Below are 115,343 nucleotides of genomic sequence, written 5' to 3'. Positions count from 1 at the left end.
CAAAATGATCTTGGCCGTGTCATACTCTCGTTGTTCAATCATCCCGCCGGCATGCAACTCGTCGAGTTCCATCATCATGAGGCCAATCTCGGCATCGCGTTCGCCGATATAAATGATCGTCCCGAATGATTTCAAGAATTGTTGGACATCATAAAAATTTCTCATCGTCCGTCTCCCATCGTCGTGAGCACGTAACGATAGAGCAGTTCCCGTGTCGCCTCGAGCGATTTTGTATGCGTCCGCTCATAGCTATGGCTCGACTCGATGCCTGGTCCGAGGAGTGCATGGCGTACATCGTAGCCGGCACTGATTGCTGCCGAGGCGTCGGATCCATAATACGGATAAATATCGACTTTATGGGCGATACCGTGTTCCCGGCACAACGCGGTGAACTGACGGCGTAATCCGAGATCGTACGGACCTGATGAATCTTTCGCGCAGATTGAAACCGTATATTCGTCCGAGTGCTGGCCGTCCCCGAGCGCCCCCATATCGACGGCGATATATTCGGTCACCGCCTCCGGGATCCCGGCGTTGCCCCCGAACCCGACCTCTTCATAGTTGGAGATCAAGTAATGGACCGGATGTGGCAAGTCGGCGCCGACGAGGTCTTTTGCCAAGTCGAGCAAAATGGCGACGGACGCCTTGTCGTCGAGGTGTCGAGATTTGATATAACCCGCGTTCGTCTGGCGAAAGCGTGGATCGAACGAGACAAAGTCCCCGACCTCGATGCCCAGGGCACGCACGTCTTCAGCCGAATGAACGTCAGCGTCCAGTCGTACCTCGATATTTGATGCCGTCCGTTCGGCACTGTTCGTGTCTTTATACACATGGACGCTTGATTGATGGATAAGAATCGTTCCTTCGACAGGTTCACCCGCCTCCGCATGGACCAAACAGTTCTCCCCTTCAATGGCGGTCCAGGCGTAGCCGCCGACTTGTGTCAACCGTAGACGGCCACTCGGCAAAATCTCTTTCACCATCGCCCCGAGCGTGTCGACGTGAGCCGTCAACAGGCGCGCCCGATCCGATTTCCCGTCAAACGTCGCCAGGAGCGCTCCTTTATTCAAGCGTTTCGTGGCGACGCCGAGATTCGTGAGTTCTTGCTCCACGAAGCCGATCGCCTCATCCGTCATGCCGGACGGACTCGGAATTTCAACCAGTTGCTTCAACGTATTAATCATATCCTTACTCCTTTGTCATCGATTATAGCCGAACCAGAATAACGCTCCAGATGCCACGAGTACGATCACCGCAAACAACAGGCGGCGCTTCTTCGTATGCTCATCCGGCAAGCCGACCACTCCCGCCATCAGAAAACCCCCGACCAGCCCCCCCGCATGTGCGGAATGGTCCAAACTAGCGCCAAGGACGAAAGCGAGTCCTACGTTTAATCCTAACATAATAAACAGCGGCGGACCGAGCGTCTTCATAAATAAGGAACGGTCTCGGAGGCCAAAATAGAGGAGTGCCCCGACGAGCCCGAACAGCGCCCCCGATGCCCCGGCCGATATGGCTTCGCTGAACGCGTAAGAGGCGACTGTGGCGATGACGCCGGCTAACAAATAAATGGTGACGAAGCGTGACGAACCGTACATCCGTTCAACGAGCGGACCGAGCGACCAAAGCGCGAACATATTGATTGCGAAATGGAACCAGCCGATATGGAGAAACATCGGTGTGACCAGGCGCCACCACTCCCCTTCGTCGATGAGTGGATTCACTTTCGCCCCGAAGCGGATGAGCGTATTCGGGTCGAGCGTCGACCCGATCGATTCGGCGAACCACATGACAAGAAACGTCACGAACATGAGTCCATAGACGAATTGTGGTTTCCCGAAGGAGAACCGTTGCTTTAGTTCGTTCTTCCGTTGTTGATCGAGCGCGACGGCCCGTGGTCGGTACGACTCTTCTGTTTGCCCACACGGTCTCATGCCGAGCTTCACTTTCGCCGCAATCGGGAACGTGAGGGACGATAGGCGCTCCTCATCGACAAGCGGATCGCCGTAAATGTGGACGTGTAACTTCTCACGACCGATGCGGGCCAATCGAAACGAGTTCATGACCGCCTCGACGTCCATGCCGACATGGTTCGCCCAGGCTTTGTCCGTCCGTATGTAGAGGTGATAGACGTCCCCCGCTTTCGTGTCGAACAATAAAAGTGCCCGCGACGGCTCTAAGATGCCCTCGATGCGCCCTCCCGATTCGACCGCACGATATACGTCTTCCCAAAAACAAGCTGGCTCTGACATCGATGGTCACCTCCTTCTATACTTTTATTTTAAAGGAAATTATAGCTGGCGACAAAAGAGAGCCTCTATGCAACGTGTCGAGAAGAGCGGATGACAAAAAAACCGTAGCGGCGTTAGGCGGCTACGGTGATGAGCGAAGGATTGCTCGGTTTTATAAGACAGGTTGCATCGTTTTCAAGAGCACTTCTGCCGAATGATGCATCTTTTGTTTTTCTTCTTCTGATAACTCGATTTCCACGACTTGACGGACACCTTGACGGTTGATGATCGCTGGTACCCCGATGTGGATGTCGTTCAAACCGTACTCACCGTCCAAGTGCGCGCCGACCGTCAATAACGTGTTCTCGTTGCGAAGCACGGCTTTGACAAGACGAAGGAGACCAAGACCGATGGCGTAGTACGTCGCCCCTTTACGTTCGATGATATGGTAGGCTGCGTCACGAACGTTGACGTAGATATCTTCGAGGTCTTCCCATGTGTACTCGTCATTCTCTTCAAGCAACTGTTCGACCGATTTTCCGTAAATACGGGCGTTGCTCCATGCCGCGAACTCTGTGTCGCCATGCTCGCCCATAATGTAAGCGTGGCAGTTACGTGGATCGACGTTGAAGTAATCACCGAGCATGTAGCGAAGACGTGACGTATCGAGTACCGTTCCTGAACCGAACACCCGATGCTTCGGTAATCCTGAATATTTCCAAGCCAAGTGGGTCATGATGTCGACCGGGTTTGAGGCGATGATGATGATGCCATCAAAACCAGATGCCATGATGTCCCCAATCATCGACTTCATGATTTTGGCGTTCTTTTCGACGAGGTCGAGACGTGTTTCACCTGGTTTTTGCGGTGCGCCGGCAGTGATGACGACGATATCTGCTGCACCACAGTCTGTGTAGTCTCCTGCCCAGACGCGCATCGGTGAAGAGGCGAACGAGACACCGTGATTCAAGTCCATTGCTTCCCCTTCAGCTTTCGATTTGTTGATATCGATGATCACAAGTTCCTCACAGAGACTAGCTGTCGTCAATTGGTAAGCAAAGCTGGCACCGACCGCTCCGGCCCCGACGAGCGCGACGCGTGTTACTTTAGCATGATTTAATGTTTCCATATTGATTCTCCACCCTTCGAACAATCTGTTTCATGTTTTTGTTTTGTCTGTTACATAAAGATTGTAACATCATTCACAAACACTCACTACAAGGGAAACCGTTTTCAGTTTGGCAATATTGTGACAATATTCACATTCATTTGAAACATCTTCACTGACTGTACTACCCTCATCGCAGCAAGAGGAAACTAATCGCCGCCGCCGAGGCGATCGCCAAAAAGTTGACGGCGTCATTGCCGAGAAAGCGCCAGCCTGAAACGTAAGTCGTCGGCTCGTGATGATGGACTTTCTTCTCGGTCAGCTTACCGCATACACGACAACGAAACTTGCGTTGAACCGTCGCCCCAAGGAGAGTGTCGACAACGCTTCCGGTCAACCCGAGAGCAATCAACAAGCCGGCGAACCGTAAGCTGATATCGATAAATGGCAACGAAGCGACGATAATGACCGTTGCCCCCGCGACCGACATGAACGTCCCGAACGGAGACACCCCGCCACTCGTTCCCGGTTCCACTTCGCGGAACGTCAAAATGGAGCGCGGTTTTTGTTTGGCGAGCACCCCGAACTCAGAGCCCCAAGTGTCGCTCGTCGCCGCCGCAATCGAAGCGATGTACGCGAATAACCAGGCATCGTTCGGTGTAAGCAACATACCGAGCGCCGTCGCCATCCCGATACCACCGTTGGCGAGCACTTGAACGAAGTCACGAGGTCCCGATTTTTCAACGATTTCATCGACAGGCTCTTTGTCGCGGGAACGGTATTTCGAGGCGAGCGATGACGTCGAAAAGAAGACACCGAGCAAATAGAGCCCGAACCAACCAAATCCGTACCCAATGACTGTACCCGTCACGACCGTCAAGACAGCCCCAGAACGGGTCAGTGAGCGCAGACGATAGCCGGCGAAGGCTACCAGACAAGTTACGAGAAAGATGGCGAGCATAGAATCGTTTCCCTTTCCGTCACGATAAATTCGACAGGAATGTCGTGTGGCTCGACCGGGATTTCATCGAGCAGTTGGACGTCATAGGCCAACGAGATGGTGACACCTTCATACGTCGCTAAAAAACGGTCGTAATACCCCCCACCCCAGCCGATCCGATACCCGGATCGGTCAAAGACACGTCCCGGCACGATACAGACGTCAATCGTCCGCGTCGTCGCGACCGTCGTCGGCTCTAAAATACCCATGACGCCCGGCTCAAGGTCTTCGAATGAATGAATTTCATGGAACGTAAGTCCCTGTTTTGTAACTTTCGGCACGAACACCGATTTTCCTGCCTGCCAAGCTAAGCGAATGAGTGGCAACGTATCAATCTCTAAATCGAGGGCGAGCGTGACGGCCACCGTATCCGCCTCTCGCCACGCCTTCAGTTCGGTCAATGTATGTATGATGACGCGGTCCCGGTCCGGTCGGTCGTCGAGTTCACGGATTTGACGATGTACATTTTGCCGGAGTAGTTTCTTTTCAATCACTTCAATTCCCCCTTGTTCAAAAAAAAGGCCGCCACATGAGTGACGGCCAGTCTCATTATTTCACTTCGCGGTAAAGCGTGTGACGACGGAGACGTGGGTTGTATTTGCGCAATTCGAGGCGCTCTGGGTTGTTACGTTTGTTTTTCTTCGTGATGTACGTGCGATCGCCTGTTTCTGTGCAAGCTAGTGTGATTTTAACGCGCATTTCTTTCACTCCCATCTTACTGATGTTGTATCAAGTGCTTTTGCTTTACAGTCTAAGCATACTCAATTATCCTACCAAGTTTTATTTGAAAAAGCAAGGTTATTTCGTGTTCTTTTTCAAACGTTTCTGCCCGTATGGCGAAGCATCGAGCGGCAGGCAGGTTTTTACGTTATCGCCAATCGGATAGCGCATTCCGACTTCCTCGGTCGACAGTTGTTCGCAAATAAAGACCGTATCGGCTTCAGCGAGGATGCTGCTCTCGATTCGATGGATTGCGTCGAACAGTCCGCCGTGTCCATGCGGATTGCGAGTCGTTTCAAATGACAACATAGTTGAGTATAACGGAACTTGTAGTGCTTTCGCAAGTGAACGTGCCGCTGTAATCGTCATCCAATCGAATTGATGGATCGCTTTGAAGGTGACTTTCGAGACAAGCTCATGTGCAAGTTTGACGTAGGCCACGTTTTGAGCCGCAACTTGGTTCATCACATGCTCCAAGAACGGGCTCGTCAGGCGAACGCGGTACACGTGAACACGGTTGTGGCGTTCATATTCCGGCAACCCTTCTTTGAACGGTGTCAAGACGTACACTGTCTCCCCGTCCGCTGCTCGTGCCTCGACCTCGTCGATGACGCGACGACCGAGGTCCCCGACGACGTTGCCTGTATATTCAGGCGTCAAGACGAGGATCGCCTCGTCCTCTTGGCCACGCTCCGTAGTCACATAATAGTCGTGTGGCGACAAGAACGTGTCGATGTCGATGTCCACATCGTCAAGGAACGGATACGCGCGATAATGTTCAGCGAGCAACTCGTCCGATAGCTTGTCTTGATAAAGTGCCGTCTCGAGTTCGGCGAACAATCGCGTATGCTCGCGGAACCGTTCTGCCGCATATTGGGCCGTGGTCTGCCCGTCGAGGATAAACGCCCAGTCACTCGACACAGCGAGTACGTAATGGCGAATGAGTTGGATCAGTGTCCGGTCGACGAGTGGCGACTTGTGACGATAGTCGGCCACGTCTTTGACGAGTTGCGTCTCCATCATGTGTAAGTGACGTAGCATCCATTCGTTGCGTTCGTTGATCCAGACGTCGCCGTACCCTTTACGTCCCCACGTGTTCATCGATACGTGGACCGTCTCGAGGTCTTGGAAGTGACGCTCGAGGAACAAGGCTGGCGTGATTGTCTCGATGCCAAACTCTTCGAGCCGTTCGGCGACTTTCCCGAGGAACTCGGGTCCTTCAAACCACCAGTGTCCGAACAGCTCAGCATCGAACGGTGCCGTCACGAGGAACGGCGGGAACATCTGTCCACCGTGGGCCTCGAGATGCCCTTCGAGCGTCTGTGCGAAATCGAGGGCGTGGTTGTCGATTTGATGTTCGGCCCAGGCGCGGACATAATAGTCTTTCTCATCCGAGTCGCCCGTGATGCGGTGCATCTTCAAGCCCGTATCGAAGCGAATTCCTTCCGGATGCATGAACTTTTCAATATACTCCCAGTCGCGATCGTAGGCGAGGTCACGATAAAACTCGCGATAGTCCGGATGGCCCGGATACCCGATCATCGAGCTCCAGATTTTTCCGGAGATGATTTGGTCACGCGGGAACAAGGCGACGCCATGTGGCGAGTAGACCGGAGCGCCAATGCCTTTCTCCGGCGTCGGATCAGCTTCGAGCAAGGCGTGCTCATCGACGAACGTATAGCGAATCCCTTCTTCATAAAGGATACGGTCGACACCTGGTGTGTAGGCGCATTCCGGTAACCAAATGCCGGTCGGACGGAACCCGTAATGACGTTCGAAACAGTTCAGTCCCGTCCGGATTTCAGCGCGAGCCGCCTGCTCAGTGAACAAGTGCGGGTTGAAGCCGTGCGTCGCCGTACACGTGACCATATCGATGAACCCTTGCTCACGATATGTACGGAACGCATGGTTCAAGTTCTTTTCCCAATGCAGGAACGTTGTTTTCAAATCGTTGTAGCGCCCGCGATAAAAATGGAGCGTCTCAACTTCCTGTTCGCTCCGTCCTTCGGCGAGCTCGATCTCAATCAATTCGAGCATCTCATCCAAATGTTCCACGTAACGGTCCTGGACGAGCGGGTCGGCGAGCATCTCGACGACGGGCGGTGAGATGCTGACCGTCCAATGGAGCGGTTTTTGCAGACGGTCGACTTGCCAAAGAATCGGGATATATGTCTCGGAGATGGCTTCATACACCCATCTCTCTTCTAGACGGTGTTTCTCTTCATGTCTTACGTACGGAAGGTGGGCATGAAGGACGAGTGAAAAATAACCTGGTTTCATCTAAAAAATCCTCCTCAGCGCACGAATCGATATGCGGAATATTTTGGTAACGTGTCGAGTAGTTCAGGAGCCTCGACTTCCCCGTACTGCCAGCGTCGCACCGGTTCGGCGAAACGACCGTGCCCGGCCGGCTCTGCCCGTGGCGTATCAATCGGTGAGGATGCGAGCAACGGTAGGAACTCCCCTTCCATCGTCCGAATCCCAAACTCAAATACGTATGTCGTATTCGGGTCGAGCGGACGGACGAACCAACTGTTCGTCATCTCCGGCAATTCGAACGTATACGCCCGGTTCGCATGCCCGCTCGCGTAATCAAGCAATGTGATGTCAAGGATGCGGAACGCTTTCGGCAAGTCTTCCCATGGACGCATAAATTGCATCGAGAGCGTCTCTTTGACGCTGTCCGACACTTCCCAGAAGACGTAAACGGCGTTCGGTGATTGGACGACCGCATGCATCAAATCTTGATCGTAGCGGTCTGGGAGCTTCCAGAACCCTTCTGGACCTTTGTCAAGAAGCGGTGATTGGGCAGGCTCCTCGTGTTGCAGTGTCGAAGCGACCTGCTTCACAGACGAGGCGGGTACTTGCTTCGATTTAGATGTCATTGCTTTCTTCCCTTCAGTCTTTCGTTTTGGTGCGGCTACCGGCTTCGCCGGCTCCCCATGTTGGGAACGCCATTTACGCCAAGCGTATTGGACTTTCCCGATTGGCATATCTAATTGTTCTGCAATCTGTTTTAACGTCAGTCCTTGTTGTTTCAAGGAAACGATTTTCTCTTCCATATATATGTGGCTCCCTTCCTAAAAAAAATCCATGTGTTCTACTATTCGCTCCTTATCCGTGAATTCCTGCACAAAAAAAAGTAAAGAACAACTGGTCTGTTGTTCTTTACCACTCTTGTCACTGATTTAAATCATAATGTTTCCCTTTTTCAAGGAAAATGAGATGTTCTCCGAAATTGGTCACATGATCACCCATCCGTTCTAAATAACGGGCGATGTTCGAAAACTCATACACGTCGTTCGTCCCAACCGTCATGTTCGGAACGAATCCCATGTATTGTTTGATTGTCTGTAAGTTCAAATCATCGATGACTTTATCCATCTCATTCAATTCACGCACCCGGCTGACCTCACCCTTCCGGTAAGCGCGCGTCGCGAGCTCGAGCATGTCGATCAACTGCTCGGCCATCTGTTTGAGCGGTTTGATGTCGAGGACGTACGGGACGTGCTCGATACGGCCGACGGCTTTGGCGATGTTCGTCGCATAGTCCGCAATCCGCTCAAGGTCCGTCGCCGATTTCATCGTCACGATCAAGCGGCGGAGGTCGGTTGCGACCGGTTGCTGTTTCGCGATCAATAGAATGGCCTCGTCGTTGATTTCGAGCTCGAGGTCGTCAAGCTCATTATCGTTGTCGATGACCGTCTGGGCGAGCTCGAGGTCACGTTTCTCGAGCACCTCGATGGCGGTCGCCGTCTGGCGCATCGTCAAGTTCGCCAAGCGAACGACTTTATCTTCTAATTCGTTTAACTTCATATCAAAGAATGTGCGATTTTGTGCCATGATTGTCTCCCCTTCTTAACCGAACCGGCCAGAAATATAATCTTCAGTCCGTTTATCAGTTGGATTCGAGAAGATTTTGTCGGTCGCATCGAACTCGACAACTTCTCCGTTCAAGAAGAACGCCGTCTTATCCGATACACGAGCCGCTTGTTGCATGTTGTGTGTGACGATGATGATCGAGTACTGCTCTTTCAACTCTTGGACGAGCTCTTCGACTTTGAGCGTCGAAATCGGGTCGAGCGCTGACGTCGGTTCATCCATGAGGATGACGTCCGGTTCGATGGCGAGCGTACGAGCGATACAGAGACGTTGTTGTTGACCACCCGAGAGGCCATAGGCGTTCTCGTTCAAACGATCTTTCACTTCATCCCAGATCGCCGCGCCGCGAAGCGAACGTTCGACGATTTCATCGAGCACTTTCTTGTTTTTGATTCCGTGTGTACGCGGCCCGTATGCCACGTTGTCATACACTGATTTCGGGAACGGGTTCGGCTGTTGGAATACCATACCGACCGACGTCCGAAGATCTTCGACCCGATAGTCGCGGTCAAAGATGTTGCGGCCGTGATAAAGAATCTCACCGTTCGTACGCACCGAAGGCACGAGCTCGACCATCCGGTTCAACGTCTTGATGAACGTCGACTTCCCGCAACCCGACGGACCGATGATGGCCGTCACTTCGTTTTGCTTGATGTCGAGATTGACGTCAATCAACGCCTGATCGTCACCATACCATAAGTTCAAGTTGTTCACGACATAGGCACTGTCTTTCTGCATCACCGTTTCGTTCGGTTGGGTCGTCGTTGTATTCACTTCATGATCTCCTTTGAGTTCTTTTTGTTTCATCATCTCGAGAGTCCTCCTCGTTTACTGCTACGACTTAATGTCGGTTCGTATATTTGTTACGGATATAGATGGCGGCCGAGTTCATGATGATCAACATCGTCATCAAAACGATGATACCGGCAGCGGCCAAGTTTTGGAATTCCGCTTGCGGACGGCTCGTCCAGTTATAGATTTGAATCGGGAGCGCTGTGAAGTCCGAGAACACGCTGCTCGGCGTCGTCGAAATAAACGTCGCCGCTCCGACCATGATCAATGGAGCCGTCTCGCCAATCGCACGTGATACGGCCAAGATGATCCCTGTGATAATCCCTGGAATCGCCGACGGCAAGACGACGTTGAACGTCGTCTGCCATTTCGAGGCTCCGAGCGCGAGCGATGCGTGACGCAACTCCATTTTGACCGAGCGGAGCGCTTCTTGCGACGCGACGATGACAATTGGTAGACTCATCAGTCCGAGCGTCAAGGCTCCGGCCATAATCGAATTCCCGAGTTCCATGACACGTACAAAAATGGTCAATCCGAGCAAACCGAACACGATTGACGGCACGCCGGCCAAGTTCGAAATGTTCACTTCGATAAACGACGTGATGCGGTTCTTCGGTGCGTACTCTTCAAGATAAATCGCGGCACCGACACCGATGACAAACACCATCGGGACGATGAGAAGCATCAACCAAAACGTCCCAATCAAGGCAGGGTACAGCCCGGCCTGTTCAGGACGACGGGATGGGAAGTTGCGGAGAAAATCCAAATTCACCCAGCCGCCACCTTTAGAAACGACGTCATAAATCAACGTCGACAAGACGAGCAGGGCGAAAACGAGCCCCGCTAAGAAGATATATTTAAAAATCTCATTCAATTGAAGACGGCGTTTGATTCGTTGTGAAACCGAATCACGATCCATCAAGTTCTTCGTATTCTTGAACTCACTGTTCGGCAATGCCATATTAGTACTCCTCTCTGAAGCGGCGCGTCACCCAGTTCGCGAATAGGTTCATCACAAGGGTGAAGACGAACAATAGCGCACCAACCGCATAGATACTGTAGTATTCGATTGTCCCGTATCCTGCATCACCTTTGGCGATTTGGACAATATACGCCGTCATCGTTTGAATCGCGTTGAGCGGGTTGAACTCGAAGTTCGGCTGCGACCCACCAGCGATCGTTACGATCATCGTCTCACCGATGGCACGGCTCATCCCGAGGACGATCGAGGCGATAATCCCTGAGAGCGCGGCTGGCATGACGACTTTGATGGCGACTTCGAGACGTGTCGCGCCAAGACCGAGGGCTCCATCCCGAATCTTTTTCGGTACGGCGCTCATCGAGTCTTCCGAAATAGAAGCGATCATCGGAATAATCATGATTCCGACAACGATCCCCGGGCTGAGTGCGTTATAGATTTGAAGCCCCGGAATCAACGCTTGCAAAATCGGTGTAACGAACGACAAAGCGAAGAATCCGAAGACAATCGTTGGAACGCCAGCGAGCACTTCAAGAATCGGCTTCAAAATGGTGCGGGCACGCTCAGATGCGTACTCGCTCAAATAAATCGCCGATGCCAAACCGAGCGGGACAGCGACAATCATGGCAATGACGGTGATCTGGAGTGTTCCCATGACGAGGGCCCAGACGCCGAACCGTTGATCGGCACTAAGCGGATACCATTCGGTCGAGCCTAAAAACTCGGCGACCGGTACGCGCTCGAAAAACTTGAACAGTTCAAAACCGAGTGTGAACGCGATGCCGACCGTCGTGACGACCGAAACGAATGCGCTCAAGAATAATAAGAACGGCATGACTTTATCAAACACGTTCGTCGTACTATATTTCTTTTTCTTATTGGCTTCAATCATCTCTCGAATTGACAGCCCTTTGTTTGGTTGATTCATCTCGTGTATCGCTCCCTACCTCTTCATACTAGAAAGCACGGCGAGAAGGCGAGAGCGACTCTCACCTTCTGCCTTCTGCGCTATTACTCGCCAGCGATCTCGTCGATCACTTCAGCGTTCTCATCGTATCGTGCTTGTTCCATTCCGACATATCCGACTTCTTCTGAAAGGGCTGCTGCATTTTCATTCAAGAAGCGCGTGTAGTCAGCGACTTGCGGCTTATCTTTCAACGACGCGTTGTTCACGTATGTGTAGATTTCACGTGAGAGCGGGTATGAAAGATCATTGATTGTGTCAGTCGTCGGTTCAATGCCTTCGACGTTCAATGCGCGAAGCGTATCTTTGTTTTCAATGTAATACGCATATCCGAAGAATCCGATCGCACCTTTCGTACCGGCGACACCTGTTACGAGGACGTTATCGTCTTCTGACAATTGTGCGTCTTCGCGGATGTCTGTATCTTCAAGGACTGCTTCGTTGAAGAAGTCATACGTTCCTGAATCTTTACCAGGTGAGAAGAATGAGATTTCTTCATCCGGCCAGTCTGAACGGACGTCCTTCCATGTCTTCACGTTCGGATCAGTCCACATTTTGTTGAGCTCATCAATTGTGATGTCTTGTGCCCAATCGTTCTCTGGGTTGACGACGAGCGAGAGACCGTCAAGCGCTACAGCGAGTTGTGTGTACTCAACGCCATTCTTCTCGGCTTCAGCCGCTTCTTCTTCTTTGATTTCACGTGATGCGTTCGAGAAGTCTGTCTCACCAGTGACGAAACGTTTGAATCCGCCACCTGTACCTGAAACCCCGACCGTCACTTCAACGTCTGGCTGTTCAGCTGAGTATTCTTCCGCTACAGCTTCCATGATTGGGAATACGGTAGACGAACCATCCATGACGACTTTACCTGAAAGTCCTTCACCTTCGGCTGCGCCGTTTCCTTCTTCATTGTTTCCACACGCGGCACCGATGATGGCCACCGAAGTGAGTGAAGCGACTAAAGCTGATTTTTTCATCCAAGACATTTCTGACGTCCTCCTTGAGTTTGCTTTGATTTGTGTTGTAGCTTCCTTGCTCTGTCCTACAATTAACATCCTAATAAACTACTATTAACGCGAAATAAACGGAACGTAAAAGAATTGTAAAGACAAAAAAAGAAGCCACCGAAGTGACTTCTTTACTGGAGCTGTGCTTGGACGTCTTCTAAATCAAAGTACGCCTTCATGATGTCGTGCGCGACACGGGTGTTGATCCCTTCCGCCTCGAGGCCTGGCATGATGATGGCCCAAGCGATTTCCGGGTCATCATACGGCGCCCAGCCGACGTGGTTCGAGTTGAGTGTCTTGATCGGTTCCCCGTTCGCGTTTCGCTTCGCTTGACCATCCGGCCCTTCTGCGATCGCTTGAGCGGTACCGGTCTTACCGGCCGCCGTGATTCCTGTCTGTTGCAGGATACGAGACGTTCCGCTCTCGACCCCTTGTCGGAAGCCTTGGCGCGCCCGTTGAATGAATTCATCACGGATGTCGACTTTATTGAGCGCATTCGGTTGGAACGTGCTGACGACTTGCTTGTTCGACTCGTCGAGCGAACCCGGTTCGATGATTTCTTTCAATAGGTGCGGTTGAATCCGGTATCCACCGTTCGCGAGCGTCGACGTATACTGCGCCAATTGAATCGGCGTGTACGAGATGAACTGACCGATCGACATGTCCATGAGGAGCGTGACACGGTCCGGTACACTACGGAATCCGATTGATTCATACGGGAGGTCGATCCCTGTCTCGATGCCAAGCCCAAACTGTTTGTAGTAATGTTCCATCGTATTGAACGCCTCGGTCACGTTGTCGCCGACGATTTGGCCGGTCGAGTAATAATCGGCGAGCCGGAGGGCAATTTGGAACATATAAATGTTCGATGACAAAGCGAGGGCATCCAGGTCGTTGATGTTCCCCATGTTTCGGTACGACGACTTGAGCGACGAGCCGATGCGAATCGGCGTGTCATAAATGTATTCACCCGGTTGGATGACTTCTTCTTCAAGGCCGAACGCGACCGTCGCTCCCTTGATCGTCGAGCCGATTTGACTCGCTCGCAGGACCGTCCCGGTCGAGACATCTTTGAATTCGTTCGTTTCATAGTCGAGCTCTTGTCCCGATAGGGCGAGCAATTCACCCGTCTGTGGGTTCATGACGACGGCGAAAGCACGGTCAAAGTGCGGGCTTCCCGAACGGCCGGCTCGAATCGCTTTCTTCAAAATCTCATCGATTTCTTTTTGGAACTCGATGTCCGTCGACAAGATGATATCTTTCCCTGGGTTCCCACTGACACGAGTCGGTTCTCCGACCGGCTCTCCTTTATACGTCGTGAAGACGTCATAGGCCGGGGTTCCGCGTAGCACGTCCTCATACTGCTGTTCGAGATAAGATGTGCCGACGCGGTCATTCAAACCATAGCCTTTCGCTTGATATGAGGCGCGTTGCTCGGCCGGGATTTGACGATAACTTCCGAGGAAACTTTGGAACGTCTCACCGAACGGATAATCCCGCTGATAATACGGTTCGACGCTGACGCCAGGGAGCAGTTCCAAGTTTTCTTCAATCAGCGCCATCTCTTTCGGAGATGCCCCGATTTTGATGACTTGCGGGTCGAGGGCGTAACCCGACTCCATGTTATGTTTGATGGCGATGATTTCCTCGGTCGCATCATCGAACGTGATTTCCGCTTCTGTGATGGAATCGAGCAGCAATTGGTCGACGTCTTGGTTCGACAAGGCGGCCCGCTCTTCTTCCGGGAGATCGGCCAATAGCTTTTGGACGCGTTCTTGCGAGCGCTCAGGATCGATGGCGATCCAATAATCCTTGCGGTCCCGCTCCGTCACTTTGCGGTCTTTCTCTGGGACGTCGACGATGTCAGCGAGCTTGATGGCGACATCGAGCCGCTCTTCCGTCTTTGTCACTTGCGAACGACGGTACATGACCGAATAGTTCGAGATGGTATCGGCGAGCACTTGCCCGTTTCGGTCGTAAATCTTGCCACGCGGCACCTCGTATTTGATTTTACTCGATTCCGTCTTTTGCACTTCACGGGCGATCAACTCGCCGTTGACGATTTGAACGACGCCTAAACGAAAAATGAGCGTCGCGAACAAGATGAACACGATGAAAAACAATAAGTTCAATCGCAAGGGCAAGTGGTTGCGCCGTTTCTTCGGCACTTTCACACGGTGTCTGGCCAATTCAGTTGTCTCCTTCCTGACTCGTTCCTTCTATAAGTATAGGTGACATATATGTCGATGATGTTTCTATTTTTAGACTCGATTTTCACTATATCATAATTTGTTTACAAATTAATGAAATGTAGAAAAAATCCCGAGATTCAATAGAATCCCGGGACAGTGTCATTATTTTGCGTCTGCGTAGAGCTTCGCGACGTAATCCCAGTCGATGACATGGAAGAACGCTTGGATGTAATCCGGACGACGGTTTTGGTAGTTCAAGTAGTACGCATGCTCCCAAACGTCAAGACCGAGGATTGGCTGAACGCCTTCCATGATCGGTGAATCTTGGTTTGGTGTCGATGTGACTTCGAGTTTACCATTTTTCACGACGAGCCAAGCCCAACCAGAGCCGAAGCGAGTTGTTGCTGCTTTCGTGAACTCCTCTTTGAAGGCATCAAAGCTACCGAACGCCTCATCGATGGCAGAAGCGAGTTCGCCTGTCGGTGCGCCGTTCTCGTTTTTCTTCAACAATTTCCAGAAGAATGAGTGGTTCCAGTGACCGCCACCGTTGTTGCGAACAGCTGTCTGAATGTCAGCAGGAAGCGAATCGATTTTTTGGAGCAAGTCTTCGAGCGAAGAGTATTCCACATCTTTTCCTTCGAGTGCATTGTTCACGTTCGTGACGTAAGTGTTGTGGTGTTTCGTGTGGTGGATTTCCATCGTGCGTGCGTCAATGTGTGGTTCAAGTGCATCGTATGCGTAATCAAGTTGTGGTAATTCAAATTTAGCCATAACTAAAATCCCCCTTAAAATTGGTTTGAACAACGTTCGTTTTAAATGTAACAGATTTGTGACGGCTGACTCAATTGTAATGCCTCACTCGACGTCTTGTTCCGGCAACGCCCATACGGAAATCGACCCTGCCGCCACTTTAAATACCCCTTTTCCGTCTTCGTCAATCTCGACGACCTCATCGACGGTCTGCGTCAAATCGACCCATTTCTCACCGGCTCGTTGTTCGCCGACGAACATCTGCTTCTCAGCTGCTTCGCTGTTCGAAATCACAACAGCACATCCTGAGCGCTCGATCTCTTCACTGCCGTGACGGACCCAGCCGATGACGTGCTCGTCATCGAAGTAGTCATCTTGCTGGCCGTATGCCTTTTCACGACGGGCATAAAGAAGCGGATCGATCGCCGGTTTTTTCCCTTCGGCCGGATGCGGACCGTTGATCCCGTAATAGTCACCGTAGAACACACACGGATAACCGTCTTGGCGAAGCAAGATCAACCCGTAAGCAATCTGTTTGAACCAATCCTCGACCCATGACTCGAGCGCCTCTTCTGGCTGTGAATCGTGGTTGTCGACGAACGTCACCGAATGGAGCGGGTGGGACTGGACGAGCGTGTCGTCAAAGATGGTCCGCATATCGAACGATTCTCCTTCGGTCGAGGCGCGTTGCAAGTTGTAATGGAGCGGCACGTCGAATAAGTCGACATGATAGTCAATGTTGTCGAGGAACTCACGGCATGCCTCGAGCTCTGACTTCCAAAACTCACCGACCAAATAGAAGTTCTCACCTTTTTCAGCTTTCATCGTCTGACTGAACTCTTTGACGAAATCATAGTTGATGTGTTTAATCGCGTCGAGTCGGAACCCGTCACACTTCGTCTCTTCGATAAACCATTTGCCCCAGCTGAGTACTTCTTCCTTCACTTCTGGGTGATGATAGTCGATATTGGCGAACATCAAATAGTCATAGACACCAAACTCGTCGTCGACGTTATCGTTCCACTTCTTATTCTCACCCATGATGAAGAAGATGCCGCTCTTGTCGTTCGCAGCGTCATAATCCGTCCCGTTGAAATGATGGAAGTTCCATTTAAATGAAGAATATTTATCTTTGCGGCCTTCAAAATCGAATTTCGTCCATCCTTCGATCTCGAACGGTTCTTCTGAAAGTACGTTCGTACGGTCCTCCGGGTCGACCTCGAGCACATCGAACTTCTCGGTCGCATCGGCACCGGCTTTATGGTTCAAGACGACATCCATATAAATCTGCATGCCGAGCTCTTGCGCGTGTTTTGTCGCCTCGAGCAGTTCTTGTTTCGTCCCGTATTTAGTCGCGACGGTTCCTTTTTGGTCAAACTCTCCTAAATCATACAAATCGTACACGCCATATCCCGTATCCTCGTCGCTCTGGCCTTTCGTGACCGGCGGCAACCATAATGCGGTGATTCCAGCTTCATTCAACTCGGAAGCCCGTTCTTTCAATCGCTTCCAATGCTTCTGGTCAGCCGGGACGTGCCATTCAAAAAATTGCATCATCGTATGATTTCGTTCCATCTCGCTTCGCCTCATTTCATATTTTTCAAAAAACAAAATGCTAACGGATATTTACCCAGGACTTCGGATTTGAAAACTAAAAATGAAAACAAAAAAACAGCTTTCATCTGAAAGCTGTTCACAAATGGACCCTGTAGGACTTGAACCTACGACCGGACGGTTATGAGCCGTCTGCTCTAACCAGCTGAGCTAAGGGTCCTAATTGGTAGCGGCGGAGGGAGTCGAACCCACGACCTCACGGGTATGAACCGTACGCTCTAGCCAGCTGAGCTACACCGCCACGTTGTTATACAGTAATAATATACTGAATGAAGTCCCCACTGTCAATCAAAAGTCACATCTAACCAAAAAGTCCCTCTGGCTCAACCGAGCCAGAGGGACCGTTTGATTAAACGATTCCTTCGTTTGCATCTTCAAGCGTGATTTCTGTGATGTTCATCGCGTGGTCACCGATGCGCTCCAAGTTCGAGAGCATATCGACGAAGAACATCCCGGCTTGGCCGTCGCACTCGCCTGTGTTCAAGCGGACGACGTGATTTTTACGGAATTGACGTTCAAGCATGTCGAGTTTCGCTTCCATCTCGATGACTTGACGAGCTTCGACCATGTCGCCGCTCGCAAGCGTTTGAAGCGACTTCTCAAGCGTGGAACGAGTCAAATCGTACATCTCCGTCAACTCTTTTTGAGCGTCGGCCGAGAGATTGACGCGCGTTGCCGTCTTATAGTCGATCAACTCGATGATGTTCTCGACGTGATCACCGATGCGTTCAATATCATTGATTGCATGCATGAGTGTCTTGTGTTCTTGTGATTCTTGTTCTGTCAAATCGACAGCGGCAAGCTTCACGAGGTAATCCGTGATTTTTGAGTTGAGTGAGTTGAGCGCGTCTTCGATGTGCGCCGACTTCTCAGCATGTTTCTTATCACCAGTTGCCATATATTTGCGTGCTTCATCGAGACCAAGTTTTGCGAAATCGCCCATGCGGATGACTTCATATTTAGCTTGCTCGACAGCAATCGATGGCGACTGTTGGATGAAGATTGGATCCAAGTGCTGTGCTTTCGTATCGACGATTGAATCTTCCCCTGGTACGAATTTCGTCACGATCCATGCGATCGTTCCGATGAACCAGAACTGGATGAACGTGTTGACGACGTTGAACGTCCCGTGAGCGAAAGCGATTTGCATCTTGTCTTCGATTGCTAAGAGATCTGTGACCCAGTAGATATACTGCGTGAACGGAATCAACAAGATCATGAAAATTGTTGTTCCAATCAAGTTAAAGATAACGTGCGCTGCTGCTGCACGACGGGCCGCGACCGAAGCACCAATCGAAGCAAGAATCGCCGTGATTGTCGTACCGATGTTATCCCCGAACAAGACCGGGAGTGCCGCGTCGAGTTGAATCGATCCACCAGAGTACAATTCTTGCAAGATTCCGATCGTCGCTGATGATGATTGGACGATGACCGTGAAGACCGTACCGACGACGACACCGAGGAACGGGTTGTCACTCATCGATTGCGTCAAGTCGATGAAGTATTCGCTCGAACGGAGCGGCTTCATCCCGCTGCCCATGAGTTCAAGACCGTAGAACAGCATCCCGAACCCGAAGAAGATTTGACCTAAGTGTTGCAACTTCTCTTTTTTAAAGAAGAACAGGAGAATCGCACCGATAGCGATAATCGGCAATGCATAGGCGCCGACGTCGAAACCGATGATGAACGCCGTCACCGTCGTTCCGATGTTCGCTCCCATGATGACCCCGATTGCTTGACGGAGTGTCATGAAGCCGGCACTGACAAGACCGACCGTGATGACCGTCGTACCTGACGATGATTGAATTAAGACCGTTACAATGATCCCGGCTAGTACTCCGAGGAACGGATTCGATGTATACTTATCAAGGATGTCGCGCAGGCGGTTACCTGCTGACTTTTGGAGGCCGTCTCCCATCGATTTGATACCGAAGAGGAAGATCCCTAATCCTCCAAAAAACATGAATAACATTTCTTGCAAATTGTATTCCACGATTTTTGTACTCCTTTTGATTGTGAATTAGTTGTGTTTGCTTGGTTTTTATTGCCCTACTCATTATGCCCGCATCACCCATTCGATGTAAACAGCTTTAATGTTAAGGTTTTATTAAACCACTGTATGATTTATGTTTGTTTTACTAGATTTGTACTATAACAGATTGGAGTTAGATTTTATGCTCAAAACGACGTCACAGTTTCTCCGCCACAGCCTCTTCCCGTCCAAGCAGGCGTTACGGTTACGCCTCGCCCCACTCCACGCCTATATGTTGGCGAGTCTCGTCTTGACGGTTGTGGTCACGTTGCTCGATTACATCGTATTACAGCCCGATTTCTTTTGGCCGATGTGGATATTTTTACATGGCTTCGCCATCTTCTTCTTCTATATGGGGTTCGTCGCGCTCAGTGCCCTCCTCGTCCAACTCGCCACGAAATGGCGCACGAAGAAAACGTGGCCGTATCGCCAGGCTTGGCCGTACGCAGTCGCGATGACGATGATTCCAGTCCTCCTCCTGGTTATTTTGTACCATGCCGCGCCTCCATTGACTTGGCTCGGAGTTGTCTTATCCCTCGTCTATTTGATTGTTCCGTTGCGTCATATCCCCGTCAAATCGAAGTCATCAAAAAAGCCGGACAACGCACGTTTGCGTTGAACCGGCTTTCTATCGTTATAACGTCGGTGCCAAATCAGATAATACGGTTTGAAGCCGTTTACTTTGTTTGCCTAAGTCGACCCCTGCGCCTTGTAACGTCTGTTGTACGTCCGACCAACCCTCGACGCCTTCATATAATTCGTCTAATTTGCGTTCGAGTGCCACGCCGACTTCTTTTAATTGCTCATTTGCTTCCGCCATATGTAGTAATTGATGTCCGGTGGCAGTTGTTTGCTCGGTGATGGATTGGAACTGCGTCATTTGTCTTCTCATTTCCTGGTCAATGGTTTCAATCCCGCCTTCAACCCGGCGCAACGTCTCGCCTAAATAAAAGATATCTTCTTCGAAGCGTTTCATCTCCTTGAAAATCTCGTCCCGTTCCAATCGAATGGCTTCGATGGCAGCCACGGCCGACAGTGTCGACTCATTCGTGATCTTCGCCAACTGGCCGACTTCATGGGCGACGACGGAAAATCCTTTGCCGTGTTCTCCAGCCCGTGCCGCTTCAATCGAGGCATTGAGTGCCAACATCTTCGTCGCAGCCGCGACAGACAAAATCTTCTGAAGTGCGTCATCCGCCTGTTCAGACGTCGCTTCACTTTCTAGCAATCGGTTCTGAACCGCACTCGCTTTTCTTGCGAATCGCTCGCTGGCTCCTTTGACAGTCGAGAATGATTCAATCTCTGTCTTAATCGTCTGTTTCAACGCCTCGGCCCGCTGATCAACCGAACCGATCTCTTGTTCGAGCGAACGGACGTGTCCCGCCAAATCTGTAAAACGATGCGTCGATTCGTTCGTGAACGACTGATAAGACTGACTCGTCGACGCGACGGTCGCGGCAACTTGTTTGAACCCCGTCACTTGCTCTTGATTCGCTTCAAGTTGTCGCATAAAGACAGGTAGACTCGATTCAAAAGCGGTCGACGTCTCGAGCATCGTCAACAACGAACGTTTCCATAGTCCGATAAACGTGTTGTACTCTCGTTCCAAACTTCGCATTTCAAACGATTTTGCGTGAAGTTCAACCTCTGAAAACGAACGCGTGGCGACTGATTCGCGAAGCCGGACCGCAAATGCCGTCAACGGCTTGATTTCACGCCGAATCATGAACGAGAATAAGCCAATCATCATAACGAGCATGACCGTGATTGCGACGAAAACAAGTTCTCTTAAATTCCACATCGTGCCGAGCACCGACTGTTTCATGACGACAATCGCATAATGGGCTTTCAACTCGGGAATCGGTGCCGTAACGATAAACACGTCTTTTTGTTCGCTGACACTCACATCGTTCGCCATGCTGTCATCCAGACGGTTCATAAAACGGTCCTCGACTTGTCGACCGCTCAATTGCTCGACTTGTGTGTCGCGCAATAAATATTGACTCGCTTCTAAACCATCCTCCGATAAAATGGAAGCTTGTTGCATATACATCGACTTCAACGCCCGGTTCAGCACTTTCTCATTCGCAACGTACGCCCCATACGTCGCCTTGACCGTTTCGCGGACGACGGTCGCTTCACGATGTAGCCGTTTCTCAACCTCGCTCGTCAACAACTGCTCCGCTTTCAAAGCGAACCAGCCGAACACGGTTAAAAACAGGACGAGCATGACCGGCATCAACGTCCATAGCAAGCGATGGCTCATCGTCTTCTCCGCCTGTCGCTTCCTACCCCATATTTGTTTCAATCGTTCCAACATGATACATTCCACCTTTTCAGACGTCATTTCTTTGAATATATCGGTCCTGAGACGGTGGAAAATTATGAAGCATCTGTTAAGATAACGTTAGCGTTTTGTAAGAGCACACCGATCAAGCGCTTGCCGGGTGCTTTTTCACAAACATTTCGTTATGATAATAAGGAAACCACTCATCTGAAATCGATTGGAACCTTTCCAAAAGAAGGAGATTACGTATATGTCAGAAATTTTGCATCGTTCATTAACCCGTCCGATCCGTGTCGGCAACCTCATCATCGGTGGATCCAATGAAGTCGTCATCCAGTCGATGACGACAACAAAAACTCATGACGTCGAAGCAACCGTCGCTGAGATTTTACGTCTCGAAGAAGCGGGTTGCCAAGTCGTACGCGTCGCTTGTCCTGACGAGCGTGCGGCTGACGCCCTCGCTGAAATCAAGAGCCGCATCAACATCCCGCTCGTCGTCGATATTCACTTTGACTACAAATTGGCGCTCAAAGCCATCGAGAGCGGTGTCGATAAGATCCGCATCAACCCGGGTAACATCGGCCGCCGCGAGAAAGTCGAAGCGGTCGTCAACGCTGCTAAAGCAAAAGGCATCCCGATTCGCATCGGTGTCAACGCCGGCTCACTCGAAAAGCAGTTCCTTGAAAAGTACGGTTATCCGACGGCTCAAGGAATGGTCGAGAGTGCCATGCATCACGTTAAAATCTTAGAAGACCTCGGCTTCTATAACACGATCATCTCGCTTAAGGCATCTGACGTAAACCTCGCCCTCGAAGCATATACGCTCGCAGCCAAGACGTTCGATTACCCGCTCCACGTCGGAATCACGGAATCAGGCCCGCTCTTCTCGGGATCACTCAAGTCTGCTGCCGGCCTCGGGGCAATCCTTTCGCTCGGTATCGGTTCGACGGTCCGTGTCTCACTATCTGACGACCCGGTCGAAGAAATCAAAGTCGCCAAAGAAGTGCTCAAATCGTTCGGTCTCGCGGCTAACGCAGCGACACTCATCTCATGCCCAACATGTGGACGCATTGAGATCGACTTGATTTCGATCGCCAAAGAAGTCGAGGAGTATATCCAAAACATCAACGTCAACATTAAAGTTGCCGTTCTCGGCTGTGCAGTAAACGGACCAGGGGAAGCCCGTGAAGCTGATATCGGGATCGCCGGCGCCCGCAACGAAGGCCTTCTCTTCCGTCACGGGAAAATCATCCGGAAAGTACCCGAAGCCACGATGGTCGAAGAATTGAAAAAAGAAATCGACGCCATCGTCGCTGAAAAATTGGCCGCACGTGAACTCGAAGAGCAAGAGCTCGCCAACCAATCTAACTAATCCTTTGCCCGCTCGGTTGCAACCGAGCGGGCTTTTGGTACAATAAGGGTTATGAGCAAGGAGGGACGAATATGCACATTGGAATTGACCTCGACGGAACCGTCACGGATCCGCAAAGTTGTTTTCATTATATGAACGATGCGCTCGGATACGCCATCGATTATCATCAGGCGACCGAATACGAGCTGCATACTTATACAGATATGACACAAGAAGCGTTTTGGCGCTTCATGATTGAACAAGGTCATGAGGAAGCGATTTATCGTCGCTCACTTCCGCATTCCGAAGTGAACGCCGTCTTATGGAATATGCGCAAGTCGCACCGCCTCCATTACGTCACGGCTCGGAGCGAGGCCGTGCGCGCCGTCACCGAGGAGTGGATTCGACAGCATGAACTCCCACTCGACTCCCTCATCATGACGGGGAGTCATGACAAGGTCGGTGTCGTCAAACAGCTCGACCTCGACTTGTTTATGGAAGACCGCTATGAGAACGCGATCTCCATCCATGAACAGACGTCGATTCCGGTGCTGTTGTTCGACGCCCCGTATAATCGTAAGCCGTTGCCGGCCGGCGTAAAACGGATCTCCACGTGGAGCGAGGCCCAACACATCGTGCGTCACATCGAGACGACGAATTCGATCACCATCTAAACTAAAAAAGAGGAATCCCGAGTGGGTTCCTCTTTTTTAGATGCGTCCGATCGCTTCGATGACATCGGTCGCGAGCACGCTCGCCGGATGAACCTGTTCGCTCGCCTTTCTCGCCGCGAGCGCATGCCAGAGAACCGCTTGCTCATTCGGGGACTTGTCGGTTTGTAAGCGGTCCGTTCTCGCCCATAACGCGAGCAACATCCCCGTCAACACGTCCCCACTCCCACCTTTCGCGAGCGCTGAGGCCTCGACCGTATTGACCGCCCCGCTCCCATCAGGATTGACGATGAGGGTAAACGTTCCTTTCAAGATGAGATGGACCCCGTGCGTCATCGCAAATTCTGAGGCGACCTGAAATCGATTCGCTTCGATCTCGTCGACTGATTTATCGATCAAGCGCGCCAGTTCACCCGGATGCGGAGTCAGTGTGAGCGGGCCAGATGCCTCGAGACGCTCTTTCGTCAGCGCTCCGGCATCGACGATGAGCGGCGCGCTCACATTGCTGATGAGTGGCCACAATCGCTCGAGACGCTCGTCATCGATGAGGCCAGGACCGATCGCCGTGGCAGCGTAGTCCTTGTCCGGCAACTTGTCGATGTCGTAATACATTGCCTCCGGCAAACTCGAGGCGAGCGCGAGCGCCTCATGCGGGATGGCCAAATCGAGCAGACCGACTCCCGTCCGGAGCGCCGACCGTGCCGCCAAGAACGGGGCGCCGATCAAATGACGACTTCCGCCGATCAAGCGACCGTGGCCATACGTATTTTTATGACTATAGGAATCCCGTTCGAGTAGGTTGCGGTCAAAGTCTGATCCGGTCAGCACGCGCCATCTTGACGTATGCGGCAGTCCGATCTCAACGACCTCGACCTTACCGTAATACGGCGCGGTCCGTTTTAAAAACGCGCTTCGCTTATAGCCATGGAGGGAGAAAGTGACTTCTGCCTCGACCGCGTGACCGTCAAACGTCAGTGCGTCGTCACTCGGGACACCGGACGGGACATCGATTGCCACGACGGGGGCTTGTTGCTCGCGTATCCATGTGATCACGTCACGTGCCTTACCCGTGACCGGACCATGGAAGCCGACTCCGAACAACGCATCGATGACGTGATCGGCGTCTCGCGGCTCATCGCTGACCGTGACAAACTGTCGCGCGTACTGTGCATGCCTGCTGCCTTCTGTCGATTTCGGTTCACCGAACGGGGCATAGACAGTGACGGCATGACCTCGTTGCGCCAATTCGCGCGCCACAACCCAACCGTCTCCCCCATTGTTGCCCGCTCCACAGACGACGAGGATGGACGCTCTCGACTTGAAGATAAGACGTGCCGCCAAGGCCGAGGCCGCCCGCTCCATCAAGACGTCAGCCGGCATGCCATGTCGGAGCGCCGTCTCATCGGCCTGCTTGATTTCAGCTGCCGTATAAATCATTCCGACTCCCCCTCTCGTGATTCGACAAAAAAGGGATTGAATGAACAATCCCTTTTGATCACTTACATTGTTTACAATACCCATAAATCTCGAATTTATGATCGACGACTTCAAAATCAGGGTCGAGCGTCTCGACGTAACGCATCGGACAGAGCTCGAGCAACTTCGTCTTGCCACAACCGCGACAAATGAGATGGTGATGGTGGTGATTCGATCCGCAGGTGACACGGAACGCTTTTTCCCCGTTCAACTCGGTCGCCTCGAGCAGACCTTCTTCGGCGAACGATTTCAAGTTGCGGTACACCGTGTCAAAACTCATCGTCGGATGCTTTGAGCGCATATAATCGAGGACGTCTTTCGCACTGACATAGCGTTCTTCCGCTGCGAGAAAGGCAAACATCTCGATCCGTTTCGGCGTCACTTTGAGCGACGAGGACTGCAAGCGGGCCAACTGTTCAGTTTCCTTCATAGCGAACCTCCTTTTTCCGGGCGATCCCGAATCGCTCGGCCAACATGACGACGGCCAAAATCAAGACGGCGAGCAAAACGATGACACCGCCTGGGGCGACATCAAGTTCATAGGCGAGCACGAGCCCACCGATTGTCGCAACCTCACCGAAGACGATCGACCAAAGAATCGTCTGTTTAAAGCTGTTTGTGAACCGGAGTGCAGCCGCGACCGGCAGCGTAATGAGACTCGATACGAGAAGCGTACCGACGATGCGCATGCTGACGGCGATGACGAGTGCGACGACGAACATGAACAACACATGCAACATCGTGCTCGGCAAACCGGACACTTTGGCTTGTTCCTCATCGAACGACAAGAACAACAGCTGTTTATAAAACATGACGATGACGAGCAAGGTGATACCGGCCACCGCCAAAATCAACCAAATATCCGACAGACTGACCGCAGAAATCGATCCGAACAACAGCGTCGATAAATCAATTGAAAATCCACGCGATAGCGAGATGAAGATGGCACTAAGCCCCATCCCTGCCGACATCATGATGGGAATCGACAACTCTTGGAAGTGCACATATTTCCCGCGAAGCCAGTTCAGCCCGAGTGCTGCGAGGACGGATACGAGCGTCCCGAGGTAAAGCGGATTCAACTCGTTGAACAGTAAAACGTACTGTCCGAGAAATAGACTGAACGATATTCCGGCAAGCGTCATGTGGGATAGCGCATCGGCAATCAGGCTCATCCGTCTGACAACGACAAATGAGCCGATGAGCGGTGCGGTGAACCCGATGACGACGGCTGCGATGAACGCATAACGTAAAAAGCTGTACGTAAACAGATCCGCAATCATGACGTACCTTCATGGACGAGCACTTTGACCGGATATGGCTTGATCGCGGTCAATTCGCCGAGTTCACTATATTCTTTCAATCCACAGTTGCACGCCATCCGTCCGTGGTCGAGATGGACGACTTTCGTGACGAGGTCGGTGACGACGTTCAAGTCATGGGTGACCAGAATGAACGTACATGTCGTATGTTCACGCAACAGATGAAGCACTTCGTAGAAGTCGCGCAAATGCTTCTGGTCGACGCCGACCGTCGGCTCATCCAAGATCAGCAGGTCCGGCTGATTGACGATGGCCCGGGCGATAAAGACGCGCTGTTGTTGCCCACCAGACAAGCTACCGATCTTCCGATGCCGGAACTGCCACATGTTGACTGTCTCAAGGGCGTTTTGAATGGCCGCCTTATCCTCGATGTTCAAACGCTTGAACAAACCGAGCCGTCCATAGCGGCCCATGGCAACGACTTCCTCGACCGTCACCGGAAAACCCGAGTTAAACGATGCCGCTTTTTGGGAAACGTAACTGATACGGGACTTGTCTTTGAACTGGCCTTGAGGGCGTCCAAACAGTTCCACTGTCCCGGTTTGTGGGGATAACAGTCCGAGAATCGTTCGAATCAATGTCGATTTCCCGGATCCGTTCTCCCCGACGACAGCAACGAAGTCGCCTTGTTTGATATCGATGGACACGTCCTGTAGCGCGGCGGTCCCATCGTAGTGATAGGAAACATGATTTAATTTTACGACGGATGTCGTCATAAGCTACCCTTCTCTCGTGTTATAAATCGTAATCATTTCTACTTGCTTGGCGTCTGTATTATACAGAATATCAGGCGAGGCTTCAAGTATGAGGCGATGAGAGAGGATGGTCGGTCCGTCCGTATGAAATGCATATGTCTTTTCAGGATCTTCGTTGTACACTAGAGATAACGCAGAGGGGGTTTTTCCGTGGAGAAAAAGCTAGCAGTCATCGATATCGGATCGAACTCGATTCGAAACGTCATCTTTGAAGTGAACGGGCACGGCCAATATTTCGAACGGCTGAACGTAAAAGAAGTGGCCCGGTTATCGAGTCATATTACCGACGACAATGAACTGTCCGATTCCGGCATCGAGGCGCTCATCGAGACGCTCAACCATTTCCGCTGGTTGAACGATCATCATGGAGTGAAAGAAGTACTGCCGGTCGCGACAGCCGCCATCCGTAACGCCAGCAATTCTGAAGCCATCTTAGAGGAAGTGCGACAGGCGACAGGGATGGAGATTCGACTGTTGAGCGATTATGAAGAAGCCTTTTACGGCTATTCAGCCATCGTCAATTCGACGTATATCGAGGATGGCTATTCGGTCGACATCGGCGGCGGTTCGATGGAAGTGACGTACTTCAAAGACCGTGAACTCGTCTTCTATCACAGTTTTCCATTCGGCGCCGTCACGTTGACCGAAGACTTCATGAAAGGTGACACGCTCTCAAAAGACGAGCGCAAGCAACTGACGTCGTTTTTGAAGAAGTCGTTCAAAGACATCGACTGGCTCGTGCCGCATGGCATTCCGCTCGTCGGAGTCGGAGGGACCGCTCGAAACCTCGTCCGGGTCGAACAGTCGCTATCGTTGTTCCCGCTCGAAGGCATCCATCAATACACGATCGGAGCCGACCGCTTGCATGAAGTCGTCGATGAGCTCATCGATATGTCGAGTAAACAGTTGGGCCGGCTTGACGGGTTGTCGAAAGACCGAATCGATATCATCGCCCCGGCTGTGACCGCCATCGATGAACTGGCGAAATATTTGAAAGTGCCCGAGTTCATGATGAGCAACAACGGGTTGCGCGAGGGCTTATTCTACGAATATTACTTAAAAGAAAACAACCGTGTCCGCTTCGGCGACGTCAAAGAGGAAAGTTTCCGTCACTTCGAGAAACAGTATGACGTCGACCCAATCCGGCACAAACATTTGATTCACTTGGCCCGTCAAATTTATACTGGCCTGATTGAGACAAAGACGATCAAACCGAAACCGTTCGAACCCGGCCTGTTAGAAGGGGCCTGTCGCCTCGCCTACGTCGGGGAATACATCGACCATAACAACAAGAGTGACCACACGTTCCACTTGATCACGACGAACGACTTTAAAGGGATGAACAATGAGGACCGGCTCGCACTCGCCTTGGTGACGTCATATAAATCGCGCCGCCTGCTCGAACAACACATCGAGGGCTTCCCGGAATGGTTCGACTCGAAGATGTTGAAGAGCTTAGAGCTGCTCGGCTCGATCGTCAAACTCGTCGATGCGCTCGACTTGACCGAACGTCAAGTCGTCGAGGACATCGACGTCTCTTCGACGGACGAGGGACTCGTCTTCACGCTTCATACGCACAGCTCGCCGCGTTTTGAAGTCCAGCGCGGCATCCGTCATAAAAAACATTTGGAACGTGCCATCGACCAAACGATCGAGTTACGTGTAGAGGAGAGAGATTCATGACCATCTACTTACCCGAACATTTCAATAACCGCGAGCTCAGTTGGCTGAGCTTCAACGAACGCGTCCTCCAAGAAGCGATGGACGAACGCAACCCGCTCATGGAACGGTTGAAGTTTCTCGGCATCTTCAGTTCGAACCTCGACGAGTTTTACATGGTCCGTTTCGGCGGATTGAAAGATGAAGTGCTCGCCGGCTTCAACCGTCCGGAAGACAAGGCCGGATTGACACCGAAACAGCAAATCAAAGCCATCTCCATCAAAGCTCAGGAACTCGTGGAGGTCCAGTACGCGACATATAAGAAAATCGTCAAACAGCTCGCCTCGGAGAACGTCCGCTTCTTACGGCCGAAACATTTGAACAAAGAACAGCTCGACTTCGTCAAGTTATACTTCCGGACCCACGTCTTCCCGGTGTTGACGCCGATTGCCGTCGACGCTTATCGACCGTTCCCGATGCTGTTGTCCAAATCACTCAATATCGCCGTCGAGATTGCCTCGACCGATGAAGGCAAAAAACGGCTCGCCCTCGTCCAGGTACCTGCCGTGTTGCCGCGTTATCTCGAATTGCCGACAGAGGACGAGGACCATACCGATTTGATGTTGCTCGAGGACGTCATCATCCAGTTCATCGACTCGCTGTTCAAAGGTTTTGAAGTCGAGTCGACGATGCCGTTCCGGATCACACGGAACGCGGATATGCCGTTCCATGAGGAAGGAAGCCGCGACGTCCTTAAACAGATTGAAAAAGAGTTGAAGAAACGGCGTTATGGTGTCGCGATACGCCTTGAGGTTCAGCAACGGTCGCTCAGTAAAGAGCTATTGTTCATGCTTCAGGACGTGCTCGACTTGCATGACCGCGACATCTTCCTCGTCGACGGCCCGATCGATTTGACGTTCCTGTTTGGGGTGTATAACAAGATTGGTATCGAATACGATGACATGATCAATGAGACGCTCATCCCGTTCGTCCCAGAAGGACTCGAGCCGGGGAAAGACTTGTTCCAAGCGTTACTCAAACGCGACTATTTGCTCCACCACCCGTACCATTCGTTCGACCCGATCGTCCGCTTCATCGCCCAAGCCGCCAAAGACCCGAACGTGCTCGCCATCAAGCAGACGCTCTATCGTGTCTCTGGTGACTCACCGATTATCAAGGCGTTGACCGACGCCGCCGAGAGCGGGAAACAAGTGACCGTTCTTGTCGAATTGAAGGCCCGGTTCGACGAGGAGAAGAACATCCAATGGGCGAAACAGCTTGAGAAGGCCGGCGCCCACGTCATTTATGGCTATAAGGAGTTGAAGACCCACTCGAAGATCACGCTCGTCGTCCGCATCTTAGAAGGCGGGGTGCTGCAGCGGTTCGTTCATCTCGGTACCGGCAACTATAACGACTCGACCGCCAAACTGTACACAGACATCGGTTTGTTGACGACAAATGAAGAACTCGCCGAAGATGCGACCAACTTCTTCAACTGGCTCTCCGGTTACGGTGAACGCCCGTCATGGCACAAGTTCGAGACGTCACCGGACGACATGCACGACTTCTTCCTTCAAAAGATTGACGAAGAGATTAAACTGCATGAGAAATACGGGAACGGTCGCATCGTCGCCAAGATGAACTCGATCACCGACAAACCAATCATCACAAAACTGTATGACGCCTCACAGGCCGGGGTCAAAATCGATTTGATCATCCGTGGCATCTGTTGTTTACGTCCCGGGATTAAAGGCATCTCGGATAATATCCGCGTCGTGTCCATCATCGACCGGTATTTGGAGCACTCGCGCATCTTCTACTTCTATCAAAACGGGAAAGAAGACTTGTATTGCTCATCGGCCGACTGGATGACGCGCAACATGCGCAAACGGATCGAGATCCTCTTCCCGATTCTTGACGCGGGACACAAGTCATACATCAAAGATATGCTCGCGCTGCAACTCGTCGATAACGTGAAAGCGAGAATCCAGCGTGCTGACGGCAGTTACGTCTATTTGAAACAAGAGGCCGGACAAGAGCGCATCCAATCACAAATCATCATCCATCAATACACGGGCGGACGTTGGAACAACATCCCGAGCGTGTTTGAGCGCGAACCGTCGAACTGGGCCGAACGGGAAGTCCTCCGCTTGCGAGCCGAAAACGAGAAAATGACAGATGACTGATGTTAGACTTCTCAAACGAGAATGAACATTGTATAATGAACTCGGTTACCTGTTAGTTAAGCGTTTTCATTTCGATTATGGAGGAATCATTCATGCAAGAAATCCTATTGTCATTGCTCGCTGGTCTCATTTGTGGCATGATTTTCACGGCCTTGAAGTTGCCGCTCCCTGCCCCGCCGGTCTTACCGGGCGTCATCGGCATCTTCGGTGTGTTTCTTGGGATGAAAGTATATCAATTCGCACTCGCGAACTGGCCCTTTTAATTCAAAAAACGAAGCCCGCGGGCTTCGTTTTTTTTATAGATTATAATGTCTCGCTTTGTGACACGTCGGGCAGAGCCACGTGCCGCTCCCTGCTTCGAGATGATACTCCATCAAACGAATGCCGGTCGGCCCGAAACGGTTCATGTCATCCCCGCACGCTTCACAGATGGCCGTCGGGGCGAGCTGTGACACTGCCTGCTCTTCGGTCAAGTGGGCAGTGAACGTCTCCCGGGTCCACTTGGCAGACGGGACGCGGTACCCTTGCTCCCATTTGGTACGGATGACGGCGTCCGTGTCTTCCTCGTACATACCTGATTGAAGCAACGGATGATGGAAATCAAGACCGACCACGTCGACGAGGCTATACGCCTTCGCCTCTGGTACCGCCTCCGTCCGCCAATAGCGGTCGGCCGGGCGCTTGGTCATCTCGACGAGCATGACTTCGACTTCAGCCACGATACCGTATCCGAGAATCTCAATCCAAGCTGTCCCCTCTTCGAGCCGGCCTTCCACATAGAACGGGCTCGCTTCCTGAAAGTAGATCGGGAGCGCTGACCAGACATCATACTCGTTCGGATCGATTCGGATGATGTTCATCTTACTGGTGCGCGAGCGTGAACTGTTCGCGCCATTCGGCATCGAATCGGTTCGCCCGGAACATCTCGATCTCTTGTTTGTATGGTGCCACTTTCGTCTTCTCACTGATCGGGATATACGGCGTCTCCAAAATTTTTGGCAAGTGGGTGAACGCCTCGTGGTGGATGATCCGGTTCAACGTGTCGAAGCCGATTTCGCCATAGCCGATATTCTCGTGACGATCTTTTTTCGCGCCGCGCACGTTCTTCGAATCGTTGACGTGGATGACGCCGAGACGGTCCAGTCCGACGATTTGGTCGAACTGTTCAATGACACCGTCCAAATCGCCGACGAGGTCATAACCCGCGTCATGAACGTGACATGTGTCGAAACAGACCGAGAGCCGGTCGTTGTGTGTCACCCCGTCGATGATCGTTGCCAGTTCTTCGAACGTCTTGCCGAGTTCGCTGCCTTTTCCAGCCATCGTCTCAAGTGCGATTTTCACGGTCTCGTCACCGGTGAGCACCTCGTTCAAGCCTTCGATGATGCGGGCCAAGCCGACGTCTTCCCCTGCACCGACATGCGCGCCCGGGTGAAGGACGACGTGACGTGCGACTTGGAGGGCTTCGGCCCGTTTGATTTCGGCGGCCAAAAACGAGACGGCGAGTTCGAACGTCTCCGGTTTCGTCGTGTTGCCCAAGTTGATGATATAAGGGGCATGGACGACGATCTCATCGATGTCGTGCGCCGCCATATGGGCGAGCGCCGCCTCGATATTCAAATCCTCGATTGGCTTGCGCCGTGTGTTTTGGGGCGCACCCGTATATACCATCATCGTGTTAGCGCCGTATGAGACGGCTTCTTCACTGCCAGCGAGCAACATTTTCTTACCGGATACAGAAACGTGGGAACCAATTTTTAACATAGTCATTTCTCCTTCATTCTCATCTGTCCTTAGTGTACACAAAAAGAAGAATCGACTCCACGAAGTCGATTCTTCTTTTGCTTAGCGTCGGTTCTTTTTACGAACTTCGCGACGTTCCTTACGTTGGCTCTGCATATGCTCACGTGAGGCCGTCTCTTTCAATTTATACTTGAACTTCTTCTTGTAACCAGGTTTGACCTTTTTCTTCGCCTTCTTGATTTCGCCCGCCATCCGGCTGTGCGCCGTTTGCGAGACTTTCATCTTCCGGTCGGTCGTGCGGCGTTTGCGTGTCTTGATCTCTTGAAGCGATCCGTTCTTCAAATCGACGTGCTTGAACGTGAATCCACGCTCTTCGAGTCGATTGATTGGACCGTTCTCGTGATCTTCATACAGCGTGTACGCTTCGCCAGTCTCACCAGCGCGGCCCGTCCGGCCGACACGGTGCGTATAGAAGTCGAGGTCTTTCGGAATGCCGAAGTTGATGATGTGCGACACACCTTTAATATCGATGCCGCGCGCCGCCAAGTCGGTAGCAATCACGAACTGATATTTCGCGTCGTTGATGTCTTTGATCGCTTGCTTCCGGCGACGGGCTTGCATGTCCCCATGAAGCGTGCCGACGTTGAGTCCCGCCTCGCGGAACGACGTCTCCAACTCATCCGCATCTTGTTTCGTGTTCGTGAACACGAGACAGACGAACGGGTTGATTGCTTTTGCGATGTCGACCGTCAATGCCTTGCGGTCCCGGTGACGGACCGGGATGACGTGATGCTTGATTTTCGGAACGACGCGGTGCTCTTCACTCGCTTCCGCGTAACGCGGGTCATGCAAATATTTCTTCAAGAACGGTTGTAGCTTCTCAGGAATCGTCGCTGAGAAGACCATCGTTTGAAGTTTCTCTGGCAACGCCTGCGCGATGCGGTCGACTTCAGGCAAGAAGCCCATGTCGAGCATTTGGTCGGCTTCATCGACGACGAAATGCGTGACTTTGTGCGGGAATAACGCTTGGACTTTCATCAAGTCGAGTAGACGACCTGGTGTCCCGATGATCAGTTGTGGTGGGTTTTTCATCTTGTCGATTTGTCGTTCCCGGTCAGTTCCTCCGACAATCAGACTTGTTTTAATGTAGTCCGGCTGTTTGACGAGGAGTGTTTTCAACTCTTCGTGAATCTGCCAAGCGAGTTCGCGCGTCGGTGCGACGACGATGGCTTGGACCGATTCTTCTTTCGGATCGATTGCTTCTAAAATAGGTAAGAGGAACGCAAGCGTCTTCCCCGTCCCGGTTTGTGATTTCCCAATGATATCGCGGCCATTCATCGCAGCCGGAATAATCCGGGCTTGAATGTCCGTCGGTACTGTGATGCGCTTTTCTGTCAAGGCATCGACGATAAACGGTAACAATTTGAACTGTTGGAAGCTGTTCAATCGATACACCTCCTGTTTCTTTCCACTTTTCCTAGCATAGCGGAATCTAATCATTTGTCAATTAATCTTTTGCGAGCCCTTCGTACAAATAGCTCGACGAATAGTAGTGTGACGCAATTTTCTTGCCGTTCAAATGATGTTCGAGCGCCTTGAATCCGACCTCGATCATTTCGTTCGGTGATTGGACGACGGTCGCATCGACTTTCCCGCTATGAATCAGCGGATAAATGCCGGTCACACCGTCGACCGATACGAGCGTTTTGTCACTGAGGCCATGGCTTTCGAGGGCCCGGACGACACCGAACGTATTGTCATCATTGTGAGAAAAGACGGCATCGAACGGAATACCGGCATCGAGCCACCGAGACATCTCTATCTCGGCTTGGAACGTGTCGTAATTACCCGTGATCGAGGCGACGACTTGCAGGTTGTCGTTGGCCTTGTCATATTCCGTCAACCCGAGGCTCCGATCGATCGTCGAACGGACTTTGGCGGTCCCTCTCACTTCGACGACACGAATCGGACGGTCGAGCCCGGCGTGTTGGGCGGCGATATGGTTCGCTGCCATCCGGCCGATCTCGACGTTATCGGACATGACCGACGTCAAGACGCTGTCATGGTCGATCATCCGATCGATGGCGATAATCGGAATACCCTCCCGTTCGGCCCGTTCGAGCGATGGCCGGATGAATGCTTCATCGAGCGTCGTCACGAAAATCGCTTCGACCCCGCGGTCGATCAGCGCGTCCAATTTTTCTTTCTCCAGGACACGGGAATCCTCACTCGTCGTCGGGACAGGGATAAAACCTTTTTGATTCGCCGTCCGGACGAACGCGGCCAACAGTTTATTGGCATGCTCATGCTTTTCACTGACGAATACGAAACCGACTTCATTATTTTCTCTCGCCCGTTCCGGTAATTGGATTGACGTAATCAATAGAATCGATAGCGCCCAGACGATCGGCAGCCAAAGCCAGTAATGTTTGAACCCTTTCGTCATGGGTGCGACCGCCTTGGGATTTTAATCATCATGGCCGTACCTTCTCCTTCAACACTTTCAATTTCCATGTGACCGTTCACGGCTTTCAAGTATTCCCGAATCATGTAGAGCCCTAAGCCGTTGCCGTTCTCTTTCGTTGTATAAAACGCGGACCCGACCGACTTGACTTGAGATTTGGTCATCCCGATCCCATTGTCTTCGATCAAGAAGCGGTAGTCCCGTTCCGTGAATTGAATCGTGACCGTCACGACGCCGTCGGCACCTTTCGTATCGACGGCCTCGACCGCGTTTTTGAACAAGTTATAGATGATTTGGACGAGCATGTCGTTCGAACAGTAAAACGGCGGCATGTCGTTCGGGACGTTCAACTCCCAGTTCGTGACCCGCTTATAGCATTCGGCGTCGAGCAAGAATTCGAGACGTTTCGCAAACTCGGTCATGTCGAGCCACTCTTCTTGTAGCTTCGCCTGGTCGGGCTTCGCGAGCGTGAGCATCGTCGTGATCAAATGGTTGGCCCGATCAAGTTCTGAAAGCGCGAGATCGAGCATGTCGCTGCTACTGTGCCCTTCTTTCACCATCTGCAACGTGATTTGGACCGGCGTGAGCGGATTGCGAATCTCGTGGGCAATCCCTGCCGCGAGCTGTCCGAGCGAGGCGAGCTTCTCTTGCTGCAACAATAGTTGCTGTTGACTGAGCTGTTCGCGTCGGGCCGTCTCCATGCGGCGGGAATAATCGTTGTACGTATCGAGCAGCGTCTCGACTTCTTTGGAGCCGGTCCGTTCGAGTTGGATCGGTTCGAGCGACTGTTGTTTCTTGATGTTTTGCACAAGTTCAAGCAGCGGACTTGTCAACGTCTTCGACAACAGTAGACCGACCATGATACTCAAGAAGAATGTCACGAGCGTAATCATCAAGTATTGCCAACGCGTCGCATACACCGCTTCGTAGACCGAATCGGTACTATGCTTTGCAAGGACGCTCCATCCGTTGACACGCGCATCGGGCTCAAACATGAGGACATCGTCTTTCGTACTGAACACCGAACGGACGTCGTAGGCGTCCGTCGCTTCGATGATGGACCGGGACAAACGCCGTTCTGCGTCCGTGACGAGATTGAACGAGGTCGACAATACTTCGCCCCGTTCATTCAACAAGTAGAGAATCATGTCATCATTCGCCGATTCAAGCATCCGACGATATAAATCTGAATTGAGCACGCTGATACTACCGCCGAACATCCCGACCATCCGGTTGTCTTCAAGCACCGGTACGTATAAATACGTCCCGACGTCACCCGAGATCGAAATCGGGTCACTCATAAACAAGTCGTTCCTGCCGCCGGTGAGCACCTCTTTAAATTTCGGATCACTCTTGAGCGTCAGCGCCGGTACTTGGCGTTGCGAGTACCACGTGAACGCATCGCCTTCTAAATCGTAATAAAAAATCGAGGTGAAGCTCGTCCGCTGATTCAAATAACCGGTGCGGATCCGCTCTTCGATATACGTCTCATTCCCGACGTAAGCACCGAGATAGACCAAGTCTTCGTATAGTTTACCGAGCCGCGTCTCCAGGTTTTCAATACTCCCGTCAATCGCGTAGTCGAATTGTTCTTTCGCCAGTTCTTCCGCGCGGGACACCGTCACACGGTCGGCAGAGAAGGCTAATGAAGAGATGACAAGTCCTAGTATAATGAAGATAATAAATGTAATCTGAAAGAAGTACGATTTTCGAACTTCAAGCAATGTTCTTAGGCGTTCCACGGTGTCCCTCCTTTCTAACCTTAAAATTATAGCATGAATACACGGAAATCTTTTCGTATTTTCGAAACAATGTTAGACTAATACGTATGAAAGCATCGCGAAAGGAGCGTTCCTTACAAAATGAAAGTTAAAAAAATTAGTCCACGCGGATATTGCTACGGCGTCGTCGATGCCATGAAGCTCGCCAACGAAGCTGTGGCCAACCCAGATTTACCGCGTCCTATCCATATACTTGGCATGATTGTCCATAACCGTCATGTCACCCAAGCATTCGAGGAACTCGGCGTCAAGACGGTCGACGGTGAGGATCGAATGAAAGCACTCGAGACAATTGATCGTGGAACGGTCGTCTTTACCGCCCACGGCATCTCGCCGCTCGTGCGTAAGCGTGCCATTGAGAAAGGCTTGACGATTGTCGATGCCTCGTGCCCGGATGTACTGGTCACCCACGATTTGATTCGCGAAAAGACGGCTGTCGGTTATGAAGTCATCTACATCGGCAAGCATGGCCACCCGGAACCGGAAGGCGCGATGGGCGTCGCTCCAGGAAAAGTTCATCTCGTCCAATACGAGAGTGACTTCGAGGCGCTCCCGGCTCACCTGTATGATGCAAAAATTCTCGTCACGAACCAGACGACGATGAGCCAATGGGACGTCTCGGCCTTGATTGAGATGATTCAAGAACGGTATCCTCATGTCGAGGTCCACAACGAGATCTGTAACGCGACCCAAGTCCGGCAAGAAGCTGTCGCTGAACAAGCCGGTGACTGTGAACTATTGATCGTCGTCGGTGACCCGAAGTCGAACAACTCGAACCGTTTAGCCCAGGTCTCGAAAGAGATTGCAGGCACGAACGCCTACCGCATCGGCGACTTGAGCGAACTCGACCTGGCTTGGCTCGAAGGTGTCGAAACGGTCGCCGTCACGTCAGGCGCGTCGACCCCGACACCAATCACAAAAAAAGTCATCGACTTCTTGACCCAATATGACCCGCTCGATTTGAGCACGCACGATAAGACGCCATATCTTGAACTGCGCAGCATTCTTCCGAAAGTGAAGGCGCTCCGTAAATGACATGAACCCCCGTCCTCTCCCGAGGACGGGGGTTTTTCGTTTAATCATCAGTAGAAGCGGAACGGGTTTGTATCGGCTTCCGAAACAAACAATTCGACATCGAGTTTCGCACGTTCACACTTCTCGCGCATCACGTCGACGACGCCTTGCTTCATCACGCTCTCCACGTGATGACCCGGGTCGACGACAGAAAGTCCGAGCGCCATTGCATCGTGGGCCACATGGAAGTACAGGTCGCCCGTCACATACGCATCCGCACCTTTGAAATGGGCTGCCGATACGTATTTATTCCCGTCCCCGCCGAGCACCGCCACTTTCTCGATGATCCGGTTCGGATCGCCGACGACACGGACGGCTTCGACGTCAAAGCTCGTCTTGACGTGTTCTGCGAACGCGGCGAGTGTGAGAGGCACCTCGAGACGTCCGATACGACCAAGGCCGAACACGGGCCCGTCAATGTCGTCACGAATCAAATCGTAGGCCACCTCTTCGTATGGATGCGCGTCCGTCATCGCCTTAAGCACTCTTTTCTTTTGGCTCTCCGTGACAATCGTCTCGATTTTCACTTCTTCGACACGCTCCGTCTTGCCATGCTGACCGAGGTACGGGTCGGACCCGGCAAGCGGAGTAAACTGCCCTTCTCCTGAAACAGTGAACTGGCAGTCCCCATAATCCCCAATTCGGCCGGCGCCGGCACGTCCTAGCGCATCCGAGACGGCGGTCCGATGGGTCACCGGAACGAAGACGGACAGCTTATACACCGGTTCTTCATACGTCGGAATGAGTACCGTCGGGTCGACGAGTCCAAGTGCCTGACTCATCCAATCGTTGACCCCGCCCTGACAGACGTCCAAGTTCGTATGGGCGACATAGACGGCAATGTCATGCCGAATGCATTTCATAACGATCCGGCCAGCGGCACTGCGATCGTTCACTTGCGCAAGCGCGCTGAAAATGGGTGGGTGATGGGCGATAATCAAATCGACGTCTCGCTCGATCGCTTCATCGACGACCGATTCGAGCACGTCTAGCGTCACCATGACTCGTCGTACCGGTTTATTCAACGTACCGATTTGAAGACCAATTTTATCGCCCTCGACCGCGAGATGTTTCGGGGCGAACTCCTCAAACAATTGAATGACATGATTTCCGTTCGCCATCAGTTGCTCACCTCTCTCATTTTGTCACGCAGCGTCTTGAACTCCTCCTGTTTGCGGATGAGCGCTTCGGTTTGGGCACCTGCCGCCATCTGACCGAGCACGTAATCGAGCTTGTCCGCCTCGCGGCCCCATTTCATTTTGAACGCCTCTGGGCGTGTCGTGAGCAAGTACGGTCCGAACATGAGCTGCCACGCGCGTTCTGTGTCATCTAGGCTATAGCACGTCTCCGTGCCACGTTCGCCGACGAGAATCTCGTATACTTTGTCATTCTCTTCAACGATTGATTCCGCGACTAGGACGAATCCTGCGTCGAGCAACCATTCGCGGACGTATTGCCCGTCCACGTTCGGTTGCAGGACGAGCCGTTCGACCGCTCCTAACTTGTCACGGCCGCTCTCTAAAATCGACCGAATCAAACTTCCGCCCATCCCGCAAATCGAGATGCATGTCGCCTCATCTGCTTCGAGGACGGCGAGCCCGTCACCGAGACGGACGTCGATGTTTTCGGTCGCCCCGATGAGCTCGACTTGAGCTTTGGCCGCTTCCATCGGTCCACGGTTCACTTCGCCTGCGATGGCGCGGTCGACGATGCCTTGCTGAACGAGATAGCATGGCACGTAGGCGTGGTCAGAGCCGATGTCCGCCACTACACTGCCTTTCGGAATGAAATCGACGACTTGCTTCAGCCGCCGGTCTAACGTCACTTGTTCTTGCATAGGGACAACTCCTTTTTCTACTTCTTCACTATTAGGGTAACGAATATTTATATCCAGGACAATAAAAAACGTACCCCAGAAGGAGTACGTTTCACCCTTATTGTTCGAGCAACCAAGTCGCGAGTACGTCTGCTTCTTCGGCAGTCGCGAGACCAGCTGGCATTGCACCTTTACCGTTGACGATGATGTTTGTGATCTCTTCCGCCGATAAACGTTCGCCGACGCCTGTCAACGCAGGACCGACGCCACCTTCGAGATTTCCACCGTGGCAACCTGTGCAGCCTTTCGCCGCATACAAGTCTTCCGGGTTCATCTCAGTGACCGACGGACCTTCAGCAGCCTGCTGAGCTTGGTTCACGCCAAAATACGATAATGAGACCATGGCAATGATTGCGACGATCGCGATCGCTGCAAACGGTAACAATGGATTACGCATTGTATTTCCCCCTCATGTTCATTCCAAATTTCTACCCATCACTATTTTACTCAAAAAATAATAAAGAAGGAAGGAAAATCACTCATTTTCCTTCCTTTCTTCTAAAACTTCACATTTTATTCAAAAACACAATTAATCAAGGAAGTCTTTCAAGCGTTTCGAACGGCTCGGGTGACGGAGCTTCCGGAGCGCCTTCGCCTCGATTTGACGAATCCGCTCGCGGGTGACGCCGAACACTTTCCCGACTTCTTCGAGCGTGCGCGTACGGCCATCATCGAGACCGAAACGGAGACGGAGCACGTTTTCTTCGCGGTCCGTGAGCGTGTCGAGCACGTCTTCGAGCTGTTCTTTGAGTAGCTCATAGGCAGCGGCGTCTTGCGGTGCCATCGCATCTTGGTCTTCGATGAAGTCGCCGAGGTGCGAATCATCCTCTTCCCCGATCGGTGTCTCGAGCGAGACAGGCTCTTGGGCGATTTTCAAGATCTCACGCACTTTTTCAGGTGTGAGTTCCATCTCTTTGGCGATTTCTTCAGGTGCCGGTTCGCGCCCGAGGTCTTGCAACAGTTGACGTTGAACACGAATCAACTTGTTGATCGTCTCGACCATGTGGACCGGGATCCGGATTGTCCGAGCTTGGTCGGCGATGGCGCGGGTGATAGCTTGACGAATCCACCACGTCGCGTACGTCGAGAACTTGAACCCTTTCATGTAGTCGAACTTCTCGACGGCTTTAATGAGGCCCATGTTTCCTTCTTGAATCAAGTCAAGGAAGAGCATACCGCGCCCGACATAACGTTTCGCGATCGAGACGACGAGACGGAGGTTGGCTTCGGCAAGACGTTTCTTCGCCTCTTCGTCCCCTTGTTCAATCCGTTTCGCGAGTTCGGTCTCATCTTTCGCACTGAGGAGATCGACGCGGCCGATCTCTTTCAAATACATGCGGACCGGGTCGTTGATCTTAATACCTGGCGGGACGGACAAGTCGTTCAAATCGACCTCTTCGTCCTCTTTTTTGGTTGGTGTTTCTTCGGCATCGGCCGCATCTTCTGTGACGCGGATATCTTTACCTTCTAAGTCTTCAATGAAGTTATCGATAAAGTCCGAATCCACCTCGAAATGGCTGAGGCGATCTTGGATTGCTTGCATGGATACGACGCCTTTTTTCTTACCTAATTTCTCGAGTTCGTCTATGGCGTTAAATAAATCCTCTTTTTTCTTCTCTGCCATCTAGCAGTTCAACTCCTTCCAAACTTCCTTCACGTTCATCGTTCACGAAGACGACGACTCCGGGTAATCAATTCTTGTAACTTGGATGCCTGGTCTACTATACTTTCGGCATCTTGTCCGATTTCCCTTTTCGCTCGTTCGATTTGACGCTGTTCCTCATAACTGTTTATGACCTTAATGTATTCATCTAAAACCTCTTCGGTCAGTTCGTCCGGTGCGGACATGAGCCGAATCTCGGCATACCGATTCGCATAGTCCGGACGTTGGTCACAATAGCGCTCCATGAACGGGGGCGCCACTTGTTCGAATTCTTCATGCGTCATGTCCTCCGAGACGATCTCATAGAGGGCCGTCGCCAGCATGCGATGCACTTCGTCCTGATAGGCTAGCCCGAGGCGGTCCCTGACGAAGCGGACCCGCTCCGGACCACTCAGCATGGCCCGAAGTAACAGCTTTTCGGCTTTGACATAACGCGGTTCATTCGTCTTAGATGAACGCCGGCGAACCGGTTCAGCTTCCGGCACTCGTTGGGGTGCGATTTCTTTCGGTCTTGTCGAGGGCATCCGTGACAACAATGTCTCGACTGGAATCTCAAATTCGTCGGCCAGCTTTCTCACATATAAATCACGTCGAATCGAATTGTCCGTTTTACTGATTTCCACAAGCATAGATTCAATAAATCGAATCCGTTCTCCTTCTCGATTCATGTTTTTCCCACGCCGTAGCGTCCGGTTCATGAAGTCGAGGACGGATAAACGCTCCGATTCGACAAGTCTGTGCCACTGCTCCGCCCCGTTCGTCCGAATATAATCATCCGGGTCGGTCTTCTCAGGTAACATCAGCACCTGGACATCGAGCGGGTAGCCCTCGAGCAAGCGGACGACTTTCATCGTCGCTTCTTGTCCGGCCGTATCACCGTCATAACAGATGATCACTTCTTCGACCATGCGAGCTAACGCACGGGCATGCTGCGTCGAAAACGCCGTCCCGAGCGACGCGACGACTTCCTTCGTCCCAGCTTGCGCGACTTGCAAGACGTCGACGTTCCCTTCCACGAGCACGACCCGTTTTTGCTTTCGCATCGTGGCCCGTGCCTGTGAAAAGCCGAAGAGGAGTTCGCTCTTGTTGAACAAGGGCGTATCCGCCGTGTTGACGTACTTTGGCTGTCGCTCATCGATCGCCCGTCCGCTAAATCCGACGATGGTGCCGTCTCGATCCGCAATCGGAAAGACGACTCTGCCTTCAAACCGGTCAAAATATTCACCGGACCTCGACTTAGAAATCAACCCCGCCTCCACCATGACCTCGAGGTCGAAACCTCTTCGTTCCAGTGAATCAACGGTAAAACGGCGATGATCAGGCGCATACCCGATCTTATACTGTCCGATCGTCGTCTCCTGTAGACCGCGCGCTTGCAAATACGTCAATCCGACTTCGCCCGCTTCGGTCTTCATCAACACTTCATGATACAAATCCGCCACGACACGATGGGCATCGCGCATCTGTTTACGAATGACTTGGTCTCGTGACAACTCCTCATCGCCAGACACCCCGCCCTCGATGGCGATGTTCGCCCGCGTCGCGAGACGTTCAATCGTCTCAGGGAACGACAAACCTTCTGTCTCCATGACGAACGTAAATACGTTCCCGCCGGCTCCACATCCAAAACAATGGTACATCCCTTTTTCCGGGGACACGGAGAACGATGGACTGTTCTCCGAGTGGAACGGACAGAGACCGACGAGGCGATGGCCTTGCTTCTTCAATTCAACGCGTTCACTGATTAAATCAACGATATCTGTGGCTTGTTTCACTTCCGCAATGACTTCATCCGGTATTCGCGGCAACTCGACCACTCCCTATCCAAACTCGCAACGAAACGGAACGCTCACCACGTTCCGTTTCACTGTAATGTCAGTACTCTATTATACCGTTAACACCAGTCGATTACTAATCCGAGTACTCAATCGTCTTTCGATTGGTCGAGCATCCGTAAAATGATGCCTGCCGTCTCTTCGACGGCTTTGTTCGTCACGTCGATGACCTCGCAACCGATTCGTTCGTAAATCCCTCGGGCATACTCGAGTTCACGATTGATGCGTTCGAGTTGGGCGTAGTCGGCCTCCGGTTTCAAACCGAGCGACTTCAACCGTTCCATCCGAATCGAAATCAACTTATCCGGCGAGATGATCAACCCGACGCACTTGTCAGGCGGCAAATCGAACAGTTCTTCCGGCGGGCGTGATTCCGGCACGAGCGGTACGTTGGCGACCTTATACCGCTTCAACGCCAAATATTGTGAGAGCGGCGTCTTGGATGTGCGTGATACGCCGACGAGGACGATATCAGCTTTTTTCAAGCCTCTTGGGTCACGTCCGTCGTCGTACTTGACCGCGAACTCCATCGCTTCGATTTTCCGGAAGTAATCCTCATCGAGACGATAGATGAGTCCCGGTTTCTCGCGCGGACTCTCTCCGAGTTGACCGGCGAGCACGTCGAGTAAGTCGCCGAGCAAGTCGACCGTCTTCACGTCATGCTCTCGTCCGAGTTGAACGAGGAGGGCCCGATGCTCTTCGTTGACCAACGTGAAGGCGATGACTGCTCCTTGGGCACGCGCTTGTGTCACGACATCGTGAATCGTCTGTTCATCTTCCACGAACGGAATTCTAAGCGTCTCAATCGCATTCTCGTGGAACTGGATGCTCGCGGCGCGGACGACGAGTTCACATGTCTCCCCGACCGAATCGCTCACGACAAATACGAGTTGTTTTTGTGTCAGTGTCAAACCAGATTCCTCCTCAGAACGACTCATCGTTGGCGAGTGCGATCAATACTTTCGTCATGTTCGTCTTCGTCATGCGACCGAGCACGATCAGCTTGCCGTCTTTCTCTTCGACGACTGGCATGGCATCGATTTGTTTCTCGATCAGCTTCATCCCGGCCCGAATCAACGTCTCACTCTTCTCGCACACCGTGATGTTCGGCATGCGGGTCATGATGACGTTGACCGGCAATTGATCCAAGTCTTGATTGCCGATGGCGGCCCGAAGTAAGTCTTTACGTGACAAGACACCGACGAGCTCGTTGTCCTTGCCGACGACGAACAGCGAACCGACGTCTTCTAAAAACAAGGTCACGACGGCGTCATACACCGTCATCTCGTCACTGACGACTTTCGCGGACGACATGAAGTCGCCGACCGTCAATGAATCCAATTTTTCCCGAAGCAGGGATGAGTTTCGTTTGCCGACGAACGTGTAGCCGACACGTGGCCGGGCTTCTAGTATTCCAGTCATCGTCAAGATGGCCAGGTCCGGGCGGAGCGTGGCGCGAGTGAGCGACAGCTCTTGCGCGATCTGCTCACCCGTGATCGGTCCGTTGACCCTGACGATCTCAACGATCTTCTGTTGGCGTTCATTCAGCTGCATAGCCAACCCCCTCAAGTTTGGTCAGAGTACGAGCGCGCTAAAGTCGGCGACGCTCTCGATCGTCATGGCGAGTCGTTTCATCTCGCGCAGACGGTTCTCGCGAATCGCTTCAACGTCGCTCATGACCATTGTATTTTCGAAATAAGCGCTAATCGGTTGTTCCAATACGCGCAATGACGCGATCGCTTGATGATAATCCCCATCCTCGACGGCTCGCTCCGTTTCCGGTAGCGTCGCTTCGATGGCGACATGGAGTTCGTTCTCTTCTTTGTTTTCGAACAATGCCGGATCGACCTCTCCAGCCTCACCTTTCTTGGCGATATTGACGACACGCGTCAATTGCTCAATGAGTAGTTTCGCATCGTTTGCGAGCATGGCTTGAACCGCGTCCGCTCGGGCATCGAGCCGGTTGATGGCGAGCTCTGTCGTCAATACGGCGTCGATGACGTCATAACGGACTTGCCGTTCTTGGAGACGATACTTCAGGCGAAGCATGAAGAAGTCTTTTAGTTGCGCCTTGACTTGTTCTTTATCGGCATCATAAAGTCCTGCCTGAAGTTGCGAATCGACAACTTGTGAAAGTAATTTGTCGAGTGGGAGCACAATCTTCCAATCCGCTAGAATTTGGACGACCCCTTGGGCTTGACGACGAAGCGCGAACGGGTCTTGCGAACCGCTCGGAATCATGCCGATTCCGAAGAATGCAGCGATCGAATCCAATTTATCGGCTAGTGCGAGAACCGCACCCGTTGGCGTCGATGGTGACGCGTCGCCCGCAAAGCGTGGCATATAGTGTTCACGGATGGCCGCGGCCACTTCTTTGTCCTCACCTTGTTGGAGCGCATACTTCTCACCCATCACCCCTTGGAGTTCTGTGAACTCATACACCATTTGGCTGACGAGGTCGAACTTATGGATGGCACCAGCCCGGGCGACTTTGGCTGCATCCGCATTGAACAATGGCGCCAGCGTTCCGGCGAGTTGTTCTACGCGACGGACCTTGTCTCCCGTCGTGCCCAACTTCTCATGGAAGACGATGCGGTCGAGACGGACGAGTTGATCGTCAATCTTCGTCTTTTGGTCTTCCTCATAGAAGAAGACGGCGTCTGCCAAGCGGGCCCGGATGACCTTCTCGTTCCCTTTGGCCACGTTTTGAAGATGGTCTGCGTTCCCGTTACGGACGGTCACGAAATAGTTTTTAAGCGTTTCACCGATATAGACCGGGAAATAGCGTTGGTGCTCTTTCATCGTCGTGATCAATACTTCTTCCGGAAGTTCGAGATAGCTTGCATCGAATTCACCGAACAGCGCAGTCGGCCATTCGACGAGGTTCGTCACTTCCTCGAGCAATGAGGCGTCGAGCGGAACCGTCCACCCTTGTTCTGAAGCCAACTCGTCGATTTGACGCTCAATGCGGGCCTTACGGTCTTCATATGACGCGACGACGAATTCGCGTTCGAGCGTCTCGGCGTAGCCGGCCGGCTCGGCGATCGTGACGTCACCTTTACTCAAGAAGCGGTGACCACGTGTCACGTTTCCTGTCTTTACGCCTTCGATTTCAAAATCAATTTGCTCGGCACCGAACAACGCGACGAGCCAACGAATCGGACGCATGTAGCGGAGACTGCTCGTGCCCCACTTCATGTTTTTCGGGAACGTCATACCACGGACGACGTCTTCGAGTGCCGGAAGCAGCGTGCTCGTCGCCTGACCTGACTCGTGACGGTCTGCGAACACGTACTCGACACCTTTCTCTTCAGCGAAGTACAAGTCGTCGACCGAGAGACCACGGCCACGGGCAAACCCAGCGGCTGCTTTCGACCAGTTTCCTTCAGCGTCTTGAGCGATCTTTTTCGCCGGTCCGCGAAGCGTCTCCGTCAAGTCTTGTTGCTTCTCTTCGACGTCTTTGACAAGAACGGCGAGACGGCGCGGTGTTGAATAGACGGTCAATGTCCCGAACTGGACACGGGCGTCCGTCAAGAAGGCGGTCACACGCTCTGCCAATTGTTTCTCCGAACGGAGGACGTATTGCGCTGGTAATTCTTCAAGTCCGATTTCTAATAAAAGGTCACGCATCAAGGGCACCTGCTTTCTCTTGGTTCAAAAGTGGGAAACCGAGACGTTCCCGCTCTTCGATAAATTTGGCAGCACACGCACGGGACATGTTGCGGACACGTTGGATGAAACCGGTCCGTTCCGTCACCGAGATGGCGCCTTTCGCATCGAGTAGGTTGAACGTATGCGAACATTTGAGGATATAGTCGTAAGCCGGGAAGACGAGGTTCTCATCAAGGGCACGCTTCGCTTCTTTTTCGTACGTATCGAACAACTTGAACAACATGTCGACGTCTGAAAGTTCGAACGTATATTTTGAGTGTTCATACTCGGGCTGGTAGAAGATGTCCCCATATTTGAATCCGTCCGTCCAGACGAGGTCAAACACGCTCTCGACTTCTTGGATGTACGACGCGAGACGTTCGAGACCGTATGTGATCTCGACGGCGATCGGGTCACACTCGATGCCACCGACTTGTTGGAAATACGTGAACTGGGTGATCTCCATCCCGTTCAACCAAACTTCCCAACCTAGTCCAGCCGCGCCGAACGTCGGGTTTTCCCAGTTGTCTTCGACGAAACGGATATCGTGCTCGAGTGGGTTGATTCCGATCAACTCTAAACTTTCTAAGTAAAGCTCTTGGATGTTGCTCGGTGACGGCTTCATGATGACTTGGAACTGATGATGCTGATACAAACGGTTCGGGTTTTCACCGTACCGTCCATCCGCCGGACGACGTGATGGCTCCGTGTAACAGACGTTCCACGGCTCTGGTCCGAGACTCCGTAAGAACGTCATCGGGTTCATCGTACCGGCCCCTTTCTCAACGTCATACGCTTGCATTGTCAAGCAGCCTTTCGACGCCCAGAAATTTTGTAACGTCAAAATAATTTCTTGCACGGTCATGTGCTTCATATGTGACACCTCCAAAAGTATTGAAACGACAAAAAACGCCCCTATGTGCCATGCACATAGGGACGGGATTACCCGCGGTTCCACCCTACTTGCCTCGAGATGAGGCCACTCTTTGGATTGTGGGCGCTCCGGAATTGCCATTCACTTCCCCCTAGCGTTCGGCTCCCACCTCCCCGAACTCGCTGTACCCATGGCGTAAAAGCTACTCGTTTCCTTCATTGCGCACGCTATTTCATTTGTCTAATCGTAGATTATGGTATCGAATCTTGTCGAAAAAGTCAATCATCGTTCAAGTAAAGGCGCTGCATTTGATCGAGGACACGTTTCGTCTTCAGCCGCAAGCCGCTGTATGATTCCATATAGGCGTCGAACAGCTGCCTGAGCAGAATCCGCGTCTCTTTTGTGAGCGGGACGTTACTGAATTCGGACAGCTCGTGTCGGCTCATCAAATAGAGGAGCTTCGCTAGACGTTCGCTCATGCGGGCCGACCCTTCTTCTTGGTGACGCGAGCAAAGAAAACCACCGGCCGCCACTGAAAAATACATCGGGTCGGTCACATCGTTGCAACGGATGCACCCGGTCAAAACGGGTGCGACCCCGAGCAAGTGCAAAATGCGCAGTTCAAAGTGGTGCGTGATCACATCCGGGTCCATCCCTGAATTGAGCGCCTGCAGGGCGTCGTTCAAGATGCGATAGAGCGGGCGGTTCGGCACCCGGTCCTCGACGGTGCGGTCGACGAGCTCGAGCCAGTACATGGCGTACGCCATGCGCTCGACGTCTTTCCGGATTTCCGGATAAGACGTGATCACATCCGACGACTTCAGTTGACCGAGGCCACGGCTCGCCGGGAAAATATACACCGCCTCGACGAAAGGCTGGCTCGACGCATGCAGGCGACTGCCCGGCTTTTTCGCACCGCGCGCCATGACGGCGACTTTCCCGAGTTCTTCGGTGAACAACGTAACGACTTTGTTCGACTCCCCGTAATTGACCGTCCGAATGACGATTCCCGTGACCTTTTGCAACATGGCTTAATACTCGTCGTCGCGGAAACCGAGGTCGCGGAGTTGGCCCATCTTGTTACGCCAATCTTTTTGTACTTTCACCCATAGGTTCAAATACACTTTTGTCCCGAGGAGCGCCTCGATGTCGTGGCGTGCTTCTGTCCCGATTTCGCGGAGCATCGCACCTTTTTTGCCGATGACGATTCCTTTTTGCGAATCACGCTCGACCATGATCACGGCCTCGACATCAATCATTTCCGAGTTTTCCCGTTTCTTGATCGATTCAATGGCGACCGCGATTGAGTGCGGCACTTCATCACGCGTCTTATGGAGCACTTTCTCGCGAATCAATTCAGAGATGATGAACCGTTCCGGGTGGTCGGTCACTTGGTCGGCCGGGTAATACATCGGTCCTTCCGGGAGCAACTTTTTTATTTCTTTAAGGAGCGGTTCGACGTTATTGCCTTGAAGTGCCGAGATCGGGACGTACGCCGCGAAATCGAGTTGGTTCGTATACTGCTCGATGACAGCCGGAATCTCGTCCGGATGAATCAAATCGATTTTGTTCATGACGAGGATGATTGGCGTATCGAGCCCTTTTAACTTCTCGATGATGAACTCATCGCCGGCGCCGCGCGGTTCCGTGACGTTGACCATGAAGAGGATCGCATCGACTTCACGGAGTGCGTTCGTCGCGACTTTCATCATGAAATCGCCGAGACGGTGTTTCGGCTTATGAATCCCTGGCGTGTCGATAAAGATGATTTGCGAATCATCCGCCGTATATACACCTTGGACCTTGTTGCGCGTCGTCTGCGGCTTGTCTGACATGATGGCAATCTTTTGTCCGATGACCCGGTTCAAGAACGTCGATTTTCCGACGTTCGGACGACCGATGATGGACACAAACCCTGATTTAAAATCTTCTTGATACATAGTGCACCTGCTTTCTAAATTTCCAATACGTTCAATCATATAACGAATTTGTCGATTACATAAGGGCCAAAAATGAAAAGTGCCGTGATGGCGGCCCCGATGGCGGCAACGAGCACTGATCCGGCTGCGACATCTTTCGCTTGCTTCGCTAACGGTTTGATGTCTTTCGTGACGAGGTCGACCGTGCGTTCGACCGCCGTGTTCATCAGCTCGAGCGCGATGACGAGTACAACCCAACCGAACAGAATCAAGTTCTCGAGTTTCGTCGTTGGGAGCCACCAGGCAAATACGACGACGAGCAGGCTCGATGCGAGATGAATCAGCATGTTGCGTTCGGTCCGCACTGCGTGCACGATGCCGTGCACGGCGAACCAGAACGGTTTCACACTTCGCCTCGTTTCAGCTCGAAGTGAGCGAGCACTTGTTCTTGGCGCGCCGTCATCTCCGCTTCTTCCTCAGGCGTCATGTGATCATAGCCGAGGAGATGTAAGAAGCCATGAATGGCCAAAAATCCGAGTTCTCGTTCGAATGAGTGGCCATAGTCGGCCGCCTGTTCGCGGCAACGCTCGACCGAGATGAGTAAATCGCCAAGGAGACGAGGCTCGTCTTCATCGAGCATGAAATCCATCTCTTCTTCGCCCATCTCGTCAAAAGCAAAACTGATCACGTCGGTCGGCGCATCTTTCCCGCGCCATTCCCGATTGATTGCTTGAATCTCGTCGTTCGTCAAAAAGGTGACCGACAGTTCGCTCGGTTCTTCAATGTCCTCTTCGAGCGCTGCGTGCATCAAAATAGATTCGACGAGCTCGACTTGAGCATCGGTCAACAACCCGTGCTCATCGTTCGAAATGATTTGCATGTAATTCGCCTTCTTTCTTCAGTTCTGGGTACTCGATCCGTTCATGGAACAGGCCGGTCAACGTCTCACACGCGCTCTCCCCGACCCGCCATACTTCTTTCGTCGTCAACTCGCAGTCTTCGAACTGTCCGTCTTGCAACTTGTCACGGATGATCGCGCTGACGAGCTGCCGGATCCGTTCTGGTGTCGGCTGCTTCTGTGACCTTACCGCCGCCTCAATCGAATCGACGATCATGACGACCGCCGCCTCGCGCGTCTGCGGTTTCGGTCCCGGGTAACGGAAGCGCGACTCAGTGACATCTCGTGTCTCTTTCGCTTTCACATAAAAGAACTTCAACAATGACGTGCCGTGATGTTGCTCGGCGATATCGATGATTTCTTTCGGTAGCTTGTAGCGGCGCAACAGATCAGCACCGTCATACGGATGGGCCATGATGATGTCGGCCGATTCTTCCGGCGTGAGCCGGTCGTGCGGGTTGACGCCGCTCTGTTGGTTCTCGATGAAGTGGAGCGGCCGCTCGGTCTTCCCAAGATCATGGTAATAACTAGCGACCCGGGCGAGCAGTCCGTCGGCGCCGATCGCCTCGCAAGCCGATTCAGCCAGGTTGGCGACCATCATGCTGTGATGATACGTACCCGGTGCCTCCATCAACAATTTCCGCAACAGCGGGTGCGTCGGGCTCATCAATTCGATTAAGCGACCCGATGATAAGACGCCGAACCACGGCTCGAGAAACGGCAGGAATCCGAACGTGAGCACGATTGATAACAGGGCACTCGTGATCGCGAAGCCTGACAGATATGCGACCATCTCCCATGTCACTACCGTGTTACGCAGGAACAAGAGCGCGAGCACCATAATGATGTTGATGATGCCGAGCAAGACACCTGACAAGAATAACCGTTTCCGCTGAATCTTCGGTTCGACGAGGAAGACAGCCAGGAAACTACCGGTCGCAAAATAGACGACCGTCATGAAGCTCGTGTTTTGCCCGAAACTCGCCACGATCGATCCGGCGATCATCGTAATGAGTGCCGAGGCGAGCGCGACCCGTTCATCGACAAGGATACGGAGCAAGAGGACAACGAACGCCGTCGGTGCGAGCACGTATGCGTACGTCGTAAACTCGATGCCGATATAGCCGACCCCGAAAAAGATGCCGAGTTGAAGCAGTAACAACCCGTACACGGTAATCAAAATTTTAGGACGAAGCAACAACTGTTGAATCTTCGACCGGATCAACATGAACAGAAATCCGGTCGTCAACAGTCCGCTCAGTAAGTAAGCCCCGAACAGCGGTGCGAACGAACGGTTCGGGTCGATCGCACCGGTCAATTCGAGCTTCCGATAAATCTCACGTGTCACGACCTCGCCTTGATTGACGAGCAATTGTCCTTCTTGGATGATGACCGGCTCGACCGCGTCGAGCGCCTGCTGTTCTTTCTCGCGCGTCGCCTCAGAGTCGAACACGTAGTTCGGGACGATCAATTGATCGCTCAGGCTGTTGGCGATGGCCCGGAACTCGAGTGAGAGCGGGGATTGGTCGACGAGCGTCTCGGCCCGGTCTCTCGCTTCTGAAATCGACTGTGAGCTCGTCTCGATGCGGTTGCCCATTACTTCTTGGAGCGCCGTCACGGTGACGTCTTCGACCGTTCGACGCGTGTTCTCACTCGCCTCGAGCAATAGATTCAACTCGTCGTCACCGAGAAAGCCATTCACTTCGGTCGAGTTCAACCGGTTCTTAATATCCGAGAGTTCGGTCTCTTCTTCCGTCTCCTCGAACGCCGCGAACAATTGCTCGACTTTGGCGATTTGTTGATCGGCAAACTCGCGTCGGAGTGAAAATTGACTACCGACGCCATTGACGGCTTCTTGTTGCAACCGTTCCGTCGCCGTTCGGTCCTCGACCGTGATGGGCGAGCGGATATCCTGTTCGGCAATCCCGAGCGGTTCGACGCTAATAATCGATGGGCGCACCGTAAAATAGAGAATCGCGCCTAGAATGAGAAAAAAGAGGACGGAGATTGTCGCGACCGTCCAATGACGTGCTTGCTGCATCAGTGCCCCCCCTTTTTGTTATGTGAGTTCGGTACTATAAGCGTTAATAATTTTCTTGACGAGCGGATGTCGAACGACATCGGACGACGTGAAGTGTTCGAAATGAATCCCTTCGACTCGCTCGAGCAGGTGTAACGCCTCTTGAAGACCTGACGCCTTCCCTTTAGGTAAATCCACTTGCGTCAAGTCGCCGGTGACGACCATTTTCGACCCGAAACCGAGTCGCGTCAAGAACATTTTCATCTGCTCTTTCGTCGTGTTCTGCGCCTCATCTAAAATGACGAACGCATCTTCAAGCGTGCGTCCTCGCATATAGGCGAGCGGGGCGACTTCGATTGTGCCACGTTCGAGCAACCGATTCGTCTGCTCGACGCCATAGACGTCAAACAAGGCGTCATAGAGCGGACGTAAGTATGGATCGACTTTCTCTTTCAAGTCGCCTGGCAAGAAACCCAAATTTTCCCCTGCTTCGACGGCTGGACGCGTCAAAATAATACGTTTGACTTGTCCTTCTTTCAATGCCCGTGCTGCCAAAACAACGGCCAGATAGGTCTTTCCGGTCCCAGCCGGCCCGATTCCGAAGACAAGATCGCGTTTTTCAATGGCACGAACGTAGCGGCTTTGTCCGACTGTCTTCGCCCGGATCGGTTTGCCTTTGTTCGTCGTGAAGACGACCCGCTCATAATGCTCGAGCAGTTCATCGCCTTTGCCGACCTTGATATGTTGAATCACGCTGATGGCATCACTCTCGTTCAAGCGAGCCCCTTTTTTGACAAGCTGTTGTAGCGTCTTGATGACGGTTTTCGTCAATTCAAGTGTGTCAGCAGTATCGGCCTGAATGATCAATTCTTCTCCACGAGGAGTGAGTGCGACCGCGAGTTCTGCCTCGATAGCGTGAAAGACCTCGTCTTTCGGCCCGAGGAGTGCCTGTGCTTCGTTCGCATGTTCCATGACGAACGGTATCTTATCAGTCATAATCAATGGTTGTTTCTCCTCCCCATCAGTAGATTGTTCCTTCTTTACTTTAGCACTATCAAGCCGTTCGTGAAAGAAAGACCGTCCGTTTTGGCCACAAAAAGAAGCAGTGACTCAATGTCACTGCTTCAGGCTTAGCGACGGCGTTTCGACACCGGCGGCTGCAAAATTTCACTCCAAACGACAGCTTGCCGAACTTGCTTCATCGACATGCGCGGTTGCGGTTGCGGCCGCGACTCGGTTGCCTCCGAAATCGGCGGAATCTTGACCGTCTGTTCGAACTGCGCACTCACGTGCGGTAATTCTTCCCGCCGGCGCGGCGGCTGAGACTCTCTTGATTCAGCTGGGGCAGCGACACGACGACGCAGTTTTTGCGGCGTCGGTTTTTCCTTGCCATCGCGCGGCTCGTCAAATGTCGCCTCGACTTCTTTCATCATGTCACCGACCGTATCGAGATAGCGTTTCAAATCCGTACTCGGCGGCCGTTCTCCAGTAGAAGATGATTTCTCCATCCGCTTCATGACCGCCGAAGCGATCCCGAATGCGGCGAGGAGTAGTACCCAAAGTCCATCCATCCCGATCACTCTTTGTCAGATTCGACTGGGTGACCGATCGCTTTACGCATTTCTGTATCGGCTTGGACGTTCAAGTAGTTGACGTAGTCCATGACACCGAGCTTGCCGTGGCGAAGCGCATCTGCCATCGCGAGCGGGACTTCAGCCTCGGCCGCGACAACTTTCGCGCGCATCTCTTCGACTGATGACTTCATCTCTTGCTCGCGGGCGATCGCCATCGCGCGGCGTTCTTCTGCTTTCGCTTGCGCGATTTTCTTATCAGCCTCGGCTTGGTCGGTCTGAAGAACCGCTCCGATGTTTTTACCGATATCAATGTCGGCGATATCGATGGACAAGATTTCAAACGCGGTCCCTGAATCAAGACCTTTCGTCAATACGGTACGTGAAATCATATCCGGATTTTCCAAAACGTGTTTATGGTTATGTTGCGAACCGATCGTCGAGACGACCCCTTCACCGACACGGGCGATAATCGTCTCTTCTCCGGCACCCCCGACAAGACGGTCGATGTTGGCACGAACCGTGATCCGGGCTTTCGCTTTCACTTCAATCCCGTCCATGGCCACACCGGCGATGAACGGCGTTTCGATGACTTTCGGGTTGACGGACATTTGAACAGCCTCTAACACGTTTCGGCCGGCAAGGTCGATTGCTGCGGCACGTTCAAACGACAATTCGATATCGGCACGGTGGGCCGCAATCAAGGCGTTGACGACACGGTCAACGTTACCCCCAGCCAAGAAGTGACTCTCGAGCTGGTTCGTGTTTAAGCCAATACCGGCTTTGACCGCTTTGATGAGCGGGTTCACGATTTTCGATGGGACGACGCGACGGAGTCGCATCCCGATCAATGTGAAAATCGAGACGTGGACGCCAGCGGCGAACGAGCTGATCCACAGCCCGACCGGGACGAACGTGAAGAATACGGCGAGCGCAATCAATCCTCCACCTGAGATGAGTAACGTGGTCAATAGTTCTGGTGTCATTCTGTTACATCCTCCTTCGGCTCTATAAAGCTACGGACGACAACGCGCCCTGAATCGACTTTATACACCTGAATTTTCGTTTGCGAATCGAGATAGCTACCTTCTGTCACGACATCAATCCGTTCTCCGTCAATCTCAGCGGTACCCGCCGGGCGCAGCGGCGTCAATGTGACCCCGACTTTCCCGAGCAACCGTTTGCGGTCATCGTGAGACAGATACCCTTTGTCTGATGACGTCGAATCGGTCAAAATCAACCCTTTATACATGAGCGAACGATTGGACTGCAGGCGACGATATGCCCAAAATCCGAGTCCAGCGACGATGGCCGTGGCTAAACCGAGCGACAACCATAGTTGTCCGATCGTGGCGCCCGCCATAATCAAACTGGCGACGACCGCCCCGATCCCTAGCACGCCGAACAATCCAAAACCGGCAACGAACACTTCAATTCCTAGAAGGACGATCCCGACAAAAAACACCGTCAGAATCACTCCGAGACCAAATGTCATCGTATTGCAACCCCCTTCCGAGTTCACAAGCTACCTCTTATCTCTAGTGTATACGAAACAAGTTTGCTTGTGGTTTCAGAATACGCAAAAAAAGACAGAAACTTTTGGTTTGACCCAAAAGCTCCTGTCTCTTTCATTAATTCGTCAATTGTTGTTTGACAATGCGGTTCACAAGACCACCGTCTGCCTTGCCTTTAACTTGAGGCATGACGACGCCCATCACCTTACCCATATCTGACGGGCCTGTGGCATTCGTTTGAGCAATAGCTGCTTTCACGATCGCCGTGACTTCATCTTCAGAAAGTTGTTCAGGCATATAGGCCTCTAGTACGACAATCTCGTCAGCTACTTTAGATGCAAGGTCTTCACGACCAGCGCTTTCGAATTCTCGGAGGGAGTCTCTGCGCTGTTTCATCTCTCGGTTGAGCACCGTGAGTTCCTCTTCCTCAGTAAGATCTTGTCGACCAAATTTGATGGCCTCATTTTGGAGCGACGCTTTGACCATTCGGATCGTCGTGAGACGATCTTTCTGTTTTGCGCGCATGGCTTGCTTCATGTCGTCCGTCAAGCGTTCTTGAAGACTCATGAGCTAACACCCTCTCTACAAATGAAACTGAAATTAGAATTTCTTACGCTTACGCGCAGCTTCTGATTTCAATTTGCGTTTTACGCTTGGCTTTTCGTAGTGACGACGTTTGCGAACTTCGGCAAGAGTGCCATCTTTCGAAACACCGCGTTTGAAACGACGAAGAGCGTCTTCAAGCGATTCGTTTTTACGGACACGAGTTTCCACTAGTTTTCCCTCCCTCCGAATTACACGACTAAGGAAACGTGTTTCACACGTCATAACATATTATAGTGAAAGTAAGTCGTGCGGTCAACCACTAGTTATTAATAGTCGCTATCTGAACGTCCGCCTGTGACGATGGCGATTCCAGCTGATGCGCCGATGCGCGTCGCGCCGGCATCGATCATCGCTTGTGCGCCTTCGAAATCACGTACGCCGCCTGAAGCTTTGACGCCGAGATCTGGTCCGACCGTCTCACGCATGAGGCGGATATCTTCTACCGTCGCGCCGCCTGTTGAGAAGCCAGTCGACGTTTTCACGAAGTCTGCACCTGCTTTGACTGAAAGTTCAGCCGCTTTTTTGATTTCTTCTTTTGTAAGGAGGCACGTCTCAAAGATGACTTTGACGAGCGTCCCGTTTGCCGCTTCGACGACAGCGCGGATGTCGCGTTCGACGAGATCGAAGTCGCCGTCTTTCATGGCGCCGATGTTGATGACCATGTCAATTTCATCTGCACCGTTGGCAATCGCGTCTTTTGTTTCGAACGCTTTCACTTCTGGCGTGTTGGCTCCGAGTGGGAAACCGATGACCGTACATACTTTGACGTCGTCATCTGATTTGAGTTGTTCCGCCGCGTACTTCACCCATGTCGGGTTGACACAGACGCTTGCGAATTTGTATTCGAGCGCCTCGGCACAAAGTTTCGTGACTTGATCTTTCGTTGTTTCTGCCTTCAAGGCTGTGTGGTCGATATAACGTGCTAATTCCATCGTAAAATTCCTCCTCTGATGTATCGGTCTGACATATAGGTCTGACATCTAACATATTATCATGTTTTCTTGAAATGTAACAGCTTTCAATTCAGACGAGTTGACGACGTTTTCGTGTCTGAATCCAGCTGTTCCAACTAAAGAAGAAAATCGCAATCCAGATGCACGTGAACGCAAAAATGTGATAACCCGTGAACGGCTCATTATAGAGGATGACCCCGATTGCGAGACTGAGCGTCGGTGCGATGAATTGAAGAAACCCGACAAGCGTGAACGGGATGTGTTGCGCCCCGTACCCGAACAAAAGAAGCGGCAACGCCGTCATCACGCCTGTCCCGATCAAGGCGACCCAAATGACCGGTTCGGTCGTCATCGTCAATCCGCCCTGTGACGTCTGCCAACCTAAGAAAATGATAGCGACCGGCACGACCGCGAGCGTCTCAATCCCGAGACTGACCGTCGAGGCAAGCGGTCGGCGTTTCTTCACCATGCCGTAAAATCCGAACGTACTGGCCAGAATGAAGGCGATCCACGGGAACGACCCATACCCGAACGTCAAAACGAGCACACCGATCGCCGCCACCGTCACCGCGAGCCATTGGACTCGGTTTAATGATTCCCGAAAAACAAGCACACCTAACACCATGCTGACGAGCGGATTGATGTAATAGCCAAGTGACGCCTCTATGATATAGCCGTGATTGACCGCCCATATGTACACGAACCAGTTGGCGCTGACGATGAAGCCGTTCAACATGAAGGCGTTCCGCGTCGCCCGGTGCCGGAGCGCGTAGTTGAACTCGGTCCACTGCTTCGTCCATTTCAAGACGAGTAAGATGAAGAGAAACGACCAGACGATTCGATGGGCCAAGATTTGTCCGCTCGGTATCTCCTGTAAAAACTTCCAATAAATCGGTAGGACGCCCCACATGACGTAGGCTCCGACCGTCGGCATGACGCCTTTGTTCACTCCGTTCACCCGCTCTCGTAATCAATTATCGTCAGTGTAGTCGATGCGATTAGGACATTCAAGCGAATTCTTTCGCCATGCCCACGACAAAAGAGGTGCGCTCGCAAGCGCACCTCGCATCACTATGAATGTTAGTTCGGAATCGTCGCCACGGTCGCGAGCGCTTGCTCCAAATCTTCAATCAAATCTTGTACATCTTCGAGACCGACGGAGATGCGGACGAGTCCGTCCGTAATTCCGAGCTCAAGACGACGTTCCGCGGGGATTGACGCATGCGTCATCCGGGCCGGGACACTAATCAAGCTCTCCACCGCACCGAGACTTTCGGCGAGCGTGAAGAACTTCGTCTTCGCGACGACGAGTTCGGCCGCCTCTGCTGAACCGACATCAAAGGCGATCATTCCGCCGAAACCGCGCGCCTGCGACAAGTGGACCCGCTTCGCTTCTTCGCTGCCGACACTCGGATGCAGGACACGGCTGACGGCTTCGTGCTTCGTCAAGTAGTCGACGAGCGCGAGCGCATTTGACTCGATCTCTTCCATACGGACCGCGAGCGTCTTGATCCCACGGACGACAAGGAAACTGTCTTGTGGTCCGAGTACCGCGCCGACAGAGTTTTGAAGGAACGCCAAACGCTCCCCAAGCTCTTCCGTGCGCGCGACGACGAGACCGGCGACGACGTCGCTATGGCCACCCAAATATTTCGTGGCGCTATGAAGCACATAATCGGCCCCGAATTCAATCGGATTTTGGAAGTACGGGGTCATGAACGTGTTGTCGACGACGAACAGGACGTCCGCCTCGTCAGCGATGGCGCGAATCAGGCGCATGTCGGTCACGTTCAACAGCGGGTTCGTCGGTGTCTCAACGTAAATCATTTTTGTGTTCGGTTGGAGCGCTTCACGGACCGCTTGCGCATCGGCCGTATCGACAAAAGATGCCTCCAAGCCAAGTGATTGAAATACTCGATTGAATACACGGTACGTTCCCCCATATACATCAGAACCGACGATGACGTGGTCCCCTGATTTCATTAACATCAAGATCGTTGAGATGGCTGCCATTCCAGAGCCGAACGCAAATCCGCGAGCACCGCCCTCGATATCGGCAATCAGTGTTTCGAGTGCCGTCCGCGTCGGGTTGGCCGTCCGCGAATATTCATACCCTTCCCGGAGATTACCGATTCCGTCTTGCTTGTACGTGCTCGTCTGATAAATCGGTGGCGTGACGGCTCCTGTCAGTGGATCCGTCGTTTTACCGCCATGAATGAGTGCTGTTTTTGTACGCATATTCTGCCTCCTTGACTATTCCTTGACTTAAATACCGTTCGACGCTGTCCGGTAAAATCGTGACGATGACACCTTCCGTCATCTTCGCCGCTTCTTGAACACATGCCGCGATGGCCGCTCCGGATGAACTTCCGACGAGCAAGCCTTCTTGTTTAGCGAGATGAGCGACATAATAAAACGCCTCTTCGTCCGTAATCGTGTAAATCCCGTCGACGAGGTCGTGCGGCAAGAACGCCGGCCACGCCTCGACCCCAATTCCTTCTGTCTTATGGGGGCCAGGAGCTCCCCCGTTCAAAATCGACCCTTCCGGCTCGACGACGATCGCCTTCGTCCCGTTCGGCCGCAACTTGCTCGCGACACCGGTAAACGTCCCCCCTGAGCCGGCTCCGGCGATGAACACATCGATGTTCGGAAGGTCGGCCTGAAGCTCGAGCGCGAGCGTGTCGACGTACGCGTCCGGGTTATCCGGGTTCGAGAACTGTTCCGGCACATAGGCGTCATGTTCGATGGCGAGCTCTTTCGCCCGCGCGATGGCGCCTTTCACCCCAAGTTCGGTCGGCGTGTTGACGACCGTCGCCCCGAGAAGCGTCATGAGCGCCTGCTTCTCTTGACTGAACTTCTCCGGGGTGACGGTCATCAACTTGATGCCGTGTCGTTGACAGGCGAGCGCGAGCCCGATTCCGGTGTTCCCGGCCGTCGGTTCGACGACCGTTCCCCCGCGTTCAAGTTGTCCACGTTCAAGCGCCCGTTCAATCAATTGCAGACCGAGCCGGTCCTTGACGCTACCGCCCGGATTCATCATCTCGAGCTTGCCGTATACTTTGACGCCCGCAGGTACCGGCAACGTCCGTAACTCAAGCAGAGGCGTCTCACCAATCAATTCATAGACGCTTTGGACAATCATTTACGCTTCGTCCTTGAAGATGATGTGCCACTCGTCACGCTTGGCAAGCATATCGGCCGCGAGCTTCTTCGCGCCCTCGAAATCGTGATGGTTCGCGCTTCCGCATTGAATTGGGTTTTGCGCCGGAAGTTCTGTCGCATTTGCTGCGTCGCGGAGTGTCGCTTCGACGAGGTCGAGCATCGCTTCGTAATCCCCATCGTTCAACATCGTCCAATAGAAGCCTGTCTGGCAACCCATCGGCGAGACGTCGATAATTTGATTCGAGTGGCTGCGGCTGTTCTCGGCGATCAAATGCTCGAGCGAGTGGACGGCCCGCATTGGCATGAGCCCTTCGTTCGGTTGAATGAAGCGAATGTCATATTTATAAATCGTATCGGCCGTCCCTTTCTTCACTCCGGCTAAACGGACGTAAGGCGCTTGTACTTTTGTATGGTCTAAATTGAAGCTCTCGACTTTATAACTTTTCATGATTGAGTTCCTCCTGTTTGTTTCGTGGCCACGACGAGCCAGACGAATTTATTTTTTTGCGTAAGGGTGACCGTGTAGCCGTTTGCTTCGAGCATCGCTTGAATCGTCTGGGTATACGGATAAAACTCTCGATTCAAATCCTCGAGTAAATCGGTATAGCCGTTTGCTTCGGCCCAGTCCAAGATGTCCCGTTTCGCTGTTTGCGAGGCGAACATCGTATCGAGCAAGACGAAACGCGGGGCGTCGAGATGTTCGACGTAACTTCGAATCGCCGTCCGTTTCTCGTCATCCGTCAAATGATGGAACGCATACGACGACACGATCGTATCGACGGACTTGTCAGTCGGATAGTTGAGAAAATCACCATCGACGATATCAAGCTGTAACTTCTCGGCCGCGACGGCCCGCATCTCTGGCGACGGTTCGACAGGGATGAGGTCGTGCCTTTCTAGAATTCTTGCGCTTAAGTTCCCTGTCCCAATCCCGAACTCCATGACCCGGCCTTCTAACTGGTCGACGACCTCGCCGAGCATCGTCTCGTACCCGGCGAATACTTCGCGATATTGTTCGTCGTGTCCGGTCACGGCCGCGTCATATTCCGACGCCCACTCCTTAAAAATGTCCATGAACTGTAATCCCATTCTGTCACCCCATCATCTTTATTCCGACTATATCGATAAGTTTTATATGATTTATCTACTACAGACTGTATCAACTTACGCTAGAAATCTCAAGTAAATTGTTCATTTCGTTTTAGAGACTTCATTTTTTTGAGACTTCGAGGCCTACACTGGAAAAAGACCTATATGCCAATTTGAGCACATAGGTCCAAAGTAATTGTCAGAATCTTTTAATTTGTTCAAATTCATTACCCTATCGTTTAAAAAATAGGAAGAATTTTGGTTTGAAATCCGCTATCATTTTCCACAAATGGATTTATTTTTTCAAAAAACGATTGGAGGATACTAAATTGCCACAACCGAAATTTTATTTGAACGTCTCCCTCGCGACTTGCCTCGCGTTGACGCCCGGCCTACTCGGCCTCGGCGCAGAACCTGTCCTAGCCAAACCATCCGTCAAACAAAGCGTGAACACGACGGACAAACACGAGAAGTTACGTGTCGTCGTCGAACTCGTCGGTGCCCCGGCAATCGATCAAGCGAAAAAGAAAGGCAAGAAATTCAATGAATTGACGAAGACCGAGAAAGACGGCGCTCAAAAGCTCGTCAAAGCCGAACAAAAGAAAGCGAAAGCTGCCATCTCGAAAAAAGGCGTCAAAGCCGTGACGCTCGAAGAGTTCACGACCGTCTTCAACGGTTTCAGTACGATGCTCACAGCAACCGACGTCAAAAAGGTCGAGACGTTGCCTGAAGTCGCAAGCGTCCACGTCGTCAACGAGTACGAACGTCCAGAAGTCAAACCGGACATGGTCACGAGTAATGGCATGGTCCAATCACAGCAGACGTGGGGCGATTACGGGTTCACGGGCGAAGGCACGATCGTCGCTGTCATCGATACAGGCGTCGACGCCGACCATCGCGACTTCCGTCTTACGGATGATTCGAAGGCTGAGTTATCTCAAACCGAAGTCGAGACGGCCGTCAGCACGTTCGGCATGCCTGGAGCTTACATAAACGAGAAAGTCCCATACGCTTATAACTATTATGATGAGAACGATGATATCCGTGACGATTCACCTGGCGCCTCGATGCACGGGATGCACGTCTCGGGTACTGTCGCCGCTAACGGGGATGAAGCGGCCGGTGGCTTGAAAGGTGTCGCTCCTGAGGCACAAGTGCTCGGGCTCAAAGTATTCAGTAACGACCCGAACTATGCTTCGACATACGGCGATATTTACATTAAAGCCATCGATGACGCCATCAAACTTGGGGCGGACGTCATCAACATGAGTCTCGGATCAACGGCCGGATTCGTCGACGCCGACTCACCGGAACAACAAGCCGTCCAACGTGCCGTCGACAACGGTGTCTTCATGTCGATTTCGGCTGGGAACTCGGCCTACTTCGGGAACGGTTATGACCTTCCATACGCCAACAACCCGGACACGGGCGTCGTCGGTGCCCCGAGTGTCAGCTCGGCATCGACATCCGTCGCTTCGCTTGAGAACGATCAAATCCAATTGGACGCGTTCTCGGTCAAGTCAGGCGACAACACCGATAAAATCGGTTGGAAAAAACAAGACGGTCCTGCCTTCACGCAAGGCAATTACGACCTCGTTTACGTCGGCGACGGGCAACCGAGCCAATACGTCGGAAAAGATGTCAAAGGGAAAATCGTCCTCGCGGTTCGCGACGGTAGTTACTTCTATTCGAACATTCAGCAGACGGCCGAAGCGAACGGCGCGGCCGGTGTCATCGTCCGCGGTGCTGTCGGTCATGGCGACTACGTGAGCATGGCCTTGTCAAACCCGCAAGTCCCGATGGCCTCGCTCAGCATTAAAGACGGAAACGCCTTGCAACAACGTCTCCTTGCGGGCGAACAGATGACGATCGGCTTTGCCGGCGATCGCCTCAGTGTCACGAACGGTGCGGCCGGTCAGCTCTCGAACTTCACATCATGGGGCATGACGCCAAACCTTGACTTCAAACCAGAGATTTCGGCACCAGGCGGACAGATCTTCTCGACGTTGAACGATAACCAGTACGGCTTGATGAGCGGTACATCGATGGCTGCGCCACACGTTGCCGGTGGAGCCGCCCTCGTCCTCGAACGCGTTGACCGCGACTTCAACTTGACAGGCACGGCACGTGTCACGATGGCGAAGAACTTGCTTATCAACACGTCGAAAGCTGTCACGGATATCGGACCGCTCAACAAACAGTTGCAACAAAACCTTCCGTACACGCCACGTCGTGGTGGAGCAGGTCTCATGCAATTGCATGCTGCCGTTTCGACACCAGCGATCGCGTACGAGAAGAAAACGAAAGAAGCAAAAGTCGCGCTCAAGGAATTGAACCGCAGCAAAGCCACGTTCACACTCGTCGTCGAGAACTTGTCGGATAAGGCCGTGTCGTATAACGTGTCTTCGTCACTCCAGACTGACCTCGCCATCGAGCAGACAGCTGGACTCGTTCAGAACGCGATGGAAGCACAAGCACTCGAGAATGCAAAAGTGACGGTGAATGGCAAAAAAGTTCGCACGGTCAAAGTGAAACCAAATCAAAAAGTTGAATTGAAAATCGCGCTCGACGTCTCGAAAGCGAAAGTGCTCAATCCGAAAACGCTCGACGGCCTCGTACCGGCGAAAGACGTCTTCGAGAACGGTTACTTCGTCGATGGATTCGTCCGCTTGACGGACGTCAACGGTCCTGAGGGCAACCCGTCACTCGTCGTACCGTTCGTCGGTTTCGAAGGAGACTGGGGCAAGGCACCGATCTTCGATGCCTCCATCTATGAAGACGGCTCGTTCTATGAAGTATCAGGCATGGTCGACCAGACAGGAAACTATCTCGGTTCGAACCTCGACAAGTCTGTCGATGCCGACGCGATCGCCTTCTCCCCAGACAAAGATGGCTCAAAAGATGTCGCTGTACCGGTGTTCTCGTTGCTCCGTAACGCCAAAGACGTCAAGTACCGCATCGTCGACGAGTCAGGGAACGTCGTCCGGACGCTGTTCCAAGACGAAGAACTTCGTAAGAACTACTTTGACGGTGGTGCCAACACGCCTTACTACTACTCGGCCGCTTACACGTGGGATGGTCAGTTGAACGGAAAACCAGCTCCTGCCGGTAAGTACTTCTACGAAATCGAAGGAAGCATCGACTACATGAAGAAACAAGCCCAGACGCTTCGCTTCCCGGTCAAAGTCGATTACACGGACCCGACGTTCACGACGAAATGGCAAGGGGACAGCTTGGCCGTCCAAGCGAAAGATGAGTTCTCAGGCATTCATTCGGTCGAATATTTCTTGAACGGAAAATCCGTCGCCAAACAGGCTGACGGAAAAGCGGCTTACACGTTCGCAGGCGTCAGTGACGCCGATCAAGTCAGCGTTCGCGTCGTCGATCACGCCGGCAACAGCACAACGAAGACGGTCGCCTACTCGACAGACGCCGATAAGCCGGGCGTGTTCGTGAACGCCCCGCTCGCATTGACGCCATACGCGACATCGGACATCCCGGTATCTGGAACGATTCAAGATGCATCTGCGATCCAATCGTTCCAAGTTGACGGCGTTGACGTGCCACTCACATGGGATGATGCGAAGAAAGAACACGTCTTCAACACGACCCGCAGTTTCGGGGACGGCGTCCATAAATTACGTTTCGTCGCCGAAGACGCGGCCGGCAACGTGACCAACTTCCAACGTGCGATTTTCGTGGACACGACACCAGCCGTCATCGAAATCGGGAAACTGCCGAAGAAAATCGGTAAAAAACAATCGACGGTCAACGTCGACGTGACCGTGAAAGACAACTTTGATGAAGTGAAGCTTCTCGTCAACGGTGACTTGAAATTCAGCCAGACGCTGAAGGCTCCGTATGAGATGCGTTCGTTCACTAAAACCGAGCGAATCGCGTTACCTGTGACAACAGGTGAGAACACGTTCACGTTCGAGGCGACTGACCTCGCCGGAAACGTGACGACGAAGACGATCACACTCGTCAAAAAATAAGTGGAAGGGCTCGCGTCTTGGATGCGAGCCCTTTATCTTTCCACAAAAATGGCTCTCGCATATGCGAGAGCCATTTTTGTGGTGTATCAATTCAATTCAAGGGCGTAGGAAATAGCTGAGAGCGCATAGAGCGGAGCCGTTTCCGAACGCAAGATACGCGGACCGAACGCACAAGGTACGGCACCCGCCTCGATCCAACCGGCCACTTCCGCTTCATCGAAGCCGCCTTCTGGACCAACGAGAAGCAGGAGCTTCGAGCCCGGTCGAGCGGATGTCAACACCGTCGCAAACGCGGAACCCTCTCCGTGTTTGGCCACCTCTTCGTACGCGAGAACGACCGCATCATATGCATTGAAACGAGCCGTTAGCTCTTTTGGGGTGAGATAAGCACATGTCGGGACGACGGCGCGGTACGACTGTTCGGCCGCCTCCTGCATGATTTTTTGGAGCCGTTCCAGCTTTTTCGGCACCTTCTTGGCGTCCCATTTGGCGACCGAGCGCTTCGACTCGAACACCAACAGATGATGCATACCGAGCTCGGTCCCTTTTTGGGCAACGAGTTCGACTTTATCCCCTTTCGGGAGCGCGTAGGCGAGCGTCACGTCAACCGGCAGTTCGGTCGTCGCTTCCCGCTTCTCGACGACGCGTGCCGTACCGGACTTCTTATCGAGCGTCACCACTTCGGCCACGTATTCAAATCCGGTCCCGTCTAAGAGCACGAGTTGATACCCAGGACCTCCCCGAAGCACTGTGCCGATGTGATGCACGACGTCGGCCGGCAATTCGACGAGATCGCTTCCAAACGCTTCACGTTGTAAAAAGTATCGTTGCATGGCTTACCCTTTCTTCGCGATGATGGCGACCCAATCTTCCATGACACGCGTCTCTTCAATCGTGAATCCAGCCGCTTCGAGCGCAGCTGTCACTTCGGCCCGCTTCTGACCGATGATTCCAGACGTGATGAAGTAACCGCCTGATTTGACGCGCGCATAAGCATCATCGATGAAGAGCATGATGACGTCGGCCAAAATGTTGGCGACGACGAGATCGTACTCGCCCGTCATCCCTTTCAGCAGATCTCCCGTCTTCACGTCGACGACGTCTTGGGCATCATTCGTCTCGACGTTTTGACGCGCCGATTCGACGGCGACCGCATCCAAATCAAGCGCCTCGACACGTTCGGCGCCAAGCTTCGCCGCGGCGATGGCGAGTACACCGGATCCGGTACCGACATCGATCAAGCGGTCACCCGGCTCAATATAATTCTCGATTGCTTGAATACACAGCATCGTCGTCGGATGTGTCCCGGTGCCAAACGCCATGCCCGGGTCAAGCAAGATGACGTTCTCTTCAGGTTGCGGCTCATAATCTTCCCAGAGCGGGACGATCGTGAGATGTTGCGAGATTTTGACGGGCTTGTAGTATTGCTTCCACGAATGGGCCCAGTCCTCTTCGTCCATCTCGACGACCGTCACTTCGCCGCTGCCGATGTCGAGCATATGACGCAACCCGTCCACTTCTTTTTTGAACGCGGCGAGGGTGTCTTGGAAATCACCCGACGCCGGGACGTACGCTTTCACGTAGACGCCGGACGTCGGATACGATTCGCGTCCGGAAACGTCCCAAATCTCTCCGAAATGGTCTTCGGCCATCATCTGGTCGTAGTCCTCGACGTCCTCGATGACGACCCCTTGTGCCCCCACTTCATGTAATAAGTTCGATACGGCTTCGACTGCCTGCTGTGTCGTGTGGACACAAATTTCAGACCATTTCATCGTTTCACACGCTCCTTTTACTGGCTAAAAAACTTCTTCATTTTTTGGAACAGGCCGTGCTGTTCTTCGACGCCTGCTTCCCCGCTAATCTCTTCGAACTCACGAAGCAGTTCTTTTTGACGGTCAGTCATGTTCGTCGGCGTCATGACGACAATATTGACGTACTGGTCGCCGTTGCCGCCGCCGCGGACGCTCGGCATCCCTTTGCCGCGCAAGCGGAATTTCGACCCGGTCTGCGTTCCGGCTGGTACTTTTAGGCTCACCTTGCCGTGGACGGTTGGCACTTCTAGCTCGGCACCGAGTGCTGCTTGTGCGTATGTGACCGGCATCTCCATCGTGATGTGTTGGTCGACCCGTTCAAAGATCTCGTGGGCCCGGACGCGGACGACGATGTATAGGTCACCGGCTGGCCCGCCGTTATAACCTGGGCCGCCTTTACCGGAGAGACGGATTTGTTGGCCGTTGTCAATCCCGGCTGGAATCTTGACTTCGACTTGCTTCTGTTTCTTGACGTGGCCAGAACCATGGCACGTTTCACATTTTTCTTTAATCGTCTTCCCGCTGCCGTGACATTGGCTACACGTCCGCTGGTTGACCATCCGCCCGAGAATCGTGTTCTGTTCAACCGTCTCGACGCCGCTACCGCCACAACGGCCACACGTCTCTGGTTTCGTCCCTGGTTTGGCACCGCTGCCCATGCACGTGTCACATTCCACTTCGATCTCGAGGTCGATTGTTTCCGCCTTACCGGTCACGCTCTCCATGAAATCGAGATCGACGACGTATTGATAATCTTCGCCGCGACGTGGAGCGTTCGGGTCTTGACGACGTCCGCCGCCACCGAAGAACATGTCAAAGATGTCACCGAAGCCACCTTGGAAGTCGCCACCGCCACCGAACTGGCTGGCCCCTTCAAAACCGAAGCGGTCATACTGGGCCCGTTTCTGCTCGTCTGACAGCACTTCATACGCTTCTCCGAGCTCTTTAAATTTATCGGCCGCATCCGGCTCTTGGTTAATGTCTGGGTGATATTGTCGTGCGAGCTTACGATATGCCCGCTTGATGTCTTGTGCCGAGGCCGATTTATCCAGGCCAAGCACTTCATAATAATCTCGTTTCGCCACGTTACTCTCTCCTCTACACTGTCTAAACTAAGATTCTACCGAATCTACCTTAACATGGAAAGAGCCAAAGCAGAAACCTGCTTTGGCGCTCTCCTATCTATCGGTTGCCTTATTTACGATCGTCGAGGTCTTCAAACTCCGCGTCGACGACGTTGTCGTCTTTCGCTTCCGTCTGTGTCTCGGCACCTTCAGCACCTTGCTCTTCAGCCATGTTCGCATATACTTTTTGCGTCAATTCTTGAACGACGTTTGACAATTCGTCTTTCGCCGTACGGATTGCTTCGAGGTCTGTGCCTTCGAGTGCTGACTTGGCTTTTTCTTTCGCCGCTTCAGCACGTTCTTTGTCAGCCGCATCGACTTTGTCGCCAAGGTCTTTGATCGCTTTGTCTGTCGCGAAGACGAGTTGATCCGTTTCGTTGCGGAGTTCGGCTTCTTCTTTACGCTGTTTGTCCGCTTCTGCGTTCGCTTCCGCTTCTTTTACCATGCGCTCGATTTCAGCCTCATCGATACCTGAAGACGATTGGATCGTGATCGACTGCTCTTTGTTCGTACCGAGGTCTTTCGCCGATACGTGAACGATTCCGTTCGCATCGATGTCGAATTTGACTTCGATTTGCGGCACACCGCGTGGTGCCGGCGGGATGTCCGTCAATTGGAAGCGGCCGAGCGTCTTGTTATCCGGCGCCATCGGACGTTCCCCTTGGAGGACGTGGATGTCTACGGCCGGCTGGTTGTCAGCTGCCGTCGAGAAGACTTGTGATTTCGAAGTCGGGATCGTCGTGTTACGGTCAATCAACTTCGTCATCACGCCCCCCATCGTCTCGATACCGAGCGAGAGCGGAGTCACGTCGAGAAGGACGACGTCTTTGACGTCACCAGCGAGGACACCACCTTGGATGGCTGCACCGAGAGCAACAACTTCATCCGGGTTGACACCTTTGAACGGCTCTTTTTTCGTGAAGTCGTGAATTGCTTTTTGGACCGCTGGGATACGTGTCGAACCACCGACGAGGATGATCTTGTCGAGGTCAGATGGTGTGAGCCCAGAGTCTTTCAAGGCACGGCGTGTCGGTTCCATCGTGCGCTCGACGAGGTCGGCTGTCAACTCATCGAATTTCGCACGCGTGAGCGTCGTTTCAAGGTGAAGCGGACCAGCAGCTCCGGCCGTGATGAACGGAAGGCTGATGTGTGCGCTTGTCACGCCTGAAAGGTCTTTCTTCGCTTTTTCAGCTGCATCTTTTAGACGTTGGAGCGCCATCTTGTCTTGCGCGAGGTCGATGCCGTTCTCTTTTTTGAATTCAGATACGAGGTAGTCGATGACTTTTTGGTCAAAGTCGTCACCGCCGAGACGGTTGTCCCCTGCAGTAGCCACAACTTCGAAGACACCATCGCCAAGTTCGAGAATCGACACGTCGAACGTACCGCCGCCGAGGTCATAGATCAAGATTGTGTGGTCTTCACCTTTGTCGAGTCCGTAAGCGAGTGCTGCTGCCGTCGGCTCGTTGATGATCCGTTTGACATCAAGTCCAGCGATTTTCCCTGCGTCTTTCGTCGCTTGACGCTCGGCGTCGTTGAAGTAAGCAGGAACAGTGATGACCGCTTCTGTTACTGACTCACCGAGGTAGTCTTCTGCATCTTTTTTCAATTTCTGTAAGATGATCGCCGAAATTTCTTGCGGCGTGAACTTCTTGCCATCGACTTCTACTGTATGAGCCGTACCCATGTGACGTTTGATCGACTGGATCGTGTTCGGGTTTGTGATCGCTTGACGTTTCGCGACTTCTCCGACTTGACGTTCTTCCCCTTTGAAGGCGACGACAGATGGTGTCGTACGGTTCCCTTCCGCGTTCGAGATGACGACTGCTTCGCCACCTTCCATCACTGCTACACATGAGTTCGTTGTACCTAAGTCAATTCCGATAATTTTACCCATTGTCTATTCCTCCATCTAATTAAGTAATGTTATTCTGAGACTTTTACCATGCTCGGACGAATGACGCGCCCGTGCATCGTGTATCCTTTTTGAAGCTCCATCGTCACGATCCCTGATTCGAACTCATCGCTCGGCTCTTGCATGACCGCTTGATGATAGTTCGGGTCAAACGGTTGTCCGACCGCTTCGATCGCTTCGACGTTCTCACCGTTCAAGACGTCGAGCAACTGGCGGTGAATCATGTCGACACCGGCTTGAATCTGCTTGGCGTCGTCCGAATTCGCTTCAACTTGGAGCGCACGCTCAAAGTTGTCGATGAGCGGAATCAATTTCTCGACGACCGTCTGCGATGCGAATTTGACGCGTTTCGCGTTCTCTTCGTTCGTCCGGCGTCGGAAGTTGTCAAAATCCGCACGGATGCGGAGCTCGCTCGCCTTGAGCGCGTCGATTTCTTTTTGTAAATCCGTCCCCTCAGAAGTTTGTTCCACAAACTCAACATTTGAAACCTCTTCAGCTTCGACTGTTTCCGTCTGTTTCGGATCAAAATCTTTTTCTTCGAGCACTTCTTCTGGCTCTGGCCCATTCTGTTTGTCAGTTGTCATAATGAGGCTCCTTTCCATCACTCTTCTAATTTCGTTCGCCTGAGCGCCTCAATGATTTGTCCCATCATCTGAACCCCGTGTCGATAATCCATCCGGGTCGGTCCGATCATCGCGATCGTCCCGAACGTCTGACCGTCGAGCGTATAGTCGGACGTGATGACGCTACAATTTTGAAGCGCGACGATGCCATTCTCGCTTCCAATGCTCACATAAATCTCGCGGTTTGGCAACGATTCGAGCCAGTCGGTCAACCGCTCCTGCTCGTCGATCCATTCAAGGAACGGACGCAACGTATCAAGCGTCTGGAACTCAGGTTGGTTGAAGATGTTCTTCTTCCCGCCTAAGTAGAGCGAAGCAGGATGTTGGACGCCGACGGTCGATTGAATGAGTTGCATCATGAACTCGAATTGTTCCTGATGCGCGAGTCGAAGCTTGGACACTTCTTCTCCGATCCGGAACTTCAGCTGACCGAGTGGAGTTCCTTTCAGACGATCGTTCAAGAAGCGGATCGTCTGTTCGACCAGGTCCGGCGCCATCGGAGAGTCGAATACGACCGTCCGATGTTCGACGTGGCCTTGATCGGTCACGATCAAGACGACGCCACGCCTTTCGTCGAGCGGCATCAAATCGATTCGGGCCAGCCGATTCATCTGGCTGTTCGGACCGAGCGCCACCGTCGTATAATTGGTCAGGTCAGAGAGTAGGTCGGCGGCTTGACGGATGAGCACTTCCGACTCTTGGGCCGAGGCACGTAGCCGCTCGCCAAGGCGATACGTCTCCCGCTCGTCGATGATTTTCGTCTCGACGAGATGGTCGACATAATACCGATAGCCGACTTCGGACGGGATGCGTCCGGCCGACGTATGCGGCTTTTCAATCAGACCCATATCTTCTAAATCAGCCATGTCGTTCCGAATCGTCGCCGAACTGAATGACAAGTCATCCCGCTTCGATAACGTCCGCGAACCGACTGGTTGGGCCGTTTGAATATAATCATCAATGATGGCTCGTAAAATGAGCAATTGTCTCTCTGTCAGCACAACGTCACTCCTCTCTGAAGATTGGCCTCGCTTTATTAGCACTCATATTTACTGAGTGCTAATCACACTTCAAATATTATCATGTTCTCCATATTTGTCAATTCATTCGCATCATTTTTTCCAGTCCCATAGAGCCTTCCGGTATGCATGTTTCTTCAAGTTTCGGTATGATACGAATTGAGGTGATTAGATGTTTACAACACAACAATTTAACGTATTCACGCAAGACGGACTCGATGCCCGCATGGCAGGCATCCGCTCTGAGATTCAACCGCTGTTCCATCGTATCTATGAAGAGGTCGGTCCCCAACTCGAGGCCGATGTCGGTGTCCCGCTTTACTTGCATGTCGCCAAACATGCCCGTCGGACGGTCAATCCACCGAAAGACACGTGGATGGCGATCGGCCATGACAAACGCGGCTATAAGAAGCATCCCCATTTCCAAGTCGGATTATTCGACGACCGGGTCTTCATCTGGCTCGCGTTCATCTATGAGATGCCGAACAAAGAAGCGATCGGCCGTCGACTCATGACGATCGACTTTAAATCAGAGTTCCCGGACTTCCATATCGCCGGGGATCATATGAAAAAAGACGCGTTCTTAGTCGAGGAGTCGTCAGCTGAATCGATCGAGGCGATCACAGAACGGTTCGCGACGGTGAAGAAAGCGGACTTCTTGATCGGTCGTCAACTTCCGGCCGATGCGTCGATTCTGCAAAACGAAGCCGCGTTCCTGGCGCTCGTCGAGGATACGTTCAGCCGGCTCATGCCGATTTACCGCGATCTTGTCTTATAACCAAAACAAGGGCGAACCCAATCCGGGTTCGCCCTTGTTTGTTATGACATCGATGTCTGTTCCGGTGAGTCGCTCATCCGTGCCTCGCCGATGAAGGCAGCGAACGCCTCGTTGGCGAGCGGGAGCCCAGATTCGGTCAAGCGGACGTGTGTGTCCGTCGTCTCGATCAACCGTTTTGCCTCGAGTTCCGACAAGACATGCCCGAATACCGAACGCATCGACACACCATACTTCGACTCGAACGTCGCAAACGACACGCCTTGACGCATCCGGAGTCCGAGGAACAGTTCCTCTTCCATCTTCTCGACCGTCTCGAGCATCGTCGTATTGCGAACCGGCAGCCCTTCCGCCTTGATATAGTGCGGAATCGGCGCGATGTTCGCTCGACGCTCCCCGTTCAAATAACTGTGCGCCCCGGCCCCGAAGCCATAATACTCTTCGTTGCGCCAGTACACTTGGTTATGACGGCTCTCCCGTCCTTTGAGGCTATAGTTCGAGATCTCATACTGTTTCAAGCCTCGACGTTCGAGCGTCTCCATCACTTTCAAGTACATCTCGACTTCGATGTCCTCGCCCGGGAGGCGCAACTTCCCTTTCCGCTCTTGAATCGCGAACACGGTGTGCGGCTCGAGAATCAACGAATAGGAAGACACGTGTTGGATTGGGAGCTTGAACGCCAAATCGAGGTCGCGCTCGATCTGTTCGAGCGTCTGTTCCGGCAAGCCGAACATCAAGTCGATCGAGATGTTATCGAATCGCTTCGCCGCTTCCGTCACGGTCGCGAACACGTCATCGGCCCGGTGTGTCCGTCCGATTCGTTCGAGTCCACCGTCATCGAACGTCTGGACGCCGAAACTGACGCGGTTGACCCCTCCTTGTTTCATCGTATCGAGCTTCTCGGCGCTCACGAAGTTCGGATTTGCCTCGATAGAGTATTCGAGGTCCGGCGACGCGAGCGGGAGCAAGTGACGCGCGACCATGTCCATGAGTCGTTTCATCTGCGCCTCATTGAGGGCGGTCGGTGTCCCGCCGCCGATAAAAATCGTCTCAATCGTATCGGTCGGGTATTGTTCGAGCGAGAGTTTGATTTCTCGTTCTAATGCATCTAAATAGTCATCAACCGGTTGGTTCTTCAAGAACACCTTGTTGAAATCACAGTAATAACAAATATGTTCACAAAATGGAATGTGAAGATATACGGCTTTAGCCATGGCGGCCACCCCTTTCTTCTCTTCCATTTATAACGCTTTTCACGCCGTGACGCCACTCTGCACGTTCAATCGAACCGATGAATGAACAGACCGCTCTTTAATTTCGGTTCGAACCACGTTGATTTCGGCGGCATTTGACCGCTCTCGTCGGCGACGCGCATCAGCTCTTCCATCGCCGTGGCGTGACACGTCAACACGACGACGTCATCACGTTCAGCCAAGTCGGCGAGGCGCGTCGGGGCATCTTTGCCGCCGATGAAATCGATTCGTTTGTCCGTCCGTACGTCTTTGACATGGAAATACGGCTCGAGCACATCCCGTTGCAACGTCGCGACGTCGAGCGCCGTCGTCGCCTGCCGTTTTTTGAGCATGAAATGCTCGCCCCGGTAAGACAAACCGAACGTGCCCCGTTCGTTCGGGACGTGTAAGGCAGGCACCGATTCAATCTCATACGAGAAAGCTAAACCGTCAAGCAACGCTCTGACTTCTTCTGGCGCCACATCGTTCAAAATGCGATGGTACGGCAAAATCGTCAGCTCATCGCTCGGGAACAAGACGCCGAGGAAGTGGTCCCGCTCTTGTTTCGATTCCGCTTCATGGATCGGGCTCCGGGCGACGACAGCTGCGGCTTTGGCCCGGTGATGTCCATCGGCGATATAGAGGGCTGGGATACTTGCCCCGAGCATGATGACGCGTGCTTGATGCTTGGATGGCACGGCATAGCCTTCATGGATGACACCTTCACTGTCCGTGAAGGCGAACAACGCCTCTCCTGTCGTCGCGTCGTCCAAGATGCGACGCAATCCTTCGTCCGGGACGTGACTCATCAAAATCGGGCCGGTGTGCGCTTTCGTCGCCGATACGTGTTCGACCCGTTCGCGCTCTTTCACCTCACGTGTGTGCTCGTGGATTTTGATTCTCCCCGTCTCATAATCGGTCACCGAGAACGTGGCGACGAGTCCGGTCTGCACATGTCCATGGTCGGTGAGCCGGTAGACGTAAAACCCATGTGTCCGCTCGGTCAATTCTGATTCATAGAGCCGTTCGAGCTCATGACGGGCTCTGCGTCCCCAGGCGTCGAGCGGCATGTCCGCCGTGAACAGTTCTGGTTTATCGACCGAAAGAAAAGAATCGGGACGCTGACCGACGTCTTCACGCGCCTGTTCGACAGTGACGATATCGTACGGGGCGGCAGCGACCGCCTCGGGGTGTTTCGGCATATACGGGGCAAACGGTTTAAATACGACCATGGTCATTCCTCCTTAAAATTCGCGGACGCGCATGACACCCTCGATGTCATATAGGGCATGCACGGATAACGTCTCATGTTTATGGTTGTCGATGTCGATCAATGTATAGGCCACATCGTTGCGGCTCCGGTTGACCATGTTATCGATATTGATTCCGTTTTCGGCGAGCCGGCTCGCGATTTGACCGACCATGTTCGGGACGTTCAAATGAAGTACCGCCAAACGCCGCTTCCCGACATACGGAAGTTCCGCGTTCGGGAAGTTGGCCGAGTTACGAATGTTACCGGTCTCTAAGTACAGTTTGAGCGTATCGACGGCTTGAATCGCACAGTTCACCTCAGACTCGTGCGTCGACGCCCCGAGATGCGGGAAGGCGACGACTTGTGGATGACCGAGCAGCGCCTGTTTCGGGAAGTCAGTGATGTACGTCGCCACGTTCTCATCGAGCGCCTCGAGCAAATCGGAATCGTTCACGAGCTCACCGCGGGCGAAATTCAAGATGGTGGCGCCCGGTTTCATCTGTTTGAACCACGTCGCGTCGATCATGTGACGCGTGTCATCGGTGAGCGGCATATGAATCGACAGGATATCGACATCGGCGAGCAATTCGCTCAACTGCTTCGCCCGCTTCACTTGTTGCGAGATGTTCCACGCCGCGTCGACCGATAAATGCGGGTCGTAGCCGACGACGTCGATGCCGAGGTGGAGCAAGTCGTTGGCGAGCGACGCACCGATCGCACCGAGACCGATGATCCCGACTCGCTTGCCTCTTAGCTCAGACCCGACAAAGCGCCGCTTCTCGTCTTCCATCGCCTGCTCGAGCGACGCCTGATCGGAAAACGTATGACCGTTGACCCAGTTCGTCCCTTCTAAAATCGGTCGGACCGACAACAGCATGCTGGCGAGCACGAGTTCCTTGACGGCGTTCGCATTCGCGCCCGGTGTATGGAACACGACGACCCCTTGACGAGCCAACCGTTCGAGCGGAATGTTGTTCACACCGGCACCGGCCCGGGCGATGGCCAGCAAATAGGGCGGGATGTCCGCCTGATGGACGTCATGACTCCGAATGACCCAGGCGTCGGCTTGCTCCGCATCATTGACGGCGTACTCGCTCGGTTCGAAGCGTCTTAGCCCGTCTTGGGCGATTTGGTTATACGTTTTTATATGAAACATCTTGTCCCTCCTGTTCAAACTCGTGCATCACGTCAATGAGACGCGTCACACCTTCAAGTGGCATCGCATTATAAAGGCTCGCTCGAAGACCCCCGACCGACCGATGACCCCCGAGCTCGATCAACCCGCGCATCTCCGCGAACTGCCGGAACGCTTCATCCGTCGCGTCATTTCCGCTCGTGAACGGGATATTCGTCAGCGACCGTTCCTTGCCGGAGACGAGCGCGCGAAATACCGGTGACGTATCCAAGGCGTCATATAACAGCTTGCTCTTCTTTTCGTTGCGACGTTCCATCTCGTCGACGCCCCCTTCGGACTCGACCCAGGCGAGAACCCGCTCAGCGACATATAAACTGAACGTCGACGGGGTGTTGAGTAGCGTGTCGACATGCTTGCTGTAAGCCAGATACGACGGCAAATCGCGCTCGGTGACCAAGTCACGACGAATGACGACAATCGTCAATCCGGCCGGACCGATATTTTTTTGGGCACCGGCGTACAAGAGACCATAGCGCTGTACATCGATCGCTTCCGCTAAAATGTTCGACGAGATGTCGGCGACGAGCGGGACGTTCGTATCCGGCAACGTCGTGTAGCGCGTACCTTCGATCGTATTGTTCAACGTCACGTGAAGATAATCCACATCCTGAATATGTTCCGGCCACTCCGGGATTGCGTCGTAGTTGGATGACGCTGAACTACCGGCGACGATGACGTCACCGAAGTGTTTTGCGTCATTGATCGCTTTCTTCGACCATGTTCCACTGTCGAGATAGGCGAAGCGACCCGATTCCCGCAGGTTCATCGGCACCATTGAAAATTGAAGCGTCGCCCCACCTTGAAGGAACAGGACGGCGTAATCGTCTGGAATCTGCATCAATCGCCGCAGTCTCGTCTCGAGCTGCTCGACGATTGTCGCGAACGTGTCGGAGCGGTGACTCATCTCGACGATGGACACCCCTTGTTTATAGGAAAGAAACTCGGCTTGCACTTCTCGTAAGACAGGTTCTGGCAATACGCCCGGCCCTGCTGAAAAATTATATATCGACACCGCCACTCCTCCTCTATTTATCTGTAAGTGGGTACTATTCCGTACCTGGCCCACCGAATCCTGCCAAATACGAAAAAAACGCCCTCATCCGTAGATAAGGGCGAACGATTATTCTTCGTCCATCGACAAGACGGACATGAACGCTTCTTGCGGCACTTCGACAGAACCAACCATCTTCATGCGCTTTTTACCTTCTTTTTGTTTCTCGAGCAATTTACGTTTCCGTGAGATATCGCCGCCGTAACATTTGGCGAGGACGTTTTTACGGAGCGCCTTGATCGTCGAACGGGCCACGATCTTCGTTCCGACCGCTGCCTGAATCGGCACTTCGAACTGCATACGCGGAATGAGCGCCTTCAATTTCTCAACGATGACCTTCCCCCGTTCGTAGGCAAAATCGCGGTGCACGATGAAGCTGAGCGCATCGACAAGTTCGTTGTTGAGGAGGATATCCATCTTGACGAGGCGTGACGGGCGGTAACCAATCAAGTCGTAATCAAGCGACGCATATCCTTTCGTGCTCGACTTCAACTGGTCGAAGAAGTCATAGACGATTTCACTGAGCGGGATGTCATACGTGATTTTGACACGCGTCGTATCGATATACTGCATGTCGATGAAACTGCCGCGCTTCTTCTGACAGAGCTCCATGATGGCGCCGACATAGTCATTCGGTGTCATGATGGCCGCTTTGACGTACGGCTCTTCTATCGACTCGACTTTTTGTTGTTCCGGCATTTTCGACGGGTTATCGACATGGATAACGTCGCCCGCCGTCGTCGTGACGTGATAGATTACCGACGGTGCCGTCGTGATCAAGTCGATCCCGAACTCACGCTCGATTCGCTCTTGGATGATCTCCATGTGGAGCATGCCGAGGAATCCGCTACGGAAGCCAAAGCCGAGTGCTTGTGACGTCTCCGGCTCGAATTCGAGTGCCGCATCCGACAACTGGAGTCGTTCGAGCGCTTCGCGCAAGTCGTTATATTTGGCGGCATCGATTGGATACAGACCACAATACACCATTGGGTTCATCTTCCGGTAACCCGGGAGCTGTTCCGTCGATGGATTTTTCGCAAGGGTGATCGTATCACCGACGCGCACATCACCGACCGTTTTAATCGATGCCGATAGCGTACCAACGTCTCCGACGTTCAATTCCTTCACCGAGACCGGTTTCGGTGTTGAGACACCAAGATCCGTTACTTCAAATGATTTACCAGTCGACATCATTTGAACCTTGTCACCGACTTTGACCGAACCGTTGACAATTCGGATCGAAGCGACAACACCACGGTAGGCGTCATAATACGAGTCGAAAATTAACGCTTGAAGTGGTGCTGACGGGTCACCAGTCGGCGGCGGAACGAGTTCAACGACTTGCTCGAGAATCTCTTCAATCCCGATTCCCGCCTTAGCAGAAGCCGGCACAGCGTCACTAGCGTCAAGTCCGATCACATCCTCAATTTCTTGACGGACGCGTTCGACGTCAGCCGATGGCAAGTCGATCTTGTTGATGACCGGGATGATTTCAAGGTCGTTATCAAGCGCGAGATAAACGTTCGCGAGTGTCTGAGCTTCAATCCCTTGAGCCGCATCGACGACAAGGACCGCCCCTTCACAGGCTGCGAGCGAACGCGACACTTCATATGTGAAGTCGACGTGTCCCGGTGTATCGATCAAATGAAGGATGTACTCTTCGCCATCTTTTGCGGTATAGTTCAATTTAACGGCGTTCAATTTGATTGTGATCCCACGTTCCCGTTCGAGATCCATCGCATCAAGCGTCTGTTCTTTCATTTCACGCGCTGTGAGCGCACCAGTTCTCTCGAGAATCCGGTCAGCGAGTGTCGACTTCCCATGGTCGATGTGGGCGATGATGGAAAAGTTCCGTATTCTCTTCTGACGATTCTCTAATTCTTGTTTGTTCATATATGGGTTCACCTATCCTTCTCATGCATACCGTGTCATTATATCAAAATCCTAAGTTAATGTGTACGACCTACTACAACAATACCACATATAGTTTTCAGAATAATCATCAAGTGGTTGCTTTTCGAATAACCGTTTGCTACAATTGTGCTTGTTCTGTTGAATGATTACTTGAAGTAATGAGAACATACACTTTCTTGTTTCAGGAGGTGAAATAACATGGCAAATATCAAATCAGCAATCAAACGTGCAAAAACTTCTGAAAAGCGTCGCGTAGCGAACTCGCAAGAGAAAGCAGCAATGCGTACAGCAGTAAAACGTGTTGATACTCTCGTTGTAGAAGGTAACAAAGAAGCGGCTCAAGAAGCTTTCGTCCTCGCTACGAAGAAAATCGACAAGGCTGCAGCAAAAGGTCTAATCCACCAAAACAAAGCAGGTCGTGACAAATCACGTCTCGCAGCTCGCATCGCAGCTCTCTAATTAGAGACTAAAACGAAACAGCCGCCTCCATTAGGAGCCGGCTGTTTTTTCGTACTTCATCACATAATGGGGTCCAATCCCTGGAATGTCGAACGCGTCACCGACCGTCACCAATCCGTTCCGTTCATAGAACCGGACGGCGATCGCTCGAGCGTTGCACCACCACGAATCACTGACCGCTTCATGCAACGCCTGTAAAAAGGACGAGCCAATTCCTTGGCCAGCAAATGCCGGGTCCGTTGCCATCCCTCTGAGCTGATACGGCACCGTCTGACCGTCGAAGTCACGCCCCACTTCCATCACGGTCGCAATCGACACGACACGACCGTCTTCGACCCAGGCATAGTGGCGTGTCGTCTCGGCGTCATCCCCTTCAAAATAACATGTCTCGACTGCCTGTCCCGGCCGTAACACTTCATGCCGGAGCGGAATCACGTCCACGAGTCTCACTTCCTGTAATCCCATGTCTTCACCTCACAGTAACGTTAATTGGCAGACGAGTGTGTCAAAGACGAGTTGCTTGTCGCCCCGTCCCGTCTTCATCGCCTCGTCCGCATCGGCAATCATCGTCAGCGCCCGGGCGAGCTGGGCCTCTGAGAAATTCCGGCTCGCTTGTGAGGCGAGTTTTACCGTATATGGATGCGCCCCGATTTTCGAGGCGATCTGCTTCTCGCCATAACCTTTCTCGGTCAACTGTTTGGCCAGATACATATTCCGGTACTGCCGGGCGAGGAGCGACAACAGACCGATCAATTCCTGCCCCTGTTTCTCCAAGTCCCGTACAAGCCGAAGCGCAGCATCCGCACGTCGGGCCACTAAAAACTCGGATAGCTGGAATACGTTATCCTCGAGCGTCCGCGGGACCAAGTCGTTGACGATCTCCATCGGGATGTCGGCGCCTTCACTCGCATAGAGTTGTAATTTCTCAAGCTCGCGCACGAGTTTTCCCCAATCGTCCTGACAGAGGAACAACAGACGCTCGACGGTCGCCCGCTCCATCTTTTGACCACGACGATTCAATTCGTCGCCGACGTAACGCATTAATTCGGATTGGCTCGGTTTTTTCGCTTCGAGGACGATGGCCCGTTCTTTCAGGCGTTTGACAACTTTTTTTCGTTCATCGAGTTTTTCCGCTTCAATGACAAAGACGAGCACAGAGTAAGGAGCCGGTTGTAAGACGTAATCCGTCAAGCGCTCGACGTTTTGTTTCTGCTTTTCTTTCGCCCCCGTCAAAAACTGGGCATGTTTGACGATGACGGTCCGATACTCACTGAAAAAAGGTACCGTCTCCGCTTCATCAAGCGCCGTATCGAGTGACGTCTCGTGCAAGTCGAGCTGCATGACATCAAATTGATCACCAGACGGGTTGGCGGCTTTGATGATCGCCCGTTCCCACGTCTCTAGTAAATATTTCTCTGTCCCAAATAGGACATACACGTTCGACAACTTTCCGTTATGCAGCCACGGTTCATTCAAAACACACACCACTTTCACAATTTATTCTTATCTAAACATAGATTATCCTTCACTGATTCGCTATACTTAGGACGGAACCATTTCAAGGAGGGACTCACTATGCATATTAACTCTGTTCGCCCACAAAGCGAAAACCCGTTCGAGAACGACGTACAGTGCAAACGTAACGATGCCATCGATTCAGCTATCGGCTTCATCGTCCCGTTCGGCTTTTTCTTCACCATCTTCGCGATCGGTGTCCTCATCAAGTTCTTGAGCTTATAAGTCAGTCAGAAAGCGATTGCCCCGGGGGAGCAATCGCTTTTTTAGTTTATCATAGATTTCTTGGAGTGACCCCCCTCGTTACGATCCCGCGACAGCGATTTCGTTCACAGACGACCATCCCGTCCTCGTCCGTCCGCAATAACCGTCTTCCTTCGATTCGCTCTAACGTGTCGGGGTGGGGGTGACCGTAGCGATTGTTCGCCCCGACGCTGACGACAATCCATTCCGGATCGACCCGCTCAATCAACTCACGACTCGAGGATGAGTCCGCCCCGTGATGTCCGAGCTTGAATACATCGACGTCGACGGTCGGGATCATCCCTTCCCGTCTGTCCGGTAAGTCTCCGGTCAATAAATAAGTGAGGTCCCCGACTTTCATGAACAGTGACACCGAGTTCGCATTCTCATCCTCTCCTGACTCGTCCGGGGCGACGACCCACATCCACGGGTACGGCCTGTCCCCGCTCGACAGGAGCCGGACCGGGACTTGATAGGCCGCCAGCTCGGCCAGTAACTCGTCTCGTTTGCCTTGATCCGCTACTTCCGCCGAGAGCCACACCTCATCGACTTCGATGGACGAGAGCAAACCGGACAGTCCGCCGACGTGATCATGATCGGCATGGGTAAGCAGCAAGAAATCGAGACGCATCTCCCCTCGCTTCCATATGTACGGGGCGACGACATCCGCTCCCGGATCATACGTGGACCGTTTCAATTCCTTCGGGTCTTGAAACACTCCGCCGACATCGATGACCCCGGTCACATCGCCATACTCGACGACGATGGCATCGCCCTGCCCGACATCTAGAAACGTGACGCGTGGCTGTTCGGTCCATTCCAACGAGACGTGAAGGAAGAAAAGGGAACTGACGGCCAGCGCCCAGCCCGTCCAGCGCTTCCATTCGAGTAAGATCAACCCACCCCACAGCACGGCAGCGAGCGTTACAGCGTGCCAAAACGTGAACTCGTGCAACGGGAGCCACGGCTGCCAGTCATGGTGCAGTTGGAACGTCCCGTTCAACCCGTCGAGGACCGGATAGAGGAGTGGTTCGGCCGTCGGTACGAGGTACGAGAGCAGTGTGATCGGGATGATGAACCAAGAGATCAACAGCCCGACGAGCACGTTATATACCGGTGCCAACATCGATAGAATTGGTTGCACGGGCCATAGGAAGATGAGACCGAACCATTGCGCATAGATGGCCAATCCGAACGGCCCGGTCCAAATCGACCGGGTCACGAGCAAAAATAGCGTCATCGCGACCGTCAATTGAAACCCTAGATTCCAGAACAGATAAGGTTGCACGGCGAGTAGCATCGCGGCACACCAACTCAGTAACCGAATCGGGTCACGGACACGGTAGCCGAACAGCGACAACCCGAGCAACAGATCGGCGACGAGAACGGCCCGTGCGACCGGTGGCGAAAACCCGGTCAGCCAGCCGAACAGCGTGACCGCGGCGATGATGAGTTGCGTCTTCGTCTCCTGACGAAACGGCAAACCGCGCATCAGCCAACGGAACGCCAAAACGAGGAGCGCGATATGTGACCCGGAGATGACGAGCAGATGAAGTAGACCCGTGACCCGGTAAGAGAACGAGGTGTCCTCATCGAGCAATCGGCTCTCCCCAAACAATAACGCCTCCATATATAGCGCCACATCTGGTCGATACGTTGCCTCGATTCTCGCGAGCTGCCGTTCTTTCCAGCGGAGCATCCGCCCAGCTATCCCGTCACTCGGACGACACGCCTCGATGGCGACGTCACTCCCTTTGAACGTCAGACCGGCTCCGAGCGCCCACGCCGACTCATTGAATCCGCCCATATTACGCAGCGGTGCGAACGGGATGTGCGTGAACGTGACGAGGCACGTCTCTCCGGGACGACCGAGTGCGAGGTCACGACCGGTCAACACACCTTCCGTCCCGTCGATTTGTCCATACAGCCGCGCTGATAGTCCGTTGTCCCGCCGGCTCTCGATGGCGAACAGATAGGGCCCGTCCTCCGGCAACGGTTCGGCGTCAGGACGTACGAACACGAACAGGACGAGCAGGACGGCGCCGATATGCGCATAGACGGATTGACCGCGACAGGTGAACGCGATGGCGACAGACAACAGGAGGCAGAGGGCGACCGACCCGTACATCCCGGCAATGAATAGGCTGATCGGCAATAGTGGATACAGCGGCATGTCACGGGACCAATAAATAACCTTCCATGCTTTCTAACGTCTTCTCCCCGAATCCTTTGACGTTGCCAATCTCTTCGTATGACTTGAACGGCCCATGTTGTTTCAAATGATTGAGAATCGCCTCGGCTTTGGCCGGGCCGATGCCCGGTACGGTCATCAGTTCGTCCTTCGTCGCACTGTTGACATGGACCCCGTTCGTCCCCCCGCTCGCTTCTTCAGCGGCCGGCACAACGACCGTCTCTCCTTTTTTCGGGACGCTCACTTTCGTCCCATCGACGAGCAATTGGGCCAAGTTCAATTGTTCGGGGTCGGCCTCATCCGTCAAGACAGCGAGTGACAACACGTCACCGACACGCGCACCTTGTGGCATCGTATACATGTCCGGTGCCTCGACCGCCCCGGTCACATAGACGACGATTTCGGTCGGGACGCTCGGCTCGACTTCCGGTTCGGGTGTCGCAACGAACTGTTCGACCATCGGCGTCTCCGGTTCTTTCGAATAAAACATATAGCCCACCCCGATAAACAGTCCAATCAGCAGCACGACGACATATCGTTTCCACTTCTCCATACGTCCCCTCCTCGAGCGAGTCTTTTCTATAGTATGAAGAAACGTTGTCATCTGTGCCGAGGCCGAACTCGTCGTTTTCCACGCGCCTATCGGACGAAGGCATCCGCTTCCTGTACATAGCGAGACGACAAAAAAGAGACAAGCCGAAACTTGTCTCAGTGCTCTTCAAAATGTTGAACTTGGCTCGCGAGCGCCGCGGCTTGTCCTTCTAACTCTTGCATCAAGGCGAAAATCTGATCGAAGCTCGCTTGCTGCTCTTTCATCGAGGCTGCGACTTCTTCGTTCCCCGCCGCAAGTTCCTCGGTGACACCGCTCACTTCCTCGACCCGTTTCAAGACGTTCGTCACTTCCGAACTCGACGCGACCATCTCGCGTTCAATCGTACTGACAAACGAGGCGACGTGGTCCGTGCGGTCATGGATTCGGTTGAACGCCTGCTTCGTCATTCCGAACGCCTCGAGCTGTGCCGTCTGTTCCCGACTCGACTCTTCGACCATGTCCGTCAAGCGGACGACCTCGTCCCGGATCGTCTGGACGACACCAAAGATGGAACGTGTCGCCACGTTGCTCTCCTCGGCCAATTTCTTCACTTCGCTGGCGACGACTGCAAAACCTCGTCCTGCCTCCCCTGCCCGTGCAGCCTCGATGGCCGCATTCAAGGCGAGCAAGTTCGTCTGGGCGGCGACATCTTCCACGAGCTTCGCCATTTTTTCGATTTCTTCTGTTTTCCGGGCGAAATCATCCATCCGGTTGACGAGCGATGCGTTACGTTCGCTCGAACGTGCTAAAATCGCTTCCTGGTCCGTCAACGTCTCGATGCCGGCCGCGACTTCGCGTGTCATCTCAGACGTCTGTTCGGTCGTCTGCTTCGTCTGGTTCAAACTTGTCTCGAACGAGGTCGCCATGATGCCGACCGATTCAAGTGTCTCTTGCAGTTCGGTCGCAATCGACTGGGCCCCGTTCGCCATCTCATCGACGGCATTCGTGATGTTCGATGTCGTACTGACCACGGCCTCGTTCTCAGCAGCCGCCGTCTCTGTCATATCGTTCACTTTCATCGACGTGACACGGATGGAACCGATGACCGTCTGGAGCGACATCGTCATTTCCCGCATCGCTCGTTCTAAGCGTCCGATTTCATCACGTCGCGTCGAATCCGGCAGCGTGATCAATCGTCCGGCCGCGATCGCTTCCGCCGCCTCGACGTTACGTTCGAGCGGGTGGGTGATCGAGCGGGCGAAGAAGAAGTTGTATACACTGAGCGCGACGATGACAAAGACCGTCAACAATACGGACACGAGCAGGAGACGTTTCGTCTCACTCGCCGCCTCGGCTTGTAACGCCTCGTAGAATGTTCCATTTTTCAAGAGGAGCGTATTCACATCGTTCAATACCCCTTCAAGCTTCGCCGCTTGAATCCGGGCGGCGATTCCGCCGGCCTCGGCCGCCTCGACCTCGGCTCCGATTCGCTCATACTTCATCGTCGCACGTTCAAGGTGGTTCGCAAATTCAGGAATAAGATACGTCTGTTTCAATGTCGTAAACGTCTCCGTGTTTGTCGTCCGAATCCGCTCGAGCTGCGTGAGCGTCGATTGGCTCATCTGCTCACCGAGCGAGGTCCAAAGGGACTGCTCCTGCAAGAGCGACGTCTCGAGTTGGGACAACTCAATCATCTGGGTGCCGTACTGCTCGTTATAAGTTTGCAGACGATTCAACGTCGACAAGACATAACTCATCATCAAGACAATCAATAAGACCGTGAACACGGTCGAAAAGATGAACCGTTTCCGTAAGCTCATTTCAGCGTCCCCTCCATCAACTGTTTCTGAAACGCCTCGAACCGTTTTGTCTCGTCGTCATCCCACTGGACACGACGAAGAGCGGCCAAACCGACACCGCCTTGATCGATCCCGAGTTCGACGTGAGCGTTGAACGCCTTCGCTTCGACCCGATCCGCGATTTCGACGATGGCCAAATCGACTTGTTTCAACATCGACGTGATGACCGCGTCCGGTGCGATCATCGATTGGTCGCTATCGACGCCAATCGCTTTCACGCCGTTCCGTTCCGCTGCTTCTAAGACACCGACCCCTGTCAGTCCTGCAGCGGCGTACAGCACGTCCGCTCCGGCTTCAATCTGTTTCTCTGCCAACTTACGTCCGATTTCAGGCGAGGCAAAATCGTTGGCGTAATCGACGAGCATCGTTACGTCTTCATTCACGCCTTTTGCACCGAGCTCGAAGCCGGTCCCGAATTTTTGAATCAGCTCGTTGTCGACACCCCCGATGAAACCGATTTTATTCGATTCCGTCTCGAGCCCCGCGACTGCCCCGGCGAGTGCACTGCCTTCCGTCTCTTGGAACGTCACCGAGATGACGTTCGGTAACGTCGATACGGCATCAATCAACGCGAACTGTTGCTCTGGATGTTCGGCCGCCACCGCTTCAAGATCCGTCTGACATGCGAAACCAAGACCGATGATAACATCATGTCCGTCCGCGACGAGCTGTTCGAACCCCGCTTTATATGTCTCCGTCTCGGCAAGCTCGCGATAGTCGACGAACCATTTCCCTGTCTCCCGGAGTTGCCCCATGCCGCGCATCGCCGCGTCGCTGAACGATTGGTCCCCGAGACCAACATCGGACAAGACGACGCCCATCGATTGACGTGTTTCCACGGTTTGTTCCGGTTGGTCGATGACAGACTGACAACCGGGCAACCAAGTCACACATGCGGCCAACAAGCCGATGATGAGTGATTTCTTCATAATAGCTACTTCCTCTCTCTAATGGTCTGACATCTCCCTTATCGTCAGAAACCGATCGAGTTTGAAGTCTTTCCTATCAAATTTAGAGGAATCCGCACGAAACAAAAAAGCCACAGACGATTGTCTGTGGCTCTCGGCTCACTCTTCGGTCGCGGCGAACGTCGATTCGCTCAATTCGCGATTCGCGCTCGGCTGGACGTTGCCTTTCCCGGCAAAATTGTCGAGTAAATCTTTCATGTCGATTCCTGACGACGCTTTGAGCGTCTGTTGGAGCGATGCCATCAAGTCTGTAGCGTAGCCTGTGACTTTGCCGGCACCCCCATCTTTGCCGCTGCCCGTATCGACGACCGTGATCTTGTCGATATTGCCAAGCGGTGCTGCAATCTGTTTCGCGTAGTCCGGAAGCATCTTGACGACCATGTCGAGAATGGCAGCCTGTCCATACTGTTCGAACGCTTCGGCGATTTTTTGTTTCGCTTCGGCTTCGGCGAGACCCGTCAAGCGGATAATCTCGGCTTCGGCTTCCCCTTTGGCCCGTTCCGAGTCCGCTTCGGCCACACCGGCGAGTCGAACGCGTTCGGCGTCAGCTTTCGCTTCCGCTTCGATACGATATTTCTCGGCATCGGCCGAGGCGATTTGACGCGCCTTGTCGGCTTCCGCTGACTGTTCGATCGCATAGCGGTCGGCGTCGGCCTTTTTCTTCACTTCTGAATCGTATTGTTTCTCACGACGCATGATTTCTTTCTCTTCGAGCTCGATTTGCTTTTGACGCTCGATGATTTGGACTTGCATCTGTTGCTCGGTGACTTCTTGTTTGGCGCGGGCTTCTTCAAGTTCATACGCTTGGTCGGCCCGGGCCTTGGCGACGTCTTGCTCACGACGATAGGCGGCGATGCGGAGCTGGTTCTCTTTCTCGGCTTCTGCGATTTCCGAAGCCCGTTCGAGTTCAGCTTTCTTCGCGTCTTTCATCGCTTCTGCTTGTTTGATGCGTGTCTCTTTGTCCGCTTCGGCCGTTGCAATATCAGCATCGCGTTTCACTTGCGCGATTCGTGGTTTCCCGAGTGATTCGAGATAGCCGTTCTTGTCACGAACATCTTTAATCGTGAACGACACGATGACGAGCCCCATTTTCGCCAAGTCTTGTGAGGCGACGCGTTGGACTTCTTGTGAGAACTTATCGCGGTTCTTATAAATCTCTTCAACTGTCATCGAACCGAGGATGGAACGGAGGTGACCTTCGAGCACTTCTTTCGCCTCGTTCTCGCGTTCGATTTTCGGTTTGCCGAGGAACTGCTCGGCCGCCGTGGCGATCTCGCTGATCGAGCCACCGATTTTGATGATGGCCGTACCGTCCGCCATGACCGGTACGCCTTGCTCGGTGTACACTTCCGGCGTCGTCACTTCAAGTTTGCTCGAAAGAAGGCTGAGCGGTTCCGCTTGCTGGAACACCGGCAAGACGAACGTTCCGCCCCCGCGGATAATCTTTACACGGTTGCCCGACGCGTCGCTATGGACATTCTTTTTCCCTAAGTAGCTGCCGGTGACGATGAGCGCCTCATCTGGTCCGACCGTGCGATACTTCAACACGAAGACGAAAATCAAGGCGAGCAAAATCACCCCGACGATAATACTGGCTAATATGGCTGTGCTCATAAGTTAAAACTCCTTTCGGATTGTCGGCTCGTCATATTCCATGACGACCGCAATGTTTCGTTCGACTTCGATGATGATGACCCGTCGATCACTCGGAATCGCTTTGCCGTCCACACTTTGAGCCGTCTTTAAAATCGAACCGATGACCGATTCGACGAGTACTTCCCCGTAACCGCCTTCCGGAACGGGGACGGTTAACCGTCCGACAAGTCCGATGAGCGATTCATCGGTCATCCCGATCGATTCTTCCGCGTTCGATAACGGCAAGAGGACGAATAAGTACAGGAGCGTCGTGAGCGCGAACGATCCGACGAGTGCGACGGCGAGCCCGATCATCGGGGACACATGGGCGAGCGCGTTCAAAATGAGGCCGATGCCCGCACCGAGTGCTAAAAATGACAGGATGACCGCTGGATTGAACCAACCATCGAATAAATCAAACGCATCTGAAAATAACATGTACAAAAATGTACCGAGACCGGCGATGATGAGTACCCACCAATACAGCTGATCTAACGATTCCATTACCACTCCTCCTCGGCGCGACGCTGTCGTTCATAGGAAAGAACACGACGCAAATGTTCGACTTCGAGTGCGAGTGCTTGCTCGATCGTGTCCCATTCGGACAAAGGCCGGGTCGGTTGATCGACCACCTGCCGCACACGTCCTAACGTCTGTTCGAGACGCAAGCGGTCGTAGCGATCGACCGCTTCCGCTCGCTCTTGTCGCAATAGCGATAAAAAATGATCGACCTCCGCTTGCAGCGCAATGATTTGTTCGGTCGCCGCGGCCGACGATTCTTGCATCAGCAGGCGACGCACCCTGACTTGATGGGCGATCAGCTTCGCAATCCTAGCCTCTAGCTCGAGAATATGTTTATAGAGAGATCCCGCCTCATCTTCATCCGTGTCATCGCGCCACCACATCTCCGACTCACCTCACTTCTTTCTTTACTCACTTGTCTATACGTTTAGAGCGAAACTTTGGTTTCAAAATATCTAAAAAAAATGTAAGATTGATTTGCTAGAGTTAGAAAGGAAGTGCTCACGTTGGGCAATCAAGTCATCAAATTGTCGACCGCGGCCCAAGAAGAACTTATCGCGAGTTATCGGGCCCACGCGGTCAATCCACCGCCCCATGCACGATTCAGTGCCAAAACACCTCAGTGTGTGATTACGGTCTACAATTCGGGTAAAGTCATGTTCCAAGGACGCGATGCCGACAGCGAGGCCGCAAAATGGGGAACGAGTATAAAGAAAGAACCAAGTGTGCCTAAAACCGTTCTACCGGAAGGCTTTTCGGACTGGTCTGTCATCGGGAGCGATGAAGTCGGAAAAGGAGATTATTTCGGACCGCTCGTCGTCGTCGCCGCCTATGTGCCGAAAGAGAAAATCGCCCTTGTCAAAGAGCTCGGGGTCAAAGACTCAAAACTGTTGTCCGATACAGAGATCGTCCGCATCGCCAAAGATTTACATGTTACCATCACCTATCAGAAAGCGACGTTGCACAATCCGGCGTATAATAAGATGCAGCGGACGATGACACAAGGTAAAATGACGGCCATCGCTCATAATGCCGCCTTGTCGGCCTTATTACAGAAGCTCGATGCGACACCGGACGCGATTTTAATCGATCAGTTCGCTGAAAAGAACGTCTATTACAACCATTTGCGATCTGAAAAGGCGGTCGTCAAAGACGACGTCTATTTCTCGACGAAAGCGGAAGGACTGCACGTCGCCGTGGCCGCTGCCTCGATTCTCGCCCGGGCCTTGTTCTTAAAAGAAATGGACAAGTTAAGCGCGACACTCGGGGTCACGTTACCGAAAGGGGCCGGTGCCAAAGTCGATCAAGTCGCTGCCGAGTTGATCATCCGTTACGGTCAAGAACGTTTAAACGAAGTGGCGAAAGTCCACTTCGCCAACACGAAGAAAGCGATCCGTTTGAGTGAGCTGAAACGATAGTCCTCACTTCGAAGATATGGTATATTAATTTTAGGGTTTAATGAACTTAAAAATTTTTGGAGGATAGCGTTCATGTTGCATTATAAAACGTACACTTTAAGCGACGACCATCCTTGGGTCATCTTCATCCATGGCGCCGGTGGAAGTCTGTCGCATTGGTATCGTCAAATTCGGCCGTTCAAAAAAAAATATAACGTGCTCTTGCTCGATCTCCGTGGACACGGCGGCTCGTACAACGAAGAACAGTCGTTGAACCAACCGCTGAACGCATATACGCTCGACGTCGTCGTCGAAGACGTCGTCGAAGTCATGGATCATTTGAAGATTGAAAAAGGACATATGGTCGGCCTGTCGCTCGGGACAATCGTCATCCAGGCGATGTTCGAGCACCATCCGGAACGAATCGCTTCCGTCGTGCTCGGTGGGGCCATCGTCAAGTTCAACGTCCGCTCGACGTTGTTGATTCGACTTGGCAGTCTCGTGCAGAGCTTCGTGCCGTACATGTGGCTGTATCAGTTGTTCGCGTGGATCTTGTTACCGAAAAAACGTCATAAAAAATCACGGATGATGTTCGTCCGCGACGCGGCCAACCTATGCCAGCGCGAGTTCATCCGCTGGTTCAAGATGACCGAGAATATGAATCCGTTGCTTCGTCACTTCTCATCAATCGAGACGAACGTACCGATTCTCTATATTATGGGTGATGAGGACTACATGTTCCTTGAAGCTGTCGAACGGACCGCGAAACATCAACCGACGGCTCGCGTCCAGGTCGTCTCGGACTCGGGTCACGTCGTCAACGTCGACCAACCCGATCACTTCAATTCGATCTCGATGGCGTTCATCGATCAACAAGTCGGCTCACTCGCCGCCAGCACATCTTAAAGAAAGACGGTCCTGCACGGGGCCGTCTTTCTTTTTGAGCGGTTTTCAATTTTTTTCAAATAAATTTTCAGAAAATATTGATTATTGAAAAATATCGTGTTACTCTTAGACAAATCTTAACAAACGGAGGAGCTGGCACTGATGAAAACCCATGCACAACACGGCCTACTGATTATTATTCGACTGAGGGACTGAAAATCGACTCGATGACCGAGACGAATTTTTGGGCCCTTGTTTCGATGGTTTCGGACGAGGCGCTCATGGTTTGACCGACGCGCCTATCCAATCTGGATAGGTTTTTTTATTGGAACGATACACATAGAGGAGATGATGGAAGTGAAACAGTACGCAATGGATCGGATGATCAAAATATCAGCAGGAATGGCAAGCGCCGTCCTCGTCACGCTCGGGGTCGGACTCTTGATTGAAACGATTGGGAAGATGGCCGGAATCGAGACACTCGTCTTGATCGGGCAAGTCGCGAAATCGTTGCTCGCCCCGGCACTCGGTGCCGGTGTCGCCTACCAGCTCGGCGGCAATACCCTCGTTTTGTTCAGTGCGATGATTGCGGCAACCGTCGGTGGTGCGGCGCTCCAACCGACCGAGAGCGGGCTCGTGCTCGTACCTGGTCAACCGATCAGTGCTTTAATCGCTGCCGCGGCTGCAGTTTGGCTTGGTAAACGTGTTCTTGGCAAGACGAAGTTCGACATGATGGTCGTCCCGGTCACAGCCGTCCTAGGCGGCGGGATCGTCGGGGTCGGGGCAGCCGCCGTCACGACACCGCTCATCAACTCGATCAGTGCGAGCATCACCGCATCGGTCAATACGTCTCCAATCGCGACATCGCTCGTCATCGCGCTCGTGTTTAGCGTCATGCTCATGTCGCCTGCTTCATCGGCCGCACTCGCCATCGCGCTCCAGCTCGACCCGGTCGCCAGCGCCGCTGCGTTGATCGGATGTACGGCCCAGTTCGTCGGCTTCACCCTCATGGCGTATCGTCAAACGGATCCGGGCGGTTTGGTCGCCTCGTTCTTCGTCACACCGAAAGTGCAGTTCCCGAACGTCGTCAAAAATCCTCGCGTCGTCATGCCACCATTTATCGCAGCGATGATCAGCGCTCCGATCGCGACGCTCGTCTTCTCGCTCGAGGTCCCATACGAGATCGCAGGGCTCGGCCTCAACTCGTTGATCGCCCCGCTCAACATCCTTGCCGCGCAAGGAATGGACGCGTTCCTCATCTTCGTCGGAACGGGTGTCGTCCTCCCGGCCGTCATCACGCTCCTGTTGTATAAAGTGACATGCCTCGTCGGTTGGACGAAGTTCGGCGACTTGGCTCTCGAGGTCCAGTAAACTCAAAAAAGGTGTCCACACGTGGTGGACACCTTTTTTAGGTTAGGCGCGAACTTCTGCGCCGTGGGCCGCTTGAACGGCTGCAAGGATTGCTTCATACGACGCCGTCACTTCTTCATCCTGAAGCGTGCGCGTCGGGTCTTGATATTTGAGTGAGAAGGCGATTGATTTTTCATCGTCTCCTACGTTCTCTCCGACATAGACATCGAACAAGGCGAGGTCGATCAAGAGCGGTCCGGCAGCCTGTTTGATCGTTGCTTCGACTTGACCCGCCGGGATATCCCGCTTCAAGACGAGTGCCAAGTCGCGTGAAATCGATGGGAAACGTGGCACGTCTTCGTAGACGAGTTGTGCCGTCTGATGCAACACATCCAAGTCGAGCTCGAATACGTACACTTCTTTCAAACCGTACGCTTCTTTTGACACGCCCGGATGGACTTGTCCGACATAGCCGATGACACGTCCGTCCACGAGGACGTTCGCAGTCCGGCCCGGATGCATATCCGCAATCGTCGCCGCCTCATACGTCGCGTCGATGCGAAGTGTATGCAACAGCGTATCGACGATGCCTTTGGCGACAAAATAGTCGACCGGGACACGTGTGCCTTGCGAGCGATGGTCGTACCAAAGCCCCGTCAATACACCGGCGACGCGTTCCGTTTCGCGTGGTAACGTCTCGCCTTCTTCCACGTAGACGCGTCCTGTTTCATACAAGCGCACGTTCGCTTGTTGGCGTGACGTGTTGTATCGCGCCGCTTCGAGGAGACCTGGGACGAGTGAGGTCCGGAGCACTGAGCGCTCTTCGCTCATCGGCATCGCCAAGTTAACTTTGTCCGAGCCTTCCCCACTGAAGCGTGCGGCGTGTCCGACGCTCGTGAGCGAGTACGTGATCGCTTGCGACAATCCTGTCCCTTGAAGGACACGACGAACTCGGCGACGTAACACGTTTTCTTGCGGGAGGTACCCTTTTGAACGCGACGCCGGGAGTGTCGACGGCAGACTGTCATACCCATAGAGGCGCGCCACTTCTTCCGTGATGTCGGCCGGTAGTTCCAAGTCAGGCCGGCGTGACGGTACGTGGACCGTCAACGTCTCGTCTCCGGTCACGTCGAGACCGAGCCGCTCCAAGATGCGGACGATTGTCGCTTGTTCGAGGTCCATCCCGAGGCGATGGTTGATATAGGCGACCGAGACATCGATCGTCCGGGCCGCTGAAGCTTTGTCCCCAGCGACGACGATGTCGCTGATCGTGCCACCGCTCACTTCAACGATGAGCTCGGCGGCACGGTCGAGGGCCAGTTGCAACCGTTCCGGGTCGACTCCTTTTTCAAAGCGGGCACTCGAATCCGAACGCAATCCGAGCGTACGGCTCGTCTTCCGGACCGATGCCGGTACGAAGTAGGCCGACTCGAGGATGATACTCGACGTCGTCGCATCGACTTCTGTGTTCGCACCGCCCATGACGCCGGCAATGGCGACAGGACGTTCACCGTCCGTGATGACCATCATCGAGGCATCGAGCGTGCGCGTCACGTCATCGAGCGTGACGATTTCTTCGCCGTCATGCGCTTGACGGACAGCAATCGTCGTCCCGAGTTTTGCCGTATCGAACGCATGTAGCGGCTGGCCGAGCTCGAGCATGACATAGTTCGTCACATCGACGACGTTGTTGATCGGCCGGACACCTTCGGCAATCAAGACGTTCTTCAGCCATTGTGGCGAATCTCCGATTGTGACACCATCGACGCGACGTGTCGCGTAGTACGGGCAGTTGTCTGTCTCAAGACGGACACTGACCGCGTTTGGTGCGTCAGTCGTCACATCTGCCGACGGAAGCGTGTAAGGACGCTCGAGAATGGCCGCGACTTCATGGATGATTCCGTATAGGCTCAAGCAATCCGAGCGGTTCGGTGTCAACCCGAGCTCGATCACTTCGTCGTCAAGGTCGAGTAAGCTGATGACGTCCGCACCGACATCAACCGATTCACGGAACGTATGGATGCCGTCCTGTTCATCTTCACGAATCTGCTTCTTCTCAAAACCGAGTTCCTCGAGGGAGCAAATCATCCCTTGTGACTCGACACCACGCAGTTTCGCTTTCTTAATTTTGAGTCCCGGGAGACGAGCTCCGACCGTCGCCACGATGACGTGCTGTCCGGTCGCGACGTTCGGTGCGCCGCAGACGATTTGCACCGGGCTGTCCGCACCGATATCGACCGTCGTCACGTTCAACTTGTCCGCTTCGGGATGTTTCTCGCACGAGAGGACGTGACCGACGACGAGTCCTGACAATCCTTCAGCGCGGCTGATGACGCTCTCGACTTCGATTCCGTTCTTCGTGATCAAGTCTCCGAGTTCTTGCCCGCTCAAGTCTGATACATCAATATATTGATTCAACCATTTTTTCGATAATAACATATGTGTTCCCCCTTAGAATTGCTCGATGAAACGTAGATCGTTTGTATAGAAGTGACGGATATCGTCTACTCCATGTTTTAACATCGCCATCCGTTCGACGCCGATCCCGAATGCGAATCCAGACATCTTCGTGGCGTCATAGCCAGCCATCTCGAGAACGCGTGGATGGACCATGCCGCCTCCGAGAATCTCGATCCAGCCTGTTCCCTTACAGACGTTGCAGCCTTTGCCTCCGCATTTGAAGCAAGAGATATCAACTTCGACTGATGGTTCCGTGAACGGGAAGAAGCTCGGGCGAAGACGAATTTCACGCGTCTCACCGAACAATTGCTTGACGAACACTTCGAGTGTGCCTTTCAAATCAGCCATCGAGATGTGCTCATCGACGACAAGCCCCTCGATTTGCATGAACTGGTGTGAGTGTGTCGCGTCGTCTTCGTCGCGGCGGTACACTTTCCCCGGGCAGATGATTCGAATCGGTTTCCCGTCGGCTTGGAGCATCGTCCGGGCCTGAACTGGTGACGTGTGTGTCCGGAGAAGCGTCTCATCCGTGATATAGAACGAGTCTTGCATATCACGTGCCGGATGGTCTTTCGGCAAGTTGAGCATCTCAAAGTTGTACAGGTCTGTCTCGACTTCCGGGCCTTCGGCGATTGTATAGCCGAGCCCGACGAACAAGTCTTCCATCTCATCGACGATTTGTTGAAGTAAATGGGTATGGCCCGGCAGCGCCGTCCGACCCGGTAGTGTGACGTCGATTGTCTCAGCCGCGAGTTTCGCTTCAAGTTCGACCGCCTTCACTTCCTCGATCCGCGCCTCTAACGTGTCTTGGATCGTCGTCCGAACCGTGTTGACCAACTCTCCGACGACCGGACGTTCTTCAGGAGACAGTTTCCCCATCCCACGAAGCACCTCGGTCATCGGACCTTTCTTCCCTAAATACTTAATGCGGACATCATTCAATTCTTTTTGCGACGAAGCCGCTTGAATCTCATGCAATGCCTCTTGCTGTAATTGTTCTAACTGTTCTTTCATCCTTATTTCCTCCTCTACAAAAAAAGTCCCTCCAGTCGATGACTGAAGGGACGAATAATCGCGGTACCACCCTACTTGGCCGAAATCGGCCCACTTGAGAGCATCGGTATCGGGATGCTACCCCGGTGTTGTCTCCAACACGACTCGAGAGTGAATTCGGCGCCGACCAAGGCATCGGCTCGCAGTCTCGGCCCATGCTCCCTGTACTCGTTCGGTAGTTCGCGTACTATGCTCTTTCAACGTCTATTCGGTATGTTGTTCGATGTTATAAACCTATCACGATTTTTCAGTGCTGACAAGATTATTGTAATGCGATCCGGTACATGAGGATGCCCGCCGCAACAGCCGCGTTCAATGATTCGGCATCGCCGAGAACCGGGATATGAACGCGCGTGTCACATAAATCAAGCACGTCGTTATGGACGCCTTGCGCCTCATTGCCGATGACGAGCGCGACTTTGTCCTTGAAGTCGACTTGTTCGTAAGACGTCGCTTTCGCGAGTGCGGTCCCATACACATGGAAGCCTTCGCTCTTCAGTTCTGGCAGCATCTCGAGCAAATCGACCGAGCGCACGTTCACGTGGAACAACGAACCTTGCGTTGCCCGGACGACCTTGGCGTTGAACGGGTCGACCGTCCCTTTGCCGAGGAGGACCGTGTCAAATCCGGCCGCATCGGCCGTGCGAATCATCGTCCCGAGGTTACCTGGGTCTTGAATCCGGTCGAGGACGAGGACGTGCTTCATCTTCCGTTCGACCGGGGCCATCTTGACGACGGCGAACACACCTTGCGTCTTCTCCGTTTCAGATAACAGGTCGGCCACATGGTCCGATAGTTCGAGGACCGGCATCTCATCGAGGCGCCACGATCCTTTCGGGGTATACGATTCCCCCATGATCAGCTGAACGAGTCGTCCGGCACGAATCGCCTCGTCGACCAAATGCTCGCCTTCGACTAAAAATTGCCCGGACTCTTGTCTGCCTTTTTTCGTCATCAATCGCTTTAAGCGTTTGATCGTCTCACTTTTCGTAGACGTGATTTTCGTCATATTATCCCTCTTTCAACCATTGAACCGTTTCTTGGTCGAGTCGTTTCGTGAGCGCTACGACCAAATCGACGGCTGCTTCATAATCTGCTTTGTGAATGATCGAGACATTCGTATGCAAATAACGGACCGGCACCGTGAGCGCGACGGCCGGCATTCCGACTCCAGACAAATGGAACCGACCTGCGTCTGTCCCGCCGCCCGGCGTCAAATCCAATTGGTACTTGATGTCGTTCTCTTTGGCCACGTCGACAATCAAATCGATGAGGCGTGGGTTCGTGACGGTCGTCGCATCAAAGAAGATGACTTGGACCCCTTCCCCGAGTTTCGACAATCCTTCTGCCGGCGTCATTCCTGGCGTATCTCCAGGAATGCCTGTATCGACGGCGATGGCGACGTCTGGTTTGACCAAGTTGGCGGCCGTGACGGCACCACGCAACCCGACTTCTTCTTGGACCGTCGCTCCGGTATAGACGACACCTGGCACTTGTTCGTTCTTCAAACGTTTCGCCGCCTCGATCGCGATGGCACAACCGATTCGGTTATCCCATGCTTTTGCCATCAAGAAATCTTCGTTCTTCATGACCGTGAACTCACAATGCGGGACGACCGTATCGCCCGGACGAATGCCCCACTCGGCCACTTGTTCTTTCGACGTTGCACCGATATCAAGGAACATGTCTTTGATTTCAACCGGCTTCTTGCGTGCCTCGACCGGAAGGACGTGAGGTGGTTTGGCACCGATGACGCCTGGGATCTTCTCTCCCGAGCGTGTGACGACGTCCATGCGCTGTGCGAGGAGAACTTGGTTCCACCAGCCGCCGAGTGCTTGGAAGCGGAGGAAACCGCCCTCTTCAACGCGCGTGACCATGAACCCGACTTCGTCCATATGACCGGCAATCATGACACGCGGACCTTCCGCATCGCCCGTCACTCGACCAAACAGACTGCCTAGCCCATCCTGTTCGAACGTTTCGACGTGAGGTTCTAAATACTCACGCATGAGTGAGCGGACTTCGCCTTCATTTCCAGGGACACCTGTGGCATCCGTCAAGCGTTTCAACATATGTAATGATTCGTTCATGGGGCATCGCTCCTTCGATTTTTGATTAGTAACCTTGATTTTGTCGCTCATGGTTCTTTTCATTTTTCGCCATATACGCCATCACCATCAACTCTTCATTGATACCGAGCGTATAGCCAAGTTCGAGATAAGCCGCCATCAGCGTCTCGTACATCGGTTCCGTCTTCGACAAACCAAAGTTCGTCACTTTGCGGAACACGTCTAAAAAAGCGTCAGTCGCGTCAAGATACGAGCTACCTGCCGGGAACGAATCACGTTCATACCCGAGGGCAAGTCCGAGCGACAATAAGAAATGAATGCCGTCGACATACTCTTCTAAGATCACGTCTTGAGGCGACGGGCCCTTCGTTGACCAAAATTTAAAACTACGGGTCTCATTGGCGAGTTCACCAAGCTCGACGAGCAAAGCAAGCAAACGCTCATCAAATTGGTTCCCGGATAATTGATGTTCTTCTTTGATCCGCTCATCTAATTCACGCTGCCGATCAAACAATGTTGTCCAGTTCACCGGTTGCTCCTCCTATTCTCCATTCAAAGCAGTACTAAAATCATTAAAGACCAGCCGACTGCCAAAATCAATACTTGTATTTGAACACGTTTTGGGGCATGAACCGCCTTTTTACGCGTCAAATGAAGTCCGAACAGAGCACCGATCGCACCACCTGCGTACGCGTACAAGACGTTGAAATCACCTTCTCCGAGCGTGTAACGTTTCGCCTGCAAATAGGTGTAGACGTTCAAGACGATGAGCGCCAATGCGACGATGGCTAAGACTGATTGATCCATGGGACGTCCTCCTTATCTTAAGTTTAAGGAAAAAATCTGAAAAAAGAAAGCGCCGAGATAAGGTCTCGGCGCTGTCGATTGAACGATTACGCGTTCAATTTTGATTTAGCTGTATCAGCAAGTGACGCGAATGCTTGTGCATCTGTCACAGCAAGCTCAGCAAGCATCTTACGGTTGATGTCGATCCCTGCGAGCTTGAGTCCGTGCATCATACGGCTGTATGAGAGGCCGTTTGTGCGTGCTGCCGCATTGATACGTGTGATCCAAAGACGACGGAAATCACGTTTCTTTTGACGACGGTCACGGTAAGCGTACATGAGTGACTTCATGACTTGTTGTTTTGCTACTTTAAATAGAATGTGTTTCGAGCCAAAATAACCTTTGGCAAGCTTGATTTGCTTTTTACGACGTTGACGAGTCGTATAACCGCCTTTTACGCGTGGCATATGGTTTCCCTCCTAAATTCTTTCTGTATTACTTCGCGATCATGTTGCGAATGCGTTTGAAGTCTCCAGCTGATACGATAGCACCTTTACGGAGCTTACGTTTCGCTTTAGTCGATTTGTTACCAAACAAGTGACTTGTGTAAGCGTGTGAACGCTTGAGTTTACCTGATGCAGTACGTTTGAAACGTTTAGAAGCACCACGGTGCGATTTCATTTTCGGCATGAGTATTTCCTCCCCACTATGACTCGATGATTAATCTTCTTTCTTCGGAGCCAGCACTAAGAACATGCTGCGTCCTTCCATCTTCGGCTTTTGCTCAACTGTTGCCAAGTCGGCACATTCCGCCGCCAATTTTTCCATAACGCGTCGGCCGATTTCCGAGTGTGTGATGGCGCGTCCGCGGAAACGGATCGACGCTTTCACTTTGTTACCATTTTCAAGGAATTTGCGAGCGTTACGCAATTTCGTTTGGAAATCGTTTTCCTCGATTGTCGGGCTGAGGCGTACTTCTTTCAATTGGATGACTTTTTGGTTTTTACGCGCTTCTTTCTCCTTTTTCTGGAGTTCGAAACGGTATTTCCCATAGTCCATGATTTTAGCGACCGGTGGGTTAGCTTTATCGGCGACCAAGACGAGATCGAGTTCAGCCTCTTCTGCTAAACGTAATGCTTCATTACGCGATTGCACACCGAGTTGTGCACCGTCCGCTCCAATTAAGCGAACTTCACGGGCACGAATGTTTTCGTTGATAAAGAGCTCTTTGCTAATGGTTAGCACCTCCATCGTGCGATTGCACGAGTTTTAGATTGATAAGACAACATGGCAATAAAAAAAGCGTCGGCAGTTTCCCGCCCACACATCATTTCGGAGTCAGCAGAGACCAAGGCTCGACTGCTTCACGTACATGATGGACCTGACCGAAGCTGTTCGGACGAGGTGAGAAGCGGGCGCTTCTGCTTTGTTGTATTTAATCACTATGTCATCTTAACACCAATAGGATTAAGATGTCAAGAATTCGCGCATGAATAATTGGTAGCTCACACTTTTATGATGATAACAGTCATTTCGTTGTTTCGCAATACCTTTTCCGAGGGAATAAAATAAAAAAGGAGGGATGGGCCGTGTCTTGGAGACAGCAAGTGAAAGGTGACCATGATTATCACGACCAAATCAAACACATCGTACAAGAGACGATGCGCCACCATGACGTGAGTGATGCCAAGCTCGAAGCGGTATTGACAGACCTTTTAGAAGAGATGAACCGAATCACGTTGAAGATTGTGGACGACCACGAGTCTGCTCGCGACTATATCCATAAACGATGGTATTGAAAAAGGGCCGAGGCCCTTTTTTCAATACCATTTGTCATGTACTCAAAGCCCGTTCAATTCGTCAACGACTTGAAGAAGTTGCTGAGCGCTTCGAACAAACGGGCGAAGAAGCCTTGGACTTCCTCGGTCTCGAGAAACGCCTGAACGTCTTGACCGGCCCCTTGTAACCCATTGCTGATTGCACCCCAGTCGAGGTTCGCCTGCTGCATGTTCTCGAACAACGTCGTCAATTGCGTCAACTGCGTATCAGACAGTTGGACGTTGTTTTGATTCAACACTTGGATGACGATATCTCGAATCTCGATGTTCGTCTCCGGTGCCTTATTCGCAATTTCCGCTTTAATCTCGTTCATGAGTCCGGCCACGTCCTCTTGCCCGACCGTCTTCCCGATCTCAGACGTGACCGCGAGCTCTTCTTGCGCCAAGTCTTTCCGTTCCTCGCTCAATTGAATGCCTGTCTCCGCGGCCGTCTGATCATAGGCTTTCATGATGCCCGTCAACGCCGACGTCCCGGTGACGCGAATCGGCGACGTGATATAAATATCGGCATCCGTGACGCCTGCCGTCACGAGAGCGTTCGCATACATATCTTCGGTAACCCATGTCACGTTTTCCGTTTTGATATCGAGCCCGGTCCCGTCGGTCAGTTTGATGCGGGCTGATGAATACATCCCCCCGCCGCGCTGCGCTTGCGGGACGGCATCCCCTAAGTATTTATCTTCATCGGCTGAGGTCGTGATGATCGGCTCAATCCCCGCCGGTGCCTCAACCCGTTCGAGCACCCAGTCCCGTTGGCTCGCCGATAACGACTCCCCGAGTGTGACAATCGTATCATCGACGATGGCTTCTGCGTTTACTTTTGGAATCATGCTTGTCGCGACGACCGAACCGATCGTCAACGCCACTAATGGTTTCATATAATTCAAAATGAATCACTCCTTTCTTCTACCATACGTGTTTGGTGAAGTCTTCCGCATCCGTCTCAAGACCGAAAAAACGACCACCCTTCCAATGAAGGATGGTCGACATATTAACGTGAACGGTTGGCGATCTCTGCTGTAAGTGACGACAAGAATTCATCGAGCGTGGCCGATACTTGTTCTTGTTGTCCATAACGACGGATGTTGACTGCACGCTCATCACGTTCTTTATCTCCGAGGACGAGCGTCATCGGGATTTTCTTCATCTGTGCTTCCCGAATCTTGTAGCCGAGTTTCTCATCACGAAGGTCCGTTTCGACGCGGACACCGCGCTTGACGAGCTCTGCTTTCACTTCCGCGACGTATTCGTCGTGGACGTGTGAGACCGGGATCAATTTGACTTGGACCGGGGCGAGCCATGTCGGGAACGCGCCTTTATACTCTTCAATCAAGTAGGCGACGAAACGTTCCATCGTCGAGACGACACCACGGTGAAGGACGATTGGGCGATGGTCTTTGCCGTCTGGTCCTGTGTACGTCAAGTCGAACCGCTCAGGGAGCAAGAAGTCGAGTTGGACCGTCGACAACGTCTCTTCTTTGCCGAGCGCCGTGCGGACTTGGACGTCGAGTTTCGGTCCGTAAAATGCCGCTTCGCCTTCGGCTTCGAAATACGGGAGACCGAGCTCATCCATCGTCTCTTTCAATTGACGTTGGGCTGTTTCCCAAATTGCGTCGTTGTCGAAGTATTTCTCTTTGTCGGCCGGGTCACGGTAAGACAAGCGGAAACGATAGTCTTTGATGCCGAAGTCAGCGTACACTTCTTGAATCAAGTGGACGATATCTTTGAATTCTTGCTTCATCTGTTCCGGCGTGACGAATGTGTGCCCGTCGTTCAACACCATGTAACGGACGCGTTGGAGGCCTGTGAGCGCACCTGACATCTCGTAACGGTGCATACCGCCGAGCTCGGCGATGCGAAGCGGGAGTTCGCGATATGAGCGCGGCTCATGTTTATAAATCGTCATGTGGTGCGGACAGTTCATCGGACGAAGGACGAGTTCCTCGTTGTCCATCTCCATTTTCGGGAACATATCGTCTTGATAGTGATCCCAGTGACCAGACGTCTTATACAAGTCGACCGAACCGAGGACCGGTGTGTAGACGTGCTGATACCCGAGCTCGAGCTCTTTGTCGACGATATAACGTTCGACCGTCCGACGGATCGAGGCACCTTTCGGGAGCCACATCGGCAAACCTTGGCCGACTTCTTGCGACACGAAGAAGAGATCGAGCTCTTTCCCGAGCTTGCGATGGTCGCGCTCTTTCGCTTCTTCCAATAGACGCAAGTGTTCCGCGAGTTGTTCTTTCGTCGCGAACGCCGTTCCGTAAATGCGTTGGAGCATCTTATTGTCCGAGTCGCCGCGCCAGTATGCACCGGCCACGCTCATCAACTTGAACACTTTCAACTTCGATGTCGACGGGACGTGCGGTCCGCGGCACAAGTCGAAAAATTCGCCTTGATGGTAAATCGTGAGCGTCTCGCTCGCCGGGATATCTTCAATCAATTCGATTTTGAGCGGGTCTCCGAGCGCCTTGTAGCGTTCGAGCGCCTCGTCGCGCGACACGACTTCACGTGTGATGTCCAAGTTCTCGTCGACGATCCGCTTCATCATTTTCTCGATTTCCGGGAGATCTTCTTCGTTGATGCGGCGATCCATCTCGATATCATAATAAAAACCGTTCTCGATCGTCGGTCCGATGCCGAGGTAGATACTGCCTTCTTCGCCGTATAACCGTTTGATGGCTTGGGCCATCAAGTGGGCTGACGAGTGGCGCATCAAATCGATGCCCTCTTCCGAATCCGGCATGACGAGCTCGATTTTACCGTCCTGTTCAATCGGACGACGATAATCGATCATCTCACCATCGATTTTGGCGGCGATTGCTTTTTTTCGGAGTCCTGGACTAATCGAACCTGCTACTTCTTCTGCTGTGATGCCGGCCTCAAACTCTTTGACGGCCCCATCTGGAAATGTCAATTGAATCATGTGTCAACTTCCCCTCTCTACATTTAAAAATAAATAAAAAAAGCCCATCCCTATGAAAGGGACGAGCTTTGATTCTCGTGGTACCACCCTCGTTCCCAAGCGTAACGCTTGGCTCGAACACACGATAACGAGTGTGAATCGCCGCACGATTGGCCCGTACGGTGCTCTGAGGGAGTAAGGCGATCGGCGTGTTTAGGAAGCTCTCACCAGTCTTCCCTCGCTTTGAAACCCGTGACGACGTCTCATGTCCTCTTCGATGCATCGGTTATATGATTATTAGTATAGTCAACTCGTTCAAGAAATACAATCCCTTTACCGACGTCGGTTCTCACCTTTTAATTCGATTTGTGTCGTCGTCGTTGAGATGCGCTGCATGAGCCGCTGGGCTTTCATTTTGTTCTGCGGCGAACCGTCGATCGAGAAGTGCGTCTCGAGCTCTTCACCGCTGAAGTTCGAACTGTAAAGCGTCGGTAAGCGATGCATCATGCGATATTGCAAGATGATCCCGAACAGCTCGTCGCGTACCCACGGACTGATCGCCTCGGCACCGATGTCATCGATCAATAACACCGGTACGTGTTGGAACGACGTCAAAAATGAGTCGAACGAATCGGTCCGGATCTTTCGTTTCGCTTCCGAGACGAATCCCGGGGCGTGGACGAGAATCGTCTCGATGTCCGCCACTTTCAGTTCGTTGGCAATCGCCGCAAGCAAATACGTCTTCCCGACCCCGAAGCTGCCGTGTAAGTACAGGCCGTTCACTTTTTGGCGGGTCTTCATGCCCGAGACGAACCGCATCGATTCACGGAGTGCGATTTTACGGGCGTCATCCGACCAGTCGAACGATTCAAAGCTCGCCTCTCGCACTTCTTCCGGCAAGAATAAGCTCTTAAACTTCCGGTCCATCTCTTTTTGGCGCCGTGCTTGACGATGCTTGACCGTCTCTTCATAACGGATCGCGATTTGACCGAGGTCGACATAGAGCACCGGCTGATGGCCCGGGATGACGGCTTGCTCCTCGACGAGCTTCTTGCCGTCCATCTGTTCTGCATATTCACTGAGCTTCGTAAAGCCGACCTCGACCGCCGTCTCGTCTAACTCCGGATGCGCCTTTAAAAAAGCGACGACTTCTGGATGTTCGAGGGTGCGCCGGCGAATCGATTCGTACGCTTCCCGCACTTCTTTCCGGTTCATCATTTGGGCGAGCGTTTGATTGATGCGTTCCATGTCCCTCATCCTTTCTCTTTCAATTCATTTAACAACTTGACGAGTTCCGCGTCGTCTGGAACCGATGCCTCGAGCTCTTGTTTTCGTTTTTGATCGTACGTCCGTTGCTCTTTCGCCTCGTCCTCGAGCCATTTTGGCATCTCGGTCTTGTCTTTGCGTCTCGAGCCGACGGTCGTCCGCTGTTGCACGTTCTCCCGCTTCTGCTGTTTCTTCTCGATGAGCGCGTCTTGCGTCGCTTCTTGTTCCAACGCGTCTTTGGCGTTCAAATAGCCTGCCGTCTTCCAACTCGTCGCGATTCGCATGACGTAGTTCTCACTGAGCCGAGTCTGCTTCTTCACTTCGATACAGTAATAGAACAACGCGTTGATGACACTTGGCGCGAGTCCGAGCGTATCGACGAGGTCGATGATGAGTTGCTCGTCGCTCTTCGACAACTGTGGCGTCTTCCGTAACGTCGACACGTACTGATGCGGATGCGCTTCTTCCATGACAGTCACGTCATGCAGATCACCGATTTCTGCCTTCTCCGTCTCATCCGACTTCACTTTCCGATGGCGCGTCTGTTTTTTCTTCAACTGCAACACCATCTGACGACAGCCGTCGCGCTTCTCTTGCTCGCTGAGCGGTAGATACGCCTCGTGGACGAAGTACTCCTTCAACATCTCGGCCATCGTCTCTTCATCGATTTGGGAGACGTAGGCAAGCTTCGTGATCGTCTCATCGAGCTTCTTCGTGAAGAAGCCGACGGGAAAGTTCGTCAACTTTTTGACGATTTCCATATCGAACGTATAGTTGATCTCGATTTTGGCGCGGTCAGGTTTCTCGTAGTTCTTTTGTGTGAACGCCATATGATTGACCCCTTTGACGTCGAACACTTCATTAAAGTCTTTCGTCACTTCAATGATTCCGGCCGGCAATGGATCGATCGTGAATCGACCTTGTAACTGTTTAAAGCGGACTTCCCCGACTTTATAGAAGAGGAAACTCGACAACAGCCCGTCATTCAAGAACGTATGGGGTGCGAGTGGGACCCGCAGTTGATACACGTACTGGGTCAAGCGCTCGTCTTTCGTCTTATACGTCCGGACGAGACCGATCGCTTCGAGCCGGAACAGACAGTCTGTCAGCTCGTTGATCGAGTAATCGAGCATCTCACAAAGCGCGCTATGTGACATATAGTTCGATTTCATTTTTCCGGGCTTCAGCTCGCTCCAAAGCGTCTGATACATCGCGAGCGCCTTCACTCCGATGACCGGCTGATATAAATGGTACAGCGACTGATACGACTCGCGATCGATGAGTCCGGTGCTCATGATCAACAGTTCGTCAGTTCCGTACAGGATTCGTTCTTTTTCCATGGTAGGTCTCCCTTGAAAAAAGGCGACCAGCAGGCCGCCCGTTTAGTTGGTCGATTTTTCTTGCTTCATTAAATCTTCTAGTTCTTTAAAGAACACAGAGATATCTTTGAACTGGCGATAGACGGACGCGAAGCGGACGTATGCCACTTCGTCGACCCGCGCGAGCTCGTTCATGACGAGCTCCCCAACCTGTTCACTCGGAATCTCGGACTGGCCGAGGGCGCGTAACTGTTGTTCGACTTTCGTGACCACACCTTCAAGTTGCTCCAGCGTGACCGGACGTTTCTCGCACGCCCGAATAATCCCGCGAAGCACTTTCTCACGGCTGAACTCTTCCCGATTCCCGTCTTTTTTGACGATGATGAGCGGTGTCTGTTCGACCGTTTCAAACGTGGTAAAGCGATAGCCGCACTCCTCGCATTCGCGACGGCGACGAATCGAATAGAAATCTTGTACTGGCCGGGAGTCGAGCACTCTCGTTCCATTATGATCGCATTTAGGACAACGCATGCTCAGCCCTCCTTATCGTTCGACAGATTGATTCCCGATGGCGCGGAGCGGGAACTTCACGGATAGCGCCTCATAATATGTGGTGACGATTTGACCGAGGTCCGGTCCGAGCATCTGGTCACGGTTCAATGTAAAATCGACGGCCGTGCGTCCGCCGTCCACTTGGACGATGGTCGCCAATGCGTCCCATCCGTCTCCATGAAACGCCACTTCGCCCCGGTCTGCATCGACCCGGCGAACCGTTTGACCTTCTGCTTGAATCCGTTCGCGGAGCCATGTGAGCACGGCGCTTGGCGATGCCGCCACGTAACGCGTCCGTAACGCCTCATTTTTATGCGAATCGTCCGTTTGGACATGTGTTTGAAACTTATCAAATAATCCCATTATCCACCTCGACACCTTATTTATATAGGTTAAGCATATCAAAATTAAGCGGTTAACAAAACAATTAAAAGGGCTGACCGAAAATCGGCCAGCCTCATAAGGTCAATCTGATTATTTGCTGATTGCCACTTGCGCTTCAGGAACACGAATCGGTCCCATCCCACGGTCAAGTTTCACATCTTCACGAACTTTTGCTTCCAAGCCTTCTGCAATGTATTGCGAGGCTGTAGCTGGATCGATTCGATCCCCACATGTGAACACATCGACTGATGCGTAGCCATGCTCTGGGAAACTGTGAATCGTTAAGTGTGATTCTGAAATGATAACGACTCCACTTACACCGTGCGGCGCAAATTTGTGGAAAGCGACTTCGCGGACTTCAGCGCCCGAACGAAGTGCTGCATCGACGAACAAGCGCTCGATGTAGTCGATATCGTTTAATTTGTCGGGATTGCACTCCCAAAGTTCTGTAATAATGTGACGTCCCATAGTATCCATATTAGTGGATCCCCCTTTACATCAATGGTCTCAAAGTAGTTGATGATCACTCACTTTGTGCCTGAATCGCCCACAACCACGGGGGCAAGTTAGTCCTAAGAGGTCCTAACCCTTTAAGTTGCGTTTGTCAGACCAATTGAAGTTCACGAGTTAGAGTGTATCTTGTTTAGGACGTCGTTACAAGACATTTGTTTCAATTCTTTAAAAATATTTTTAGATAAATATATTTTTTCAGACGTGGGTTTCTTGTTGTCCGATTTGCAGGTAGCTCGCGACCATGTCCAACAAGTCGACGACGCGGCACGAATAGCCCCATTCGTTGTCGTACCAAGCGAGCACTTTGACATGGTTGCCCCCGAGCACCATCGTCGAATCGGCATCGATGATTGACGAACGCTCATCTCCATTGAAGTCGATCGAGACGAGCGGTTCGTTCGAGACGCCGAGCACGCCTGTCATTTCCCCGTGTGCAGCACGCTCGAACGCCTGATTCACTTCATCGACCGTCACATCTCGACGCAACTCGACGACGAGATCGACGAGCGAGACGTTCGGCGTCGGCACTCGTAGCGCCATCCCGTTCAATTTGCCCTGAAGTTCCGGCAAGACGAGCCCGATGGCTTTCGCAGCACCAGTCGAAGTCGGTATAATGGAACTGCCACAAGCACGGGCACGACGCAAATCTTTATGCGGATTGTCGATATTGTTTTGATCGTTTGTATAGGCATGCACCGTCGTCACGAGCCCCGTTTCAATCCCGAACGTCGAATCCAATACTTTGACGACCGGGCCGAGACAGTTCGTCGTACACGAGGCGTTCGAAATGACGTGATCGTGCTCCGGTAAATAATCCCGATCGTTCACCCCCATGACAATCGTCCGCAACTCGCCTTTTCCTGGTGCCGTCAAAATGACTTTTTTCGCACCGGCCGTCAAATGTTTTTTCGCCCCGACATCTGAATTGAATTTCCCCGTCGCCTCGATGACAATCTCGACACCGAGTTCAGCCCACGGCAATCGCTCCGGGTCTCGCTCGGATACGAGCATGATCCGTTTCCCATCGACTTCGAGCGCATCCCCATGCGCTCGGACCGTCAGTGCGAACGGTCCGTGGACCGTGTCGTGTTTGATCAAGTGCGCGAGCGTTTCCGCCGGATAACTCGCATTGATGGCGACCACGTCGTGACGCCCTTCGAGCATCAACTTCCGAAATACCATTCTGCCGATTCGACCAAATCCATTGATTGCAACTTTCGTCCCCATTCTGAATCCCCCTTTTTTCTGCGTTACGACACCATTATAACGGAAAATTGGAAGCGTTTTCACTATGAATCGTCACATTTTTTTCACTTTTTTACAGTTTCAGATTTGAAAAAGAGGGAAATTTGGTGTAGAGCTTGGAAAGGAGCTAAGACTATATGTTTGATTGGACAGACCTAGATAAATTTGTCATCTCATTTTTCATCATCTTACCGATTGTGACGATTATCCATCAATTCGGTCATTTCTTCTTCGCGAAACTATTTGGGGGGTCGCTCGACATGGAGATTGGGACCGGGAAAAAATTGTTTAAAATCGGACGCCTTCAATTTAACCGCGTTTATTTTTATGACGCCTGGTGCCAATTCAGTGACTTGAAGTACAGCAATCGCCTGACGCGGAGTCTCGTCTACGCGGGCGGTTCAATTTTTAACTTATCGAGTATTTTGATTGTGAACGCCTTCATCTTGACGCGAGAGATCGAGCCGACAATTTACACGTACCAGTTCGCATACTTCTCGTTCTATTATGTCTTCTTCTCACTCTATCCGATTTACTATTCGAACGGCCATCCGAGCGACGGACGCGCCATCTTCGACACGTGGAAAAAAGGGAAGCCTGACTCAGACCCACTCAACTGAACAAAAAAAGAAGGCGTCGTCAGTCGCCTTCTTTTTTCATGTCTTCAAATTGTTCGACGAGGCGGACCACTTGGGCCGACAAGTCGCCTAACGCACCGTTGTTGTTGATTAAAAAATCAGCCTGTTGTTTCTTCTCCTCGATTGGCATTTGCGCATGAATCCGAGCGAGCGCTTCTTCTTTCGTCAACCCGTTGCGCTCCATGAGACGCATCAGCTGAATCTCTTCACGGCAATAGACGACGACCGTATAATCGACGAGGTCCCGCATCGTTCCCTCGAACAAGAGCGGGATATCGAATATGACGACCGTCTCCCCTGCAGCCTCGTATCCGTGCATCTCCTCGAGCATCTCTTCTCGGATGGCCGGATGCATGAGCTGATTCAGTAACTGACGTTTTGTGTCATCATGAAAGATTTCTCGTCCGAGCGCCTGCCGGTTCAACTCGTCGCCCGTGAAACATTGCGGGAACGCCTCGCGGACGCCCGCGAACGCTTTGCCGCCAGGCTCGATGACGATCCGTGCCATCTTGTCGGCGTCGATGATCGGGATGCCCTGCTTTCGAAACAGTCTGGATACGGTCGACTTCCCTGTCGCAATCCCACCTGTCAAACCAATTTTCAACATCATGTCCACCTCTTACTGTTGGCAGTGCGGACAGTAATGTGTGCCCCGTCCGCCTAATTTCATCTTTTCAATCGGTCGGCCGCATCGCTTACACGGCTCCCCGGTCTGTCCATATACGTACAGTGTCTCTTGATACGTCCCGCTCGCCCCATCCGGATTCGTATAGCTCCGAATCGTGCTTCCGCCTCGTTCAATCGCTTCCGTCAATACGGCCACAGCCTCTTGATGCACCCGACGGACCTCGTCAAGCGAGAGTGTCGCTGCCGGACGGGTCGGATGGACACCGGACCGATATAACGTCTCATCGACATAAATATTGCCGAGCCCGACGAAAATCGATTGATCGAGCAGCGCCGTCTTGATTGCACGAACGTTCATCCGCTTCAGACGGCTGTGAAGCGTCTCCGCTGTCACTTCAGGATCGAACGGTTCGAGGGCGAGCAGCGACAATGGCGGTGTCACAAACAACTCTTCATTCGTCTTCAACTCCATCGTCCCGAACTTCCTGACATCGTTATAATGAAGCGTCGTCCCGTCCGTGAAGGTGAAGACGACATGCGTATGCTTGACCGGACTGACCATTTCGTCATGTGGGAAGAATTTTCCTTCCATTCGCAGATGCGAAACGAGATAGCCGTTCGTCAATTTGAACAAAATGAACTTGCCGCGTCGCTCCACGTCTTGAATCGTCTCGTCGAGCAACTGTTGTTTCAAAATCTCCGGTTCGTGACCTCGAATGATTTTTGCGTCGAGCACCTCGACATTTGCAATTGTTTTTCCCGAGACGAATGGCCGCAATCGGCGACAGACCGTCTCCACTTCTGGTAATTCTGGCATATCAAGTTCCTTTCTCGTCTTTATTTCGTATCAAACCATGTCTCACCGAACGAACCGTCCGCGCGAAGCGGCACGTCCAAGGTGACCGTGTGTTCCATCGCTTGTTTGACGATCGTCTCGAGCGAGTCCATTTCTTCTTTAGGTCCTTCAAAGATAAGTTCGTCGTGGACTTGAAGCAATAACTTCGACTGAAGTCCTGACTCACGGAGTGCCACGTCGACATCAATCATCGCTTTTTTGATAATATCGGCGGCCGTCCCTTGAATCGGCGTGTTGATCGCTGTGCGTTCCGCAAAACCGCGCAAGTTGAAGTTTCGAGAATGGATGTCCGGGATATTGCGGCGACGCTTCAGCATCGTTTCAACATAGCCGTGTTCCCGCGCTCGTTCGATCGCGGCATCCATGAACCGTTTCACACCCGGGAACTGCTCGAAATACGTATCGATGAACGTCTGTGCTTCTTTTCGGCTAATGCCGAGGTTTTGCGACAGCCCATAGTCGCTAATGCCGTAAATGATGCCGAAGTTGACGGCTTTGGCCTGGCGACGCATGAGCGATGTCACTTCTTCTTTCGCGACTCGGAACACGTTGGCAGCCGTCGACGTATGGATATCCTCATCATGGAGGAACGCCTCGAGCATCTTCTCATCTTGCGACATGTGGGCCATGATCCGAAGCTCGATTTGCGAATAGTCGACCGCATACAGCATCCAGTCGGCCTCACTCGCGGTGAACGCCTTGCGAATGCGCCGCCCTTCTTCCAAGCGGATCGGGATGTTCTGTAAGTTCGGGTTGACCGAGGACAACCGTCCGGTCTGCGTCAACGTCTGCGTATAGCGGGTATGGATCTTCCCGTCGTCTTTGATGACTTTTTGCAAGCCTTCGACATATGTCGATTGCAACTTGCCGAGCTCACGGTAATGCATAATATGTTCGACGATCGGATGGAGCGGCGCGAGTTTCTCGAGCACGTCCGCTGCCGTCGAGTAACCGGTCTTCGTCTTTTTGACCGGTGGCAACGCCAACTTCTCGAACAGGATGACGCCGAGCTGTTTCGGCGAGTTGATATTGAACGCCTCACCGGCGAGACTGTGAATCTCCGCCTCGAGTTGAAGCAACCGTTCCCGCAAATCGTCTTCCATCACTTTCAGCGTCGCCACGTCGACGTGAATCCCGGCCCACTCCATCTCTGCAAGCACCGAGGCGAGCGGACGTTCCAAATCTTCATACAGCGACGTCTGTTCGTTTTGGTCGAGTTCTTTGCCGACGTTTACGAACAGCGTCAAGATCGCCATCGCCTTCTCGCCGAGATGTTGCTCGAGCACGTCCTGTTCCGGGACGTGCAGCTTCGCACCCTTGCCATAAACCGCCTCGTCTTCCGGTAACGTGTAATCGAAATGAGCGGCAATCGAATCGAGTGTCGTCCCGCCCGACAGGTTCAGCAAATATCCGGCGACGAGCAAATCGTCATAGCCTCGGAGCGTCACACCATGTCGCTTCAATTGAATGATCGTCTGTTTCGCATCGAGACAAATCGTGGCTCGGTTCTCGTCGGCCAACCAGTCTCGTACTGCCGGGACGTCTAAAAGCGACACATCGCCGACCGTCACGCCGGCTTTCGAGGCGATGGCCACACCGATGACCGGTTCTTCGAAATAGTCGTCACGGAGTTGCTCGAGGATGAGGACCGCTTCTGTCAAATCTTGCTTGTCGATCGCGATATGATTCACCTCACGCGCTTCGACCGCTTCCTCGCTCGACGCTTCAAGGTTCAGTTTGCTCAGAAGCGATTTGAACTGAAGGCTCATGAACAACGGCTTCACTTTTCCGGCGTCATACGGATGGAACGTAAGGTCGTCCGTGCTTATATCGATTGGGACGTCCGTATAGATCGTCGCCAATTGTTTCGACATGAGTGCTTCCCGCTCGTTCGCCTCGACTTTCTCTTTTTGTTTCCCTTTTAATTCATGTGTATGTTCATATAGTCCTTCGACAGATCCGTAAGCCGTGAGCAGTTTAAGCGCCGTCTTCTCACCAACCCCCGGGATTCCGGGGATATTATCGGACTTATCCCCCATTAAGCCTTTCAAATCGATCATTTGGAGCGGGGTGAGACCGTCATAGCGCTCTTTGAACGCCTTCGCGTCCATCGTCTCCACATCGGTGATCCCACGTTTCGTCAAATAGACGGTGACGCGATCGTCAATCAGTTGCAGTAAATCTTTATCCCCAGTGACGACCGTCACTTGATCGAACGCCTCATTTTTTGAGAGCGTCCCGATAATATCGTCGGCCTCGTACTGGTCGAGTTCGAGCACTTTGATCCCGAACGCCTCACAAATCTCGCGGACAATCGGGAATTGCTCGCGGAGTTCCCCTGGGGTCTTCTGCCGTCCCCCCTTATAGTCAGCATACGTGTCGTGCCGGAACGTCTTCTTCGACGCATCAAATGCGACCGCGAAATGCGTCGGTTGCTCGTCTTCCATCAGTTTTAACAACATCATGGTGAACCCGTACACGGCGTTCGTATTTCGACCGCTCGCATCCGTCATCGGAGGCAGCGCGAAAAACGCACGATATGTGAGTGAGTTTCCATCAAGAAGTAGTAGTTTATTCATTGGTCAACCTCCATTCTATCTGATTCCATCATATCATACGGGCACATGCGTTCGAAAAAAAAGACCCTTTTCTAGTAGCTAGAAAAGGGTCAATCTTCCTGACCGAGTGGAGATGAGCACCGGCCGGGACACGAGATGATGAAGAGGTCTCATCTATAGAGTAGCATCGCTTTGTAAAGCCGGTATGAACCCGACATGAATTCCATGTTAAGCGATTGGGAATTTGATTGTGAACGTTGTCCCAGCACCTTCGACACTATCCACGTGAATCGTCGCGTGATGAAGGTCGATGATATGTTTGACGATGGCAAGGCCGAGACCTGTCCCGCCGGAGTTCCGGCTCCGCGCTTTATCGACCCGGTAGAATCGTTCAAAGATTCGGCTCACTTCTTTCGGCGCGATGCCAATTCCGTTGTCTTTGACAATCAAATATGATCCGTCCGTTCTCTTTTCGACCGCGATTTCGACACGGCTGCCTTCCGGCGAGTAGTTGATGGCGTTGGCGACAAGGTTCAAGATGACTTGCTTGATTCGGTTCATGTCCGCCTGCAAGACGACTTCCCCGTCGTGGCGCGACTCCAAGTGAATCGATTTGCCTTCCGCTTTCTGGCTCAACACGAGACACACTTCCTCAACGAGCTGATTGAGCTGGACCGGTGTGAAGTCCAAATGGAAATCTTCACGTTCAAGCCGTGACAGCTCGAGTAAGTCCTCAACGAGCATCTGCATGCGCGTCGCTTCTTTTTGAATGATATCCAAAAATTGATCGCGCAACTCGGGCACTTCTTTTGCCCCGTCAAGGAGTGTCTCACTGAAACCTCGGATCGATGTGAGCGGCGTCTTCAACTCATGGCTGACGTTCGCGACGAAGTCTTTCCGCATCTTCTCGAGTCGTTTCAATTCGGAAATATCGTTAAACAGGAGCGTCGTCCCGCGCAACATGCCTGTATCACTGAAGATCGGTGCGGCCGACACCATATACGTCTTTTGGTTGAATCCAGTTCGAATCGACAATTGACGGCGGTGGGGCTCTTCGGTCAAATAGACGTCCTCGATCAACGTCTCGACGTCTGGACTCGGTAAAATGCCGTGATAAAATTGACCAATCATCAAGTCGTCG

General features: G+C 52.7%; 111 protein-coding genes and 2 tRNA genes (2 of these 113 only partly in view). 16 read left to right on the top strand and 97 right to left on the bottom strand.

Annotated elements, in window-relative coordinates:
• The 20 genes from KNP86_RS05220 to KNP86_RS05125 all read right to left on the bottom strand — a co-directional run.
• Positions 1 to 165, bottom strand: partial view of a YqgQ family protein gene (locus KNP86_RS05220; protein WP_034778034.1) — the 5' portion only. It extends 30 nt beyond the left edge of the window; the window shows 165 of its 195 coding nt (coding positions 1–165); its start codon is at positions 163 to 165; its stop codon lies beyond the left edge, outside the window.
• Complete coding sequence (locus tag KNP86_RS05215; RefSeq protein ID WP_034778036.1) at positions 162 to 1,184, bottom strand: M42 family metallopeptidase; 1,023 nt, start codon at positions 1,182 to 1,184, stop codon at positions 162 to 164. The genes KNP86_RS05220 and KNP86_RS05215 overlap by 4 nt, the downstream gene beginning before the upstream one ends.
• 15 nt (positions 1,185 to 1,199) lie before the next feature.
• Positions 1,200 to 2,252 carry a rhomboid family intramembrane serine protease gene (locus KNP86_RS05210; protein WP_138859253.1) on the bottom strand — a complete coding sequence of 351 codons (1,053 nt, stop codon included), beginning with the start codon at positions 2,250 to 2,252 and terminating at the stop codon, positions 1,200 to 1,202.
• A gap of 151 nt (positions 2,253 to 2,403) precedes the next feature.
• Positions 2,404 to 3,360 (bottom strand): L-lactate dehydrogenase, encoded by a 957-nt coding sequence (locus tag KNP86_RS05205; protein WP_034778040.1) that lies wholly within the window; start codon positions 3,358 to 3,360, stop codon positions 2,404 to 2,406.
• 169 nt (positions 3,361 to 3,529) lie between these two features.
• The gene (locus tag KNP86_RS05200) at positions 3,530 to 4,300 is read right to left on the bottom strand and encodes a DUF92 domain-containing protein (RefSeq protein ID WP_034778042.1); all 771 of its coding nucleotides are present in this window, start codon (positions 4,298 to 4,300) and stop codon (positions 3,530 to 3,532) included.
• Positions 4,279 to 4,833 carry a 5-formyltetrahydrofolate cyclo-ligase gene (locus tag KNP86_RS05195; RefSeq protein ID WP_214753110.1) on the bottom strand — a complete coding sequence of 185 codons (555 nt, stop codon included), beginning with the start codon at positions 4,831 to 4,833 and terminating at the stop codon, positions 4,279 to 4,281. Before KNP86_RS05195 ends, KNP86_RS05200 begins: the two co-directional genes overlap by 22 nt.
• Before the next feature lie 55 nt (positions 4,834 to 4,888).
• Positions 4,889 to 5,053 carry a 50S ribosomal protein L33 gene (rpmG, locus tag KNP86_RS05190; protein WP_255313299.1) on the bottom strand — a complete coding sequence of 55 codons (165 nt, stop codon included), beginning with the start codon at positions 5,051 to 5,053 and terminating at the stop codon, positions 4,889 to 4,891.
• An 84-nt stretch (positions 5,054 to 5,137) separates the two neighbouring features.
• Positions 5,138 to 7,339, bottom strand: coding sequence for a 1,4-alpha-glucan branching protein domain-containing protein (locus tag KNP86_RS05185; RefSeq protein ID WP_214753107.1), 2,202 nt, complete (start codon positions 7,337 to 7,339; stop codon positions 5,138 to 5,140).
• Positions 7,340 to 7,353: 14 nt separating this feature from the next.
• Entirely contained in the window at positions 7,354 to 8,121 is a 768-nt protein-coding gene (locus KNP86_RS05180) for a DUF4912 domain-containing protein (RefSeq protein ID WP_214706178.1), read from the bottom strand.
• Positions 8,122 to 8,239: 118 nt separating this feature from the next.
• Positions 8,240 to 8,902, bottom strand: coding sequence for a phosphate signaling complex protein PhoU (gene phoU / locus KNP86_RS05175; protein WP_034778050.1), 663 nt, complete (start codon positions 8,900 to 8,902; stop codon positions 8,240 to 8,242).
• A gap of 15 nt (positions 8,903 to 8,917) precedes the next feature.
• Positions 8,918 to 9,679 (bottom strand): phosphate ABC transporter ATP-binding protein PstB, encoded by a 762-nt coding sequence (gene pstB / locus KNP86_RS05170; protein WP_052090224.1) that lies wholly within the window; start codon positions 9,677 to 9,679, stop codon positions 8,918 to 8,920.
• Positions 9,680 to 9,782: 103 nt separating this feature from the next.
• Positions 9,783 to 10,694, bottom strand: a complete 912-nt coding sequence (gene pstA, locus KNP86_RS05165; RefSeq protein ID WP_034778052.1) for a phosphate ABC transporter permease PstA — start codon at positions 10,692 to 10,694, stop codon at positions 9,783 to 9,785.
• A 1-nt stretch (position 10,695) separates the two neighbouring features.
• Complete coding sequence (gene pstC, locus KNP86_RS05160) at positions 10,696 to 11,640, bottom strand: phosphate ABC transporter permease subunit PstC (protein WP_138859246.1); 945 nt, start codon at positions 11,638 to 11,640, stop codon at positions 10,696 to 10,698.
• Positions 11,641 to 11,723: 83 nt separating this feature from the next.
• Positions 11,724 to 12,662, bottom strand: a complete 939-nt coding sequence (locus KNP86_RS05155) for a PstS family phosphate ABC transporter substrate-binding protein (protein ID WP_214706183.1) — start codon at positions 12,660 to 12,662, stop codon at positions 11,724 to 11,726.
• Positions 12,663 to 12,814: 152 nt separating this feature from the next.
• A complete protein-coding gene (locus tag KNP86_RS05150) occupies positions 12,815 to 14,872 on the bottom strand; it encodes a peptidoglycan D,D-transpeptidase FtsI family protein (protein ID WP_214753106.1) in 2,058 nt (685 codons plus the stop codon).
• A gap of 165 nt (positions 14,873 to 15,037) precedes the next feature.
• A complete protein-coding gene (locus KNP86_RS05145; protein ID WP_214711426.1) occupies positions 15,038 to 15,646 on the bottom strand; it encodes a superoxide dismutase in 609 nt (202 codons plus the stop codon).
• 84 nt (positions 15,647 to 15,730) lie between these two features.
• Positions 15,731 to 17,200 (bottom strand): alpha-amylase, encoded by a 1,470-nt coding sequence (locus tag KNP86_RS05140; RefSeq protein WP_214753104.1) that lies wholly within the window; start codon positions 17,198 to 17,200, stop codon positions 15,731 to 15,733.
• A gap of 125 nt (positions 17,201 to 17,325) precedes the next feature.
• A tRNA-Ile gene (locus KNP86_RS05135) sits at positions 17,326 to 17,399 on the bottom strand.
• Positions 17,400 to 17,403: 4 nt separating this feature from the next.
• Positions 17,404 to 17,480: transfer RNA gene (locus KNP86_RS05130), tRNA-Met, on the bottom strand.
• 108 nt (positions 17,481 to 17,588) lie between these two features.
• On the bottom strand, positions 17,589 to 19,232 hold the full coding sequence (locus KNP86_RS05125) for a Na/Pi cotransporter family protein (protein ID WP_034778062.1): 1,644 nt from the start codon (positions 19,230 to 19,232) through the stop codon (positions 17,589 to 17,591).
• Between the two features lie 181 nt (positions 19,233 to 19,413).
• On the opposite strand from KNP86_RS05125, the gene KNP86_RS05120 reads away from it, so the two are divergent.
• Positions 19,414 to 19,890 (top strand): hypothetical protein, encoded by a 477-nt coding sequence (locus tag KNP86_RS05120; RefSeq protein WP_251128400.1) that lies wholly within the window; start codon positions 19,414 to 19,416, stop codon positions 19,888 to 19,890.
• Between the two features lie 15 nt (positions 19,891 to 19,905).
• On the opposite strand, the gene KNP86_RS05115 is transcribed toward KNP86_RS05120, so the two are convergent.
• Positions 19,906 to 21,591: a methyl-accepting chemotaxis protein gene (locus tag KNP86_RS05115; RefSeq protein ID WP_214753102.1), complete on the bottom strand. Its 1,686-nt coding sequence runs from the start codon at positions 21,589 to 21,591 to the stop codon at positions 19,906 to 19,908.
• A 217-nt stretch (positions 21,592 to 21,808) separates the two neighbouring features.
• Here KNP86_RS05115 and ispG point away from each other — a divergent pair, with 217 nt between their 5' ends.
• Together ispG and KNP86_RS05105 are read left to right on the top strand one after the other, a co-directional pair.
• On the top strand, positions 21,809 to 22,930 hold the full coding sequence (gene ispG, locus KNP86_RS05110) for a flavodoxin-dependent (E)-4-hydroxy-3-methylbut-2-enyl-diphosphate synthase (RefSeq protein ID WP_021065716.1): 1,122 nt from the start codon (positions 21,809 to 21,811) through the stop codon (positions 22,928 to 22,930).
• Between the two features lie 71 nt (positions 22,931 to 23,001).
• Complete coding sequence (locus KNP86_RS05105) at positions 23,002 to 23,583, top strand: hypothetical protein (RefSeq protein WP_251130428.1); 582 nt, start codon at positions 23,002 to 23,004, stop codon at positions 23,581 to 23,583.
• Positions 23,584 to 23,619: 36 nt separating this feature from the next.
• On the opposite strand, the gene KNP86_RS05100 is transcribed toward KNP86_RS05105, so the two are convergent.
• Genes KNP86_RS05100 through KNP86_RS05085 form a run of 4 tightly spaced genes read right to left on the bottom strand, consistent with a single transcriptional unit; the run spans position 23,620 to position 27,091 of the window.
• Positions 23,620 to 25,017, bottom strand: a complete 1,398-nt coding sequence (locus tag KNP86_RS05100) for an NAD(P)H-hydrate dehydratase (RefSeq protein ID WP_214753100.1) — start codon at positions 25,015 to 25,017, stop codon at positions 23,620 to 23,622.
• Between the two features lie 58 nt (positions 25,018 to 25,075).
• Positions 25,076 to 25,486 carry a Fur family transcriptional regulator gene (locus tag KNP86_RS05095; RefSeq protein WP_034778069.1) on the bottom strand — a complete coding sequence of 137 codons (411 nt, stop codon included), beginning with the start codon at positions 25,484 to 25,486 and terminating at the stop codon, positions 25,076 to 25,078.
• Positions 25,473 to 26,336, bottom strand: a complete 864-nt coding sequence (locus KNP86_RS05090) for a metal ABC transporter permease (protein WP_034778071.1) — start codon at positions 26,334 to 26,336, stop codon at positions 25,473 to 25,475. Before KNP86_RS05090 ends, KNP86_RS05095 begins: the two co-directional genes overlap by 14 nt.
• On the bottom strand, positions 26,333 to 27,091 hold the full coding sequence (locus KNP86_RS05085; protein ID WP_034778073.1) for a metal ABC transporter ATP-binding protein: 759 nt from the start codon (positions 27,089 to 27,091) through the stop codon (positions 26,333 to 26,335). Before KNP86_RS05085 ends, KNP86_RS05090 begins: the two co-directional genes overlap by 4 nt.
• A 189-nt stretch (positions 27,092 to 27,280) precedes the next feature.
• Here KNP86_RS05085 and KNP86_RS05080 point away from each other — a divergent pair, with 189 nt between their 5' ends.
• The 3 genes from KNP86_RS05080 (at position 27,281) to KNP86_RS05070 (ending at position 31,238) form a co-directional block, all read left to right on the top strand.
• Positions 27,281 to 28,813, top strand: a complete 1,533-nt coding sequence (locus KNP86_RS05080; RefSeq protein ID WP_214753098.1) for a Ppx/GppA phosphatase family protein — start codon at positions 27,281 to 27,283, stop codon at positions 28,811 to 28,813.
• Positions 28,810 to 30,975 carry an RNA degradosome polyphosphate kinase gene (locus tag KNP86_RS05075; RefSeq protein WP_034778078.1) on the top strand — a complete coding sequence of 722 codons (2,166 nt, stop codon included), beginning with the start codon at positions 28,810 to 28,812 and terminating at the stop codon, positions 30,973 to 30,975. The genes KNP86_RS05080 and KNP86_RS05075 overlap by 4 nt, the downstream gene beginning before the upstream one ends.
• A gap of 92 nt (positions 30,976 to 31,067) precedes the next feature.
• Positions 31,068 to 31,238, top strand: coding sequence for a DUF1427 family protein (locus tag KNP86_RS05070; RefSeq protein WP_021065708.1), 171 nt, complete (start codon positions 31,068 to 31,070; stop codon positions 31,236 to 31,238).
• Between the two features lie 33 nt (positions 31,239 to 31,271).
• Here KNP86_RS05070 and KNP86_RS05065 read toward each other — a convergent pair whose 3' ends face one another.
• The 5 genes from KNP86_RS05065 to KNP86_RS05045 all read right to left on the bottom strand — a co-directional run bounded on the left by KNP86_RS05065 (position 31,272) and on the right by KNP86_RS05045 (position 36,924).
• Positions 31,272 to 31,877, bottom strand: a complete 606-nt coding sequence (locus tag KNP86_RS05065) for a hypothetical protein (protein WP_235420206.1) — start codon at positions 31,875 to 31,877, stop codon at positions 31,272 to 31,274.
• Complete coding sequence (locus KNP86_RS05060; protein ID WP_034778080.1) at positions 31,837 to 32,739, bottom strand: deoxyribonuclease IV; 903 nt, start codon at positions 32,737 to 32,739, stop codon at positions 31,837 to 31,839. Before KNP86_RS05060 ends, KNP86_RS05065 begins: the two co-directional genes overlap by 41 nt.
• Positions 32,740 to 32,820: 81 nt before the next feature.
• Positions 32,821 to 34,173: a DEAD/DEAH box helicase gene (locus KNP86_RS05055; protein WP_330857571.1), complete on the bottom strand. Its 1,353-nt coding sequence runs from the start codon at positions 34,171 to 34,173 to the stop codon at positions 32,821 to 32,823.
• 52 nt (positions 34,174 to 34,225) lie between these two features.
• Positions 34,226 to 35,164, bottom strand: a complete 939-nt coding sequence (locus KNP86_RS05050; RefSeq protein WP_034778085.1) for a sugar ABC transporter substrate-binding protein — start codon at positions 35,162 to 35,164, stop codon at positions 34,226 to 34,228.
• A complete protein-coding gene (locus KNP86_RS05045; RefSeq protein WP_214753096.1) occupies positions 35,161 to 36,924 on the bottom strand; it encodes an ATP-binding protein in 1,764 nt (587 codons plus the stop codon). The genes KNP86_RS05050 and KNP86_RS05045 overlap by 4 nt, the downstream gene beginning before the upstream one ends.
• A 120-nt stretch (positions 36,925 to 37,044) precedes the next feature.
• Between KNP86_RS05045 and KNP86_RS05040 the strand changes: the two genes are divergently transcribed.
• A complete protein-coding gene (locus KNP86_RS05040) occupies positions 37,045 to 37,998 on the top strand; it encodes a 4-hydroxy-3-methylbut-2-enyl diphosphate reductase (protein ID WP_214753094.1) in 954 nt (317 codons plus the stop codon).
• Between the two features lie 47 nt (positions 37,999 to 38,045).
• Here the strand turns inward: KNP86_RS05040 and KNP86_RS05035 are convergent, their stop codons facing one another.
• The 26 genes from KNP86_RS05035 to KNP86_RS04910 form a co-directional block, all read right to left on the bottom strand.
• Positions 38,046 to 39,158, bottom strand: coding sequence for a Nif3-like dinuclear metal center hexameric protein (locus KNP86_RS05035; protein WP_214753093.1), 1,113 nt, complete (start codon positions 39,156 to 39,158; stop codon positions 38,046 to 38,048).
• The gene (locus KNP86_RS05030) at positions 39,158 to 39,874 is read right to left on the bottom strand and encodes a tRNA (adenine(22)-N(1))-methyltransferase (RefSeq protein ID WP_214753091.1); all 717 of its coding nucleotides are present in this window, start codon (positions 39,872 to 39,874) and stop codon (positions 39,158 to 39,160) included. Before KNP86_RS05030 ends, KNP86_RS05035 begins: the two co-directional genes overlap by 1 nt.
• 97 nt (positions 39,875 to 39,971) lie before the next feature.
• Complete coding sequence (gene cccA, locus KNP86_RS05025) at positions 39,972 to 40,310, bottom strand: cytochrome c550 (protein WP_021065699.1); 339 nt, start codon at positions 40,308 to 40,310, stop codon at positions 39,972 to 39,974.
• A 132-nt stretch (positions 40,311 to 40,442) separates the two neighbouring features.
• A complete protein-coding gene (rpoD, locus tag KNP86_RS05020) occupies positions 40,443 to 41,537 on the bottom strand; it encodes an RNA polymerase sigma factor RpoD (protein WP_034778096.1) in 1,095 nt (364 codons plus the stop codon).
• Positions 41,538 to 41,572: 35 nt separating this feature from the next.
• Positions 41,573 to 43,393 carry a DNA primase gene (gene dnaG, locus KNP86_RS05015; RefSeq protein WP_233004389.1) on the bottom strand — a complete coding sequence of 607 codons (1,821 nt, stop codon included), beginning with the start codon at positions 43,391 to 43,393 and terminating at the stop codon, positions 41,573 to 41,575.
• 107 nt (positions 43,394 to 43,500) lie between these two features.
• On the bottom strand, positions 43,501 to 44,349 hold the full coding sequence (locus KNP86_RS05010; protein ID WP_214711413.1) for a pyruvate, water dikinase regulatory protein: 849 nt from the start codon (positions 44,347 to 44,349) through the stop codon (positions 43,501 to 43,503).
• Positions 44,336 to 44,965, bottom strand: coding sequence for a transcriptional regulator CcpN (gene ccpN, locus KNP86_RS05005; RefSeq protein ID WP_034778102.1), 630 nt, complete (start codon positions 44,963 to 44,965; stop codon positions 44,336 to 44,338). The genes KNP86_RS05010 and ccpN overlap by 14 nt, the downstream gene beginning before the upstream one ends.
• A gap of 21 nt (positions 44,966 to 44,986) precedes the next feature.
• Positions 44,987 to 47,041 carry a glycine--tRNA ligase subunit beta gene (gene glyS, locus KNP86_RS05000; protein ID WP_214753089.1) on the bottom strand — a complete coding sequence of 685 codons (2,055 nt, stop codon included), beginning with the start codon at positions 47,039 to 47,041 and terminating at the stop codon, positions 44,987 to 44,989.
• Positions 47,034 to 47,927: a glycine--tRNA ligase subunit alpha gene (gene glyQ, locus KNP86_RS04995; RefSeq protein ID WP_483298407.1), complete on the bottom strand. Its 894-nt coding sequence runs from the start codon at positions 47,925 to 47,927 to the stop codon at positions 47,034 to 47,036. Before glyQ ends, glyS begins: the two co-directional genes overlap by 8 nt.
• 287 nt (positions 47,928 to 48,214) lie before the next feature.
• The gene (gene recO / locus KNP86_RS04990) at positions 48,215 to 48,964 is read right to left on the bottom strand and encodes a DNA repair protein RecO (RefSeq protein WP_214753085.1); all 750 of its coding nucleotides are present in this window, start codon (positions 48,962 to 48,964) and stop codon (positions 48,215 to 48,217) included.
• Between the two features lie 3 nt (positions 48,965 to 48,967).
• On the bottom strand, positions 48,968 to 49,876 hold the full coding sequence (gene era, locus KNP86_RS04985) for a GTPase Era (RefSeq protein WP_214753083.1): 909 nt from the start codon (positions 49,874 to 49,876) through the stop codon (positions 48,968 to 48,970).
• A 35-nt stretch (positions 49,877 to 49,911) separates the two neighbouring features.
• A complete protein-coding gene (locus KNP86_RS04980) occupies positions 49,912 to 50,262 on the bottom strand; it encodes a diacylglycerol kinase family protein (protein WP_034778113.1) in 351 nt (116 codons plus the stop codon).
• Entirely contained in the window at positions 50,259 to 50,735 is a 477-nt protein-coding gene (ybeY, locus tag KNP86_RS04975; RefSeq protein ID WP_034778115.1) for an rRNA maturation RNase YbeY, read from the bottom strand. Before ybeY ends, KNP86_RS04980 begins: the two co-directional genes overlap by 4 nt.
• A complete protein-coding gene (locus tag KNP86_RS04970) occupies positions 50,713 to 52,794 on the bottom strand; it encodes an HD family phosphohydrolase (protein ID WP_138859226.1) in 2,082 nt (693 codons plus the stop codon). Before KNP86_RS04970 ends, ybeY begins: the two co-directional genes overlap by 23 nt.
• A gap of 18 nt (positions 52,795 to 52,812) precedes the next feature.
• Positions 52,813 to 53,769 carry a PhoH family protein gene (locus KNP86_RS04965; protein WP_034779973.1) on the bottom strand — a complete coding sequence of 319 codons (957 nt, stop codon included), beginning with the start codon at positions 53,767 to 53,769 and terminating at the stop codon, positions 52,813 to 52,815.
• Positions 53,770 to 53,903: 134 nt separating this feature from the next.
• Positions 53,904 to 54,344, bottom strand: coding sequence for a hypothetical protein (locus KNP86_RS04960; RefSeq protein WP_214706245.1), 441 nt, complete (start codon positions 54,342 to 54,344; stop codon positions 53,904 to 53,906).
• 5 nt (positions 54,345 to 54,349) lie between these two features.
• Positions 54,350 to 55,330, bottom strand: coding sequence for a flotillin-like protein FloA (gene floA, locus KNP86_RS04955; protein ID WP_034778121.1), 981 nt, complete (start codon positions 55,328 to 55,330; stop codon positions 54,350 to 54,352).
• Positions 55,327 to 55,839, bottom strand: a complete 513-nt coding sequence (locus KNP86_RS04950; RefSeq protein ID WP_034778122.1) for an NfeD family protein — start codon at positions 55,837 to 55,839, stop codon at positions 55,327 to 55,329. The genes floA and KNP86_RS04950 overlap by 4 nt, the downstream gene beginning before the upstream one ends.
• A 136-nt stretch (positions 55,840 to 55,975) precedes the next feature.
• The gene (locus KNP86_RS04945) at positions 55,976 to 56,425 is read right to left on the bottom strand and encodes a GatB/YqeY domain-containing protein (protein WP_021065683.1); all 450 of its coding nucleotides are present in this window, start codon (positions 56,423 to 56,425) and stop codon (positions 55,976 to 55,978) included.
• Between the two features lie 33 nt (positions 56,426 to 56,458).
• Positions 56,459 to 56,653 (bottom strand): 30S ribosomal protein S21, encoded by a 195-nt coding sequence (gene rpsU / locus KNP86_RS04940; RefSeq protein WP_029334745.1) that lies wholly within the window; start codon positions 56,651 to 56,653, stop codon positions 56,459 to 56,461.
• 77 nt (positions 56,654 to 56,730) lie between these two features.
• Complete coding sequence (deoC, locus tag KNP86_RS04935; RefSeq protein WP_029595219.1) at positions 56,731 to 57,396, bottom strand: deoxyribose-phosphate aldolase; 666 nt, start codon at positions 57,394 to 57,396, stop codon at positions 56,731 to 56,733.
• Positions 57,397 to 57,487: 91 nt separating this feature from the next.
• A complete protein-coding gene (gene rarD, locus KNP86_RS04930; protein WP_233004393.1) occupies positions 57,488 to 58,366 on the bottom strand; it encodes an EamA family transporter RarD in 879 nt (292 codons plus the stop codon).
• A gap of 131 nt (positions 58,367 to 58,497) precedes the next feature.
• A complete protein-coding gene (locus KNP86_RS04925; protein WP_214753081.1) occupies positions 58,498 to 59,655 on the bottom strand; it encodes a bifunctional cystathionine gamma-lyase/homocysteine desulfhydrase in 1,158 nt (385 codons plus the stop codon).
• On the bottom strand, positions 59,621 to 60,559 hold the full coding sequence (locus KNP86_RS04920) for a PLP-dependent cysteine synthase family protein (RefSeq protein WP_214753080.1): 939 nt from the start codon (positions 60,557 to 60,559) through the stop codon (positions 59,621 to 59,623). Before KNP86_RS04920 ends, KNP86_RS04925 begins: the two co-directional genes overlap by 35 nt.
• Positions 60,560 to 61,027: an S-ribosylhomocysteine lyase gene (locus KNP86_RS04915; RefSeq protein WP_021065678.1), complete on the bottom strand. Its 468-nt coding sequence runs from the start codon at positions 61,025 to 61,027 to the stop codon at positions 60,560 to 60,562.
• Positions 61,024 to 61,668, bottom strand: coding sequence for a class I SAM-dependent methyltransferase (locus KNP86_RS04910; RefSeq protein ID WP_214753078.1), 645 nt, complete (start codon positions 61,666 to 61,668; stop codon positions 61,024 to 61,026). Before KNP86_RS04910 ends, KNP86_RS04915 begins: the two co-directional genes overlap by 4 nt.
• A 329-nt stretch (positions 61,669 to 61,997) precedes the next feature.
• Between KNP86_RS04910 and KNP86_RS04905 the strand changes: the two genes are divergently transcribed.
• Complete coding sequence (locus tag KNP86_RS04905; RefSeq protein ID WP_214753076.1) at positions 61,998 to 65,663, top strand: S8 family serine peptidase; 3,666 nt, start codon at positions 61,998 to 62,000, stop codon at positions 65,661 to 65,663.
• An 86-nt stretch (positions 65,664 to 65,749) separates the two neighbouring features.
• Here the strand turns inward: KNP86_RS04905 and KNP86_RS04900 are convergent, their stop codons facing one another.
• The 6 genes from KNP86_RS04900 to hrcA form a co-directional block, all read right to left on the bottom strand.
• Positions 65,750 to 66,496: a 16S rRNA (uracil(1498)-N(3))-methyltransferase gene (locus tag KNP86_RS04900; protein WP_138859218.1), complete on the bottom strand. Its 747-nt coding sequence runs from the start codon at positions 66,494 to 66,496 to the stop codon at positions 65,750 to 65,752.
• A gap of 3 nt (positions 66,497 to 66,499) precedes the next feature.
• On the bottom strand, positions 66,500 to 67,438 hold the full coding sequence (prmA, locus tag KNP86_RS04895; RefSeq protein WP_214753074.1) for a 50S ribosomal protein L11 methyltransferase: 939 nt from the start codon (positions 67,436 to 67,438) through the stop codon (positions 66,500 to 66,502).
• Positions 67,439 to 67,455: 17 nt separating this feature from the next.
• Complete coding sequence (gene dnaJ, locus KNP86_RS04890; RefSeq protein WP_214753073.1) at positions 67,456 to 68,562, bottom strand: molecular chaperone DnaJ; 1,107 nt, start codon at positions 68,560 to 68,562, stop codon at positions 67,456 to 67,458.
• Positions 68,563 to 68,671: 109 nt separating this feature from the next.
• The gene (gene dnaK / locus KNP86_RS04885) at positions 68,672 to 70,495 is read right to left on the bottom strand and encodes a molecular chaperone DnaK (protein WP_214753071.1); all 1,824 of its coding nucleotides are present in this window, start codon (positions 70,493 to 70,495) and stop codon (positions 68,672 to 68,674) included.
• Positions 70,496 to 70,524: 29 nt separating this feature from the next.
• Positions 70,525 to 71,097 (bottom strand): nucleotide exchange factor GrpE, encoded by a 573-nt coding sequence (gene grpE / locus KNP86_RS04880; RefSeq protein WP_214753070.1) that lies wholly within the window; start codon positions 71,095 to 71,097, stop codon positions 70,525 to 70,527.
• A gap of 17 nt (positions 71,098 to 71,114) precedes the next feature.
• On the bottom strand, positions 71,115 to 72,137 hold the full coding sequence (gene hrcA / locus KNP86_RS04875) for a heat-inducible transcriptional repressor HrcA (RefSeq protein WP_034778141.1): 1,023 nt from the start codon (positions 72,135 to 72,137) through the stop codon (positions 71,115 to 71,117).
• 190 nt (positions 72,138 to 72,327) lie between these two features.
• Between hrcA and KNP86_RS04870 the strand changes: the two genes are divergently transcribed.
• Positions 72,328 to 72,933 carry a DUF1054 domain-containing protein gene (locus KNP86_RS04870; RefSeq protein WP_034778142.1) on the top strand — a complete coding sequence of 202 codons (606 nt, stop codon included), beginning with the start codon at positions 72,328 to 72,330 and terminating at the stop codon, positions 72,931 to 72,933.
• A 41-nt stretch (positions 72,934 to 72,974) separates the two neighbouring features.
• Here the strand turns inward: KNP86_RS04870 and hemW are convergent, their stop codons facing one another.
• From hemW to lepA, 5 genes are all read right to left on the bottom strand, one after another.
• The gene (gene hemW / locus KNP86_RS04865) at positions 72,975 to 74,144 is read right to left on the bottom strand and encodes a radical SAM family heme chaperone HemW (protein WP_214753068.1); all 1,170 of its coding nucleotides are present in this window, start codon (positions 74,142 to 74,144) and stop codon (positions 72,975 to 72,977) included.
• Between the two features lie 65 nt (positions 74,145 to 74,209).
• Positions 74,210 to 75,394 carry a DUF1015 domain-containing protein gene (locus tag KNP86_RS04860; protein WP_214753066.1) on the bottom strand — a complete coding sequence of 395 codons (1,185 nt, stop codon included), beginning with the start codon at positions 75,392 to 75,394 and terminating at the stop codon, positions 74,210 to 74,212.
• Between the two features lie 12 nt (positions 75,395 to 75,406).
• Positions 75,407 to 76,570, bottom strand: a complete 1,164-nt coding sequence (locus KNP86_RS04855) for a 3-phosphoglycerate dehydrogenase family protein (protein WP_214712722.1) — start codon at positions 76,568 to 76,570, stop codon at positions 75,407 to 75,409.
• Positions 76,548 to 77,621 carry a 3-phosphoserine/phosphohydroxythreonine transaminase gene (gene serC / locus KNP86_RS04850; protein WP_214712723.1) on the bottom strand — a complete coding sequence of 358 codons (1,074 nt, stop codon included), beginning with the start codon at positions 77,619 to 77,621 and terminating at the stop codon, positions 76,548 to 76,550. Before serC ends, KNP86_RS04855 begins: the two co-directional genes overlap by 23 nt.
• A gap of 108 nt (positions 77,622 to 77,729) precedes the next feature.
• The gene (gene lepA, locus KNP86_RS04845) at positions 77,730 to 79,553 is read right to left on the bottom strand and encodes a translation elongation factor 4 (RefSeq protein WP_214753065.1); all 1,824 of its coding nucleotides are present in this window, start codon (positions 79,551 to 79,553) and stop codon (positions 77,730 to 77,732) included.
• Positions 79,554 to 79,772: 219 nt separating this feature from the next.
• On the opposite strand from lepA, the gene rpsT reads away from it, so the two are divergent.
• Positions 79,773 to 80,033 carry a 30S ribosomal protein S20 gene (gene rpsT / locus KNP86_RS04840; protein WP_034778152.1) on the top strand — a complete coding sequence of 87 codons (261 nt, stop codon included), beginning with the start codon at positions 79,773 to 79,775 and terminating at the stop codon, positions 80,031 to 80,033.
• Positions 80,034 to 80,063: 30 nt separating this feature from the next.
• Here rpsT and KNP86_RS04835 read toward each other — a convergent pair whose 3' ends face one another.
• On the bottom strand, positions 80,064 to 80,498 hold the full coding sequence (locus tag KNP86_RS04835; RefSeq protein WP_034778154.1) for a GNAT family N-acetyltransferase: 435 nt from the start codon (positions 80,496 to 80,498) through the stop codon (positions 80,064 to 80,066).
• Between the two features lie 9 nt (positions 80,499 to 80,507).
• The gene (gene holA / locus KNP86_RS04830; protein ID WP_353048158.1) at positions 80,508 to 81,518 is read right to left on the bottom strand and encodes a DNA polymerase III subunit delta; all 1,011 of its coding nucleotides are present in this window, start codon (positions 81,516 to 81,518) and stop codon (positions 80,508 to 80,510) included.
• 90 nt (positions 81,519 to 81,608) lie between these two features.
• Here holA and KNP86_RS04825 point away from each other — a divergent pair, with 90 nt between their 5' ends.
• Positions 81,609 to 81,773, top strand: coding sequence for a YqzM family protein (locus KNP86_RS04825; protein WP_016508105.1), 165 nt, complete (start codon positions 81,609 to 81,611; stop codon positions 81,771 to 81,773).
• A 49-nt stretch (positions 81,774 to 81,822) separates the two neighbouring features.
• Here KNP86_RS04825 and KNP86_RS04820 read toward each other — a convergent pair whose 3' ends face one another.
• The 7 genes from KNP86_RS04820 to KNP86_RS04790 all read right to left on the bottom strand — a co-directional run bounded on the left by KNP86_RS04820 (position 81,823) and on the right by KNP86_RS04790 (position 89,881).
• Complete coding sequence (locus KNP86_RS04820; RefSeq protein ID WP_214753061.1) at positions 81,823 to 83,964, bottom strand: ComEC/Rec2 family competence protein; 2,142 nt, start codon at positions 83,962 to 83,964, stop codon at positions 81,823 to 81,825.
• Position 83,965: 1 nt separating this feature from the next.
• Positions 83,966 to 84,535 carry a helix-hairpin-helix domain-containing protein gene (locus KNP86_RS04815; protein ID WP_034778163.1) on the bottom strand — a complete coding sequence of 190 codons (570 nt, stop codon included), beginning with the start codon at positions 84,533 to 84,535 and terminating at the stop codon, positions 83,966 to 83,968.
• Positions 84,536 to 84,690: 155 nt separating this feature from the next.
• Complete coding sequence (locus KNP86_RS04810; RefSeq protein WP_214712729.1) at positions 84,691 to 86,334, bottom strand: methyl-accepting chemotaxis protein; 1,644 nt, start codon at positions 86,332 to 86,334, stop codon at positions 84,691 to 84,693.
• Complete coding sequence (locus KNP86_RS04805) at positions 86,331 to 87,302, bottom strand: BMP family lipoprotein (RefSeq protein ID WP_034778167.1); 972 nt, start codon at positions 87,300 to 87,302, stop codon at positions 86,331 to 86,333. The genes KNP86_RS04810 and KNP86_RS04805 overlap by 4 nt, the downstream gene beginning before the upstream one ends.
• Before the next feature lie 138 nt (positions 87,303 to 87,440).
• The gene (locus tag KNP86_RS04800; RefSeq protein ID WP_034778170.1) at positions 87,441 to 88,955 is read right to left on the bottom strand and encodes a flotillin lipid rafts scaffold protein FloT; all 1,515 of its coding nucleotides are present in this window, start codon (positions 88,953 to 88,955) and stop codon (positions 87,441 to 87,443) included.
• A 3-nt stretch (positions 88,956 to 88,958) separates the two neighbouring features.
• Positions 88,959 to 89,480, bottom strand: coding sequence for an NfeD family protein (locus tag KNP86_RS04795; RefSeq protein WP_214753060.1), 522 nt, complete (start codon positions 89,478 to 89,480; stop codon positions 88,959 to 88,961).
• Positions 89,480 to 89,881: a hypothetical protein gene (locus KNP86_RS04790; protein WP_034778175.1), complete on the bottom strand. Its 402-nt coding sequence runs from the start codon at positions 89,879 to 89,881 to the stop codon at positions 89,480 to 89,482. Before KNP86_RS04790 ends, KNP86_RS04795 begins: the two co-directional genes overlap by 1 nt.
• A gap of 123 nt (positions 89,882 to 90,004) precedes the next feature.
• Here KNP86_RS04790 and rnhC point away from each other — a divergent pair, with 123 nt between their 5' ends.
• The 3 genes from rnhC to KNP86_RS04775 all read left to right on the top strand — a co-directional run bounded on the left by rnhC (position 90,005) and on the right by KNP86_RS04775 (position 93,151).
• A complete protein-coding gene (gene rnhC / locus KNP86_RS04785) occupies positions 90,005 to 90,916 on the top strand; it encodes a ribonuclease HIII (RefSeq protein WP_138859207.1) in 912 nt (303 codons plus the stop codon).
• A gap of 72 nt (positions 90,917 to 90,988) precedes the next feature.
• Entirely contained in the window at positions 90,989 to 91,801 is an 813-nt protein-coding gene (locus tag KNP86_RS04780; protein WP_138859206.1) for an alpha/beta fold hydrolase, read from the top strand.
• Between the two features lie 327 nt (positions 91,802 to 92,128).
• Positions 92,129 to 93,151, top strand: coding sequence for a PTS sugar transporter subunit IIC (locus tag KNP86_RS04775; RefSeq protein WP_034778182.1), 1,023 nt, complete (start codon positions 92,129 to 92,131; stop codon positions 93,149 to 93,151).
• A 42-nt stretch (positions 93,152 to 93,193) separates the two neighbouring features.
• Here KNP86_RS04775 and pheT read toward each other — a convergent pair whose 3' ends face one another.
• The 9 genes from pheT to infC all read right to left on the bottom strand — a co-directional run bounded on the left by pheT (position 93,194) and on the right by infC (position 100,749).
• On the bottom strand, positions 93,194 to 95,569 hold the full coding sequence (gene pheT / locus KNP86_RS04770; RefSeq protein WP_214753058.1) for a phenylalanine--tRNA ligase subunit beta: 2,376 nt from the start codon (positions 95,567 to 95,569) through the stop codon (positions 93,194 to 93,196).
• A 12-nt stretch (positions 95,570 to 95,581) separates the two neighbouring features.
• Positions 95,582 to 96,604, bottom strand: a complete 1,023-nt coding sequence (pheS, locus tag KNP86_RS04765; protein ID WP_034778187.1) for a phenylalanine--tRNA ligase subunit alpha — start codon at positions 96,602 to 96,604, stop codon at positions 95,582 to 95,584.
• Positions 96,605 to 96,905: 301 nt separating this feature from the next.
• Entirely contained in the window at positions 96,906 to 97,652 is a 747-nt protein-coding gene (locus KNP86_RS04760; protein ID WP_214753056.1) for a TrmH family RNA methyltransferase, read from the bottom strand.
• Between the two features lies 1 nt (position 97,653).
• Positions 97,654 to 98,733 (bottom strand): M42 family metallopeptidase, encoded by a 1,080-nt coding sequence (locus KNP86_RS04755; RefSeq protein ID WP_034778191.1) that lies wholly within the window; start codon positions 98,731 to 98,733, stop codon positions 97,654 to 97,656.
• Positions 98,734 to 98,758: 25 nt separating this feature from the next.
• On the bottom strand, positions 98,759 to 99,241 hold the full coding sequence (locus tag KNP86_RS04750; protein ID WP_029595195.1) for a dUTP diphosphatase: 483 nt from the start codon (positions 99,239 to 99,241) through the stop codon (positions 98,759 to 98,761).
• Between the two features lie 23 nt (positions 99,242 to 99,264).
• On the bottom strand, positions 99,265 to 99,519 hold the full coding sequence (locus KNP86_RS04745) for a hypothetical protein (RefSeq protein WP_034778195.1): 255 nt from the start codon (positions 99,517 to 99,519) through the stop codon (positions 99,265 to 99,267).
• 86 nt (positions 99,520 to 99,605) lie between these two features.
• Positions 99,606 to 99,965 (bottom strand): 50S ribosomal protein L20, encoded by a 360-nt coding sequence (rplT, locus tag KNP86_RS04740; RefSeq protein WP_021065642.1) that lies wholly within the window; start codon positions 99,963 to 99,965, stop codon positions 99,606 to 99,608.
• Between the two features lie 28 nt (positions 99,966 to 99,993).
• Positions 99,994 to 100,188, bottom strand: a complete 195-nt coding sequence (gene rpmI, locus KNP86_RS04735; protein ID WP_021065641.1) for a 50S ribosomal protein L35 — start codon at positions 100,186 to 100,188, stop codon at positions 99,994 to 99,996.
• Between the two features lie 30 nt (positions 100,189 to 100,218).
• A complete protein-coding gene (infC, locus tag KNP86_RS04730) occupies positions 100,219 to 100,749 on the bottom strand; it encodes a translation initiation factor IF-3 (RefSeq protein ID WP_021065640.1) in 531 nt (176 codons plus the stop codon).
• A 338-nt stretch (positions 100,750 to 101,087) separates the two neighbouring features.
• Here infC and KNP86_RS04725 point away from each other — a divergent pair, with 338 nt between their 5' ends.
• Entirely contained in the window at positions 101,088 to 101,297 is a 210-nt protein-coding gene (locus KNP86_RS04725; protein ID WP_034778198.1) for a hypothetical protein, read from the top strand.
• 53 nt (positions 101,298 to 101,350) lie between these two features.
• On the opposite strand, the gene KNP86_RS04720 is transcribed toward KNP86_RS04725, so the two are convergent.
• From KNP86_RS04720 to KNP86_RS04685, 8 genes are all read right to left on the bottom strand, one after another.
• Positions 101,351 to 102,214 carry a DUF1002 domain-containing protein gene (locus KNP86_RS04720; protein WP_214706316.1) on the bottom strand — a complete coding sequence of 288 codons (864 nt, stop codon included), beginning with the start codon at positions 102,212 to 102,214 and terminating at the stop codon, positions 101,351 to 101,353.
• A 113-nt stretch (positions 102,215 to 102,327) separates the two neighbouring features.
• Entirely contained in the window at positions 102,328 to 104,265 is a 1,938-nt protein-coding gene (gene thrS / locus KNP86_RS04715; protein ID WP_214753054.1) for a threonine--tRNA ligase, read from the bottom strand.
• A gap of 312 nt (positions 104,266 to 104,577) precedes the next feature.
• Complete coding sequence (dnaI, locus tag KNP86_RS04710; protein WP_021065636.1) at positions 104,578 to 105,492, bottom strand: primosomal protein DnaI; 915 nt, start codon at positions 105,490 to 105,492, stop codon at positions 104,578 to 104,580.
• Between the two features lie 5 nt (positions 105,493 to 105,497).
• Positions 105,498 to 106,850, bottom strand: coding sequence for a DnaD domain protein (locus KNP86_RS04705; RefSeq protein WP_034778203.1), 1,353 nt, complete (start codon positions 106,848 to 106,850; stop codon positions 105,498 to 105,500).
• 42 nt (positions 106,851 to 106,892) lie between these two features.
• Positions 106,893 to 107,360: a transcriptional regulator NrdR gene (gene nrdR, locus KNP86_RS04700; RefSeq protein ID WP_021065634.1), complete on the bottom strand. Its 468-nt coding sequence runs from the start codon at positions 107,358 to 107,360 to the stop codon at positions 106,893 to 106,895.
• A gap of 12 nt (positions 107,361 to 107,372) precedes the next feature.
• Positions 107,373 to 107,744 (bottom strand): hypothetical protein, encoded by a 372-nt coding sequence (locus tag KNP86_RS04695; RefSeq protein WP_034778204.1) that lies wholly within the window; start codon positions 107,742 to 107,744, stop codon positions 107,373 to 107,375.
• 111 nt (positions 107,745 to 107,855) lie between these two features.
• Positions 107,856 to 108,242, bottom strand: a complete 387-nt coding sequence (speD, locus tag KNP86_RS04690) for an adenosylmethionine decarboxylase (protein WP_029595188.1) — start codon at positions 108,240 to 108,242, stop codon at positions 107,856 to 107,858.
• A gap of 231 nt (positions 108,243 to 108,473) precedes the next feature.
• Entirely contained in the window at positions 108,474 to 109,505 is a 1,032-nt protein-coding gene (locus KNP86_RS04685; RefSeq protein ID WP_214706332.1) for a glyceraldehyde-3-phosphate dehydrogenase, read from the bottom strand.
• A 155-nt stretch (positions 109,506 to 109,660) separates the two neighbouring features.
• Between KNP86_RS04685 and KNP86_RS04680 the strand changes: the two genes are divergently transcribed.
• Complete coding sequence (locus KNP86_RS04680; protein WP_034778208.1) at positions 109,661 to 110,143, top strand: site-2 protease family protein; 483 nt, start codon at positions 109,661 to 109,663, stop codon at positions 110,141 to 110,143.
• Positions 110,144 to 110,162: 19 nt separating this feature from the next.
• On the opposite strand, the gene coaE is transcribed toward KNP86_RS04680, so the two are convergent.
• The 4 genes from coaE to pnpS form a co-directional block, all read right to left on the bottom strand.
• Entirely contained in the window at positions 110,163 to 110,768 is a 606-nt protein-coding gene (coaE, locus tag KNP86_RS04675; protein WP_214711701.1) for a dephospho-CoA kinase, read from the bottom strand.
• A gap of 12 nt (positions 110,769 to 110,780) precedes the next feature.
• Positions 110,781 to 111,605, bottom strand: a complete 825-nt coding sequence (gene mutM / locus KNP86_RS04670; protein WP_214753053.1) for a DNA-formamidopyrimidine glycosylase — start codon at positions 111,603 to 111,605, stop codon at positions 110,781 to 110,783.
• A gap of 20 nt (positions 111,606 to 111,625) precedes the next feature.
• Positions 111,626 to 114,223 carry a DNA polymerase I gene (gene polA / locus KNP86_RS04665; protein ID WP_214753051.1) on the bottom strand — a complete coding sequence of 866 codons (2,598 nt, stop codon included), beginning with the start codon at positions 114,221 to 114,223 and terminating at the stop codon, positions 111,626 to 111,628.
• Between the two features lie 207 nt (positions 114,224 to 114,430).
• Positions 114,431 to 115,343: the 3' portion of a two-component system histidine kinase PnpS gene (gene pnpS / locus KNP86_RS04660; protein ID WP_214753049.1), read on the bottom strand. 815 nt of this gene lie beyond the right edge of the window; the window shows 913 of its 1,728 coding nt (coding positions 816–1,728); its start codon lies off the right edge, out of view — the gene reads right to left on this strand; its stop codon occupies positions 114,431 to 114,433.

The organism is Exiguobacterium sp. s16 (genome assembly GCF_018618115.1).
Classification (GTDB): Bacteria; Bacillota; Bacilli; order Exiguobacteriales; family Exiguobacteriaceae; genus Exiguobacterium; species Exiguobacterium mexicanum_A.
This window is presented reverse-complemented; position numbering and strand designations above follow the sequence as displayed.

Bases quoted from the DNA above. Each gene is read 5' to 3' on its own strand.
- KNP86_RS04860 (WP_214753066.1), bottom strand. From the start codon at position 75,394: ATGGTCGTATTTAAACCGTTTGCCCCGTATATGCCGAAACACCCCGAG.
- infC (WP_021065640.1), bottom strand. From the start codon at position 100,749: ATGGAGGTGCTAACCATTAGCAAAGAGCTCTTTATCAACGAAAACATT.
- KNP86_RS05140 (WP_214753104.1), bottom strand. From the start codon at position 17,200: ATGGAACGAAATCATACGATGATGCAATTTTTTGAATGGCACGTCCCG.
- thrS (WP_214753054.1), bottom strand. From the start codon at position 104,265: ATGATTCAATTGACATTTCCAGATGGGGCCGTCAAAGAGTTTGAGGCC.
- nrdR (WP_021065634.1), bottom strand. From the start codon at position 107,360: ATGCGTTGTCCTAAATGCGATCATAATGGAACGAGAGTGCTCGACTCC.
- KNP86_RS05075 (WP_034778078.1), top strand. From the start codon at position 28,810: ATGACCATCTACTTACCCGAACATTTCAATAACCGCGAGCTCAGTTGG.
- KNP86_RS04800 (WP_034778170.1), bottom strand. From the start codon at position 88,955: ATGAGCACAGCCATATTAGCCAGTATTATCGTCGGGGTGATTTTGCTC.
- prmA (WP_214753074.1), bottom strand. From the start codon at position 67,438: ATGAAATGGTCTGAAATTTGTGTCCACACGACACAGCAGGCAGTCGAA.
- KNP86_RS05115 (WP_214753102.1), bottom strand. From the start codon at position 21,591: ATGTTGGAACGATTGAAACAAATATGGGGTAGGAAGCGACAGGCGGAG.
- era (WP_214753083.1), bottom strand. From the start codon at position 49,876: ATGTATCAAGAAGATTTTAAATCAGGGTTTGTGTCCATCATCGGTCGT.
- coaE (WP_214711701.1), bottom strand. From the start codon at position 110,768: ATGTTGAAAATTGGTTTGACAGGTGGGATTGCGACAGGGAAGTCGACC.
- KNP86_RS04870 (WP_034778142.1), top strand. From the start codon at position 72,328: ATGTTTACAACACAACAATTTAACGTATTCACGCAAGACGGACTCGAT.
- pstB (WP_052090224.1), bottom strand. From the start codon at position 9,679: ATGCAGAAAGACAGTGCCTATGTCGTGAACAACTTGAACTTATGGTAT.
- KNP86_RS04915 (WP_021065678.1), bottom strand. From the start codon at position 61,027: ATGAAAAGTTATAAAGTCGAGAGCTTCAATTTAGACCATACAAAAGTA.
- KNP86_RS04950 (WP_034778122.1), bottom strand. From the start codon at position 55,839: ATGACATTTGGTCTCGGAGTGATTCTGACGGTGTTTTTTGTCGGGATC.
- KNP86_RS05105 (WP_251130428.1), top strand. From the start codon at position 23,002: ATGCACATTGGAATTGACCTCGACGGAACCGTCACGGATCCGCAAAGT.
- KNP86_RS04815 (WP_034778163.1), bottom strand. From the start codon at position 84,535: ATGGAGAAGTGGAAACGATATGTCGTCGTGCTGCTGATTGGACTGTTT.
- rpoD (WP_034778096.1), bottom strand. From the start codon at position 41,537: ATGGCAGAGAAGAAAAAAGAGGATTTATTTAACGCCATAGACGAACTC.
- recO (WP_214753085.1), bottom strand. From the start codon at position 48,964: ATGTTGCAAAAGGTCACGGGAATCGTCATTCGGACGGTCAATTACGGG.
- KNP86_RS05215 (WP_034778036.1), bottom strand. From the start codon at position 1,184: ATGATTAATACGTTGAAGCAACTGGTTGAAATTCCGAGTCCGTCCGGC.
- KNP86_RS04790 (WP_034778175.1), bottom strand. From the start codon at position 89,881: ATGTGGTGGCGCGATGACACGGATGAAGATGAGGCGGGATCTCTCTAT.
- KNP86_RS04825 (WP_016508105.1), top strand. From the start codon at position 81,609: ATGCATATTAACTCTGTTCGCCCACAAAGCGAAAACCCGTTCGAGAAC.
- KNP86_RS04810 (WP_214712729.1), bottom strand. From the start codon at position 86,334: ATGAGCTTACGGAAACGGTTCATCTTTTCGACCGTGTTCACGGTCTTA.
- KNP86_RS04960 (WP_214706245.1), bottom strand. From the start codon at position 54,344: ATGGATGGACTTTGGGTACTACTCCTCGCCGCATTCGGGATCGCTTCG.
- polA (WP_214753051.1), bottom strand. From the start codon at position 114,223: ATGAATAAACTACTACTTCTTGATGGAAACTCACTCACATATCGTGCG.
- KNP86_RS04965 (WP_034779973.1), bottom strand. From the start codon at position 53,769: ATGACTGATAAGATACCGTTCGTCATGGAACATGCGAACGAAGCACAG.
- lepA (WP_214753065.1), bottom strand. From the start codon at position 79,553: ATGAACAAACAAGAATTAGAGAATCGTCAGAAGAGAATACGGAACTTT.
- KNP86_RS05205 (WP_034778040.1), bottom strand. From the start codon at position 3,360: ATGGAAACATTAAATCATGCTAAAGTAACACGCGTCGCGCTCGTCGGG.
- KNP86_RS05060 (WP_034778080.1), bottom strand. From the start codon at position 32,739: ATGTTAAAAATTGGTTCCCACGTTTCTGTATCCGGTAAGAAAATGTTG.
- rpsT (WP_034778152.1), top strand. From the start codon at position 79,773: ATGGCAAATATCAAATCAGCAATCAAACGTGCAAAAACTTCTGAAAAG.
- ybeY (WP_034778115.1), bottom strand. From the start codon at position 50,735: ATGCAAATCATTTCGAACGATGAGCACGGGTTGTTGACCGATGCTCAA.
- KNP86_RS05010 (WP_214711413.1), bottom strand. From the start codon at position 44,349: ATGAGTCGTTCTGAGGAGGAATCTGGTTTGACACTGACACAAAAACAA.
- KNP86_RS05070 (WP_021065708.1), top strand. From the start codon at position 31,068: ATGCAAGAAATCCTATTGTCATTGCTCGCTGGTCTCATTTGTGGCATG.
- ccpN (WP_034778102.1), bottom strand. From the start codon at position 44,965: ATGCAGCTGAATGAACGCCAACAGAAGATCGTTGAGATCGTCAGGGTC.
- grpE (WP_214753070.1), bottom strand. From the start codon at position 71,097: ATGACAACTGACAAACAGAATGGGCCAGAGCCAGAAGAAGTGCTCGAA.
- ispG (WP_021065716.1), top strand. From the start codon at position 21,809: ATGTCAGAAATTTTGCATCGTTCATTAACCCGTCCGATCCGTGTCGGC.
- KNP86_RS04910 (WP_214753078.1), bottom strand. From the start codon at position 61,668: ATGGGATTACAGTTCATGGACATTTTTAAGGAGTGGGCGTCGGAATAT.
- dnaK (WP_214753071.1), bottom strand. From the start codon at position 70,495: ATGGGTAAAATTATCGGAATTGACTTAGGTACAACGAACTCATGTGTA.
- KNP86_RS05210 (WP_138859253.1), bottom strand. From the start codon at position 2,252: ATGTCAGAGCCAGCTTGTTTTTGGGAAGACGTATATCGTGCGGTCGAA.
- KNP86_RS04775 (WP_034778182.1), top strand. From the start codon at position 92,129: ATGATGGAAGTGAAACAGTACGCAATGGATCGGATGATCAAAATATCA.
- speD (WP_029595188.1), bottom strand. From the start codon at position 108,242: ATGGATACTATGGGACGTCACATTATTACAGAACTTTGGGAGTGCAAT.
- KNP86_RS05095 (WP_034778069.1), bottom strand. From the start codon at position 25,486: ATGAAGGAAACTGAACAGTTGGCCCGCTTGCAGTCCTCGTCGCTCAAA.
- glyS (WP_214753089.1), bottom strand. From the start codon at position 47,041: ATGCGTGACCTTTTATTAGAAATCGGACTTGAAGAATTACCAGCGCAA.
- floA (WP_034778121.1), bottom strand. From the start codon at position 55,330: ATGACACCAGAACTATTGACCACGTTACTCATCTCAGGTGGAGGATTG.
- pstC (WP_138859246.1), bottom strand. From the start codon at position 11,640: ATGAATCAACCAAACAAAGGGCTGTCAATTCGAGAGATGATTGAAGCC.
- dnaI (WP_021065636.1), bottom strand. From the start codon at position 105,492: ATGGAACGCATCAATCAAACGCTCGCCCAAATGATGAACCGGAAAGAA.
- rplT (WP_021065642.1), bottom strand. From the start codon at position 99,965: ATGCCACGCGTAAAAGGCGGTTATACGACTCGTCAACGTCGTAAAAAG.
- KNP86_RS04970 (WP_138859226.1), bottom strand. From the start codon at position 52,794: ATGCAGCAAGCACGTCATTGGACGGTCGCGACAATCTCCGTCCTCTTT.
- KNP86_RS04755 (WP_034778191.1), bottom strand. From the start codon at position 98,733: ATGAACGAATCATTACATATGTTGAAACGCTTGACGGATGCCACAGGT.
- KNP86_RS04920 (WP_214753080.1), bottom strand. From the start codon at position 60,559: ATGATTGTCCAAAGCGTCTATGAATTGATTGGTGAGACGCCTCTGCTT.
- KNP86_RS04805 (WP_034778167.1), bottom strand. From the start codon at position 87,302: ATGAAGAAATCACTCATCATCGGCTTGTTGGCCGCATGTGTGACTTGG.
- KNP86_RS05065 (WP_235420206.1), bottom strand. From the start codon at position 31,877: ATGCCGAATGGCGCGAACAGTTCACGCTCGCGCACCAGTAAGATGAAC.
- KNP86_RS04685 (WP_214706332.1), bottom strand. From the start codon at position 109,505: ATGGGGACGAAAGTTGCAATCAATGGATTTGGTCGAATCGGCAGAATG.
- KNP86_RS04795 (WP_214753060.1), bottom strand. From the start codon at position 89,480: ATGGAATCGTTAGATCAGCTGTATTGGTGGGTACTCATCATCGCCGGT.
- KNP86_RS05085 (WP_034778073.1), bottom strand. From the start codon at position 27,091: ATGACGACATCCGTCGTAAAATTAAATCATGTTTCCTATCACTACGAT.
- KNP86_RS04925 (WP_214753081.1), bottom strand. From the start codon at position 59,655: ATGCGTACAAAAACAGCACTCATTCATGGCGGTAAAACGACGGATCCA.
- rpmG (WP_255313299.1), bottom strand. From the start codon at position 5,053: ATGGGAGTGAAAGAAATGCGCGTTAAAATCACACTAGCTTGCACAGAA.
- KNP86_RS05185 (WP_214753107.1), bottom strand. From the start codon at position 7,339: ATGAAACCAGGTTATTTTTCACTCGTCCTTCATGCCCACCTTCCGTAC.
- glyQ (WP_483298407.1), bottom strand. From the start codon at position 47,927: ATGACCGTGCAAGAAATTATTTTGACGTTACAAAATTTCTGGGCGTCG.
- KNP86_RS04695 (WP_034778204.1), bottom strand. From the start codon at position 107,744: ATGGGATTATTTGATAAGTTTCAAACACATGTCCAAACGGACGATTCG.
- KNP86_RS04945 (WP_021065683.1), bottom strand. From the start codon at position 56,425: ATGAGTCTTCAAGAACGCTTGACGGACGACATGAAGCAAGCCATGCGC.
- mutM (WP_214753053.1), bottom strand. From the start codon at position 111,605: ATGCCAGAATTACCAGAAGTGGAGACGGTCTGTCGCCGATTGCGGCCA.
- KNP86_RS05100 (WP_214753100.1), bottom strand. From the start codon at position 25,017: ATGATTTATACGGCAGCTGAAATCAAGCAGGCCGATGAGACGGCGCTC.
- KNP86_RS04745 (WP_034778195.1), bottom strand. From the start codon at position 99,519: ATGGATCAATCAGTCTTAGCCATCGTCGCATTGGCGCTCATCGTCTTG.
- KNP86_RS05200 (WP_034778042.1), bottom strand. From the start codon at position 4,300: ATGCTCGCCATCTTTCTCGTAACTTGTCTGGTAGCCTTCGCCGGCTAT.
- hemW (WP_214753068.1), bottom strand. From the start codon at position 74,144: ATGGCTAAAGCCGTATATCTTCACATTCCATTTTGTGAACATATTTGT.
- KNP86_RS04680 (WP_034778208.1), top strand. From the start codon at position 109,661: ATGTTTGATTGGACAGACCTAGATAAATTTGTCATCTCATTTTTCATC.
- pheS (WP_034778187.1), bottom strand. From the start codon at position 96,604: ATGAAAGAACAGTTAGAACAATTACAGCAAGAGGCATTGCATGAGATT.
- deoC (WP_029595219.1), bottom strand. From the start codon at position 57,396: ATGGAATTAGCACGTTATATCGACCACACAGCCTTGAAGGCAGAAACA.
- pstA (WP_034778052.1), bottom strand. From the start codon at position 10,694: ATGGCATTGCCGAACAGTGAGTTCAAGAATACGAAGAACTTGATGGAT.
- KNP86_RS05120 (WP_251128400.1), top strand. From the start codon at position 19,414: ATGCTCAAAACGACGTCACAGTTTCTCCGCCACAGCCTCTTCCCGTCC.
- KNP86_RS05040 (WP_214753094.1), top strand. From the start codon at position 37,045: ATGAAAGTTAAAAAAATTAGTCCACGCGGATATTGCTACGGCGTCGTC.
- KNP86_RS04780 (WP_138859206.1), top strand. From the start codon at position 90,989: ATGTTGCATTATAAAACGTACACTTTAAGCGACGACCATCCTTGGGTC.
- KNP86_RS05030 (WP_214753091.1), bottom strand. From the start codon at position 39,874: ATGCAAGAACAAGTGACGTTAGACCGGCGGCTGAAGCAAGTCGTCGAT.
- KNP86_RS05155 (WP_214706183.1), bottom strand. From the start codon at position 12,662: ATGTCTTGGATGAAAAAATCAGCTTTAGTCGCTTCACTCACTTCGGTG.
- cccA (WP_021065699.1), bottom strand. From the start codon at position 40,310: ATGCGTAATCCATTGTTACCGTTTGCAGCGATCGCGATCGTCGCAATC.
- KNP86_RS04900 (WP_138859218.1), bottom strand. From the start codon at position 66,496: ATGCAACGATACTTTTTACAACGTGAAGCGTTTGGAAGCGATCTCGTC.
- KNP86_RS04720 (WP_214706316.1), bottom strand. From the start codon at position 102,214: ATGAAACCATTAGTGGCGTTGACGATCGGTTCGGTCGTCGCGACAAGC.
- KNP86_RS05035 (WP_214753093.1), bottom strand. From the start codon at position 39,158: ATGGCGAACGGAAATCATGTCATTCAATTGTTTGAGGAGTTCGCCCCG.
- phoU (WP_034778050.1), bottom strand. From the start codon at position 8,902: ATGGCACAAAATCGCACATTCTTTGATATGAAGTTAAACGAATTAGAA.
- rpmI (WP_021065641.1), bottom strand. From the start codon at position 100,188: ATGCCGAAAATGAAATCGCACCGTGGTGCTTCTAAACGTTTCAAACGT.
- KNP86_RS04855 (WP_214712722.1), bottom strand. From the start codon at position 76,570: ATGTTTCATATAAAAACGTATAACCAAATCGCCCAAGACGGGCTAAGA.
- KNP86_RS04760 (WP_214753056.1), bottom strand. From the start codon at position 97,652: ATGACGAAAATCACGTCTACGAAAAGTGAGACGATCAAACGCTTAAAG.
- KNP86_RS05180 (WP_214706178.1), bottom strand. From the start codon at position 8,121: ATGGAAGAGAAAATCGTTTCCTTGAAACAACAAGGACTGACGTTAAAA.
- KNP86_RS05145 (WP_214711426.1), bottom strand. From the start codon at position 15,646: ATGGCTAAATTTGAATTACCACAACTTGATTACGCATACGATGCACTT.
- pheT (WP_214753058.1), bottom strand. From the start codon at position 95,569: ATGTTATTATCGAAAAAATGGTTGAATCAATATATTGATGTATCAGAC.
- KNP86_RS05050 (WP_034778085.1), bottom strand. From the start codon at position 35,164: ATGACGAAAGGGTTCAAACATTACTGGCTTTGGCTGCCGATCGTCTGG.
- KNP86_RS04705 (WP_034778203.1), bottom strand. From the start codon at position 106,850: ATGGAAAAAGAACGAATCCTGTACGGAACTGACGAACTGTTGATCATG.
- KNP86_RS04820 (WP_214753061.1), bottom strand. From the start codon at position 83,964: ATGCCGCTGTATCCACTATTGCCGATCAGCCTATTCATTGCCGGGATG.
- KNP86_RS05090 (WP_034778071.1), bottom strand. From the start codon at position 26,336: ATGATTGCGGATCTGTTTACGTACAGCTTTTTACGTTATGCGTTCATC.
- KNP86_RS04835 (WP_034778154.1), bottom strand. From the start codon at position 80,498: ATGGGATTACAGGAAGTGAGACTCGTGGACGTGATTCCGCTCCGGCAT.